The following is a 115343-nucleotide window of genomic DNA, read 5'->3' on the forward strand; positions in this document are numbered from 1 at the left end:
GACAGGCTTGAAAAGCGAAACAACGGCCTCTTGACGCGGCAGGCTATTGATGCCATTTTCTTCGAAATTTTCGCTGTTTCCCGTAATCTCGAATTACCGGAAAGAATATCATATCTGGGACCAGAGGGAAGTTTTACACATCAGGCCGCAGAAAGCCGGTTCGGTGGGATGAGCGAGTATCTGGTACTGCCTACCATTCACTCTGTTTTTGAAAGCGTGGAGACTGGCAGGGCCAAATTCGGGGTGGTACCCATTGAAAATAATCAGGAAGGTATCGTTATCGAAACGGTTGATTTTTTGAGAGAAAAGAATCTGTCCATTGTGGCCGAGGTGCTGTTGCAGGTGCATTTTACCTTTGCTTCTCAGTCCGACAGCCTGAAAGATATTAAGCGCATCTACTCGAAAGATATAGCATTCCGGCAGTGCGGGAAATTCATCAATGAATACCTCGAAGGAATGGGAATAGAGCTGATACCGGTAGAGTCGACCTCGAAAGCAGCTAAACTGGCGGGGCAGGAAGTAGATTCAGCAGCGATTTGCTCATCTATTTCAGCGCGACTTTTTGGAGTACCTATCCTTTTTGACAACATTGAGGACAGCGATCAGAACCGGACCCGGTTTTTGATCCTGGCCAAAGATTTTGTTAACATTAAAAGTGATGATGACAAGACTACCATTATCGCGAATTTGCCCAATACCAACCGTCCCGGCGTACTGTATGAATTCCTGAAAGACTTCAATGACCGTGGCATTAACCTTACGAAAATTGAAAGCAGGCCATTACGTGGGGAGGCTGCATTCAGGACGTGGTTTTTGGTGGAGTTCCTGGGGCATGCGGATGATGAGCCGGTCAAGGAAATTATGCATAAATATGGCACTCTCCTGAAATGGCTGGGTAGTTATGTAAGAATATCGTAAACCAAAAATCACAGCCCGGGCTGTGATTTTTGGTTTAAATGCTGTCTGAGAACTTGAATGCTATTTTTTTAGCGTGCCGCGGTACAGCGATGGCCAGTTACCGTAGAGCTCAATGGTAGTTTCTGTTCCATCCGGCAACTTTACTTTCAGCTCGCGATTAGCATTGGGTGATTGGAACGAATCGACGCCCAAAACGACAATCTGATTTCCTTTAATAATCGAGGTAATGAAAGGTTGTTTCTGATCAATGGAAATCAATGCCTGCTCTTTTTTGGGTTCAAGCCATTTTCCATCGAGCTGAAATGCGAGATCCCGGTTGGTACCTCCTTTGAGCACGTCCTCTACTTGCTTTGCCATCCAGTTGCCCAGTACATAATATTCGGTAGGGAAGTCCCAGTATGCTGGTGCGTCGCCTTTGCTTTTCCGGTTTTTTCCAATTTCACTTTCAGGCGTTTTGCCGTCGATCGGGTACCATTCAAATCCCCAGCCGGGACCATCTTTGGAAACATGGTAAGCATTCGGATCATTCCCACTTGGTCCTGCGTCCTGCCATAGGTAGTAGCCGTCGAACATAATGAGTGAAAATAATGAAAAGCTTAGCGCCTGGCTGGCTGGCATCATTTCCAGTTGGTTCATGATCAGTTCACCTTTTGGATCGGTCAGCTGATAGTTCCAGGGAACGATCGGGTCCTTATACAAGGGCATGTACCTGTTCCAACCGTAAAAAATGAATTTATTATTTTTCTGATAAGGGATTAATTGGTTGATTCTGAGCGAATGTACAGCGGAAAGCAGGACAAAATTATTGGGTGAATTCCCCTGCTCGTCGGTACCGAACATGGGTTTCGGGTAAACATCTATCGGCGTTGTATTGAATAACTTCCTAAAACTTTCACCGTTTGGTAAGATGTCAAAATTGGAATTATTCGCCTTCGGATCTTCGTAATCCTTCATGAAATCTTTTGGACTCGCTCCACCCACTTTATTAATGTGAGGATTGGTGTAAGCACCGCCGCCCCAATAGTCCATCAGGTGCATGTCAGGGTGATTTCTTTTGATAACCTCCGAAAACCAGATCAGGCGCTGCTTTACTTCAGGCGTGTAATGCTGGTTCCAGAACTCGAAATCAAAAGCATAAACCCCAAAACCCGGTACACCTGCCTTTGCTTCTACCTCCTCCTTGGAAAGCTGACCAAACCATTTTTCGTCTTTATCGTTAAAATAATTGGGCGTAGCAGTATAATGCATTTTGGAAACAGGCAAATCCCCTTCGCCATTGAACAGGTACTTGACTCCACGATTGTAATAATTGATCGAAGGGACAAAATTGTTCAGCCGGTACTGCATGACCAGTTTACCTTCAATGGGCTGGAATTCAGGAAACTTGGTGTCGAATGCTACATTAAGTCCGCTCGGTGGAGAAAACCATTCCGGGATCTCAATTTTCGTCAAAACTGAATTTGCTTTGGAGGCAACTTTACCGGATATCCAAAGATTTTGCTGGCGCAGGGAACGGTTTCGTACCGGGTTCCACCAGTCGCTATAAGGAGCATCGATCCACCTTGCCGTTACGGAATAAAGATAGCCAGGTTTGACTTCAATGCCTTTTTCCAGATCATTGACTGCAATACCGTCGATCATGACCACCTTGGTCCTGCCGTCCTGGTAGTTGCCAAAATCTTTCAGATATAATTTTCCGTTTTTATTTACAGGTCTGACATCGAGCCAGTTGTCTTTGCTTCCATGCCTGATCCAGGAACTAGCATCAGGAATTTCGTCTTTAATGCTGCCGTCAAAGTCAAATGCAGCGCTGGTTTCACAACCCTTCTGGCCGAGGCTGGTCACTTTGATCTGTGCCGGGCCGGCTGCTAGCTCAGCTTTCGGAATCGTGAGCCATGTTCCGTACCGGTGAGGCAGATCATTGAACTGCTGTACCTTCCCATTCTGAGTGATCTGGACATTGTAAGGCGCCAGACCACCCGCATTGGCAGCGAGTTCAAACTGCATTTCCATTCCGATTTGCCGGTAGCGCCTCACAACGAGATCGCAGGCATTAGAAGAAGAATCAATGGTTTTCGCAATCGGAAAGCCATTGGTTATTTCGGGATACGACTGGGCATTGGTAGGGCCGAAACGGTTCCAGGCCCAAATGCCCGAACCGGCCAGAACAACTATGATACCAGTAACCCAAAGAAGCGATGTTTTTGACAAAATCCTGTTTTTACGTACCACATTATGAAGATTACCACCAGCGGTAGAAAACGCCCACTGAGCCATTTACCGAAGATACTCCTTTTTCAATGTACTCATGCTTATAGGAGGTGCCGTCGTACTTGACCCGAACATCCAGGCCGAATGAGCCGTCTTTTTTGAAGAGAAACCTGGAACCGACGCCGATACCATATTTGGGTGCCACTTTCTGATGCTGGGTCGACAGGCTTCCGTAGTATAATGTATAATCGACGATACTCACACCGCCGCTCAGCTGTACGTATGGCTGTATGGTGGCATTTTTGGGCAAAAAGCTGTAGTTTCCAAAAAGTTCTACCGGATACTGAGATAATGTCCTTGTTTGCACAGCCGAAAGCGTTTCGTCGCCGTTTTCGTATATCGCTCTCGGGATTCTTTTCTCGAAATAGGTCGAGCCAAGTTCACCTCCGACAGAGATCGGGGAGTTTCTCAAAATCCATTCAATGGATATGGAAAAGTTTTGGAAGGAAGCCTTGTCGATATAATTGTCAGCAAACGACCCAAGCGGTACGGCACCCATGAAGCGCGCGGTAGCGAGGTAATGCGTGTAACGTTCAAATGGGGACGGCAAAGTGTAAAGTTTGGGTTTTTCCTGTGCGTACGCAGTCAACCCGCCTGAAAGAAACAGGGCTATAATGATCAGTTTTTTCATTTCAATTGATTTTTAAATAATCGGACTGTCCGAAAACAGAGTCAACCATTTTGTCGATAAACTGTGACTCTCCTATGCCTGCGCCGCGGATTTGGGCATCCCAGATCACATTGAAGGTTTTGTCGGCAGTATTCGGGTTCTTAAAATCCACCATGGATACCAGCCAGTAACTTTCGCTGGTTTCGTAATAATTGTAGTAGCTCGGGTAACCATATCCGTATCCGCCACCCCAGTATCCGCCGTAGTAGGACGATGGCTGAGAAACCACATTGAGATAAGTGTTGGTAATCCAGGCAGCATTGATACCTACGTCGGGCTTATTTTTTGGATTAACATACTTGTATCCAAGGTTTTGCATGTTAGTCATGATGCGCTGTAGCAACGCGCGATCGATATCTGTAAGTGCTGTACCCGACCGTTCATTTTCAACGACCAGCACTGAATCGACGATACTGAAAGTTTTGTACTGTTTGTAGTCGGCTGATTTGTCGTGGTTGGTTACATAAACCAGTGTTTCTTCTGTGGAAAGGTCACTTATCGGATCTTTGGAGCAGGAAGTCAGACCCAGGCCGGCTATCAGTAGGATTATTGAGGCTCTTTTTAACATTTTGGTCTTGCATTTAAAATTTGTTAAATAAACGAAATTTGAAATCGAACATTTTATTTTTGGTTATTTCCCGCTCGATTTTTTAGTTTAAAATAAAAACTACATTTTAAGAGACTATTATCCGGGAAAATTGGTTGTAACTATCTCCAAAACCTCTCAATAATACGATTTGGGAAACTATTTGTTTACAATCATAACAGATTGATATGCATGAAGTGCCGAAGAAGAGTATGGTTTCAGGGAAAATAACTCTTTAATACTTAGAAGAAATTTGGATCATCATTGAGACGAAAGAATGTACATTAGCGTGGTGCTTTAATTAAAAAATATGGAAACAAAAGAAGAGATTTTAAGAATCATAGACGTACTGAACGACACCTACGAAAGTGAAGAAGCATGGTATGGCCCATCCGTGGTGGAGGCCCTGCGGGATGTAACACCCAAAATGGCTGAAGTCAGGCTAAGCAGCAACACGCACTCTATCGCTGAAATTGTCTACCACATGACCACCTGGCGGATTTTTGCGGTGCGTAAAATTCAAGGCGATGCCGAGTTTGATATCAAGACAGAGGACAAAGACTGGAAGAAAATTCCGGTAGTGGATGAATTTGAATGGGAAGCTTTGCAGATGGAGCTGAGCCTATCGCAGGAAGAGCTGGTGTCTGAACTGGAAAAGATCGCGAGCGACAGCTTTCTGGAAGAGTTTGTGCCGGGCCGCGACTACTCATATTATACCATGATACACGGTGTGATTCAGCATGATGTGTATCATGCGGGGCAAATCGGGCTCATTAAAAAGGCCATAAAAGGAATGAGATTGGAAGAAGATGACTACGGCGCTTTCGATGATCGCTCGGATTTAGATAACGGAACCGACTACTACTGAAACCTACATGAAATTTTGTCAAAATAGAGAAATACCTATTGTTTATAATTTAAATTTCATATTTTGCATTATAATAGAACGTAGTATTTTGAAAAGTACAAACGTTCTAATGGTGTGGATATAGACAAAAAGGCTGCCCGTTGTTTCGGACAGCCTTTTTTTATGAAAAATTGTATGCAACATTTGGCATCTCTAATCGCTTGATCAATCCTATGAAAATATTAATCGTTGAAGATGAACCCAAACTCGCTGGCTTTCTGAAACGCGGCCTTGAAGAACAATCCTGGGAAGTGGAATTAGCCTATGACGGACAGGTTGGGAAAAAGATGGCATCCAATTACCGGTTCGACGTGATCATCCTGGATGTGAATCTGCCACTGCTCAACGGGTATGACCTCGCCAAGCAGCTGCGCAACGACGGACTTGCGACCCCGATCCTCTTTTTAACAGCATTAGGGACCATTGATGACAAGCTGGACGGATTTGAGGCGGGCGGTGACGACTACCTCGTTAAGCCATTTGAATTCCGCGAACTGATCGCGCGGATCAAAGTGCTTTCGCAAAGAAATAATTCGCGGGACCAATCGAATCAGGTACTGAGCCTGGCTGATCTGGAACTGAACCTGGACGAAAAAGTCGCACGCAGAGGAGGTAACCGCATCGATCTGACGGCCAAGGAATTTGCATTATTAGAATACCTCATGCGTAACCGCGGGCGGGTAGTGTCTCGTGTGGACATTGCTGAGCAAGTGTGGGACATTCGTTTTGATACTGGTACCAATGTGATCGACGTCTACATTAATTTTTTGAGAAAAAAAGTAGACAAGGATTATCCTAACAAGTTGATTCACACAGTGGTGGGTATGGGTTATATCTTCAAAGAAGAATGAACATCAAGTCCCGGCTAACGCTGCTTTTTACCATGCTGGTGGGTTCCATCATGGCCTTGTTCTGCCTGTCCATTTACTACTTTTACGATCAATATCGTGAAAAGCAATTTTATTCCTTTTTGAATGAGCGCGGACAAACCATAGCACAATTAGTAGAAGCAAGCACCGGGATTAGCAAAGATGACATTGAAAAAATCGAAAAAGAGAACAATACTGTCCTGCTGGACGAAGAGATCACGATCTACGACGGCTCCGATTCAGTAGTTTTCACCAGTGGAAAAGAAAGTTTCGTCCTCTCGAAGGCGATGCTGACCGAGGCGAGGGGAGGAAAAGAAATCCATACGAAATACCAGAAAAACGAGGTCATTATCATTCGCCATATCTTGCAGGATCACCGAAAGCCGTGGGTAGTAGTGGCTGTTGCCAAAGATTACCCGGGCATGAACCAGTTGCAGCGGCTCCGCGAAATCCTGGTGATCGGCTGGCTGCTGTCGCTTGTGCTGGTGGGCGTAGCTGGCTGGCAATTTGCAAATGATGCCATTAAGCCCGTTTCCGACATTATCGATCAGGTTAATAACATTTCGGCGGGTAACCTTCATGAAAAAGTGACCGTGGGAAGGGAGAAGGACGAGCTGGCTTTGCTCGCGCAGACGTTCAACCAAATGCTGAACCGTGTGGAAATTGCCTTTGTGGCGCAAAAAAACTTCGTGTCGCACGCCTCGCATGAGCTGCGTACACCACTTGCGTTGATCATGAGCGAGGCGGAACTGGGCCTGATGAAAGAAAGGACCGGGCCTGAGTACCAGGATGCACTGAAAGGAATTTGGGCGGAAGCCAAGGAAATGAACGAGCTGGTAAGCAGGCTGCTGGAACTCGCCCGCACCGAAGAGCATGCATTCAAAGTAACTTTTTCTAAAATCCGCGTGGATGAGGTGCTATGGCAGGCCAAAGCTTCGATCCAACAGAAAAATCCTGGTTACGACGTGCACATTCATTACGATCAGATCCCTGACGATGAAGAACAGCTGAAACGATACGGCGACGAAAGCCTTCTGCGCACTGCATTCATGAACCTCATGGACAATGCGTGCAAGTATTCCTCGAACAAAGCAGTCAATGTGTTCCTCGAAATTCAAAAAGACCTCATTAAAATCTATTTCAAAGACATCGGCGTTGGGATCGACCAGGCCGAGCTTCCCTACATCTTCGATACTTTTTACAGGAGTGCCACTACCATCAGTGAAGCTGGTTATGGAATAGGCCTTGCATTGACCAAACGGATCATTAACATGCAGGGAGCCAGCATAGATGTAGAGTCAAAGCTGGGTGCCGGTACTACCTTCGTTTTGCGCTTCCCGCCTTTTTAATTCTCTTTTAATTCTGTGTTAATGTGCATTTAACACCTACAAATGTTTTTTGTAGCATAAATCAACTGTCTTGATTTGTACATGCTTTGAAGTTTTCCTGACTGCATTACATCAATATCGGGAAAGCCTCCTGTTGATCGGAAAGCATATCACTTCTCAATCCAGATAATGGTTATGAATTTAGCAATAAAGAAGCCTGCCGCGGGTTTCAGGGGGGTAACGGAAAACTGGAAGGGTGACCTGTTGTCCGGTTTTCTGGTATCTCTAATTGCTTTACCACTCAGTTTAAGTATTGCCGGTGCGAGTAATTTTCCGCCGATGATGGGTGTTTTGACTGCTATTATAGGAGGTATAGTGGTTTCTTTTATTACCAATTCGGAGATGACGATCAAAGGGCCGGCCGCAGGTCTGATCGTTATCACCGCAGGAGCTGTCAATGAACTTGGCCGGGGTAACTCGGTTTTGGGGTGGCGGCTGACTTTGGGTGCAATCGTTGTGGCTGGTATTATTCAGGTTTTTGTTGGATTTTCAAAACTGCCCAGGCTTGCTGAATTTTTTCCGCTTTCGGCCGTGCACGGCATGCTGGCTGCGATCGGCATCATGATCATGGCTAAGCAAATTCACCTGGCAGTAGGTATTCCGCCGGTGGAATTGAAAGGGAAGGGGCCAATTGAATTGCTGGAAATGATCCCTCATAGCCTCGTTCATATGGAGTATCATATCGCGATCATTGGTCTGGTGGGTTTAATGATCATGTTTGGATGGCGGTATCTCTCGTTTTCGTTCCTGAAAAAGATTCCGCCAGCATTGGTCGTGATGGTCGTTGCCATTGGACTTGGCAGGGTATTTCATCTGTCCGAACCTTCATTTGCCGATTTTGAACCCTTGATCAATCCAGGAGCGTTTTCAATGGGTTTCAATGTAAGTTTCGCGGGATTGTCGGCCGATTTGCTGCCTGTTTTCATCAAGTATGTCGCTATGTTCGCACTGGTAGGAAGTCTTCAATCTTTGCTGACAGTGAGAGCAATTGATCTGCTGGATCCCTACAAACGCACATCTGACCTAAGCCAAGATCTGAAAGCGGTTGGAACAGCGAATGTAGTTGCGGGTATTTTTGGTGGCGTTCCTATGATCTCAGAGGTAGTACGGAGTTCCGCTAATATAAATAATGGAGGTAAAACGCGCTGGGTTAATTTATTCCTGGGATTATGCTTGCTGATCTTCGTCCTGTTCCTTTCGCCGGTGATCAAATTGGTTCCGGTAGCAGCCCTGGCGACAATGTTGATATTCATCGGTTTTCGTTTGGCCTCACCCGCCGAATTCACCGACATTTACCATATCGGAAAAGAGCAGCTGATCATATTCCTGGTCACCATTGTAGCAACTTTGAGCACCGACCTGCTGACCGGGATAGGGTGCGGCATTTTAGTGAAAACGATTATCCAGCTCATCTATGGCGTTAAACTTTCGCACATTTTTAATCCCAAGATCGGGGTGACTGTGATTAAGGATATTTATTTCGTCAATGTGCCCAGGGCTGCTGTTTTTACCAATTATCTGAGTCTGAAAGGCAAATTGGAAGCGATCCCGAAAGGTAGAATGGTGCAGGTGGATTTTTCTTTGACACCCTATGTTGACCATACTGTAATGGAGAATATTACGAGATATAAAAACGACTATGAGCAGGAGGGAGGGCGTATGGAGTTGATTGGTTTTGAACACCATCGCGCATCGTCTGATCACCCGCTGGCCGCCAGAAAAAATCAAAGACAAACTGTATTAAGTTAAATTGAGTTAGGTGAGTAGTAAGAAAAGACTGGCCTCTGGATATTCCGGAGGCCAATTTTTTATACACCAGCCTTGGGAAATCCGACAGGGCCCATTTTAAAGTCCTCGACCCGGGTAGAAGGAAGCGCATCGGGATATTCCTGTACAATAAATTCAATCAGTTTCTCTCTGACGAAGCACCGCAAATCAAAGGTTTCGGAAGAATTTCTGGCGGACATCAAAGCTCTTACTACCATGAGTTGCCCTTGTGTGTCAGTGACTTGCAATGCCCAAGAGCGGCCATCCCAGAGCGGGGTTTGGTTCAGTATATCTTTCAGTTTTTCCCTGAGTTTGGGTACGGGAGTAAGGTAATTCAGTTGAAAAAAGGCAGTACCGATCAGCGCACTGTCATTACGTGTCCAGTTTTGAAAAGGGGTTTCGATGAAATAAGTAATCGGCAGAACAATTCTTCTTAAATCCCAGATATTGACCACCACGTAAGTCAGGTTAATTTCCTCGATGCGTCCCCATTCGCCTTCAACGATCACCACATCGTCAATTTTAATGGGTTGGGTAAAAGCGATCTGGATTCCGGCCATTAAATTGGCTAGTGATTTTTGAGCGGCAAAACCGATAATCACACTGAAAATTCCGGCAGACGTCAGTATCCCTACACCGTACTGCCGCACACTGTCGAAGCTTAGTAAGAGGATGGAAACACCAATGGTAACGATCAGAATAATCACGATCCTCTTGACAAACTTGATCTTGGTAAACATCCGCCTCGCCTGATTGTTATCCGGCGTATCAAAATCAAGCTGGTCGATCAGTATCTTTTCTACAATAATTACAATCCTTGCGATCAGCCAGGTTGTGACGGCAATGAGGGCCGTTTTACTGATGGCAAAGGACCACTCGTAATGTGGATTAGAAAGCGAATAGGTTTTTAAAACAGCGGTAATAAAAACAAGCGGAACGAAGAAGTAGAGTACGCTGCTCAGGTTTTCACGGATGGCGCGAACCGCCCTCCATTGCTTTTTTGAAGCGGTTATTTTAATCAGACTGATCAGCATAACACTCACGATCAGGCCAATAACGCCTGCAAGCAGAATGATCAACCAGGGTGTGTTTTTGTAATCAAGCAATTCAAAAAATGGGTCCATTGAATCAGATATCATTGAGGCGAGCCACGATCATGCCTGTGTGTTTGGGTACAGAGGCTACATACTCTGCCAACGGAACGCTGGACATGATCACTTTCTTTCCGGATAATGAAGCGTGAATAAGGTAGGCCCGGCTCCCTACTTTACTTATAATTCCCATGTGGTTCACATCCAGCCCTTCTACGGACGACGTAAAAGCGACAATGTCGCCATCGTGCAACATGGGTTCGGCCTTTTGAATGCCCGCTTTCGGAATATAGGAATGCTCGCGGGAATTGATTTGGTTTTCCTGTTCCTTTACTTTTTCCCAAACTTCACTTTCCGCCAGCGGAGCGTAAAGATTGGCATGGTTGGTCATAAAGTTGATCTCCTTTTTGAATGGTACGCCGCCTACTTTCGCAGTAATGTCTTCCAGGCGTCCGCGTTTTTCATTTTCATACATCCAATCCAGAATATAATGCAGCCTGGAAGGATAGCCGTCGATTTCACCCTGGCGGTAACGTAGTTTGGTCAGCTCGTTTTTAAAACCTTCGTAAGTGGGGTTTTCAGCCTTCGCTACCGCAAGCGAGATAGAACTCTCCACGAGTGTCGTACAATCCAGCCCATCGAACTTGCAAACAAGCTTTTCAGTAGGGTTACCTTCCAGTGTGCCTCCTACATACGGCGTCCCCATAAAAGATTCGGCCATCCGGAGTACCTGAGTGCCAATGTCCCGGTTTTCAGGCAGATCCATTTTTTGTCCGAAAACTTTCTGCAGACTTGACTGGGCCTGTAATGCATTCGAAAACAGAATAAAAAAGGACAAAACGAAAATTCTGGTCATACTGAATTTCTTCTTTTAAGCGGGTATGTTAACTGGTAACGATGTTTTTCTAATAACGAAATGAACGCCGAAATAGGCAATCACGTAAAAATAAGGATCAAAAGCACGAATTGCAATCTTATAAACGAGGCTGCTTTAAGCTTCCTCCAATTCTTCCTGGGTTTCAACGACATTTTTAACCGGAAAAAAGAATGCTGTGCCATGGTGGAAAAACTGCCACGATAGGTTTCCGAGGAGGCTTTTCACTTCGCTCATCTTTGCATTTCGTGATTTCAATGCAAACGCAATGGAAAGACCGAAACTGACTACCACATTCATGATACCTATACCGGCGATACCGATCACAGAATTGAGCCACAGATCTGTTGATACATAGTTGTCGAGCCCGGCGACGGCAATCCCGAAATTACCTGATGCGAAGGTAATGTGCCTGATATCCAGCGGCAGTCCGAAAGTGAAACCGATCGCGCTGGTGGAGCCGAGGAAAATGCCTAAGAAAAGGTTACCCGCCAGTCCGCCAAAATTCCTTTCAAAATAATATGCAATACGGTCCAGTTTTTCCTGACCAAAAAAACGGATCAGTTTCCGGTGGCTGCGAACCCGTAATGTATATTTATTGTAGATCCATTTATTTTCATAATATCCCGATATCAAGCCTGAGATCATTAAATACAAGCCGGCCAGCGCAGCGTGAGGGAGCGCCAGACTTTCCCATACATTGAGCTCGGTAATAAGCTTGATCGCCTTCGCGGGATCTGCAATGTGATAGCCGAAGTATCGGTAATATAGCCAATCTAGCCCGTATGCCACGGGAAACGCAATACTCGCATTGCCGACCAGTGAGATAAACTGACTCCTGATCAGCCTGATGAGCAACGTCGTGGTCGAATTGAGCCAGTCGGGGTTTTCACCGTTGTTGCTGAGGTTGGCCGCAATGGTCGATGCCGTCATCGCTGGCTGCTTGGTAGCTATCGAAAAACCGAGAATGTGGATCAGCATGAAGCCGACGGAGTAATTCAGACTGTAAAAGAAAGCTTCCCAGAAAATAGGCAGATGTTGAAAATACAGCCGGGTTTTATTGGCACAAAGAAATGCGACAATGATCCCGCCACCCAGCGCTTTCCCAAACAGCTTCCAGTACTCTGATTTATCGGAAGCAATGTAATGCTCGCCGGTTTTGGACGTGTTTTCGATTACTTTAAAAGCGAGCAATTGAAGATTCGTGGAAAAGTGCTTCCGGAGACTGTATTTGGTGTTTTCGGCGTAGACAAATTCTTTAAGCAATGTGACGATCACCAGCCATTTTCGTTCAGGATCAGTAGTTTGTAATACTTCCAGCAACTGCGAAAGCCTGCGAAGGTACTGCTCTATCTGCCTCACGAGGTAGGTAAGCTGCAAACTGATGCCGAAGACATCCTTATGTTTATAAATGTAGCTGATCTGACTTTTACACTGGCTGATCATCACCAGGATATGTTTGTAATCATTGCCTTGGTCAGCTGCAGTGTAATCTGTTGAATTCAATGTATTCTCGACATACAACATTACTTCCCGATTCAGGCCCAAAAAAGGGGAGTCCAGGTCATCGACTCTCGGGATTTTGGAAACCACCTCTGGATCTACGCCTAACGTAGTTGCGCGCTGTGCGAGGATCAGTATGGAATTGAGAAATTCTTTTTCAATGTATTTTCGGACGGTAGGACTGATATCGATAAAAAGACTTTGGAGAAACCCGGCCCATTTTTCGTCGGGGATCGCCTGTACCCACTGGTAATCTTTTTTATCACAAAAAAGCAGGTCAAAGTGAGTGCGAAGTTCGCTCGTTTCGTTGACAGGAGGAAGAAATTTGAAACTTAGCCGAGCAGAAGCGTCTGAAAAAAAGCCTTTGTTAGATCCGATTTCGGATTCAGTAAACAGAGATACGAACTTGGTAGAGAACAATGTGGCCAATATTTGGTCAGCGATCAGGTCCTTCTCCCTTGGATCCAACAAAATGCTGTCCAATGTATCCGCAAAAGAAGTTTTTTTGACTGACTTTGCTTTCCACCGGCCTCGTATGATCTCTATAAACTTGCCTACATAATCAATTCTTTCAGGTATCGAAACGCTGTCCATAATCCTCCATTTAAGCATTTACTTACACCAAATGCACTAAGTCATCTGAAGCAAAATTGCTTGTACCTGACAACCACTAAAAGTAAATTTAAACATTCTTCATTTTGCGTAGCACAAATTGAAGTTTTTGTTATAAAAGCTATTTAAATTTTACAATTGGTGATTTTAATGTTGATTCTCTGCAATCTCAAAAACAAGAACCGAAACGCGTGGCAGCTCTATTTGTACGCCGGTTGACGTGATTTCAGCAGTTTTAAGATTGTGAGCAGTGATAAAATCAGGGAATACAGGTTTGAGAAAGTAGTTGCTGGTGTTACCGAGTTTTAGAAAATCAGTCCAGGTATTTTGCGGGATCCTGACCGTGGTTTCAATGGAATTATCCCTGTTGAAATTATAAATAAAAAGGAGTTTCTGATTGTCGGTATAGCGCAGGTAGCTGTAAATGCAGGTTTTATCGTAATTGTAACTTTGTCCGTCGATGTTGGCGTATTGAAGATCGTAAAAGGCACCCGCATACACAGCCTCATTATCGAGTACAAAATGATTGAGATTTTCGTAAAATGCACGCAGCTTCTTCTGTTCACTGGTCAGCTGATCGAGGTTATAATTACCACCATTCACCCACTGCTGAAATTCAGTAACTCCCCAGTAATCGAAAATGGTAGTACGTCCGTCCTCGCCTTGAAAACCTTCCGAAATAGTTGAGTTAACCCCTAATTCCTGTCCGAAATAGAGCATGAGCGGGCCGGTATGCATGGTAGCACTCATTGCCATAGCAGGTACCGCGAGCCACGGGTCGCCAGCGAAGTATCTCGACGCAATGCGCTGTTCATCATGATTTTCTAGAAATCGGAGCATATTCGGGGCAATGTCACCTGATTCCTGCTGCCATAATCTGGTAATGTCCTCCGCAGTACCGTGACCCTCGATCAACTTGCGGAGGGAGTTATACAGGCCTACTTTATCATACAGATAATCGAACTTCCCAATGCTGATATAATTGTGATACTCATACGGATTATAGATTTCCGCAATAAAAATTACTTCTGCATTCACTTTTTTGATTTCCGGGATCACCCAGGACCAAAACTCGACCGGTACCATTTCCGCCATATCGCACCGGAACCCATCAACGCCTTTGGCTGCCCAAAAAAGCAGTATATCGCGCATTTTGAGCCAGGTAGAAGGAACAGGGCCAAAATAGGTCGCCCGATTATTCAGATAGTCCACCCCATAGTTCAGTTTGATCGTTTCGTACCAATCGTATTGACTGGGTTGGGCCTGAAAAACGTCATTTCCAGTCGCTTTTGCAGGTCGTTCATGGTATGGGCTTGTGATATCAACCGGCGGTTTATGTCCTTCCGGAACTACAAAATCATGGTTTGGGATGTAATAAAAATTGTTGTCACGGCTAAAAGTGACCGTATTGTCATCGTCCTCGCCAAAGTCCTTGATACCCTGAGCGCGGGCGTCGGAATGGTATTGCCTAGCCACGTGATTAGGGATAAAGTCAATGATCACCTTTAAGTTATGCTGATGCGTCCGCTCCAAAAGCTGTTCAAATTCCAGCATACGGTTCGGAATGTCAACCGCCAGATCGGGATCGACATCGTAGTAATCTTTAACCGCATAAGGCGAGCCGGCAATTCCTTTGACGATCAGCGGATGATCAGTGGCGATGCCGTACTGGCTGTAATCGGTCAGCGTCGCATGTTCCAGCACGCCCGTATACCACATATGCGTGATCCCAAAATCTTTCAATGCAGACAGGGCCGTGTCATTAATGTCATTGAATTTCCCTGATCCGTTGTCCTCAATGGTCCCGTAAAATTTATTGGTACTATTCTGATTGCCGAACAATCGAGTAAAAACCTGGTATATGATGAATTTATCTTTGTTGGCAAGTGACATATGTTCTATATTGATTTGGATAAGCCCGTTAACCCGTCGAAAGCCGGTGGATTTTGGCTATGGAGCAAGAGAACGGGAATTTTACTACTTTGCAAGATATTAAATTTGAAATAATATGCCCTCAATACAAGCTTGCCTTTTTGATCTGGACGGAGTAATTGTAGACACGGCCAGGTTTCATTACATCGCCTGGCGCAAGGTTGCCAACGATCTGGGGTTCGATTTATCCCTCGGACAGAATGAATTGCTGAAAGGAATCAGCCGAATGGAATCGCTGGATATTATTTTGTCGATTGGTGGCGTGGTGTTGTCAGAGGAAGAAAAAATCAGGCGGGCCACGGAGAAAAACGCTCACTACCTGGAACTCTGCCAGCAAATGACGCCGGATGACACATTACCGGGCGTTCGAGTATTTTTAGATGAATTAAAGGCAAAAGACATCAAAATCGGACTGGGTTCAGCGAGCAAAAACGCCCGTATAATCCTGGTAAGAATCGATATGTTAAAATATTTCGAAACCATCGTAGACGGCAACAGGATCACCAGAGGCAAACCCGATCCTCAGGTTTTTTTAATGGGAGCAGAAGATTTACTTACTGCACCGGAGCACTGCGTTGTTTTCGAAGACGCCGTAGCCGGCATCGAATCCGCCAAATCCGCAGGTATGTTCGCTGTGGGTATCGGGCATAAATCGATACTGACCGAGGCGGATATCGTAGTGGCAGGGTTTGATGAATTTCGGGTAGCGGATTTATTGGTGGCGTTTGGGGAGTAAGGGGGAGACTCATTCTGCCGTACGTATAGATTGTGTCGGATTAGACGAAATTATTTGCATTCCCATTTTATTGAACGAAACCATTTTCCATCGTCATTAATTTTGCCCTCATTATCGTATTTCAGATTATAGTCTGCGGTATAGGAATACGTAGGGCTGACTTCAATTTTGGTATGTACCAAATTGTTTTTGGAGAACATAAATGGAGGCGATTGATAGGTTTGAAAGGCTATAAAGTGAAGCTGTGCCAGTGAATTTATTTCATTATCATAGAAATGAGTCTTAGTGCTTTATAAGAATCATTTGACCTTTTTCACTTTCAAGATATAGCTCCGTAGTCAGATTTCCGTTGCTGTCGTACTGGTATTCATACCTTCTTAATAGCTTAGAAATAATTTCTATACCTGCTGAATCTTCCATGTAAATTAGCTCCATAGATTCGGGCTTATCAGACTTTCCATATTCAAAAATATGTTTATTTATTTTTCTTAAAGTCTTATTTGGCTTAGTTGAACCATTTATATCAAAGTAATAGCTGTACTCTTCGATTGACTTGATTCCTTTGTCACCATATACATATGTTATGAAAGGGACAATTTCAGATCCGGCAAATAGAATTTCACCGCTCGATTCCAAAGGACGGCCTTTTAAATCAAACGCCCACTTCGAGCTTGGTACTAGGGGAAGTGAACTTTTAATGCCCTCAAGCGCGCCGAGCTCATTGTATTGGAACAGCGTCGGTATAAAATAGCCATCCCGAGGTTCATAAGATAAGATTCTACAATTACCAGGAAAAAAGAGCTCTTCCACCATCAGTTCCTTCTCCCGGCATCCAGCTGTAAAAAGGATAAGTAGCCAAATATACACGCGGCACATTGTAGATTGTGAAATTTCCAGTCTGATCACCTGATCCACTGAGAAGTATTTTTCGATTTGTTTGTAAATAACTGACAAGTGCATGGTTGATGTGATTTTTGTGTTTGGCGTATTAAGATGTGAGAGGTGCATTAGTGATTTAAAGATCAAAGAATTTTACCCCGTGTTGAATTGAAATTTATCATGTAGTGCAGGCTGATTCTGGGAGGTGTGAAGAGCTTGGATTTCGAAATCGCAACGTTAAAATTGGCAAAATGGCCTATTTCCAGGTAAAATCGCCGCTTATAGCTTACACCAGTTTGAAACCCAACAAAATCTGGTCGGCGACCTTTGTGTACCCCACTATATTGAAAGCCAAGATAAGGGCGGATCTTGCCCGCGCCGAAGTGACTTCCAACCGCGATCTCCAATGTAGTCAACGGAATCTCTTCATATGGAGTAGCATTATTCCGTGGCATCGCGTCCGGTGTAGTAAAAATGTTGAATTTGAGATACCGGTTTCGAAATTTTCTAGGAAAGTTGACCCTCAGCCCAAAACCATAAGTGAATTTATTGGTGAGTACAACGGGTGGTTGATTCCAATTTTCAAGAGCGATATTGACGTCGACATCAAATGTCACTCCACGATTTTCCGATTTTAACAATTTGTAATCACGGGAAAAAGCATCGTTATATTTTTCAATGTATTGCTTCAAATATTTCCTTTGATAGGGAGGCATATAAGCCTTAAAGCCATCCGCATCGACGCATAATCTGGTAAGCTGTTTTTTATATTCATCATAAACCAAAAGGTAAGCCCTGTCATTAATGGATTTATGAAATGGATAATAATACAGTTCTTTCAATAAATTACCCTTTTCAAGAAAGTAATGGGGCTGTTCTGATGCATTGAGGAATTCGTACAATGTAGCCCTGCTGCCAGTTACAATCTCCTGCAAAAATACCTGGGCCGAATCTTTTGTTTCCAAAAATGGAGCCGTGAGGTACATCTGCGTCAATGTAATATTCAGCAAGCCTATTTTTTTACTTTTATAGATTTCATTGGTGGCACTAATACCAAATCCCCTTGTATCATCTGCTGAAAATGTTTGCAATGGCCCATTTTTTACTTTTAACTGGATTGTCTCGGGGCTTCTTGTCCAGCCTTCATCTTTAATCAAACCATGAATGGTGTCGTTTTGATTGGTGATAATGTAGCCTTCTACTAGTTGGCCTTGTGCTAGAAGATTAGTTTGCGGGGCCAGGTATGCTGCGCATACAAATGAGAAGTGTAAAATTTGTTTCATTGAGAAATTGATAAGGTTGATGTCTTTTAGACGGAGCCCTTGTCAGTTGGTCACATACTTTTCAATTTTTTTTAGGGATGCATTTGCTTGTTACCAGTCAGCTGTGTGCAAGGATTTGAGTTCATTGGGATTGTATTGGAGTTTTTCTAAAATGCTCAATGCTGACCGCAAACAGATTTTCAGGGTCATTGATGCGCTCATTAGGAATTTTAATGCCAAAACGCAGTATGCTGTATAACAGACCAGGCTCCGTTTCGGAGCCTGGTCTTGTGATTTAAAATGCTCCTATGGTCGATAAATTGCCAATATCAAGGGCATAATTATTTTTCATATAATTGAAGCGATACGTCAACCGTGTCTGCCTTGTTAATTCGGCGACCCCTATTTAAAATTAGCCTGATTGTTGAGTCATTTAGGACGAGATATCCGTCAAGGCGATTTTTGTCTTCAATGTTTTTAACTATTTTCTGATTTCCTTTTTTGTCCGTATAAATAATCTGAACAAAATCTCGTGATATAGATGATTGAATGAATGTAATATCAAGAGCTGTTTCGTTAAAATAAATTTTAGCGAGGGGCTTAGTGTCACCAGTGAGCCATGGATAGTTTAATAAGAAGACTGCTGAGACGATCAAGAGAAAACATGATGCAAGCACGACTACAAACAATTTTTTACCTTTCACGATTATGCCGGTTAAAATAATTAAATCCCCTTTTAATAAATCGCTGATCTCTTGGGTCATCGCCGTAGGGAGGTAGCGGCACTGCGGATGGGATGCTAACCCCCAAACCTGGCACAGTGGTCCATCTGTACTTTTGCCATTCTGGCCTTGAGGTACCCCCTCTGATCTGCGCTACGCCTGCCTGCTCTGATAAAAGCCTTTCGTTAAATCCGGCCGCCCGGCCTACGACTCCATAATGATGATTGCCTACATCTTGTGCCTCCATTTCGGTACCCTCAAACACAAATTTAGTGTTATCTCCCAAGCGATTTACCAAACCAAAAATTGTATTAGCTCGATTTTTATAGTCCCATTCTGCATCATTTTTTACCTTGTTATGATATTCTATCAAACCTATTCCTTCTGCCTCCGAAGAATTTTTTTCTAAGATGTTTGAGTAGATTTTGTCTATATTGATTCCGCCTCCTAGTTGACCTAATTTTTCGCCGTTAGCAGAAGTATTGGTCTCTTTGTCATAGTCTTTTTTATAATCTTTTGATGTTTTCGCTCCTTCATGAAGGTAAACACCTTGGTCTCCATCGTTGTAATTTCCAAGAACGGTTCCTTCTTCATTCACGTGTACTGAGAGCATTCCATCAGGATCAATAAATCTAATCGGGTTGTTATTCCCGTAGTCATATGGGCTCCAACGCCTTCCTTTTTCCGCCAGCGGATCGACCACCCCCCACCTACCAATCTCCGGCATATACATCCGCGCCCCATAATCCAGATACCCACTCCCAACCTGCAACTCTTTCCCATTATACAGACGCCTATTGACCCAATTCTGTACCTTCGGCACAGCCCCATCCCGGTTGATACTCAACCCAAACGGATAATAATCCGTCCGCTGCAAAACCTGCCCAAACTCATCAAAAACCACCCTGACATTCCCTAAATGGTCTTTAAGATTATATTCAAATTTTAACACCCCTTTCCTGAAAACTGCCTGGCCTTCGCTCAAACTTACACGGTCTAAGCCATTAGCCGCCCCAACCTGTTTGTATTCAAAAGCCCCGGCATATTTGAATGTTACCGTATCGGCTGCGTATTTATGTTTTGTCCCGGACGCGTCGTAATCATAAATCAAAGTTTTCCCTCCAATCGTAACCGTCTTCGCCAAATTCAGGTAATTATAAGTTAAAGTTGCGTTTCTGTTCCCATCGGAAATCATATTTCCATTGGCGTCGTAGCCATAATTACTTACCCCATTCTTCACACCCAGGTTACTTCCGGAACCATCCGTGACAGCCGAAAGCCGATTGCCGAGGTAAGTGTACGCAAGATTGTCAACCGCTGCCCCTGCCCTCAACAGTGTTTTTAGATTCCCATTTTTATCATAGGTGATACTTTTTTCGGTGTCCAGATATCCATTCAGACCAGTTGATTCCGTCAGCCTATTCGCCCCGTCATAACTGAAACTGAGCCCCTTCGTGAATGCAACATCATCCTTGTTTTGCCACTGCATTTGGCTGATGTTCCCATTGGTGTAATTTGCCCCATTGGCGTAAGTCAGCCCGAAACCAAAGTAGGGGACATCGGGGCCGGCGACATCTTTCTTGTAAACGGTTTTCCCTTCCGTTAGCCAGCCGCGAATGTTGTTGGTGTAATCCGTCCGCACCCTGAACTTTGCGCCGTCTGCCGAATGGAACCATTTACTTTGCAGCTGTCCCAATGCATTGTACCGCTGGGCAACGGTGACCGCTTCCTGCACATTGGCCCCGCTGGTTACTTTTTCTTTTACGCTCAAAAGGCGGTCCGCGTGATCGTAGGAATAAGTTGCCAGGTGCGTGTTGGTAACATTACCTGCCAACAGCTGCTCCGTTTTTAGTTCTAAAACTACGGGTGCGAGGTCATATTTGTATTGGCTTGATATTCTTTCGATCGAACCTGCGCCCAGGTCATACAACTCCCGGGTCGTCTGGATCGGGCGGTACTCAATGTCATAGTAAGTCGCGCTCGTCAGCCAACCTCCCGCTGCGCCGCTTCCGGGTAACATTCGGGTCCTGCCGCCAGTGATCTGCCCTTTTACATTCGGGTTGTTGGATGGATAGTAGCCAGCATTGTAAGAAAGGTTTGCGGCTTTTGAGAAGGCATAGTCATCATAAAAGGTAATAGTCAGAAGATTAGCCTCTGTGGCATTCTTGGGTGCCGTGCTACTGAGTGAGTAACCTGCCGTGGTACCATTGCTTCTTGTCTCATGATGCTGGGTAGCCGCGTCCACTGCCACTGACCAGTCGGTACGGTTGAGGGCAGAGGTTATCTCGCCACTAACAATAGGCCTATGTAAGGCATCATATTTGGTGAATGCCCAAACTCCCCGGGCAAGCTGGTTGGCATCCCGAGACATGGCCAGCCGGTTATATTGGTCATAGACCATTTCAGTGATACCGCCGCCGGGGATACGCTTAACGGCCATTCTTCCCCGGTCGTCATAATCGTATGTAAATGCGTGGTCAACAAGCGAGGCGGCATCCTGATAGTTGGGCTGCAGAACAGCCCTTAGCAACCCCAGATCATCAAAAATATAATTGGTGGTCAATGTACCTGCACCGGAAATGACTTGCCGGCAGATCATTTGGCCCAGCAGATCGGTAAATTCATTGGTGACATTACCTTGCTCATCGGTCATATTCAGATAGGTGAGTGTGCCTTGCGCATACTGACCTACCTGCACAACGGTATTCAAAGCAGGATCATAATCATAGCGGTTGACCTGATTGGCAGCATTGACTTTATGCTTGACCACAGAGCTGGCACTTTTGTTCCCAACTGCCTGCTCTCCTGAAACCCTGCTGAGCGGCGACTGCTCAAAAAATATTTCATGATAAGGCCTGCCAAGGTCGACGGGGTTCAAACCAGCTGAATTAGCGGTATACCAGCTCGCTGCGCCCGATACTGCATTGCTTTGAAAAGCTCCATTTCCAGCCACAACGTACGGCAAATATTTCTTGACCAGCCGACCGGCAGCATCGTATTCAATGGGCTGAACTAAATCGGTACCCGCTGGACTTTGCCCAACCGTCACATTTTGAAGAGGCCGACCTAAACCATCGAGGTACTGAACATTGGTAGTTACTTTGCTGACATCATTAGGATCCGCGCCGGATTGTTTGAAGGTGCGGGTAATGATGTAATTGCGACTGTTAGTTTGCTGGGCGAGACAATTCACCGTAACAACAAGCACGATGATGCTTAGAATGAGATTTTTCATTTTGATAATTCCAGGTTGATAGTGAGTGTTATTGTTTGACGATCCGATGAGTGGTTGTGCTGCCGTCCGTAAATCTGATTTGCACCATGTAAAATCCGGAAGCCAACCCGCTCATGTCTATTTCTGATTGCCAGGATGTGTTTTTGACCAGTTTCCCATTTGTGTCAAAAATTTCGATGCGATTTATCCGGGATGGATCGCTCGTCTGAACATGCAGCTTGTCCCCGATCGTCAGCGGATTGGGGTACAATGAGGACCCGACATTCTGGTCAAATACCACACTTTGAACTCGACTATAAGCAAAAGTTTCGTCGGCATCTACCATTTTGAGTCGATAGAGATTTTCTCCTGACAGTGGCGTTTGATCTATAAATGAGTACGATTCCGTTTGAGAACTTTCCCGATGAGAAGGCACATCGCCGATCCTGATCCATCGTTTGCCGTCCTGACTACGCTCAATATCAAAACGTTCGCTATTTGTCTCGCTACTAGTTGACCATGCTAATGCGGCGGTTTTTTCCTGGCGTGTGGCCAGAAATTCAATAAGCGTTACTGGCAGCGCAGCTTCTGCCAATAGCACCAGCGGAGGAGGAGAAGCAATTCCGATTGATGCTATCGCGGCACATTCAACTATTTGTCCGGCGTAATTATAGCAGTAAGAAGTACGGGCAGCACCAGCAGCATTGTTATTTAATGTGTTTTTGAGACGATTGAAATTATCGTAGTCATAAAAGATCGTCTTGGCATTGGGATACTGAATGCTTTCGACACCAATGAGCGGTTTATAGGTGAAGGAGGTGGCAAGGGCAATGGCTTCGCCGTCTGCAATGGTTCGTTTTTTCAGGAGATCAGTCTTTCCAATATCTGCCACTCCGTAAAAGTCCTGCTTGGTAGCCGGTGCACCATATTCTTTATACGTCAGCAAATTACCCCTCAGGTCATAGGTTAGGAAATCAATTTCAGTCGTGAAAAAAGCAGCAGGCGAGATCTTACTTTGTACTTTTTGAGGTAAATAAAACCCTGAGAAGAGGTCATACGAAATGGAGGTAGCCTTAATCGGGACTGGCGCCGCCTCTGTTCCGGTGTAATGCAGGATCTCACGCGGAGGGGCAATGATATTCTTGGCTACCATTGCCGTACTGATCGGATCCGCTAGGTTGGAGGGGTACTTATACCAGGTTTTGATGTTCCTTCCTCTGCTATCACTCTGTGCATTGACGTAAAGCTGCCCGTTAGGCCAATAGGTGTAACCAGAAACTGAAGGGGCGACAGCTGCTGCATTGTCCTGGTCATAGGAATAATTGACCACTTCTGTTGGTAGGAATTTTCGGCAATCTATGACATAAGCAGTTCCGTCAAAAACTGAATTTAGGGTGGCACACAGCGTTGTAACCTGAGTCTTTACGGACCTGGCTGAGTAATCGGCTAGTGCGCCTATGAGGTTATACGAGTGGGTAGTCTTGGAGGAAATATTCCCGTTTTGGAAAAATCTTTCCTGTGCCAAATCTTTGCCTCGCATAAAAGCTTTGTTGTTATAAGGTTGATATGCCGTAGTGCTGGGTTGAAGAAATCCCAACGGTGCTTCGTCGCGATAGCCGTTATCAAAGTTGGAGAACTTATGTACTATCCAGCCTTCTGTTGAGGATCGTTCGATCACCTGTGAATAGCCAATATGGGAACCCATGGAATTCTCGGATGCAGGCAAAACGGACTGCGTGGAAAATATATCTTGCTCCACGGTAATATTCGGGTCGTCCGGCAGAGGCTTGTAATCCGGCCAATAGTACTGTGCTTTCCCGCCTAACACCCCACTGGATAACGCAATAGCAGAGGTGTCGGGAGCGATTGGATTGAATGAGGCCAGGTAGTAGTACTTTTTTATAACTGTCGGGATGGCAAGGTTTGGGTCATAACAATGAATTTCCTTAATCCGAAGCCCGCCCGCTATTTGATTGGATGCAAAAGAGTCTTCGCCTTGCCAGCGCTTCAATTTTACTTCCTTGGAAAACTTATGCGCTTCGAAGTGAAATTTGGTTATGCCTCCCGTTGGGTATTTGATTTGGGTAAGCGAATTTACGCGGTACAGATTTTCATTTGGGTCTGGGCTGCGAAAGGTGTTCCCATAAGTGGCAAATGCATTGTAATCATTCAGGACATTAATAGGTTTTCCATTATTAAAACCCCAGTGATCGGTGTGCGATTTACAATAGGCAGGCAGGGAGAAACCGTTGCTAAAATAAGTAAATTCATAAGGGGGCAATTTCGTCGCATTGTACCCAGATTTTTCCTGCACTTTTTGGAGCATCAACCTTTCCGCCGCGATGTTATTATAAGTAAATTCAAATTCCTTGATGGTAACCCCGCTGCCATTTTGAACTTGGATTTTATCGAGCTTTCGCCATTTCAACTTTGCGAGGAGCTGAGTGAGAGTCGGGTTTCCACAATTGTTGGGGTAGTTGCTGGAATTGGGATAATAGCAGTCGTATAGAAATGTGAGGAAGTCTAGCTTGGAATAATTGTCAAGGATTTTCTTGCTTTCGTATGTTGTAAAGATGTCATTCGTGTAGCGCAGTTCGGTACTCTCACTGGATAAGAACTTGATCTTGAAGTTGTCGGCTGTGATTTCTTTGAGATATATTGGAGAAATGAGCTTTCCACCATAAGGTCCATACTGTCCAATCAGGGAGGACCAATTTTCACAACTGAATGAGTTTCCTGCATTAATACGGGTAGACTTATTATAAACCGAAAAGTACATCTGGTTAACAAAATCGCCTCTTTCATAATTGAAGTTGATTATTTGCCCGGTCTGGCGAAGGATAGATTTCAAATACCAGGCGTTACAGACCCAGTTATCATTGCCTTGATCGAAAAAATCAATGCTGTATTCCATAAAGGCCATGTCGCTGCCACCGAAGATATATTGGGTGCCAAATTCGTCCGTAACAATGAAACCCTGAAAATGCTCCATGTACCTGCCACCGTTGAACTGGGCCCATTTGTTGACATCCTTTGTACCTCCCGGAGGTATAAAGGGCGTATATAAATGTACATTAGGCGTGGTAATCAGTTCTACTTTTACGGGCCTGTCGCATTGGACTTTCCATTTCGTATCACTCCCACGATAGAATTTCCCTGAAATACCCGGAAGGTTAAAACTAAATTCGTCCGGCTCTGTGTCGACGAAAGTGTTTGTGACATTGGAGATCGTTAAGGCAGTTTTTTTAATTTCAGAGGGAAGGAACCAGTCATTGCCGTTGATAACGGAACCTGTGTTTATAAATCCCAATTGATCAGGTATGCCAGCTATCGGGATATACTCGTCAAAACCGTCTTTAACCGTTCTCGTAATTAAGTAGTTTGTCGATAATCCGAAATTCATACCCGTCCAGCCCGGGTGTACGTCGGGCCTTACGCCGGCCGCATCATAGTGCAGGGATACCGGGATTTGAACCTCGCCATCCACAACAGAATGGAGGTCGATATTGATTTCAACTTTTCCAGTATACGGTGAAACTGCTATTTCACCATAAGATCCCAAAGTGGCCGCGTTAGGGCTTTGAATGGTGTGAGGAGGTTTTGGAACATTTTCCTGGGCAAAAAGTGAATAAACGGCGTTGTTCAGAGAATTAATACTGTCCGTTGGAATGGCTTTAAACTGCGCAAAGCTTTTTAATAAGCATAATGATAGCAGAAGGGTAAGCAATAATTTGTATTTCATGGAGCCGTCTTTTTAGTTGTGTGTATTTAGACGGGGCACTCCAAATTAGGTAACGGGTTTCCTAGAAATATTTTTAAAAACCTTTTGGACTAGATGGACAGGGATGGTGGGTCGTGCTGGCCAGAGATACCATATTTCAAATTTTTTGGACAATCATTTTATATTTTTACATATTTGAAATCGCGTAGCCTTACGCCAACGCATTTTCCCAGCATTCAAAACAATACCTCTCATATCAAAATGAAAAATTACATTACCCATGACGAATGGTGCGTCGTAGAAAATAGCTTTCATCCTGAACATAACGAGATCACGGAGAGTCTGATGAGCCTTGGCAATGGCAGAATGGGGCAGAGAGGGAATTTTGAAGAAAAATATTCAGGGAAAACGCTGCTGGGCAATTATGTAGCGGGTGTTTATTTTCCTGATAAAACACGGGTTGGCTGGTGGAAAAATGGTTATCCCAACTATTTCGCAAAGGTGCTCAATGCCTGTAACTGGGTTGGGATTGACATTCAGATCGGTAGCGAAGTGCTTGACCTGCATACTTGCCAAGTGGAGGATTTTACCCGTGTGCTGAACATGAAGCAAGGTGTTTTGGAACGTACTGCTACCGTGACATTGTCCGGAGGAAAACGTTTACGGATACATTCAAAGCGGTTTTGCAGCATGGTCGACGACGAAGCTGGCGCGATCAGTTACAGCATGACTCCTCTGAATTTTGAAGATCATATCAGTATTAAACCCTACCTGGACGGAAATATCAGGAACAGGGATTCCAATTACGATGAGTCGTTTTGGAATGAGAAACATAGGGAAACCGGAACTTCACAAGCCTACCTGATCCTGGAAACAAAGCCAAATCCCTACGGTGTTGAGCAGTTTGAGGTGGCTACGGGAATGTCATTTGAAATAAAAATAGACGGACAAAGTGTAGATTACCAGTCGGTTCCAACGGAAAAAGAGAAATACGTGGCTGCAACCGCTGGCCTTCATTTGAAAGAGGGGCAGGAGCTTACAATTTACAAATACGCGGTGAACCTGTCTTCTGCGAACTACAAAAGAGAGGAGCTGTTGGAAAAGGCAAAGCTTTACATCGCCCGGATTTCAGAAAAAGGATTTGACCAAATGTTCTCGGAACATTTGGCGGCTTGGGCTGAAAAGTGGGAAAAGAATGACGTTGCGATCGAAGGTAATGTGGCTGCCCAGCAGGCGATCAGGTTTAACATTTTCCATCTTGGACAAACTTACACCGGAGAGGATGAGCGACTGAACATTGGTCCCAAAGGTTTCACCGGCGAAAAGTACGGCGGTAGTACTTACTGGGATACCGAAGCATACTGCATTCCATTTTACTTGTCAACAGCGGAGCAAAAAGTGGCTCGTAACCTGCTCGTATATAGACATAAGCACTTACAAAAAGCCATTGAAAATGCGGAGAAATTAGGCTTCACCGACGGAGCCGCGCTATACCCGATGGTAACCATGAACGGGGAGGAATGTCACAATGAATGGGAGATCACATTTGAAGAGATTCACAGAAATGGGGCGATCGCTTATGCAATTTATGATTACACCCGCTACACCGGCGATGAGAGTTATCTGACCGAATTTGGATTGGAAGTACTGATCGGTATTTCGAGATTTTGGAAACAACGTGTAAACTGGTCGGAGGATAAAAAGCAATACGTGATGCTGGGCGTGACCGGGCCCAATGAGTATGAAAACAATGTCAACAACAACTGGTATACCAACTACATCGCTGCCTGGACATTGCGGTACACGCTGGAAGTAATCGGCAAATTGTGGACTGAGGATTCGCGAAAACTGAATGAAATTATCCTGAAAACCAGTTTTCAACTCAATAAGGAGCTGGCCGAATGGAAGCACATTGTGGAAAATATGCATTTCCCGTATGACAACGAAAGGCAGGTTTATTTGCAGCAGCAAGGGTTTTTGGACAAAGAAATACTGACTGTCGACGATATCTTAGAGCACCGTCCTATCAATCAAAAATGGTCTTGGGACAGGATATTGAGGTCTTGTTTCATCAAACAGGCGGATGTGTTGCAGGGGCTTTACTTCTTCGAGGACGAGTTTAGCCCGGAAGTGATCAGACGGAATTTTGAATTTTATGAGCCGATGACTGTCCATGAGTCTTCGCTTTCGCCATGCGTGCACGCTATTCTGGCTGCGGGAATTGGTTTGAAAGAAAAGGCCTATGAAATGTATGTCCGCACGGCGCGTCTGGATCTGGACGACTACAATAATGATACGGAAGACGGCCTGCACATTACCTCCATGGCCGGAACCTGGATGAGCATAGTGAAGGGATTTGCAGGGCAGCGCGTGAAAAATGGTGTGCTGACATTGAATCCCTACATTCCGGAGCAATGGAACTCCTATTCGTTCAGAATTGGTTTCAGGGGCTTCTGGCTGCACATTGGGGTGACCAAGCAAGGTGTAACCATTGGAAACACTTCTGAATCAGGACTTAACATCATCGTGAAAGGAGAAGAAGTTTTTGTGGGCGGGCATTCAACTGTGACGAAGTAACCTGATACGGGGATGAGTATGAGTTTATTTATTGAAAAAATTATATTTTAACTGGATTTTATTAAGCGGGTCAAGCAATAATTGTAAATCTGGAACATTACTCGTAGGTTAGTAGCTTTTGAGCCATTTAACACACGCATGGTACAGAAAATCTACTTACTTTTTTCTTCCGGTATATTGCTGATGTTGATGGCCTTATCCCCTAATACAGCATCTGCACAGGATTTTAGTGAGTGCCAGAAAATAGTAAAAGATTTGTTGCCGGTTTTCAACAAGTCATTTGAAGAAAACAATCCGGCATTGCTTCGCGAAGAATCCTACCAGCGCGGGGTCCGCAGTTTACAAGCAGCATATTCTCTTTACAACAAGCAAGCTTTTCAGCCTTCCGATTCTGTTCAGCGCATGAACAATGAGGCGGTTATTCTGGCATTATCCGGTAACTACCAAAAAGCCCTTCATATTATGGAAGAGCTGGATCTCAGTACCCAGGATGCGTATCTGCATTATAATCGTGGATTATTTGCCTTGCTTTCGGGTCATTACGATGCAGCTAGAAATGATTTTTCAGATGCACCCGGCGGCGCTCAGGCTACGTTGAACACCATGGTGTCGTACGCAAAGCAAAAAAAGTACGGCGAGGCTATCGATTTTGCGGGACAAAATTCCGCAAAGGGCACTGCGGGAAAATGGAACTACAACGTCGGAATGGTGTACAAGTTCAATGGCCAGCTGACGGAAGCGGTGGATGAAATGTCGTCGGCGATCAAGCAGAAGGACGAAATGGCTTACCGCCTTCAAAGGGGTGATATTCTAATGCGAAACGGGAATGAAAAGCGGGCCGTTAAAGACTTTGAAAAGGTGTCTCGAACACATCCAAAAGCCCAAATCCGCTACGCTAATGCACTTTTATCATTGAATCAGTTTGGTGCAGCAAAGGCTGTTTTTGAAAAATACCTGGAAAGTAACGAGCGCACTTTCAGGGGCGACGCCTACCTGGGAATGGGGCATTCATTTTATGGCTTGATGCAAAATACGGAGGCGCAGCGCTACTACAGACTTGCCTCGACATTGAAACGGGAAACCCCAGCCTTGCAATCCGGGATCGGAAATACGCATTTGTCAAAGCACGAGTACCAGACCGCTTTCACACTTTTTGACCGGGTCATTAAAAAGGATTCGACTTATCTGCCGGCATATCTTGGCCGGGCGGTTGCCAATTATGGTCAGAAAAAATATGACCTGGCGCTGAAAGATTTCAAAAAAGCGGAAAAGGCCCTGAATGAGGATAATAAGTTTTTCGCCGACCTTTTTGTGACCAAGGCTTTTTCTGAATATTATTTAAAACAGACAACCAACGCGCAGGATGATTTCCAGAAGGCTATCAAACTGGATGCCGCCCGATATGAGGCGCTGGCCGGAATGAGTAGCATTATGATCGATCAGAAACGCTACTCGGAGGCTGGACAGTTTTTGGCGAAGGCGTTGCAATACGAGCAGGGATATGACCTGATGTGGAGTAACTATGGAAACCTGCTGATGCATTTTGATATGTTTAAGAAAGGATATCAGGTTTTTAAAAAGGCGGTTTCGCTGAACCCATCCAATGTGAATGCGCAGAATGGATGGGGTATTGTGCTACTGGAGAATGACCAGCTGGATAAGTCCATGTTGCTGTTCGACAGCCTGGTACGAGAGAAGCCCGAGCTGCCTTTCCTGCATAATAACCACGGTATCGTGCAGGCGTATATTGGAAACAGGCATGCTCAGCGTCACCAGGTGAATGAAGCGAATACGCGTTATGATGGCTCGTACGAGGACTTCAAAAAAGCAATGGATGCCGCCCCCTCGCGAAAGTTTTATAATGTAAACCAGGGGAATGTATATCGCTATCTCGAAAAATACGATGAGGCGAAGCTAAGCTACCAGAACTATCAGGACAAAAGCGCTCTGAATAACACCGCGGTCATGTATGCCGGGCAGGAACGTATCAAAGATGCAAAATATTACCTGGGCATTGCTATCCAGATTGATTCCCTGCACAGGGTTTTCCAGTATAACATGACGGTCCTTGTGAAGGGAAAACAGAAGGAAATGATGCGGCTGGTGGCTTCATCAGATGAGAACAGCCCTTTTTCGGATATAGGAATAAAATATAGCAGAGATGGATTTGTGACCATTTACCTCTATGACTACGAGTACGACGTCCTGTCTTTCCCTGGCCGGCACTACATGCCTTTGCCCGTAGCTGAGTATAAGGAAGACTACTTTATCCCCGAATATGATTTCAAACTGGTAGCTTACGAAAAGAAGAAATCTGACGGGCCTAAAAACAAAAAGGTAAGATATCACAGCCAAAAGGTGAAACTGCCAGGGTCCCGGGGAAAATCAGGCACGAGGTGTCCCATTCTATTCTAAATGCTGCAAGAACACACAATAAAAAGCTTCTGAGAAATTTTTTCTACGAATTCTCTGCTGCTTTTCCACACATAAAGTAATTTTTTCCACTATTTCGCTGGTCGGAAGATCGTACACCCTAGCCTTATTTCTGGTTGGTTAGGATGTGGCGTACTTCGACGAAGCTGATTGGCTTATCCAAAAAGTAGTCTGCGCCATTTCGGAAAGCTTCGTCTTTGAGGTTGGTCATGGCGCTCATCATCACAATCTTTGTATTGCCTCCCTGATACATCTTTTTAATATTCTGTATTTCATCAATACCCTTGCCATCGGGTAAGTTGTTGTCAATGAAGATCCAATCGGGCATTATCTCTTTAATGCACTTCACTCCTTCGGTGATAGAGGCGGCCAGTTTGACAGCCGTGTCGGGAGATTTAATATTTAATTGTCTGACTAGAAAATTGCGCATCAATACCCCCAACTCCTGCTCATCTTCGATTATTACAATTTTCATAGTTATGTGTTCAGAATAGAATTTGCAGTCATTCGAGCCAGATGTGTTTGGAACTTAAAAATTATACTATCTTACACTATAAGCCAATATGGACGACAAAAGCAATAACCCTGCCATCATCAGTGCAGCCGGGCTTTACTTTTTAAACGGTAGTTCTCGTTCATCCTGGACCATAAGTGTAGAACCACTGTCCTTAATTTACACTTATTAGGAATATTATTTTACATCTTGGTAGCAGATTTTAGTTTCGATATGATCTACTTGTTGGATGTAAGTAGTTGATAGTTAGTTTGTAAAGCTTTTTGTGGCATTAGTCCGCGATTTGGTACAGGTTTTTCTGTACCAACTTCAACAAGAGAATTATTCACATTAACAGGAATTGAGTTATGTCAAGTAATAAAGCTTTTTGGGGTATTGTAACCGCTGCGGCGGTTGGTGCAGTAATAGGGTTGCTTTTCGCACCGGAGGATGGCGGTAAGACACGCAAGAAAATCAAGAAGAGAACCAACAGTTTAGCTAGTGATTTGATAGATGCTCTTGAGAGAAGCAAAGAGAAAGCGTCTGATGCTGCCGATGAGTTAGAAAAGGAGGGATCGGAGTATAAGGATGCTGCTGTTAACAAAGCAGAGGAATTTACTGATGCCGCAAAGGAACAATGGAATAAATATTAAGGAACAGGTTCGGCCGGGAGGAGTATTTCGGTCGAACCTTCATATTTGGAACTTATGGAAAGTGAAATAAAGAATCAGATCAGTCAGATAACAGAGTCGGACAAGGTGACCGGCACGATCAGTTACATTAAGGATCTGCTGACGGCCGGTCCGCAGGGGGCAACTGGAAAAGGAGTGGAGTTGGGGGTAGGCGCGGTACTCGCGAGAACTGCATTGAAACGACTACCTGTCCCGCTGAATTTTATAGCGCCACTCGTAGTAGAGCGAGTGCTGATGAAACATGGTGTGGAGGAAGGCCGAGAGCTCTTGCTGAAAGGGCTGCGCTGGGTTAAAAATGCGACAGATGAAAAGCCGGTCAGGATTGCATAAACCTATTTACAAACACACTATTGATGACACAAACCCTTCCGAAACGAAGGGTTTTTTATTTGCGTAATCCCCGTGGGCAAGGGTTTTGTTAAATAACCCGAATATCTCCGGACTTATTCTCTGCAAGAAGGCGGGTAAATTGCTTCGGTCGAGGGTGCGTTACTTCGGCTCCGGAGGGTAGAAATGATCGACAAAACTGTTTTGTAGGTTGTGAGCAAAACTGATTCTGTTGATTGTCAGGCCTCTTAAAGAGTGCCAGCCATGAAAAAAAAGAAGATCAGCAAAGAGCCTGTCGGACCTTATAATTTGATTTTTATAGATTGAGACAGGGCTTTCAAGGTATCGGGGAAAAGGCCGGTTGAGGATTGTGAGTGTGGATTGGTGCTACATACTGAATTAATATACTCAGTCTGTGGAAATAACTACGCAATCTTGCCAAACGCCTTGAAACGTGAAGATACATTAGATAAAGAGTCGTAAATTTAAAGCATCACAGAATTATAATCTTACCCTTAGTTGCTATATGCAAAGACAGACGCAGACGCAAAGACAGACACTGAAATATTCTCCGTTGCAAATTCAGATGCTGAATTTACTGCATTTGACAACAATGGAGTTGGAGCAAAGAATAAAAGAGGAGCTGGAAGAAAACCCGATATTAGAAGAGGGTAAGGAAGAGAATGCATCCGAAGATACGGCTGACGAATTTCAGGACCCGGCAGATGCTGCGGGTGCCGGCGAAGATACTTCTGTTCAGGACTATTACGATTGGGACGAATTTCGGGACGATGATATACCCGATTACAAGACGTATGCGAATAACCAGTCTGCGGACAATGAGTTATATACCCGTCCGATGGTGGAATCTATTTCTTTCCGGGACGATCTGAAACAGCAGGTACATTTTCTACGCCTGGATGAGAGACAACAACTTGTTGCCGATTTTATTCTTGACTCGCTGGACGAGGATGGCTTTTTGAGAAGAGAAAGTGACGTAATCGCAGATGATATTTCGTTCGCTAACAGCATGTTTATCGATACGGAAGAAGTGAACCAGATGCTGAAAGTGATACAGCAGCTGGATCCTCCGGGTATCGCAGCCAACGACCTCAGGGAATGCTTGTTAATCCAGCTTGCAAGGATGGAAAATCATACTGATGTGTGGAGATGGTCTTGCAAGATCGTGTCAGACGCGTTTGATGAGCTGGGTTCTAGGAACTACGACAAGATCATGCGCATTACAGGCCTGGACGAGGAGTCGCTGAAAAAAGCTATCCAGATGATCACGACACTCAATCCGAAGCCGGCCTCCGGTTTGCGGAATGACTCGCTGGTCAATGAAAGCATCAAGCCGGATTTTAGTTTGAGGTATACAGAGGACGGTGAGATAGAAGTACAGCTTACCTGGGGTAACAGCCCGGCCTTGAAACTGAACAAGCTGTTCACCAAAATGGCTGAGCAAAAAAATGACAAGGCGACCAACCAGTTCCTGAAAAATAAAATGAACTCAGCGAAATGGTTTATTGATGCGATCAAGCAAAGGGAAAATACAATGCTGAGCACGTTAAAAGCCATTGTGAAATTGCAGTACGATTATTTTCAATCCGGCGATATCAAGAAGCTCCGCCCGATGATCCTGAAAGATGTGGCTGAAATTATTGATATGGACATTTCGACTGTTTCCCGCGTTACTACCAACAAATATGTACAGACACCATTTGGCATTGTGTTACTGAAAGACCTTTTTACTGAGGGGGTTACGAATGAAGATGGTACTGAAGTATCTAACAGGGAAATTCAGGAGGCGATCAGGGAAATTGTCAGCGAAGAAGAAAAAAGGCACCCCTATAACGATCAGCAGATTACAGATATGCTTTCGGAAAGAGGATATTCGGTAGCAAGACGAACGGTAGCCAAATACCGCGAGCAGCTAAACATTCCGACAGCCAGATTGCGTGTTACTATTTAAAACAAACTAAGTTAAGCCTTAAAAACCCGGCATGAAAAAAATTGTGGTTGTTGATGACGAGGCAGATATTTGCTTCTTGTTGAAGAGATTTTTATCCAAAAATGATTTTATAGTTGAGACAGCTCAAAACGGCAAAGACGGTCTGGCATTGATCGATTCTGTTTCCCCGGATCTGGTAATGACGGACTTCCGTTTAGGTGACATTACGGGCACCGAGTTGTTGACAGCCATCAAGGCCAAGCGTCCCAATGTTCCTGTTTTGATCATTACGGGCTATTCTGATATCAAAGTTGCAGTGAGTGTGATGAAACTCGGTGCATACGATTACATTACCAAACCTCTTTTTCCTGATGAAATTCTGGTAACGGTCAAAAAAGCCATTGCCGATGCAGAGTCTTCCAAAAATGAGGACAATGAATATGTCGCGCCAGCTGCCGGCGAAGCGACGGAAACCGGCAAGCCTGTGAGGAGACCACATTCCAGAACCAAAGCAGGTTATGTAATGGGCCAAAGCGAGGTCTCTGATAATCTTTTCAGACAGGTGGATCTCGTTGCCCCTACCAATTTCAGTGTGATCATTTACGGAGAAAGCGGATCTGGTAAGGAAGCGATCGCGCAGGAAATACATAACAGATCCAAAAGGAAGGATATGCCTTTTGTAGCGATGGATTGCGGTGCTATATCCAAAGAATTGGCTGGTAGCGAACTGTTTGGGCATGAAAAAGGATCATTTACAGGTGCATTGCAAACCAAGATCGGTCATTTTGAAATGGCAAACGGAGGCACTTTGTTCCTGGACGAAGTCTCTAATTTGTCTTATGAAATTCAGGTTGCGCTTTTGCGTGTAGTTCAGGAGCGTAAGATGCGCCGGATCGGTGGTTCCAAGGAAATTGACCTCGATGTGCGCATACTCGTGGCCAGTAATGAGCGCCTGCTGGAGTCGGCCAAAAATGGTAAGTTCCGTGAGGACCTGTATTATCGTTTCAATGAATTTACGATTGAGGTACCTGCATTAAGGAACCGCAGGGATGATATGATGCTTTTTGCCAATTCTTTTCTGGAAAAGACCAATGCAGAGCTGGGTAAGAATGTAAGTGGCTTTTCGGAAGAAGTGAAGAGCGATTTCATCAATTACTCCTGGCCGGGTAACCTTCGCGAACTGAAAAATGTGATCAAACGCGCGACACTATTGTCCGACGGAGATTTAATCGAAGAAAAATCATTGCCTTTTGAGATCGTCAATTACAGAAAATTAAAGGACCTTGACGAAGAGCCCAATGTGCTGGCTGCCACTATAAACGGTACCGCTGAATCACAAGATGGGGACGATTCCAAGCCGAGCTTGAAAACAGTGGCCAATGAGGCCGAGTATGATATGATCATGCAGGTGTTGCGGGACGTGAATTTCAACAAAAGTAAAGCAGCCCGGTTGCTGAACATCGACCGAAAAACACTGTACAACAAAATGAAGCAGTTTGATATTTAGTAGGGAAGGTAGGTGACACAAGCAATGGAATGAACAATAAAATGATTAAGGTTCTGCTCGTTGATGACGACGAGGATGATTATTTTTTGACACGGGAATATTTTCAGGACCTGATCAACTGGAAATTTGACATTACCTGGTGTTCGACATTCAGAGATGCGGAGAAACGCATCAGGAATGAAAAATTTGACCTATACCTGTTCGACTATTTGTTGGGTGAAAGTACAGGTATTGATCTCATTGAACTTGCCTGCCAGTTTGAGTGTGAAGAGCCCATTATACTTTTGACAGGCAAGGGAGATACCAAAATCGCTGTTGAGGCGCTTAGGGTCGGAGCTGCTGACTATCTTATCAAAAGCGAACTGGATGCCGAAAAACTGGAAAGAAGCATCAGATATGCGTTGGAGCGTACTTCGGTCATGAAGGCTTTGAAGCACAGCGAGCGCAGGTACCGCCGGATTTTTGAAGAATCGAACGACTTCCTTTTTATCAGTGACCTATCCGGAAACATCATTGACCTCAATGCTTCGGCTGGTGTGATGACGGGCTATCCCGAAGACGATCTTAAATTAAGAAATATCGTTGATCTGATCGAGGATCCACAATTTGAAATGCTTTGGAATCATATCAGCGAGCATACCATTCACGATTACGAGATCCGGCTATTGACAAAGGACGGCGATAAAAAATACTGTCTGTTTTCGGCCTCGGTCGAGATAGACGGAGACCATCCGTACATACAGGGCAGGATACATGACATGACAGCCCGGAAACAATCAGAAAAAGAAAGATTGTTTTCTGAAAAAATGGCTGTTACCGGTCGTTTGGTGCGTATGCTTGCCCATGAGGTAAGGAACCCGCTTACGAATGTGAACCTTTCCGCAGAACAGCTGGAAATGGAACTGACCGACGAGGACCAGAAATTCTACACGCAGATCATCAAGCGAAATTGTACCCGGATCAATGACCTGATTTCGCAGTTGCTGCAACCATCGGGTTCAGAAGACATTGAATTGGTGAATAACTCGGTACATTCCGTACTGGATCAGGCCATTGCAGCAGCGTTAGATCGCGTTCAGCTAAAAAGGATCCAGATCGGCAAACAGTTCGCAGAGGAAGAGCTGAACCTACCCCTCGACCCGGTATCCCTGGAAATGGCCTTCCTCAATCTGATCACCAATGCGATTGAAGCCATGGAAGAGGATCGTGGAATTCTGCTCATCACTACCAAAACCCAGGGCGAGATGATTCAGGTTCTTTTTACAGATAATGGTTCTGGTATCAGCGAGGACGATATGGATAAGATTTTCGAACCTTATTTTACCGGAAAAAATAACGGAATGGGCATCGGTTTATCCACCACGATGAGCATTATCCACGCGCATCACGGGCGAATAGAAGTTCAGTCGGAGCTGGGAATCGGGACTACCTTTACAATCAGTTTTCAGAGTAGTAAATAATCTGCAACGATCAGGCATACGAATGCGTAATCTTAAAAAAACGCCGGACCGTATGTTATGAGACCACTTTTTACCTTCTTCATTTTAATGGTTACCAGCTTTTACGCTTCTGCGCAGGAACAGGGTGATTATTACAGAAAAATCTACACGCGCCCACTCGGCGCAAAACCCTACACCACCGAATCGCTGCTCAAAAAATTCGGAGATATCCAGACACTGAATCGCTGGTACGTCGGTGTCGACGGATTTGTAAGGTCTGACAAAAACACATTAAACAATGACTTCGATGGATTGATCGCTACTGAATCTCCGACGGTTTCGGCCTGGAGCGTCGTGGTAGGAGGGGTATTCCGGGAGCAATGGTCGGTGGAAGCGGAATACGCACATTCGGGCATTCATAATGTACTGCTTATCAACGGCGACAATCCGCTGAGGTATCAGATGGACAATGAAAAGAATAGTCTGATCGTCAGAGGTAAAATGCGTTTGCTGTTCGGTAAAGCGACAGTCAGGCGTTCTGCATTCTGGATAAGCGCAGGGGCGGGAGTTGTGCCGAATTCCGGAAGACAAAAGGATTATATGGAGTTCAATGGATACAGGGAAAAGGGTAGAAGGCAAGGAATAGATACATTGTTTTTGTCTAGCGATACTCGCATTAACACATCCATGACCGGCCTTGCAGAGGCCTCTGCGGAATATGTGATCAAGGTGGCGAAGTCGATCGATTTAAGTTTGTTTGCCCGAAAGCAGTGGGGATTTGGTAATTCCATCACTACGGACCTTGTTTATACGGTCAACAAAAAAGACATGCAGGAGGCCAAAATTGAGGGGGATGGGTCAGGCTGGAACTTTGGCATTTCACTGCGCTACGTGTTTCACATTGGCTATGACTTTTCTACGCTGAGCCATGTAGGAGGTAAGATCTGAGACCTCTGGTCTCAAAAACAAAGGCATAGCACAGAAAGAAGCCAAGCCCTAGACATGGCTTCAGCCTTGGGTCACGACACCTGATGGTAGTACGGCTTTAGCCAAAGTCCTCTGGTTCGTTGGCGGGTGGGATCCAGAGCGCTGAGGTAGGCTTTTTGGCTAAAGCCGCTCCCTGTTCGGTGTGGTATCCAAGGCTTCAGCCTTGGATTTGGCTACTACGCGTATTTTGAGGTTTTGATTTTGCGGTTGAAGAAGCCGTAGATGATTGGAAAGATCAGTAGTGTGAGTACGGTGGCTGTTATCAGTCCTCCAATCACTACGATCGCCAGCGGTTTTTGGGTTTCCGAACCAATACCAGTGGATGTAGCAGCGGGAAGCAAACCGATAGCGGCCATGAGCGCTGTCATGATCACCGGCCTGATCCTGGACTTCACGCCTTCCCGAATCGCGTCATCGAGTGACATTCGTGCAGACAGATTTTTATTGAAGACCGAAATCAGGATCACGCCATTCTGCACGCATAGACCAAACAATGCGATAAAACCGACACCAGCCGAGATCCCGAAGTTCATGTGGGTCACATGCAGGGCCAATATCCCGCCTATCATGGCAAAAGGAACATTAACGAGCACCAGACCGGCATCTTTGGCATTGCTAAACATAATAAACAGCAGGATAAAGATTCCTATCAAACTGATCGGAACAACCTGTCCCAACCTGGCAGTAGCGCGGACCTGGTTTTCAAATTCACCCGACCAGTTCACGGAATAACCTTTTGGCAATGTTTTTAACAATGGCTTCACACGGTTCTGTGCATCGGCGATGGTACTACCCAAATCCCTTTCCCGAACTGAGAATTTAACCCCGATAAAGCGTTTGTTATTATCACGATACACAAATGCAGGTCCGGTCACGGTTTTAATAGTTGAAATTTCTTTCAATGGAATTTTCCCTCCTGTTAGTGTGGGGACCATCAGCTGTTGAATATCATCGACGGTTTTGCGATATTGTTGCTCGTAACGCAGCCTGATGTCAAATTTGCGTTCTCCTTCGTAGAGAATCGAAGCTGTTTTTCCACCAATAGCCATTTCAATCACAGCCTGTGCATCTGCAGTACTGACACCATATTGTGCCATTTTGTGGTCATGCAATATAACGCTCACCTCCGGCTGCCCTATATTTCTCAGAATCCCCACATCCTTGATCCCCGGAACATCTTTGATGGCTTCCAAAACCTGGTTGGCCTTATCATTCAATGTTTCCAGGTCGTCACCGTAGATTTTGACCGCGTTACTGGCATTCATTCCCGCAACTGCTTCCGCAACATTGTCGATAATGGGTTGCGAATAATTGTAATTGATACCCTGGAATTGTTTCAGTTTCTTATCCATTTCCTCAATCAGATCATCCTGACTGATTTTCCGTTTCCATTCATCTTTTGGTTTCAGGTTGACCTGCATTTGAACATAGTAAAAACCAGAAGGATCGGTACCATCATTGGAGCGGCCGGTTTGAGAAAGAACGCCATTCACCTCAGGGAACTCATTCAGTTTCGCGCGCAGGATCGTCACCATTTTGATCGTTTCGTTCAGAGAGCTGCTCATCGGCATTTTCGCTTCTACCCACAATGCGCCTTCATTTAATGTGGGAAGGAATTCGGTACCAAGGAATTTGGCGGAAAATAGACTGATACCCAGAAATGCAGTGGCGAAAATGACACTGGTCTTTTTCCGGGTGTAGCACCATTCAAAACCTTTGCTCACCATATTATCAAAGAAGCGAACGATCGGATTGCTCTTTTCTCGTACATTTTTATTCAGCAAAATAGAGCAGAGCACCGGTACCAGCGTAAGCGTATACAGTAGCGCGCCCAATAGTGCGAAGCCTAATGTGTAGGCAAGCGGCGTGAACATTTTTCCCTCCACTTTCTGAAAACTGAAAATCGGGATCAATGCAGTGATAATGATCAGTTTGGAGAAGAAAATCGCTTTACCAAGCTCTCCACCCGTTTTTTTGATCAAACCGAGCTTTGACAGCTTGTTATAGCGGTCCATGCCATTCCGATGCGCCAGATGGTCCAGCGTCACGAAAATCCCTTCCACCATCACCACGGCCCCGTCAATAATGATCCCGAAATCGATGGCGCCCATGGACAGTAGGTTCGCAGACATGCCCATTAATTTCAAACACATAAATGCAAACAGCAGCGCCAGCGGAATGATAATGGACACAATGACGGTCGTGCGCCAGTCGGCCATGAACACAAACACGATCACTGTTACCAGCACAATACCTTCAATGAGGTTGTGTTTGACAGTATGCGCACAAAATTCAATGAGGTTATCACGATCATAAAACGTGACCATTTTGACATCAGGAGGCAGTATTTTGGTGTTCAATTCCTCCACCTTATCCTTTATACGTGCGAGTACCTCACTCGGGTTCTCGCCTTTGCGCTGCACCACGATCCCCTCTACCACATCGTCATTCCCGTCCAATCCTACCTGGCCCACCCGCGGCATATCCGACTCTTTCACATCGGCCACGTCCTTCACCAGCACGGGGTTATCCTTCACGAACTCCACGATAATGTTCTCAATATCAGGGATAGAGTTCAGCAAACCAATTCCCCGCACCACATAAGCCTGCCCGTTTTTTTCGATCACGTCGCCACCGACATTGACATTGCTTTTGGTTACAGCCTGGTACACTTCCAGCGGCGTAATGTTGTATTTGACCAGCTTGGTAGGATTCACCTGCACCTCATAGATTTTCTCACGGCCACCAAATGCCACCACGTCAGCCACACCCGGAATGCTTCTCAGCTGCCTGTCGATCACCCAGTTGTGCAATGTCAATAACTCGCGGCTGTCGCGATCTTTGCTTTTTAACGTAAAGCGGAAAATCTCGCCGGTAGGGCCATAGGGAGGCTGAACGTCAGGGTCTACACCTTCCGGGAGGGATATATTCCGGAGCTGATTATTGACCTGCTGCCGGGCAAAAAAATCCTCGACGCCATCGTCAAAAATGATCTTGATGATGCTCAGCCCAAACATGGTCGTGCTGCGAACATTGGACTTCTGCTGCACGGAATTCATTGCTACCTCAATGGGGACCGTCACAAACCGCTCGATCTCTTCCGCACTACGGCCGTTCCATTGGGTAACAATGATAATTTGTGTGTTAGTAACGTCCGGAAAAGCTTCCAGTGGCGTGTTTTGGTAGCTGACAACGCCTGCGACAATCAGCAGACCGGTCATGAAGAATATGAAGAACCGGTTTTTCAAAGAAAAGCCTACAATTCCCCTGATGAATTTATTCATGTATTTAATTATTGAATGAATGAATTAGTGAATGACTGAATGAGTGAATATTCACTCATCGCACGGGCGACCCGGGCAAAATTCAACTAGTCATTCAGCGCGTCGTAAACGAGCAGCTGGTTTTTGGAAATGATGGTCTCGCCGGGTTGCAGGCCGCCTTTGATGTAAGTACGGTTGGCCAGGGAGCGGTACACATCTACGGGTCGGGTTTCGATCTTGGTGCGGCTGTGGTATACCATTACCCAGTTTTTGCTTCGGTCAAAAATGATCGCCTGGGACGGAATGGCTTGCATTTGGTTGCCTTCTTCGAAATTCAGACTGACCGTAGCGTGCATTTCAGGTTTGAGTTTAAAACCTACATTTTGTAACTGAATACGGATTTTCATCGCTTTGGTGTCCGGGTCGAGGACATTGTAGATTTTATCGACTTTGCCTTTGAAAACCTCGTCCGAGAAGCTGATCGTGCGCACCTCCGCAGGCATACCGAGCTGAATGCGAGGGATATCGCTCTCATTCACATTCGCCATCACCCATACATCCGCAATTTGTCCGACCGTAAACAGACTTTCAGAATTATCCGAACGGAGCTGCATACCGCGATTCACGTTTTTATCAATGATGAATCCATTGATCGGCGATTTGACTGTGTAGTTGGTCGATTTACCCAAACCGTAGATAGAAAATATCTCCTTCACACGGCTTAGTTCCGCCTGCGCTTTGTCCACCATTTGGCGGTTCGTAATGACGTCGCGCTCGGGTACCAGCTTACTTTCGAAAAGGTCTTCGGTTGAAGACAGATTTTTTTGTGCGATCAGCAGATCCGACTGCGCCTGGATCATTTGTCGTTCAAAATCAGCTACTTCGCCGGAACGTATCGTTGCCAGTTTCTGACCTTTGCGCACATTGTCCCCCAATTCTACATCCACTTCTTCCACATTACCACCCACCAGCGGGTATACCTTAATGACCTGATTTTCGTCCGGTACTACTTTTCCTACCAATGTGAGCTCGTTGCGGACCGGCTCGGTGCGTACGGTATCCAGTTTAATGCGGCTCATCATCGTGTCCGACAGCATGAATGCCTTGGACTCGTCATTGTCTACTTTCTTTTTATCGCAGGATGTCAGCCAAATACCGATAGTGGCGATCATGACAACATAAATGGAATTTTTCATTGGGAAATTTTTGTGGCAAAAGCCGTGATGTAAGAAGTTGGGATCAGTTATCTGGGTCAGTTGAACAGCTCTTCGCCGACGACGAAATTGAGCTCTTCGTAAACTTTAATGCGGTCGGCCTGCAATCGATTGTACTCTTTGATGCTCTCATTGTAGGTTTCAATAAAATCAATGAATTCGAGGAGGGTAATGTTACGTTTCTGGAAATTGTCGTAGATGCCATTACTTAGCAGCTGAAACTGATCGGTGAATTGGCTTTCAACGCTCTGATAAGCCTTTTCCGCAATGCCAACTTTCTGCACTGCCGCGTCTACCTCATTGTTGACACTGTTTTGTTTGGCATTCTCAGCGGTCTTGAAGTAACTGATATTGGTTTTAGCAGCTTTGATATTTCCCTGATTCCGGTTAAAAAAAGGCAGCGAGATCGAGGCATTCAATCCGAAATAGTTATTGACGTAATTGCTCGCCTGGTCATACACAGCGCCTACCTGAATGTCGGGAACGGCCAGCGCTTTCTGTAAAGTGTAATTCAGCTCAGCCTGCTTGGTCGACGATTGCGCTATTTTTAGATCAGAACGGCTTTGCAATGCTTTTTCTTTCAATGCAATGGGAGTGTATTTGCTGAGCTGGTACCGCTGAATGTCGGAACTATCTACCACAGATCTCACGGGCCGCTCGGTATTCAATAATGTGCGGAGGTCGCGCTGGTTTTCCTGCAATTCAAAAAGAATGTCGGCGCGGTCATTGGTCAGTTGAAAGAGGAGGGCTTTGAGGCGTACGACTTCTTTAAGGGAGATATTTTTGCGGTTATATTCTTTTTCAAATGCGCTAACCGTCGTATGGAGCGTGCCGATCTGAGTATCGTAAAGGGCAATGGTCTGTTCGAGATAGTAGGATTCGAAAAAGATCTGGCGCAGCTCGAATTTCAATGTTCGGATCAGGTCGTAAAACTGGTACTCGCTTTTGCGGGTCGATTCCACATCGAGCGCCACTTGCTTGTTGCGTTTACCGGCACGCGTGATCAGCTGTTGAATGTTGAAAGCTTTCTGACCGTTACGGCCCACATCCAATGCGCCCCGTGAAGTGTTATAGGCGCTGATCTCAACGCCGAATGTAGGATTGTTCCATAATTTGTCCTGGATTTCAATCGATTTGGCAATGTCGATCTGGTATTTTTCTGCAAGAATTTCCAGGTTATTTTGGAGAAAAAGGCTGTCTGCCTGCCGGATAGATAATTTGAGAGAATCCTGTGCGTGTAGTCCGGTTGACAAACAAATCAAAAGCCCGATGATGTAGGTTCGCATAATTTCTGTTTTAGAATGATGCGATATTCCGACACTGGTATTACAACAGGCTTAAAATAACCTTAGAAAAAAATTAGAATGCCGAAAGGTGCCAATAGGAGCTCTCAGACGTGATTTAGCTGAACCTTAAATTCACTTCCACGCGCAATTTCGCTAGTGACGGAAATGGTACCATGGTGTAACTCCACGATTCGCTGGCAAATGGACAGGCCGATCCCGAAGCCGGGAAGTTCGGACGCATTGGAAGATCTGAAAAAAGGATTGAAGATATGAGGCAGATCCTCCTCACTGATCCCGATTCCCTGATCCCTTACTTTCACGGTACAGGATTTATCGTCGGAAGAGATCAGGATCTGTGCCTGATGGTCGGGAGAATATTTGCAGGCATTATCCAGCAGATTAGAGAAAACCCTTTTCAGTAGTTCTTCATTTCCTTTAATGACGGTCTGGTTCTCATTTTCAGGAATGGTCTCGTAATCAATAACCACCTTGTAGCCGGGATGGGCGGATAGGAGCTCTTCTTTGGCTAAAAATGCAAGGTCTTCGATATGGATGGGCGACATTTTCATGCTGCCCATGTTCTCGTAAGACCGGGCCAGAAAAAGCAGGTTATTGGTAATGCTAATCAGCCTTTCGGTATCCGAAAACAGATTGGAAAATACTTCCTCGATCTCAGGATTGTTTTTATTGAACCGCTGCCCGAGCTGTATTTCGGATTTTAATGCCGCGAGTGGTGTACGCAGTTCGTGGGATGCATGGGAAACAAAGCTTTTTTGCTGTTCAAATGCCTTATTGAGCCGGTACAGTACTGTGTTGAAGTTTATGGCCAACTGGGCGATTTCGTCCTTTCGATTCCCTTCATCCAGTTTAAGCGAGAGATTCTGCGCAGTGATCAGTGAAACCTGCTCATTGATCCGACTGATGGGCCGCAATGCGTTGCCTGCAAAGTAAATGCCCAACCCGACGGTAACCGCTATACCCGCCAGCAATCCCCAGCCCAATGTACTTCTGAGATTATCCAGCTTGCTATGTCCAAATGTATCATAGGCCGAAGCCAGTACCACCAGCGGCTCGTCTCCCTCGGTATACATCAGCCCGATGACCTCATTTTCGGCCTGGTGGAATTCCATATACTCTTTTTGCCGCACTTCATTGAGCAATGAAGCATGGTAGGTCAGCAACTTATCGTCCACGCTGGAATAGATCAATTCATTGTTTTTGTCAAAGATCAGGACTTTTTCATCCAGCATTTCCGACAATGTGTTCTGATCGATGGTTTTGAGCAGGTCTTTATCAATGCCTTTTACCTTTACCAAAAGACGGCAGGTAGTGCGGGCACGACTTTTCAAACGGTCGTAAAATTCTTCTTGCCGGTAATGTTCCGACACACTGTAAATCGCGATAGAAAACAACAGCAATATCGCCGCCACAAGTAGCGTAAACTGAAAAGCGATACGGTCTTTTATTTTCATTGTCGGGCTATTCTTCTTTCATAATGTAACCCATTCCCGGCCGGGTATGGATCAGTTTGGTAGTGTAATCTCGATCTACTTTTTTGCGTAAATAATTGATATACACCTCTACGACATTGGTTCCGGGATCGAAATTCAGGTGCCATACGTGCTCGGCAAGGTCCATTTTTGAAACGACCCTTCCACGATGGAGCAGGAAGTATTCGAGCAGCGCAAATTCTTTGGCTGTAAGGTCTATCGCATTCCCGCCACGCTTTACCTGCTTGGTACCCATGTTCATTTCAAGGTCAGCTATCCTCAGTACTTTGTCCTCAGATTCCGGGTTAAGTAGTTCAGCAACGCGCAATGCGGCATTAATGCGCGCCAGCAATTCACGGAAATCGAATGGTTTCACAATGTAATCATCTGCTCCGCGGCTCAGTCCTTCGATCTTGTCTTCAATTTCGCCGTAAGCCGTGAGCATGATAATGGGTAATGAAGGTTTGTATACGCGTACCTGCTGGCACACATCATGCCCTTTCATACCTGGGAGGTTCACATCAAGCAGCATCAGGTCAAATTTTTTGTCCAGCGCCAGCTGTTTTCCGGTAATGCCATCGTAGGCAATTTCTGCTTCAAAATTTTCAGCAGCCAATCCGCGAAAGATATTCTGGGCAATGCGGCGGTCATCTTCAACAATCAGGATTTTTTTCATAGATCAGGAAACATCTTTGGGTACCAGGGGTGTCAGCGGCTCCAAGTCCGCCTGAAACACTATTCCTTTGTCCAGCGAATGAACAATGGCCTTGTTACTGTGAGCAAAGTAGCAGGTTTCGATACCCAGGTCCTGGATATTTTTCATCAGCAAGGTAGTGAAAGGTTTGCTTCTTTTTCGGGTTTGGCGGATATACACCGCGCCAATGTTATTGGGGAATGTCCTGCACACTTCCTCATAAATTTCCGGATCTTTCTGAGAATCATCGCCCAGCAGGATAAACTGCAGTTCAGGATAAAAATTAATGATATTGTGGATTTTTCGAAGCTTGTGTGAATGTGAGCCGCCGCCTGTCATGACAAAATCGTCCAGTCCGGATTTGATCTTCTTCAATTTCAGAACCGCTTTGGGTAGCCCATTCAGTTCCGCGAAACGCACGATCATATCATACAAATTCCACTCACTACTAGAAACATAGAAAAATATATTACTGTCCTTTTGAGGGTGCGTCCGGCTCGCGAATGATAACAGCTGATAATGTTTCACCACATCGTCGAACGGTTTTCGTGCCTGTACATTTTTTGATAGTAAAACGAAAAGCTTCCGGAACGAACGCCTGCTGTGGGAAATCAGAAATGTATCATCAATGTCCGAAATGATACCGTACGAACTTTGGTAGGGTAGGAAAAACTCTTCTTTGGCGGTAGCATGGTACTTTTTGCCATCAATTTCATCATCCACCGTGACTTCATAGGTATGCCATCCACTTGGCATGCTTTCATGAAAGGGGATCTGAAAACGGAAATAACCGTCATTCTCCGCCGTAGTTTCAGCCACGAGATTCCCCACTTTCAATGTCACTTTCAGAAACGGAATAGTTTTGAGAGAGAAAAGCTGGATGATGGTTTTGGCGTAGCGGAACCCATTGCGGGTATATTTATGGTCTCCGGAAGGATATTTTTTTACAATATGGCCAAATACGACTAATTCGTTTTTATTGGCATAACCGCGGTACAATTTTAAGACACAACGTTTCATAACTACCTTTATCCACTTAGACTAGAAGTCCCTAATTTAAATAATATGTTATCAGAACGAAAGGTTTTGTTGGTTGTCAACCCGATATCAGGGGACGTAGACAAGGATGTGATTTTTGAGCGGGTAATAGAGAAAGCTAAGGAGGAAGGATGTGACCTTCGCATTTATTCCACTACCGGCGACCACGATCTGGAAACCATTCAGGAAATGGTTACTAATATCAAACCAGAGCGCGTGCTGGTGGCGGGTGGCGATGGTACCATTTCCCTGGTTGCGGAAACGATTCGCAGTTCTGACATCATTCTAGGCATTATTCCGGCTGGTTCGGCCAATGGTCTTTCGGCGGATTTTGGCCTTTCCGGTTCCATTGATCAGGCGATTGAAGTTGCTTTTGGGGAAAAATTTCTTTGTATCGATGCCGTGAGCATCAACGGAGAGATTAGTCTGCATCTCAGCGATATTGGCTTGAATGCATTACTGGTGAAAAATTATGAGGACAGTGAAACCCGCGGCAAAATGGGTTATGCCCGGGAAATGTTAAGGACATTGAGCGAACATGAGAATTTTCAGGTGCGCATTACCACGGATCAGGAAGTGATTGAAACCGAAGCGCTCATCGTCATAATTGCGAATGCACAAAAATATGGCACCGGCGTGAGCATTAACCCAATTGGCGATATGACCGACGGTCTTTTTGAACTGGTTATTGCCAAAAAGCTCAATTTCATTGAAACAGCCAAGATACTGGCCGGCAACACAGACTTCAACCCAGAGGTGATGCAGGTAGTTTCTGTTAAAAAAGCGACGATCGAATGTCTCGACAAAGAAGCACATTTCCAGATTGACGGAGAGTATAAGGGAATGGTAAAGCATCTCGAAACGCACATTATTAAAGGATATGTTAGGGTAGCGGTACCGGAAGCCCGATTAGAGTAATCTGCGCCGCTTTTTTTCTTTGGTATAAATCATTTCACTTTCTCCGATCGGTTTGGCATGAAGGCAATTTATATATTACTGTTGAGTGTTTTGTTTTTGGTAAACAAAGGATTTGGGCAAACCGCCGAGCTTTGCCAGGGTGCTTATTTCACGGAGCCGGAAGGCAAGGCATTCCTCGAAAAACATGCAGTAACTACCAAACTGGAATGGGAAGCCCGTGCCGAAAAAATCAGGAAGCAGATCCGCGAAGGAATGGGACTGACAACTCTTCCTGCCAAACCCACTTCTAAACCCATTGTTCACAGTAAGAAGGAAATGGACGGTTATACCATTGAAAATGTGGCTTTTGAAAGCATGCCGGGCATTTATGTGACGGGGAATTTGTACAAACCTATCAAAAAACAGAAATCATACTCTGGTATTCTGTGTCCGCACGGACATGGTGAAAACCCACATGGCAGGTTCCGCGAACAAACGCAAAAACGCTGCGCAACACTCGCCAGAATGGGCGCGGTCGTGTTCGTATACGACATGGTTGGGCAAGGTGATTCGAAGCAATGCGAGCACAAAATGGCTAAAGCATTGAAATTGCAGACCATTAACAGCATTCGCTCATTGGACTACCTTTTATCCATTCCCGGCATTGATCCTGAGAGGGTGGCGGTAACAGGCGAATCGGGCGGCGGTACTCAAACTTTCCTGCTGGCAGCATTGGACAATAGAGTGAAAGTGTCGGTGCCAGTAGTCATGGTTTCGGCGCATTTCTTTGGCGGGTGCGTTTGCGAGAGCGGTTTGCCGATTCACAAAAAAGGCGATTTTCAGACCAATAATGTAGAAATAGCCGCACTGGCTGCACCACGACCGATGATCATGATCTCCGACGGCGGCGATTGGACCAAAAATACACCCGAAGTTGAATATCCTTTCATTCAGAATATTTACGGACTTTATGGTAAAAAGAACCAGCTGGAAGCCGTCCATCTGGCTGATGAAAAACACGATTACGGCCCGTCAAAAAGGAAGGCAATGTACGGATTCATGGCGAAGCATCTAGGACTGGATCTCAAAGCTGTAACGGACGCTCAGGGTAATATTAATGAAACTCCTTCCAAACTGCTGGAAATCAAGGATCTTGAAGTTTTCAATGCGGCGCATCCAAGACCAGCCAATGCAGTAATGGGAGACGAAGCGGTACTAAGCCTTTTGAAGTAAACCGTCACCCTCCGATGATCATATTGATAGTTCTTGCCGCCATTGTATTCATTGTTTTAAGTTCGACGGTTTTAAAAATGCATCCGCTGGTAGGCCTTCTGCTGGCCGCTATCGGAGTGGGTGTTTTTGCCGGACTGCCCATTGACAAGCTGGCAGAAACGATCGGTAAAGGTTTTGGAGAACTAATGTCCAAGATCGGTCTAATGGTCATCCTGGGATGTGTGATCGGAGCGGTTCTGGATAAATCCAGTGCTGCCATTAAGGTCGCTGATGTCATTCTAAAACTATTTGGAGAAAAAAGACCTGCTTTTGCCATGTCGGTAATCGGCGCAATTGTGGGTATACCGGTATTCTGCGACTCAGGTTTTATCATTTTGCATAAACTGAACCAGATCGTTGCCAGAAGGACAAAGCAGCCGCTGGGTACCATTGCATTATCACTGTCTGGTGGTCTTTTTGCTACGCATACATTGGTTCCACCTACGCCCGGGCCATTATCTGCGGCGGGTAATCTCGGCATAGCTGACTCTGTAGGCCTGGTAATCCTGATAGGTCTGATCGTCTCCATTCCAAGTCTTTTTCTTTCCACCTGGTTTGCCGGGAAGTATGCTAGAAAAGTAGAACTGGCTGAGACATCGGCGGTAGAAGAGCCAGTCCTGCTCCATGAAAAGCAATTACCGCCTGCCTGGAAAGCATTCATGCCGATCGTGCTGCCTATTTTGCTGATCACGCTGGCGTCATTTGCCAAAATTTTGAATTTTCCTGAGGTATGGATCAAATGGCTGGGATTTTTGGGCAGTCCTTTGGTTTCGTTTTTGCTGGCGATATTTTTCAGTTATTCCCTGTTTCCGGAATATGCTGCGGAACGCATGATGTCGTGCTTCAAAAGCGGTATCGAACATTGCGGGACGACATTGGTTTTGGTGGGTGCAGGAGGGGCTTTCGGGGCAATATTGAAAGAAACTTCTTTAAAGGAAATGGTGAGCGAATGGTTAATCCACAATGAAATGTCGGGCGGGTACCTGTTGTTAATTGCCTTTCTGATAGCCGCTTTCTTCAAAACTGCGCAGGGGTCGACAACCTCCTCCATGGTGCTGACAACCAGTATACTAGCGCCATTACTAGCATCATTGGGCTTTGTTACGCCCCTTCAAATTACATTGGTCGTGATGGCCGTAGGAAGCGGGGCCATGATTGTTTCCCATACCAATGATGCTTGGTTTTGGGTAGTTTCGCAGTTTACGGGGATTTCGGCGAAGGATACTTATAAAACCCACACGATCCTGACGGGATTGCAGGGATTGGCGAGCTTCGCTACGACGATGGCGTTGTACTGGATCTTGGGGTGATGGGATGCCCCTCCCGGATGGCGTGGTGCCGGAGGGCATAGCCCAGGACTTAAGTCCTGGGCTATGTTGCGGGTGGGTGCTAGACGCCCAATTCGGCCAGAACTTCTGAAACCTTGGTTGCGGCTTCTTTGAATTCGATCGCTGAATATACTTTCAGACCTGACTCATTAATGATACGCGCTCCTTCTTCTGCATTGGTTCCCTGCAAACGAACGATGATCGGAACAGGTATTTCGCCAATTGCTTTGTAAGCTTCAACGACACCAGCTGCAACGCGGTCGCAACGAACGATACCACCGAAGATATTGATCAGGATCGCCTTTACATTAGGATCTTTCAGAATGATACGGAAACCTGCTTCTACGGTACGAGCGTTCGCGCCACCCCCAACATCCAGGAAGTTAGCAGGCTCACCACCTGAAAGTTTGATAATATCCATGGTAGCCATCGCAAGACCGGCACCATTGACCATACAACCTACGTTTCCGTCCAATTTTACGTAGTTCAGGTTGTTAGCGCCTGCCTCTACTTCCAAAGGATCTTCTTCGTTGGTATCACGCATTTCAGCCAGCTCTGGGTGACGATACAATGCATTGTCATCCAAATCTACCTTCGCATCAACGGCAAGAATTTTATTATCAGATGTTTTCAAAACCGGGTTGATTTCGAACATCGCTGAATCACTTTCAATATAAGCTTTGTAAAGTGAAGTGATGAATTTCACCATTTCTTTGAAAGCATCACCTTCAAGGCCTAATGCAAAAGCTACTTTACGTGCCTGGAATGGCTGCAAACCTACTTTTGGATCAATCCACTCTTTCATGATTTTTTCAGGAGTGTGCTCAGCAACCTCCTCTATATCCATACCACCTTCTGTACTTGCCATGATGACATTACAGTTTCTGCCTCTGTCAAGCAGAATAGACAGATAGTACTCTTTTGGCTCACTAGGACCTGGGTAATAAACATCCTCAGCAATAAGAACTTTGTTTACGCGCTTGCCTTCTGGGCCAGTCTGATGCGTAACAAGTACTTTTCCCAGAATGTTATTCGATATTGTACGCACATCCTCAACAGATTTTGCCAAGGCAACACCACGTTGTTCGCTGCCTACAATTCTGCCTTTACCACGCCCACCCGCGTGAATTTGTGATTTAACCACATACCATTTGGTACCTGTCTGCTGGCTAATCTCACGGGCGACTTCCACCGCTTTGTCAGGGGTGTCGGCAACAAGTCCTTCCTGAATACGTACGCCGTATTTTTTAAGGACACTTTTGCCTTGATATTCGTGAATATTCATGAGTATAAAAGTAAATTGGTATTTTCACGGCAAATTAAGGAATTAATCAAAACGGGCGTAGGTTTCAGTCCAATTATCTTTCTTCAAAATATGAATTTACTTCGGGCGAGCGGGATCAGGCGGACATACGGTTCTCTGCAGGTTTTGAAAGGAATTGATCTGGAAGTAAAAACGGGAGAAGTAGTAGCAATAGTGGGTCCGTCAGGAGCTGGAAAAAGTACTTTCTTGCACATTTTAGGCACATTGGACAGGCCTGATGAAGGAGAAGTACTGATAGAAGGAGTGAATGTTTTTACCCAAAAGGATAAAGATCTTGCCAAATTCAGAAATGAAAAGATTGGTTTTATCTTCCAATTTCATAATCTGCTGGCCGAATTTACAGCCCTGGAAAATGCCTGCATGCCCGGCTACATTAATGATTCGGGGAACGAAAAAGAGATTACTTCCAGAGGAAAAGAGTTGCTTGATATGCTAGGTCTTTCCGGTAGAATGGATCATTTGCCTTCTCAACTATCTGGCGGTGAGCAGCAAAGAGTGGCAGTGGCGAGAGCGCTTTTCAACAGACCGTCCATCGTACTCGCCGACGAACCCAGCGGTAACCTCGATTCTCACAATGCACTGGATCTGCACCAATTGTTTTTCAAGCTGCGGGATGAGTTCGGGCAAACTTTCGTAATCGTAACGCACAACGAAGAATTGGCAGAAATGGCAGACCGTCGACTGGTTATGCAGGATGGGATAATGCTTCCATAAATTTTTTTTACTCAAATGTGTGACGACCTGTTGATGACCACGTCTCAATCGGGAAGTTTTTCATAACGTTGAGTAAAGCAAATAGCCGCCCGGATTTTCCGGTCGGCTATTTTATTGAGCTTAGAGTTTAAGAGTTCAGAGTCGAAAGTGTAACAATTGAATTATAAACTTTCGACTCTAAACTCTCAACTAAAAAAATTACATCATTCCGCCCATTCCACCGCCGTGGCTGTGGCCACCGCCTGCAGGAGCTTCTTCTGGTTCGTCAGCAATAACACATTCAGTTGTCAACAACAGACCTGCAATAGATGCTGCGTTTTCCAAAGCCAAACGTGAAACTTTCTTAGGATCAATGATACCAGCTTCCAAAAGGTCTGTGTAAACATTGTCTTTTGCATTGTAACCATAAGCGCCAGTTCCTTCTTTCACTTTCGCAACAACTACCGATGGCTCTTGGCCTGAGTTAGAAACGATTGTTCTCAAAGGAGCTTCCAAAGCAACACGGATAATGTTGATACCGGTTGTTTCGTCTTCGTTGTTTCCGGTAAAGCCTTCCAGAGCAGCAGTAGCACGGATGTATGCCACACCACCACCAGCTACGATACCTTCTTCAACAGCAGCACGGGTTGCATGTAATGCATCGTCAACGCGGTCTTTTTTCTCTTTCATTTCAACCTCAGTTGCAGCTCCAATGTAAAGGATAGCTACACCACCTGACAATTTAGCCAGACGTTCCTGCAATTTTTCGCGATCGTAATCAGAAGTTGTATTTTCGATCTGTGCTTTGATCTGGTTAACACGGCCCTGAATGTCTTCAGAGTTACCTGCACCATTTACCAAAGTTGTGTTGTCTTTGTCGATAATTGCTTTTTCGCAAGTACCAAGGTATTCCAAAGTTGCGTTTTCCAATTTGAAACCGCGTTCTTCGCTGATAACTGTACCACCAGTGATGATAGCAATGTCTTCAAGCATTGCTTTACGACGGTCACCAAAACCAGGAGCTTTAACAGCAGCCACTTTCAAGGCGCCACGGATTTTGTTCACTACCAATGTAGCCAACGCTTCTCCGTCAACATCTTCTGCTAAAATAAGCAAAGGACGGCCAGTTTGTGCAACTGCTTCAAGAACTGGAAGCAATTCTTTCATGGAAGAAACTTTCTTCTCAGAAATCAAGATGTATGGACGCTCAAGATCAGCTTCCATTTTCTCTGTATTAGTAACAAAATATGGAGAAAGGTATCCACGGTCAAACTGCATACCTTCTACGGTTTTAACTTCCGTTTCGGTACCACGAGCTTCTTCCACAGTGATAACACCTTCTTTTCCTACTTTTTCCATCGCCTCAGCGATCATCTGACCAATTTCTTCGTCATGGTTAGCTGAGATAGTAGCAACCTGAGCGATTTCTTTGGAAGTAGAGATGTTTTTCTTTTGTTTCTCAAGATCTTTAACGATCACGGAAACAGCTTTATCGATACCGCGTTTCAGATCCATTGGATTTGCGCCAGCTGCTACGTTTTTAACACCGATCGAATAAATCGCTTGTGCAAGTACAGTTGCAGTAGTAGTACCATCACCTGCTGAATCAGCAGTTTTAGAAGCAACTTCTTTCACCAATTGAGCACCCATGTTTTCAATAGGGTCTTTCAAATCGATTTCTTTTGCAACAGTAACACCATCCTTAGTTATGCTTGGTGAGCCGAATTTTTTGTCGATTACAACATTACGGCCACGAGGTCCCAAAGTAACTTTAACGGCGTCAGCCAATGTGTCAACACCGCGCTTTATTTTATCGCGGGCTTCTGTGTCAAAAAATATTTTCTTAGACATAACAATTAATTATTTGAAATAACTTTAAGAGAAACTATGAATTTTAATGTCAGACAATTAACCAATAATGGCATAAATGTCTGATTCACGCATGATCAGGATGTCTTTTCCTTCGTATGCTAATTCAGTACCTGAATACTTACCGTACAATACGGTATCACCTACTTTTACTGTAAGCGGCTCATCTTTTTTACCTGGGCCAACGGCTACCACGGTTCCACGCTGAGGCTTTTCCTTTGCAGTATCAGGGATAATGATACCAAATGCTGTTTTTTCTTCGGCTGGGGCTGGTTCTACAAGAACACGATCAGCCAGAGGTTGTACGTTCACTTGTATTTCTGCTAAAGTTGACATAAATATTAAACGTTTGTTTTTTATGATTGTCAGTAATTGATTTGACTGCAAACTCGTAAGCACAATCTATGCCAGCGTTTCCTCTCTGACATTTTTTCCGGGAAGTGTGACAAATTTGTATCTAAACCTGCCGTTATATAACTATAGTGCTTTTCGTGTGTCAGGAAAGTCAAAAAATTGTTTCCGGTTTTGAAAATGCTTAAATTTTATCGGCACCAAAGTTAAAATCCGATGACAAACCTCCAAAAGAATTGGTTAACCGAAGGAATTTTTGATCTAGAGTACAAAAAATATGTGCTAATGGCCTATTTGCAGCATATAGATAGCGAGTTTACTCAAAACCGGCTGCATCCGCATTTGCCCGAATTGAAATACCATTTCAACTCATGCATCAACATTCAGGCTAATAAGAGTCAGATAAAAACATCAATTCCCAAAAACCTGACAGGTATAAATATTCAGAGATTGAGACTGGAGTACGAGGAGACCCATCAGGATGATCCTTACCTCGAAGATTTGAATTACATGCTCGATTTTGCGATTGACCGCTTTTCTAAATCCATTGATGAGGGTACAGAAAGATTCAACGAAGTGGAGGAAAATGTGAAAATTTCGCCCGTAGGAATCGTGCCGCTTCGTTTGCAAGAGGGCTATCTGCTATTTCTGCATACTTTCCAGCCGCTGGTAAGCATATTTGAATACCAGCTTGCGCTATACAACGAAATGAAACAGAGGTATTTGAAAACGACTTTCGTGGAAACCGTGCGGATAGGTATCGGCAATACCGTGTCACAAATCAAAGTGGATCTGACAAAAAAGAACAAGTCACTCCCCAATCCGGCTACCTATGTGGTGGAATCGCGCTATGAGTATCCCTTGCAGGAAACCCTTTTGCCTGTCGCTGAGAAGCTGATGTTGCGGGAAATTAATATCGCCTAGCCATTGCCACGGAAGGTCTGAAGCCAAAAAAGGTTCGCGATGCTGCATCGCGAACCTTTATATATGTTTCTTTCTGCTTATTTCGAAGTATCAGCAGGCGTTGGTGCTGGGGCAGTAGCAGCAGGAGTAGTCGATTTTGCAGGTGCAGGAGCAATATTTCCGCCTGGTACCGCAGTATTCTGAGCTTTGTCTACATTGACACTTTTAATGCCGGTTTCTGCATTACTTCCGCCTACTACTATATAAGAAGCAAGGGAGATCAGAATAACAGTGCTGGCAAGTCCCCAGGTAATTTGTTCAAGCAAATCAGTGGTTTTTTTAACGCCGAACATTTGGGTAGTCCCTGCTCCGCTAAACTCACTTGAAAGTCCTCCTCCTTTTGAATTTTGAACCAAAACAACGAGAATCAATAAAACTGCTACAATTGCAACCAGAATAATCAAACCCAAATACATGCCTTATAATATAAAAATGAATGAATGATTGAATGAGTGAATGCGTCATTCACTCGGCTTCGCTTCAATTTTAGCGATATAACTCGCTTAATTTTTTTGCAAAGTAATTCCTTTTTTCCGGTTTTTTCAAGATCAATTTTTGATAGAGATCAATTGCCTTCTCGATTTTGCCCTGACGGATTAAAATTTTTGCAAATGCTTCGGTCTCAATACTTCCGCTACCCGATTCGGCAACCCTGCCGCTCAGATCAATGGATACCGGTTCCAGATTATTATCCTGACGCTGTATCCGCGGATTTTTCTTCATAAAACCCTCAATAATCTGCTGCTGTCTTCTTTGCTCTTCAGATCTTTGAGCTTGTTGCGGCGTAATTTCCTGCTCGACAATGCTGATCAGAATATCTTCACCATTTTGGGGAATCGCTTTGTCCTGCGCCTCAATCACTTCCTCGATGTTGACGGAAGCATCGTAACGTTCCGTATCGTTTTCCACCAGTTGCTGTAAAGCGACCCTGCTCAATGCATATGCGGCAGCGCGGGGACGGGTTTCGTCGAGTTTTTCAGCAGAAGTGAGGCTGGAAGCCTTCGCCAAAAGCGAGTAGGAGATCTGGCAAAAAGGAAATGCTTTGATCGTAGCTTCCAGTTGAGGGATTACATCTGTACCAACCGCGTGCGGGCGTTTTACCAATTGGCTGAATGTATCCTTATCAATGATTGCCATGAAGTGAGCGGGTGTTAATTTGAAACGGGGAGATAAAATTAGGCAAAAGGAATGTCTCTTACCAGTCCGCAGCTGATTTATTAAAGATCTGCTGAACGATGTTTTCACGTATCGTTGGTAGCAACCGCGCTTCATTCTGGTTAAGTGTCTGATCCTGTGGGAAGTCGGCATAGTAGGTGAAAGCCTGGTCAAAGTTCTTGGTTTCGTCCTTCGCATTGGTATATCTCACCTGCACAGTTACATTCAAGCGGTTAAGGCCGGCCTGGTCGTTAGCAGTAGGCGCAGCCGCCAGTACATCGTACCCGGTAATGGATCCTTCCAGTACAAGGTCACCACCGCCGGGCTGGCTGATGAGGCTGGTATTTCGCTGGAAATATTCTTTTAATTCTTCCGTAAGCCGTTGCGGGAGATCGGACGGGCCACCCGCTGTTCCCATCGTAAAGTTGAGAACGCTGAAAGTCTTGATGTCAGGGGATAAATTGGTCCCGGTAAAGGAGTACACGCCGCATCCCGATATAAAAACGGAACTGTGTAAAAAGAAAAGCACCAAAATCCAGTTTTTAGCAGTCAGGTACCGGCATACCTTATTGTTATTCTTCAATGTCATACTGTTTAATCTTCCTGTATAACGTCCTTTCCGATATGCCCAATGCGTTGGCCGCATATTTTCGTTTGTTATTATTCTTCCGCAATGCCTTGATGATCATTTCTTTTTCCTTGTCTTCCAGTGAAAGTGATTCTTCCTCGGCCGTAACGTGTAAAACATCCTCAATTTCACTCCTTTCGTCGGAATACCTGTCCAGATCGACAGTTCTTGATGGTGTGGGAGAAAGCAAACGCGCCGGTTCAATAGTCGGCGTATGCGATGTAGACTCAGGGTTGTTGTTCAATGAACTGAACAGCTCCTGGTGATCTTTCAAAATATCACCGCCGTACTTTTCATTTTCGAGCACATTCCTGACGAGTTTTTTAAGTTCAGTCATGTCGCGGCGCATATCGAACAAAACCTTGTAAAGTAGCTCCCGTTCCGAAAACGATTCGCCTCTTTCTTCACCGGTCCGCAGCGTGATCAGCGCTTTCCGGCCGGCGGGCTGCACTGGGTTCAGGTAATGGTTGAGCGTATCCGAGGTAATAGGAAGCTCTTTGTCAGTTTCAAGAATGGTGATCTGCTCGGCGATGTTTTTGAGCTGACGGATATTACCGGGGAAAGGATATTGCATCAGCAAGTCACGTGCATCAGTATCCAATCTGACTGGTTTGGTGCGGTATCTTTCCGAAAAATCATTCGTAAACTTTCTGAATAGCAACAATATATCGTCGCCCCGGTCCCGCAATGGCGGCACATAAATTGGCACAGTGTTCAACCGGTAATAGAGATCTTCCCTGAATTTTCCATTATTAACGGCATCCAACAAGTTAACATTGGTAGCCGCTACGACCCGCACATTCGTTTTAAGGACTTTGGAAGAACCTACCCGGATATACTCTCCGTTTTCGAGTACACGAAGTAATCGGGACTGTGTTCCCAAAGGCATTTCTCCTACTTCATCCAGGAAAATAGTCCCACTGTTTGTGGTTTCAAAATAACCTTTCCGTGAATCCAATGCACCGGTAAAAGCGCCTTTTTCATGTCCAAAAAGTTCCGAATCAATGGTTCCTTCCGGTATTGCGCCGCAGTTGATCGCAATGAATGGCCCGTGTTTTCTGGAACTGAGGCTATGTATGATTTTTGAAAATGATTCTTTTCCGCTTCCGCTCTCGCCGGTAATCAGCACGGTAAGGTCTGTCGCCGCCACCTGAACCCCTACATTAATAGCATGATTCAGCCCGGGGGAAGTACCAATGATTCCAAAACGGTTTTTTATTGCTTGTATTTCTGGTAAATTCATGAAACTGGCTGATGGCTGTTGGCTAATGCAGGTGTTTTTTCGACTGCATACCCACGAAGCGTTGCAGTAGTGCAATCGGTGATCATTACATTCACATAATCACCCTTTTTGAAATTTTCTCTTGGGAAAATAACCTTTTTATTTTGGTCATTGCGTCCAATAAAATCGTCTTCCGAACGCTTGGAAGTGCCTTCGACAAGTATTTTCTGAATGGTACCAATGAGTCTTTGGTTACGTTCCATTGAAATACGCTGCTGTACCTCAATAATTTCCGCAAGTCTTCTTTGCTTAATGTCCGCCGGAATATCATCGGTGAATTTTTTAGCAGCCAATGTCCCCGGGCGCTCTGAATAGGCAAACATATACCCAAAGTCGAATTTGACATATTCGAGCAGGGATACCGAATCCTGGTGTTCTTCTTCCGTTTCCGTGCAGAAACCGGTGATCATGTCATGCGAAATGCCGCAATCGTCACCCAAAATCCTTCTGATACTGTCGATTCGGTCCAGATACCAGTCCCGGTTGTAAGTACGGTTCATGATTTCCAGCACCCGGCTATTGCCGCTTTGAGCAGGAAGGTGAATGTATTTGCAGATGTTATCGTGCTTTTTAATGGTATACAACACCTCATCGGTAATGTCCTTGGGGTGAGAGGTACTGAATCTGACACGCAGCTCGGGACTTACTAATGCGACCATTTCCAACAATCCGGCAAAATTAACGTGAACCTGAGTTGGCGAATTCACATTCAGTTCCTCAGAAACCGCGATAATGCCCGGCTGGCCTGTCCATTTGTAGCTGTCGACATTCTGGCCTAGCAACGTCACTTCCTTATATCCGTCCCTAAAAAGCTCTTCCGCTTCTTTCAAGATGGAATAAGGGTCGCGGCTGCGCTCACGGCCGCGGGTGAATGGTACCACGCAAAAGCTGCACATATTATCACAGCCGCGCATAATGGAAATAAATGCAGTTATGCCATTGGAATTCAGTCTGATAGGAGAGATGTCGGCGTAAGTTTCTTCTTTGGAAAGAAACACATTGACACCTTTCTGGCCTGTTTCGGCTTCCTCTATCAAACGTGGAAGATCGCGGTAGGCATCCGGGCCGGTTACAATGTCCACCATTTTCTCCTCGTCCAGCAACTTTGCTTTCAGCCTTTCAGCCATGCAGCCCAATATTCCGATCAAAGTCCCGGGTTTCCGTTTCTTGATCATATTCAGCTCAGTGAGCCTTTTTCGCACTTTTCTTTCCGCATTATCGCGAATGGAGCAAGTGTTTAAGAAAAGAACATCCGCATTGTCTGCGTCCGAAGTCGTGGCATATCCAGCTTCACGCATCACGGATGCTACAATTTCACTGTCAGAGAAGTTCATCTGGCAGCCGTAGCTTTCTATAAATAGTCTTTTTTTGCTTGAAACAGGCTCATTCTCAGAAACACGCACGATTTCACACGCCTCTTTATCCGCCTCAGTCAATATTTTTAATGTATCTGCAATTCTATGTTCCATGCGAAGGGATCTTAGTCTCAAAATCTGCGTACTAGCTGAATCACCCGATTTGTTCAGGCTAAAAAAAGCGCTGCAGAATCACAAAGATAGGAAGAAATAACAGAAAACTGACAAACTGTCATAGCCTAGCATGAGGCAAATTTCATTGTCAAAACGGATAGCCGACACCCAGATTGATGTTTAAAAAATTGGATTGTGTTCTTTTGAAAAGCCTGTTAAACTGCAATTCATCCAGTACAAACCGTTGTAATGCAGGATCATATACTTTAATCCCGAAGTCAAATCGGAGGACAAAAAAGGAGAGGTCATAACGAATACCAAATCCCGTACCGACGGCGATTTCGCTTAGAAACTTATCCGCTTCAAATTTTTGAGAATCTGTTGCCGTACTTCCCAGGTTCCAAACATTACCCGCGTCTAGAAACAGGGCATAATTAATGTCGCCGAAGAATTTGGCCAGAAATCCCCGCCATTCCAGGTTTCCTTCCAGCAGGAACTCCCCGGGAGATTCGATTGACAAATTATTGTAAGTGAGTCGCGGAGGAGACGAGCCGGGACCAAGCCTCCGGGGTAGCCATGCTCGCAAACTGTTTGATCCACCGGCAAAGAAATATTTTTCATACGGCGGTACTTTACTATCACCATAGCTGTAAATGGCACCGGTATTGACCCGCGCAACAAATGCGGATTTTTTCCCGGCAGGCCAGTAGCGCCGGAAATCTGCATTCCAGCGTAAATATTTATAGAACTGAAGATCGTCGCCAAATACATTTTTGATGAGCTTTTTCTGGCCCGGAAGCACATTAAGGGAAGTACCCCCTGATTCAAGCCCGATCCTGAAATACCTTGCATTTTTCTGCCGCCCGATCAGGGAGTTTGTATTATATACAAAGTTGAAGTTAATGTCTGATACGAAAGATGGATTGAAGCTGTTGATCAGATTGTTACCCTGCAATTGCAATTCTTTAAGCAGGCTTTCGAAATCAGCACGAATGTTCTGGGTATTCAGAATGTTGAGGTCAACCAATGATACATTGAATAGGGTAGTATTTGTAGGCTGCCAGGAATAATTCAGCGCCATTTTTACATTGGTCCGGGTATATTCCGGGCGATTGACATAGTTATAACCCAAACTGACCTGGGTCCGGGGATTATAGCCGGCCGATTGCTTTTGAAACAGACTGCCCGGCGTGAGCAGTCGCGGAAAGATCAGGGAAGTATTCAGTCCGATTTCTTCACTCCTGTATATTTGCTGATCACCCAAAAAGCCCGGTACCAGTTCAATCCCGCCTCTTAAATTTGCTTCAAAATTCTCCAAACCATTGAACACATTACGGATTTTATACGACAGGTTAGCGAATGGGCCCGGTGTGCCTTGCAGCTGTATTACATTCAGCCCAACATCTGTGGAAATCTGGTATTTTTCAAGTGGTATCACCCTGAAATAGCTATTGATGCCTTTACCGGTTGAATCGAGGGTGTAGTTGTAGTTAACAAATCGGAACTGATCGGTCAGCGAAAGTTGCTGCTGCGTGTCCCTTTCCTTTTTCTGGCTGTAAAATGCGCCGGGACGTACCTGAATTTTACTATCCAGTATTTTTGTTGAAAATCTTTTGTCTGAAAAGAGATAATGAATGTCCCGATAACTAGTCGTATCCTTTCTGAAAAGAGAGTCAGCAAAGCCGGAAGGAGGCAGCACCTCAAAATTAACAGAATTGATCACGTAGCGGACGGGCTTGTCCCCCTCCACGGGCACATCTACGCGAACTTTCACGTCTACTGATTTGAAAAGACTGTCAGTCAATGCATTGGTAATGGTGTCGTTCACGAGGTAGGTCACATTCTGCCGGGAAAAACCCATATAGCCTTGGTCACGCAGCAAGGTTTCTATTCTTACTCTCTCTTCTTCAAATGCGTCACCATCGTACCTCTTCTTGCCAGTCAACGCTGCATCTTTGGAATTGGCACTGATAATACTGTCGGCAAAATAGTTTTTGATCTGATACGACACGTCGCGGATCATGGTGGGACGGCTTTCGGTAACCAGGTAATTGACCCTGATCCTGTCAAAAATCGTATCGGGCTTGAACCCAACCTTTGCCTGAAAAAAACCATTGTTATAAAGGTACTTCTGCATCTTTTCAGCATTCAGCGCCACCTCATTCAAGTCAAAATATACCGGGGCTTCTCCCAGAACACGCATCCAGAAATTGCCCTGCTCTACCCGTGCCTGTGCTTTTTCAAGCTTTTTGGCATATCGTCGCTGTATCTTTTCAAGCTTTCGGGGAGAATTTTCGTGAATCCGAGATTCTTTCTGATAATTTTGCGTGACCTCAATGACCTTTCGCTGTTTTTCTTCCCGGTTGTAAAACAGTTCGCCGAAACGGTACAGACCGACATATGGGAAAAAAGGCAGGCCGAGCAATCGCCTGTTGGGTTTTTGGGGAATCAATGCATCAAGCTCCGAGTCATTGACAGCATGATTGCCCTTGATGGAAGAAGTGCCGAGAAAATAACTTTTGGTTGGTGATGTAGACTTGGGTGCGCAGGAAAATAGCCCTATCGAAACGAGGAAAATAAACCAACCGTATGTAATCCTACAATTAATATTCAATGCTGTCGAAAAATCGTATAAAGTATATCAACTCGCTTAAAATCAAGAAGTACCGGCAGCAGCACGGGGCATTTATGGTAGAAGGTGCCAAAAGTGTGCTGGAACTGCTGGAATCCGATTTTAAAACCGAGGTCGTCTTAGCAACTCAGGAATTTCAGCAAAAATACTCAAGTATTTTAACCCGGCACAACACGCTCACAGAAACGGTGACCATTCAGGAGCTGGAAGGACTCGGTTCCTTCCAAACTAATGACTCTTGCCTTGCCGTAGCTAAAACGAAGCAAAATGCGTTTTTGTCTTTGGATGATTCGGAATATATGCTTGTTCTGGATGATGTCCGCGACCCCGGAAACCTCGGTACCATCATCAGAGTGGCCGATTGGTACGGTATCAGCAAGATTGTTTGCTCCAATGATACCACTGACATTTATAACCCCAAGGTGATCGCTGCCAGCAAGGGTTCTTTCACACGCGTCAATATTTTTTACACAGATCTCGTATCTTATCTCAAAGAAAATAGCGCGAAAAAAAGTGTAATAGGAGCTTTCCTGGGCGGAGAATCACTTTATGATTTTCAATTTTCTCAAACCGGCGGGTATGTCATCATGGGTAATGAGTCCAATGGCATTGGCGCCGAGGTGGAAAAACTGGTCACGCACAAAGTGACCATACCGAGGATAGGAGCTGCCGAATCATTGAATGTAGGGATTGCTACGGCCATTATGATGGATAATATGCGGAGGCAGGTTTCTATAAAAGGCTGAAATTAACCGTTACTCGTGCGCTGCTTTGTGTGATAATTCTTCCGCAAATTCTTTCCCTAAATAGTTGTTAATGAAGTAATGGGCTACGTAAAGGAGCGGTGTGAGCAGGATTGCGACCACGCCTTTGTATAAATAATTGATTGTACCTACCGCGAAAATCTGTTTCAGATCCCAATTTCCGAAAACATAAAATGCAATCGTGATCACCACGAAGCTGTCAACCAATTGCGAAAACATAGTGGAGCCGGTAGCGCGCAGCCATATAAACCTGCTTCCGGTTTTCCGGCGCAGCCACGAAAATACCACCACATCCAGCAGCTGGCCCAGTAAAAATGCAACAATGGACCCGATCATAATGCCCAATCCCTGATTGAAAATCTTGGAAAATGCATCATTAATGTTGAAGACATTGCCTTGCTTGTCGGTATTATTGAGGTCCAGCCAGAATTGGGCAGGGGGCAGCATGGTGGCCACAAGAATGGTGATGAATGTGTAGGCAATGAAGCAGGCGGTGAGGAACGAGATCCTTTTCACACCTTTTCTACCAAAATACTCATTGATAATATCGGAAGTAATGAACACGACCGGCCAGTTCACAACGCCGGCTGTCATATTGAAGTCAAGACGCTGGCCTCCGATGAGCAATTGTGCAGGTGCTATCCCAAGCAGGCTTTCAACCGAAAATATTTTACCGCCGATAATCTCGGCAATCAACGCATTGGTGAGGAATATCCCACAAAGCAACAAAAACAGACGCTGCCTTTTGGCTTCCTGAATGGTAGTATTCGGTATGGTCATTTGGTTTCGGCAGTGTTTACTGTCAGACAGAGGATTACGAAATATGACCTTTTGGGTCAGGCAATTACATCTTCAACAGTGCGTGTGGACAAAACTCTCCGGTTTTCAAGGAAGTATTCCAGTTTGTCCATGGCCTGGTTCAGTTCATCCAGGGTAGGGAGAAACACGATCCGGAAATGGTCATCGGAAATGTAGTTAAAGCCTGTACCGGCCACTACAAGTACTTTTTGGTCGCTAAGAAGGTCATAAACAAACTTTTCGTCTGTTTTCAAACCGAACTTTTTCAGATCGATTTTTGGAAAAACATACAATGAGCCCTTGGGTTTTACGCAGGTAATACCTGGGATGGATACCAGTCTGTCGTAAACAAGGTTCATTTGTTTATGTAATCTGCCGGACGGAGCGACCAGTTCTTTGATGCTTTGGTAGCCGCCGAGAGCAGTTTGTATGGCATATTGGGTGGGGACATTGGCGCAAAGCCGCATGCTCGCCAGTAGTAAAAGTCCTTCTGTATAAGATTTGGCTTTTTGTTTGGCGCCGCTCAAAATCATCCACCCACCTCTGAAACCTGCCGAACGGTAATTTTTTGAAAGTCCGCCATAACTTACACATAATGTATCAGTTACTAGTGATCCCATCGGGTAATGAACGGCTCCGTCGTAGAGGATCTTATCGTATATTTCGTCGGAGAAGATAATCAGTCCGTGTTCCTCGGCAATTTTTGCAATCCGGATCAACACGTCTTTTTCATAGACCGCGCCCGTCGGGTTGTTGGGATTAATGAGTACAATTCCTTTGGTGCGGGAGGTGATCTTTTTTTCAAGATCGTCCAGATCCGGGTTCCAGTCTGCCTGCTCGTCACATACATAATGTACGGGTGTACCGCCGCTCAATGCAATCGCAGCGGTCCACAAAGGATAGTCGGGAGAAGGTACCAGGATTTCATCGCCCGGATTCAGCAATGCCTGCATGGAAAGCAGTATCAGCTCACTTACACCATTACCAATGAAAATGTCATTGATTTCAACATCTTGTATACCAATGGTTTGGGTGTAATGCATGACCGCCTTGCGGGCCGCGAACAACCCGCGGGAGTCTGAATATCCCTGCGCATTGCGGATATTCATGATGATATCGTGAACAATTTCATCGGGAGAATCAAAACCGAATGGTGCCGGATTCCCGATGTTGAGGTTATGGATTTTATAGCCCTGACTTTCAAGTTCCAGTGCTTTTTGATAAGTAGCCCCGCGGATCTCGTATTTCAGATTGTTGAGGCGCTGGCTTTTTAAGAATTCCATGATTTATTGAGCTGGATAACCCCCAAAGTTAAGTAAAATCAATGATCAATTGATTATCTGCCACCTTCGGCGTTCAGGAGATCAGTATAGTTTTTCAAAAATTTCAGAATGATGTAGAGGACAGAACTCGCTGTGCAGAGGATTAACCATTCTCCGTGGCGAAACTGCACGTCTTCGAAAGCAATATACTCGGCTATGGTATCAAATAAAAAGAAAAGGATAAAAATAGCCGCCAACCCATTCTTTTCCTGCCTCAGTACCTTTCGGAAACTGAAATTCAGGTCAGGATTATGCCATTGGAAAATGTTCGGTACTACTGCTGGTGTTCGGGCTGCCCAATCCGAAAACGCTTCACCAAACTTCGATTTAATATACTGTTCTTCGGCGTACATAATCCGCTCGTAATAGAACCAATATATGAGGACAAACGCCACGATAAACCAGGTATGCTGCGTCAGCAAGGCGATTCCTAACCACATAAAGAAATTTCCGACATACAGCGGATGCCTCACAATGGAATACATTCCCGAGGTATTGAGGTGGTCTGCTACCTGGTTTTGTGTATTTCTTCCTGACGTATTTTTCTGAGCATAACCCACCGCCAAAGCGCGAATCAGAAGCCCAAGCAATGCGGTGCAAAGACAAAGATACTGGTAGCCTTGTTCTGGAAAATCATTAATGTGAGCATGCGCCTTTTCAAGATTTACTAAAATGAATACGATCAAACCGGGCAGAATGATCAGCAGCGGCAGAGTTCCGCGATGCCTGAACAAGAAGTTCCCTTGCTTGTCAAGTTCCTTTATTAATTCCATGATATGAATGTGTGTGTAAAAGTGAGATGCAATAAAGGCCGGCCAAATGGCCGGCTTTTACGAATTACAAAGAGAAAGATAAAATTATCTGGACCTTACAAATTTCCATTCCTCTTCCCACGAAGTGCGGATGTTTGGTGGGGCGGGAACAAGACTTGGTTGAAGCATCCAATAACTGATTTTAATCGATTTTGTAGCGGGATCATATGTGTTTATGCCTGCGGGATTAAGCTTTCCTGAGCGTGTATTCGCCGGCAGTCCGTAATAATTCTCGACGCCTATAATCTTATTTGTCATCGGATCAAATTCGACAACCGGAGAGAAGCTACCGTAACCGCTAACCCCGGTTCCGGTCCAGAACGGAATAAATGGCGCCCCGCCCCAGTTAATGTAGTCGGTCACGACACATTTAGTTGCGGAAATTGTCTCAAAGGTGTATTCAACAATTCGGCCTGTGGTGTAGAGACCCACAAAGGCGGGATTAATGACATCGGACATTTTCCCAGTTACTTTGTATACGCCATCATATTTGTTTTTTGCATTCAGGCTTAAAAGTATGGTTCCGAAATTACCGCTGATAGTTCCTGCGGAAGCCGATTTGATCTGAACCGGCAGTACATAGCTTTTGCTAAAATCGAAGTTGTTACTTTTTACTTTCAGGCCGACGGTGGCGGTGCGCCCGCCTTTTGGAATCGTGACCGATGCAGGCAGTACGTACAGTTTCGGATCAATAACCACGTATTTGGTATGCTGTTCAGCATTATACTGAGTAAGTGCCGCAGTATCGATTCCAAGTGTTACTGTAATGTCCTCTGATGCAACGCCTGCGCCTGAGTAGCTGACGGTAATGGGGTAGTCATTTTCGTCGGCCAGGTCAAACGCCCGGGTATACAATGAATATTTACTGCCGCTGGGTGAAACAAAACTGGATGGATTCTTGAATTCGATCACATTGAATGATTTCTCGGGATCCAGGGTAACATCATCTTTTAAGCATGATGTAAATGCAGAAGCCAGAATGATCAGCCCGGCAAGCTTAAATGCGTTTTTCATATCGTATGTTAATTTGGATCCCAAAAAATTAAGTCTGAAAACTGATTGACAGTCTTGAAATTGGCAGAGTTGTACGATTGCTCGGAAGCTGGATACAAAATCCGGGAGGGCATTTTGTCTATCCTTGTTGATGTTGAAAGCATTGATGCAATATTGTGATAGCCATCACCTCCTGGTGTCGTAACCGGGTAGCCGGTTCTTCTGAATTCGTTCCAGCCTTCTTCGGAATTGACCATATTGACCGCAATGTATTTTTGCGTAATAATGGCTTCCAGCTTCTGAGCAGGAGTGGTGGCGAGCTTAATATTGACCAGCTTGCTTTCTTCATTATCCTTTTTGTAAGTCGCCACGTCAGCCGCGACATCTTTCGTGGCTGATAGTGTATTGGTCACATCCTTGTATAGATAAGTAAATGATGCAGCTATTCCCTGATCAAAATTCACTGCAAGGTCGCCGGGAATATATCCTTTCAATTTCGCCTCTGCCTGTAAAAAGTGGACTTCCGCAGCCAGCATCAGAACTTGTCCCTGGTTTGGTCCTTTCAATATGCCCAATGAATTGCTAATGCTGGAGGCGCTGCTGAACAAACCGGAATACCATGTAGAATAATTGGTGATGATCGTAGGAGCATCTACTTCGTTACCTAGTTGGTTGACTGGGGTATTGGTAGTGAAATTTTTGTAAATAACAGATCCCCGACCGGAATCCAGTAGTTTTTGTCCTTTGTAAAAGCCAAAGGCGAATTTCGTAGGAACGCGGGACGTATTGGATAATGCGCCTGTATTGCTGTAGCCCCACGTGTTCCAGAATGGATTTGGCTTGTCCTTCACATAGCCGGGGTTCACAATCGCATCATCGGTAATGTAGCCCAATGTATTGTCGATTGCACCAAACTTGGTTTTTACAAAATCCGATAATGCTGCGACACCTGAAACCCTGACCAGAATTCGTAGCTTGATGGTGTTAGCAAATTTTTTCCATTTGATCATGTCCCCGGCAAATAATGGATCGGAGGAAGAATTCAGAGACTTGGGGAATTTTGCGGTGTCAATAATTCCTATTGCTTCATCCAGCTTGCTCACCAGGTCCTGGTATATGGTAGCTGCATCATCATACTTGGGTGTCAGATTTTCATTTGCTTTTAATGCTTCCGAGTATGGGACGTTGTTAAAGGCATCGACCAGCTTCTGATAATTCAGCGCAGTCATAATTTTGGCGGTAGCATTTGCGTAAGCCAGTTCATCATTTCCTTCGGTTTGGTCAATCACGTACTTGTAGTCCTGTAAATTATCGTAAGTATTGACCCAGAGGTTATTGTAATCTCCCGGAACGAGCTGATAGTTAAACAAGTTGCCAAATCCGGAGAAGCCGCCGGCATTAGCAATGTAGCCGCCAAAATGACCGCCATAAGCATTGTACTGGTTAGAAATGGATGCTGAGCCAACGATTGCCTGTGGCAGCACGAGCAATGCGGATGCACTGGTCGCTGAATTGGGGTTGGTATTAATGTCCAGGTAATCTTTGCAAGACGACGTCACCAATAGCAGGAGCATCAGTACCTGGTATATACGATATTTTTTCATCATCGGTCATTTAAAAAGTTAATGATAAGGTGCCTCCGAAGTAACGCGCGGGAGGAGTTTGTCCAAGATTGGTGAAGCCCACGGCATTACTGTCTGCCCCGTTCTGGCTGTATTCAGGGTCAGTATATAGATTTGATTTGGGCACCCATATAAACAAGTTCCGTCCCTGGACGCTGACACTGGCGCCTTTGATAAATTTGGTTTTTGCCAGAATTGAAGAAGGTAGATCATATCCCAGAGAAGCTTCACGCAGTTTCCAGAATCCGGCGGAATTCGCATAGTTTTCACCAATTCCAGTGTTTCTCGTTCCATCCGTCCAGAAATCAGCACCGCCGCTCCTGACGGTGATATTTGTGTTTTCCACGTACTGGCCCTCTGCATTCTTGTAGGAAGAATTAGGAATTACGAAACGGTCTCGGTTAAACCAAGAGGTACGAATACCGGCTCCAGAGAAGTCGTAACCCGTTGAAATAGCGTTGTAAATGTAATGTCCATTGCGGTATTCGAAGAGTACATTCAATCTTAGTCCTTTATATTTAACTCCTCCGTTTACACCCAGGATATGAGGAGGGTTGGTAATGCCGACGTCGTGGAAAGAACCATTGGTAGCTGGATAACCTGTCTTGGGGTCGACAATAATCCGGCCTTCGGGATCACGGTTGTATTTCGTAACCTGCAATAATGGAAATGGAGAACCTACTTTGGCCAATACTTTCGCAGTTGCACCTGATGACGATAGCGTAAGTTCATTGGACTGATCCGACAAAGAAATTACCTTATTGCTATTATAGGTGTAGTTAGCGCCAAGAGAAATTTCGAGTCCATAGCTGGTTTTAACAGGCACCATGTTTAGACGGGCTTCGATCCCTTTGTTCTCAACCTCGCCAATGTTCGTTCTCAAAAAACCAAAACCTGTCGAATTAGGAATCAATACTGTAATGGTTTGATCCACTGTATTCGTTTTGTAGAACGTGATACCACCGCCGATACTCCATGGGCGGAACTCAAAATCGACACCTCCTTCAATGCCGGTCGTAATTTCAGGTTTAAGACTAGCGGAAACAAGGGTATTGTCCAGCGTAAATCCGGCACCGCTTGAATAAGGGTAGTTATTACCTTGTGAGAATGTGCCGCTCAACGAATATGCGCCGAGGTTGCTCAACGGAATCGGCCCGAAAGCATTGTTATTGGCAAGGCTTACCTGTCCAACCTGCGAATAGCCCGCACGCAATTTAAGGCTTTGAAGAAACTCCGAAGTAGTAAGTGCGGGGATCGCGTCGCTTGCAATGAAAGAAATATCCGCAGACGGATAGAAGAATGAACGATTTTCTTTGGCAAGGATCGATCGCCAGTCATTTCTGCCAGTCACATGCAGGTAAAGCAATTCCTTAAAGCCAAGTCTGGCTTCCCCAAAAACACCAATTTGACGTGCTTTGTAACTGCTTTCATTAGCAGCTGGGTTGCTCAAACTGTTTCCGACGTTATAAAGTCCGTCGATCACAAGTCCGTTTGCATTGATACCTATTGCTTTGGTAGCATTTTCACGAACCGTAGTACCCAGCACGATATTCAGGTTGAATGCCGGATTCAGGTTTGTCTTAAATTCAGCCAGGAAATCATTGACCAGCTGCGTAGTGTAACCTGCGTAGTCCGTTACAGAGCCCGCAATGTCCGTTTTGGAGCTACCGGAAATGCTCTTCGTGTAGTCGGTATAAATGAATTTGCCAGTATATACTTTTCCGGAAAGATTACGTCCGCTCATGCCAACTCGATACGTAAATGTGAGCGGTTTGACAGGATTCCACTTCATTTCTAAATTCCCCTGCAAAAAGTCATTGCGTTGGTCCCAACGATTGTTAGCCAATGTGAAATAGGGGTTTTGAAAATACTCGTTGAAATAGCCGTTGGGGTTAGCATATTGGTTATTCCGCCAATCTTCATACTTCGTAACATCTACCTGGGCAGGTGACATCAGGAGATTTTGGTATGCGACTCCTGTTATACTGCTTTGTTCGGTGCGGTTTGCGATGAAATTCGTGTTAAACGACGCTGTCAGGTTTTTGTAAATGTGGCGGACAATGTTTGCACGCAGGCTATATCTTTTATACTTATCGTAAGGAACGGTAGATTTTTGATCGAAATACTGGGCAGACAAATAAAAAGTCCCTTTTTCGTCTCCCGAAGAAATGCTGAAATCAGTCTGATTGGCAAGACCGGTTTTCCAAAAATCCTCTCTTGAATTTTTGGCAGAGTAGGGCGCACTCTGGATGGATCCGTCTTGCAGGGGTTTTCCGATCACGACCGTCGAACCGTCAAATGCTGGTCCATATTGCTGATTTTCAAATGGTGTGTAAGTAGGAACATCATCCGGCGTGGTTCCGGAGCCAAACCCTTTTTGAAGCTGAGGTAGGAAGCTCACTTTTTCAATCGTGGTGGTATTGGATATACGGACTTCTGTTTTTCCCGATTTCCCCTTTTTTGTGGTTACAATCAACGCCCCATTGGAAGCATCTGAACCATAAAGTGCTGCGGCACCGGCACCATTAAGCACCTGAATGTCGTCAATGTCCTCGGGATTGATGTTCCCAAGAATATCACTGGTTGAGATCATGTTGTCGATAATGACCAGCGCCTGGTTGTTTCCCGTGAGCGACCGGTTTCCTCTGAGAACAAGCCGATAACTTGGATTAACGCCGCTACTTACACCCATTACTAACAGGCCCGGAACCCTGCCCGCGAGGCTGGCAGCGACACTTGTTGGCTTACCTTGTGTAATTTCGTGGGCTTTAATGGTAGTGGATTGATTACCCAATTCTCTGCGGTGAGCTGTTAAGCCTCCCGCTGTGATTACTACTTCGTTCAATGAAAGTTCGTCCAGAGCCAGGGCAATGTCAATTGGCTCGCTGGCTGTGACTTTGGTCTCTTGGTTCAGGAAACCCACAAACGAAAATAAAAGCGTTTGCCCGGGTTTTGCAGTGATATTGAACTCGCCCTTATCATTGGTGAGCGTTCCGGAATTACTACCTGCCACTCTCACGGTAACCCCCGGCAATGCCGACCCGTCTTCTTTGGAGGTGACCTTGCCGGTGACCTCTCTGCTTTGGGCTTGGGCGTGGCTGCATAACAGCAGCATTCCCCCCAAAATGGAAAGTAAAATTTGTTTCATAAATGTCAGGTTTGTTTTAAGTTCTGATTGTACAAGCAATCATTGCTTCTACAATCGCGACTTAATGTAAGGGTTTCTGACAAGGGTGCCCGATAGAATGAACGTCCGGCTAGGCGACGATTTTCTAACGGTAAAATATCTGTTCTAAAGCAAGAAAGGAGGCGGGAACATCCCGCCTCCTTTCAATATAATGTATTCTAAAAAATCAGAACTTGTCCCACCACAACTTGGTCGTTGCAAGATCACCACCGATGGCAGCAGCGGCAGCTTCGCGGCTTGCACCATTCAATGTCTGCTCGTTGATCGGGTAGATCATACGTACCGGAATGGCAAGTCCAGCTGGTACGTTTCCGCCTGATGGAGGTAGCAATTTAGGGAAGTCAAGTCTTCTCCATTCCACCCATGCTTCCCATCCTCTGTTATACAATGCCAACCATTTCTGGAAGCCGATTTTCTCTTTCCAGGTTGTAGCAGCAGTAGCATAAGCCACTTTTGGTTGTGCAAGGTAAGCAGTTGCTTCGGCTGCAGTTCCACCCCAGTAAGTAATGGAAGCTGTTACGCCTTTGTTGTAATGATCAGCAGCTGAACCAGTGATAAAACCTCTTTCAACCGCCTCAGCTAGAAGGAATTCAACTTCCGAGTAGTCAAGTAGCAAGCCTTCCAGGGTTGGTTCGATGATCTTGGCACTTACGTGAGAGAACGACGAGTAGGTGTTCAGGAAACCATATTTTCCTCCTATGTACTTGTCCCCAACAGTTGTGAAGAAAGAAGCTCTTCTTGGATCATTCAGATCATTCATTGGATTAATGATCGTCTCAGAAGCTACGAAATCTTGACGGCTTGAATACAATGGATTCAAGTTTTGCGCGATCACATTGTAGTTAGGAGGGGTCGAAACGTAAGGGAATGCAGCTTTATCAGCATTTGCAGTAAATACATTAGGTGCTGCTTCTGCTACCATTTTCTTAGCTTTTTCAGGATCGCTGTCTGCGATGATCATCGCTAGTTTTAGTTTCAGCGAATTTCCGAATTTAACCCATTTCGGGATGCTACCTTTGAAAAGCAGGTCGCCTGATCCAAATGGTGTTCCGTTAGCGCTTAACTTAGGCAATGCTGCGTCCAAACGGGTCAGGATCGCATCATATACTGTTTTAGCATCGTCGTATTTGGGTAGTGGATTCTCAGGGTTTAATGCTTCGGTGTAAGGAACGTTTCCGAAAGTATTAACCAGAGTAGCCCAAGCCATTACTTCAACTACTTCAATCTGTGCAAGTTGTACGTCTTTGGTGCCTGCCGACAAAAGTGCATCTGCATTGATAAGTCTTCTTGACTCATTAAGGTCAGAAATTACACCTTTGTAGAATCCCTGCCAGAAAGCCTGAGGGATCGTACGTGCCGTCACGTTATAACGTGGCTCATCCAGGTAGGTGGTTGTTGACCACTGCTGTACGTACAAACGATAGTTGTTAACATTGACATTAGGGCTGGTCAATGTATCTGCCAATCCTTTCAATGCATTCGAAAAAAGCGTTACCGCTGGCACCACAGAAGGGCGCTTGGTATCAACGTTATAGTCGTCCAGACTGTCCACGCACGCTGTCAGCAGCAGAACTGGCAAAAAGAAGATGATTAATTTTTTCATATTGTGATTAGAAACGGAATTTAACATTGAAACCATAGCTTCTTACAGCTGGATATGCACCACTTTGATAACCACCTGCTCCATTCAGCAAGCCTGAACCCAAACCTTCTTCAGGATCCTGGAAATCCATATTTTTGTGAATGATCCAAAGGTTACGACCGATCACGGACACATCGATTTGCTTGAAAGCGCGCAGTTTAGATACAAGCACTTGTGGCAATGAATAAGTCAAGGCAAGTTCTCTCAATTTGATATAGCTTCCATCGTAGATGTACATCGCTCTTGGCGGGTTGGCTGGGTAACCGTAAGCGGTAGCACCGTTGCCATCCACGTTTTCAGCCCTTACGGTGTTTGGTGAGCCGTCAGCTTGTACACCTGGGAAAAGAACACCACCTTGATTTGGAGCATCTCCTACTTTGTTACCCTTTGCATCATACAGATAAGCAGGGTTTCTTTTAGGATTGCCCAATTCGTTCACACCGGCTGTAACCGGGTACATACCTGTTCCTTCTCCATACCATTGATCCAGTGACCAGATGTCTCCACCTTTACGGATATCAAGCAAGAAGCTCAATGACAATGTCTTGTATTTGAATGTATTGCTTACACCGCCGATCCAGTCTGGGTTCGGATTTCCGATGATCATGGCTGAGCTGGCAGTGGCTGCGTAGATACCATTGGCTTTTACAACTTTTTCCCCTGTTCCTTCATGATAAACGAAGTCTGTACCTCTGATCACACCAAATGGCTGTCCTTCTGCTGCGTTAAGAGAAACACCTCCTTGTGGAGCAGCGATCTGTACATTGGTTACTTTGTTAGCACCTTCGCCATACAGGCTGATCACCTTGTTTCTGTTACGTGCAAAGTTCACATTCAATGTCCAGGAGAAATCCTGTACCTTGATCGGAGTTACGTAAGCAGAGATCTCGATACCCTTGTTTTGTACTTCTCCGGAATTGATGTAGCGGAAAGCGTAACCAGTTGCAGCAGAGATCGTAACTGGCAGGATCTGATCCAATGTTGCTGAACGGTAATAAGTTACGTTCAAACCAACACGGTCATTAAGGAATGCAGTTTCAAGACCGAATTCGTAGCTTTTTGTACGTTCAGATTTCAGATCAGGGTTGTTCTTGGTATTACGTAATGTAAAATAAGGAACTGAACCGATACCGGTTGGTTTGTCATATACATCACTTGTGCTGCCCCATGGTGCATCATTACCAACTTCTGCATAGTTAACGCTCAATTTACCCATTGTTAACCAGCTTGCTTTCAACATATCAAGATTAGAGAAGTTGAAGTTGGCTCCGATCGCAGGATAGAAATAAGAGTTGTTGTTTTTCGGAAGTGTCGTCGATTTGTCTTGTCTTGCAGTAAGGTCGAGGTTTACAAGATCTTTGAAACCAAATGAAGCCTGTGCATAAAGACCATCCACACCTATTTTCTGATAAGTTTCAGTTGGCGCTTCAATCGCGTTAACCGAGTTGCTCAAAGAATAAAGGTTTGGAACAACCATACCACCATTCGTTTTAGCTCTGATCGCATCCAGTTTAGAACGGCGCATGCTACCTCCAACCAAACCGGCGAAGTGAATGTCCTTCGTGATGCTCTTACGGAAATTGAAGATAAGATCAAGGTTGGTTTCGTGGAATGACCTGTTGTATCTTTTGTATTCGGCAGGGTCTGAGCTACCAAATGCAATTCTTTCTTCCTGCATATCACTTGTCCCGTTATAGGCGAAACGACCTGTGAAATCTACCCATGGAGCGATTTTGTAAACTGCCTGGGTATAGCCGAAGAAGTTGTCACGAGAGTCGTTTGAGAAGTTCTGATACCGTGAGAAGTATGGATTTTCTGAGTAGATAGGGCCATTATCTTCAAATGGATCAGTTGGGCTACCCCAGTTCCATGTTACGTTCTGTTGGTTTCTGAAATAGGCCTCTTTTTGCTCAACAAGGTCAACATTGGTTTGGAACCACTGTCTGAACTGCTGGTTAGGGTTTTTTCCATCATAACCTGTTCCGTAACGTCCTGTACCTTTAATCTGAGAGTAGTTGGCGTTTGCCGATATGGTCAGTTTTTTGGTCAGGTCAAAAGAAGCGGAGAAGTTGAAAAGGTTTTTGTTCAGCTTACTGTTTGGCAAAACTCCTTTTTCATCATTTCTGGTATACCCCACTTTGAAAGTAGCATTGTCGCCACCACCTGTAATGTTGATGCTCTGGTTAGAGTTAACCGCAGTTTCGTAGAATTTGTCAGGACCATTCTTTGCAGCTACCCATGGAGTCATTTTACCAAAAGTAGGAGACGTAGGGTCTAGAGAATTCCATTGATAAACCATACGACCTGGATCAAATTTAGCTCCAAACGATGCATCAGCGTCAAATACAGCGATATCGCCTTCGCCTGATCCCAGGTTACCACGGTAAAACTGATCTGCAGCTCCGTCACCACCGTAGCCTGCACCGTATTCGTTCTGGTATTTTACAAAAGTAGTTTTGTCAATTTTACCCCAGGTAACGCCGCTGTTGACAGTTACATCGAAGCTGTTTTTGCGTCCTTGCTTGGTAGTGATCAAAATAACACCGTTTGAAGCGCGTGAACCGTAAAGAGCGGTGGCGGCAGCACCTTTCAAAACGTTAACAGAAGCAATGTTGTCCGGGTTAATATCCGCAGCAGCATTACCGTAGTCAGTTCCGGCACGTCCCGTTTGTTGGTCAGATGTGTTAGTGTTGGCGTTAGAAACAGGTACACCGTCGATAACGAACAAAGCCTGGTTGTTACCAGTAATGGATTTGAAACCACGAATGATCACGCTCGTTGAACCACCCATGTTGTTGTTGGTCTTCACATCCAGACCGGCGATTTTACCTGAAAGCGCATTCATTACACTCGGGTTACGCGATTGTGTGATCTGCTCACCTGTGACCTGCTGAGCAGCATACACCAGCTCATTTCTTTTTCTTTCCTGTCCCAAAGCAGTAACCACTACTTCTTGTAACTGGCTAATGTCGTTTTTGAGTGAGATGTTGATGGTTGACTGGCTTCCTACAATCGCTTCCTGAGTCTGAAAACCAATGAAGCTGAAAACCAAAGTAGCGCCTGACTCGGAAGTAATCGTGTACTCACCCTGGGCGTTTGTAGTGGTACCTCGATTAGTACCTTTCAAAGAAATGTTAACACCCGGCAAAACCGAGCCATCTTCTGCACTGACCTTACCGGTCACAGCGCGGTCCTGGGCATGTACTTGTGTGCACAATAGCAGCAAGCACCCCAGTAGGGATAATAGAGTCTTCCTCATAAATGATTAAATAGTTAGATTTGTTATGTTAACATAATGTTGCAAAATTAATTATTAGTTTAACCATTACAACCTTTCAATTGCCAAATTTCAAAATATACTTTGGTTTGAGGTATGTTTTCGGAGAATTTTATAGCAGGAGATACCCCTTTTTTGCGATTTTTTTAAATGTTTAAAATTTTCAAAAAAAGAACACTTATTATGTTTTTGTTAACATATACCCCTTTTCTTTAACTTTTTCGTAGCATTCTCTCCAAGAGTTATTCAGATTATCAATACCGGTCAGTAATTAACGCTGTATATATACGTAGCCTCTATTAAGAACGGATATAAATTACGTTATCTCCTTCAAATTTTAAAAGGCTATTGAAATTCAGCGATCGAATTGAGTCCAATATTTGGACTATTCTAATATTTAAAGGGTTTTTAAAGGAAATAATTTGCGCATTTTAAAGGGCCAAATACAGGTTTTCGAGGCTAATTGTCGACCAAAATAGGAGAAAGTAGAACATAGGGTAATTCACATATTGTCGACATTGTTTGCAATTATTTCACAGATCGTGTAGAAGTGTTGAAAGTTTAACAACAAATAGGTGAAAAACACAAACTTTTACAATATACGTTTTGAGAGGTCAATTTGAGCCTTTGGCTAATTATTTTGCAATGAAACGATTCCAATGCCAAATAATATTCTGGACTTCTTAGGGTAGGCATTGTAAATTTATTAAAACAACATTAATTTTGTAACCATTAAGTCAACTGATCCTATTAAACAAACTCTAAATCATTGCTATGAGAAAGATTCTACAATTGTTAGTCTTGATAGCCTTACTAACGCCTGGGTGGCACGCGTATGCCCAGGATAAGGAGGTGTCAGGAGTCGTGACCGCGGATGACGGGAGTGTCCTGCCAGGAGTGAACATTACAGTAAAAGGGACGACCAGAGGGGTAAGTACTGACACAGAAGGGAAATATTCAATTTCAGCTCCATCCTCGGCAACATTGGTGTACTCATTCGTGGGTTACATCGCCCAAAATATCGTAGTGGGTTCCAAAACGACAATGAATGTAACGCTGGTAACTGATGCCCAGCAACTTGGCGAAGTGGTGGTTACTGCCCTTGGTATTTCCCGCGAAAGAAAATCGCTCGGATACTCTACCGCAACCATTACCAACACGTCCATCACAGAAGCAAGGAACACCAGCCCGCTCGATGCCCTGAACGCAAGGGTGCCAGGTCTGTCTGTTTCCACCGCTTCGGGAGCGCCGGGAGCTTCAACCGTGCTGAATATCCGCGGTTTCAACTCGGTGACGGGAAATAACCAGCCGTTATACGTGGTTGATGGTGTTCCGATGAACAACCGGGGCAATTCGTCGTCAACCACTGCTGCGAACAGCAATGATGACTTCAACCGATCGATGGACTTTGGTAACCAGATGAATGACATTAACCCGAATGAAATCGAGACTATCACGGTTTTGAAAGGTATTTCTGCATCTGCATTATATGGTAGCCGTGCTGCAAACGGAGCTATCCTGATCACAACGAAAAAAGGAAAGTCAGGCAAAACGACCGTTGACTTTTCAAGTTCTTTTGCACAATCTCAGGTGCTGAGAGTTCCTCACCTTCAAAATACTTACGGACAGGGATGGAGCGGCTTGTTTAATTCGATCGAAAACGGCTCATGGGGACCAAAAATGGACGGATCAACAAGGCTGTGGGGTAATGTAGTGGACAATTCACAACTATTGAAACCGTTCGAGGCCCAGAAGGACAATCTGAAAGACTTTTTCGACCGAGGCTACGAATGGAATAACAGCATCGCCGTTGCAGGTGGTACTGAGACAGCCAACTACCGTGTTTCTTACTCCAATGCCATGGCGGACGGCGTAGTGCCGACTAACGCGGATTCATATAAGCGTAATACGTTAAGCCTGAATGGTGGATTGAAGCTGGGTAAATTCTCGGTTAATTCAAATATCAACTATGTTCACAAGAACCAGAAAGCGGTCGCAACCGGACAAGGTGACGATGCGGGTGGTGGAAAAGTGGTTTGGCAGGAGATTATTCAAATCCCGAGAGACCATTCAATTGTTGACTCCAAAGCATTCCTGGATCCAAACAATCCTTTCGGTAAGTTTATGGATCTTGACAATTACTTCACGCCATACGCACAAAACCCTTACTGGACGCTGTACAACCAGGGTAACAACTATGATGAAGATCGTATTTTCGGTAACATCGAGTTCGGTTATCAGTTATTGCCAAGCCTGGGTGTGCAATGGAGAGTGGGAGGTGACTATTCCGACGCATTCCAGAAAGACTGGGGTAATGTGGGCCGGATCACACCGGGTACTCCCAACGCAACGGCCAATAACGTATTCGGTAGTGTGGCCCAGTTGTCGAGAGGTAACCGTCAGTTCAACAGTGACCTGATCTTTAACTTCAAACATAATTTTGGTACCCGTTTTGATGTTCAGGCTTTTCTTGGACATAACGTAAACGAACGGTCCGGCCTTACCAATTATGCAAGGGTAACGAACCTTGACTTGCCAGGATTTTACAGCCTGTCCAACAGCTCAGTAACGCCGATCACTTTCGCAACGACTACCATGCGCCGTTTGGTGGGTGTGTATGGTTCGGCCACTTTCGGTTTCGATAGCTGGCTATACCTGACAGTAGGAGCGAGAAATGACTGGAGTAGCACATTGCCCAAAGGTAAAAACTCATATTTCTATCCAAGTGCAAGCATCAGCGCAGTGTTGTCAGAAGCATTCAAGCTGCCAGCGCAGATCCCATTTGTTAAAGTACGCTTTGCTGCCGCGTCTGCCGGTAATGATGCCGATCCTTACCAGGTGTACTCCGTATATGTTCCGGGTAGCGTGAGAGCGGGTGGTTTTGGTAACATCAACTTTCCATTCGGTGGCGTTAATGCATATGAAGTTTCAAATAACCCGGGTAACCTGGACCTGAAACCTGAAATTTCTCAGGAATTCGAGGCAGGTCTTGAACTCGGTTTCTTCGGCAGAAGAGTAGGGGTTGATTTGAGCGTTTACGACAAATTGACTAAAAACCAGATTATCAGCCTTAACCTGGAACCTGCAACCGGCGCCACAGCGCAAACTGTGAACCTTGGTAGTGTCAGAAACCAAGGCTTGGAACTCGCATTAAACCTGATCCCGGTTCGTACAGAGAATTTTGAATGGGGTGTGACTGTGAACTACAATAAAATCAAAAACGAAGTTGAATCACTTGGTTTGGAAGGTGGATCGGGAAATATCCTGCTCAACAGCAGCTATAATGTCAAGCTGCGTGCCGTAGTGGGCAAACCACTTGGCGCCATTTACTCTCCGGACGTGAGACGGGATCCCGACGGTAATGTGGTCGTAAACCCTGAAACAGGCTTACCATTGCAAAGTACTGACGAAGTGTACAGAGGTTCGATCAATCCTAATTACACATTGGGGCTTTCAACTTATTTAAATTACAAAGGCTTCAAGCTGAGTGCAAACGGGGATTACCGTAATGGTGGGGTGTTTTATTCATACACTGCGAGGTTGAATTACTTCAATGGAAATGCCTACAACTCCCAATACAATGATAGGGAGCCCTGGGTTATCCCTGGTTCGGTAGTAGAACAGCCAGACGGTACTTTTGGAGAAAACACGACGCCGATCTCACGTGCAGATGTATACACTTATTACGGAGGAACTACTTCCTATGAGTACAACCACGTGTTACCGAAGACCTTCTTCAAGCTCAGAAACGTATCTCTTACTTATTCTGTGCCCAAAAGCTTCCTGACCAAGTTGCCGATCCGGGTCGCATCCGTAGGGGTATTCGGAAGAAACCTTGTGCTATGGACGCCAAAAGGAAACCATTTTACAGATCCTGAGGCCAATACATTTGGTACCAGCCTTAAAAATCTGTACGGTGAATTTGCTTCCGGTCCATCTGTTGCAACGTATGGCGCACAGTTAAATCTATCATTCTAATTTAATTTCAAATGAAAGGTATAATTAAAAATAGTGTATTGCTGTTCGCAGCATTCGCGCTGGGGTCTTGCAACGACTGGCTTGATGTTAATGAAGACCCCAATAACCCAACCAATGTAGCACCACAGTACGTATTACCAGCCGCTCAGGCTTCGGTAGCAGGTACCGTTGGTGGTGATTTCGCGATCATCGGCGGAATATGGTCCCAGCACTGGGCGCAATCGAATTCCAGCTCGCAGTACAGGACCATTGATGCCTATAACCTCAATGCAGCGGATTATAACATCGCCTGGACTGAATTATATGCAGGTGGATTGAACGACTTTGAGGACGTAAAGAAAAAAGCAACGGAATCTGGCAACAACATTATGGTGTTGCAGGCTGTGGCTGTACAATCCTATGGTTACCAGATGCTTGCCGACTGGTTCGACAAAATTCCTTTGACAGAAGCTCTTCAGGTGGAAACCAATAAAACGCCTAAGTATGATGATGGTCCGACGGTTTACGCTGAATTATTGAAACGATTGGATGCAGCATTGGCTCTGGATTTCAACAACGGAAAGTCAACCCAGGTATCTTCTGACCTTGTTTTCGGTACATTAGGTGCTGCTGATCAGATCGACCAATGGAAACGTTTTATCAATACGCTGAAGTTGAAAATGTATCTTCGCCAGACCAGCAGTCCCAATGCCGCACCGGCAATTGCAGCAATCAAAGCAATGCTTGATGCAAATACAGCTTTTCTGGAAGGTCCGGCGGCTATTACCCAATTTGTGGATGAGCCTAACCGAAGCAACCCATTATATGAAAACAATGTACGTCAGCTCAATACAGGCACTAACCTGAGACTAAGCAGAACACTTTTGTCATATCTGGAAGCAAATAATGACTTCGCGAGATTAGATGCATATTTCACGCCAGGGGCGACAGGCCAGGTTGGTTTGGCACAAGGTGACTATGGTTCTACCGTGGCACCAACTACACCAAGTGTTGCGAAAATGACCGCGGTTGATCCATTCTACTTTTTCAGTATTGATGAAGTGTATTTTCTACTTTCAGAGGCATATCTGCGCACAGGTAATGAAGCAATGGCCAAATCATTCTATGAGAAGGCGGTTCCTGCTGCATACGCCAAGTTCAAGATTACTTTCGATCCTAAGAAAATAGCTGCGGGTGGTGCGTATGCTTACCCCACAGCCGGAACAACGGAAGCAAAAATCAAGGCGATCATGTACCAGAAATGGGTAGCGATGGTTCGTCAGGGTTACGAGTCGTTCTGGGATCAGGCGCGTACGGGATATCCCGAAAAATCGCCGGTGCCTGTAACGAGCACCCAATATGTTCCAGGCCAATGGACCTCATCCGTGCAGGCCGTGACTGCGGGCGGTGCGCTTCCTAAGCGGATCCCTTACACGTCTGCGTCACGCGACGTGAACCCGAATACGCCGCAGGTACCAAACATTACAGACAAAGTCTGGTGGATGAAATAATCATATAATCATGATCACGACAATTATGAAAAGAGGAATAAAGCTAGTAATGTTTACTTTGACGCTGTTCGCCGCATTATCTTGCGAACCCGATCGAGTAACTGAGGATATATCGAGTATTACATTTTACCCGGTTATCACGCTGAAAGGAGAACAATGGAATACGGTGAAGGTGGGAGGCACGTTTGCTGATGCAGGTGCCACCGCAACTGAGGGAGAGACGGAGATAACGGTCACAACCACAGGAACAGTGGATACCAAAACACCTGGCGTTTATGTGATCCAGTACGACGCTACCAATAAGGATGGCTATTCATCCACTGAGTACCGTTACGTTGGAGTGATTTCCGCTGCTGCTCAGGGTGTTGACATTTCCGGAAGTTACAAAAGGAATGCGGGTGCGTTGGGAGTTTCGAAAGTGACCAAGATTTCGGATAACTTTTACCAGAGCAATAACATAGGAGGAGTTGCAACGCCATCACCAGGTGAAACTGTTTACTTCTATTATTACGACAAAGGTAAGTTGGGTTTACCATTTCAGCTGACACCGGGAAACTCGTTCTCGGCGACCAATGCTACGATTAAAGAGGGCGTTTCTTACAGTTGGGTGGTTATCAACTCCGGATTTGGAACTGCGTTGCGTGTATTTGAAAAACAATAAAATGAACATGAAAAAATATACAAAATACTCGATAATATTCCTGTTGTTTGGTTTGATGTCCTGCGATTTGGGAAATGAACCAGAAATAGAAGGTACTAAGTTGCAGGCAATGGCTGGGGAATGGTGGATTAATGTGCTCACGGATGGAGAAGACATTGGTGCAGGGTTTAACCTTCTTACTACTTCAAATACCGCTGCAAACAATGAGACCGACCTCATTTTTGACGACCATGAATTATGGCCTGCAAAAGTTGTCGCCAAGGTTAGCCTTCCGGGCCTGACTTTCGCAGCCGCTCCCGGATTGAGCAATGCGTATGATCCCGATATTAAAGTATCGGTGATTGAGGGCAAGATACTGAAAGGCGCAGCTACTACGCCGGGAGGTAACAAAACGGACTCAATCTATGTCAAACTGGAATTTTCAGATGACCCGGGTGTGCAATACGAATACGCCGGCTACCGTCGTACTGGTTTCCTGGAAGACGAGCATTGATTGCCTGAAAGCAACTTAATGTAGTTTAACTTGAAAATAGAGGCGTTATCTTTAACAGGATAGGGCCTCTTTGTGTTTCTTGGAAGGTGATTGTGTACTATATTGCGTAAATGCATTCCTATGACTGATTGTTAACCCTTTAAGAACTTCATTTAATGACATATTCTACATTACGGCATTCCAAATCCATTCTCAACGGACTTCTGCTCTTGTCGGCGCTACTTTCCGTAACCAATGCATTCAGCCAGTCGAAAATAAGTACCGCCATCGATCAAAAGGCGCAGACGCTGGATAAAAAACTGGTAGAATGGCGACGCGATTTTCACCAGAATCCTGAGCTCGGTAACCGTGAGTTTAAGACAGCGGAGAAAGTAGCGAATCATTTAAAACAACTGGGAATTGAGGTCACCACAGGTGTAGCGCATACAGGCGTAGTGGGTATCCTCAAAGGTGGAAAACCAGGCCCGGTCGTGGCGCTCAGGGCTGATATGGATGGGCTGCCGGTCACCGAACGAGTGGAACTACCATTCAAATCAGCAGTAGTAACGGATTATAATGGTCAGAAAACAGGCGTCATGCACGCTTGCGGCCATGATACGCACATTGCGATCCTCATGGGAGTTGCCGAAGTGCTCGCATCTGTTAAAGGTGAAATACCCGGAACAATTAAGTTTATTTTCCAACCCGCCGAGGAAGGAGCGCCAGCTGGCGAAGAGGGTGGTGCGCAGCTGATGGTAAAGGAAGGCGTGTTGGAAAATCCGAAAGTTGAAGCCATTTTCGGTCTGCACATTGATTCGCAGCTTGAAGTGGGCAGTATATCTTACAGGCCCGGAGCGACTATGGCCGCCGTCGATTTTTTTAGTATTGATGTAAAAGGCAAGCAAACCCACGGCGCATATCCATGGTCAGGCATTGATCCGATCGTGACTTCCTCTCAGATTGTGACTGCTTTGCAAACGATCGTCAGCCGTAATTTAAATCTGACCCAGGCACCGGCTGTGGTGACAATCGGGGCTATTAATGGCGGCATCAGGCAGAACATCATTCCCGAATCGGTTAAAATGATCGGCACGATCCGCACTTTCGACGAGGGGATGCACACCTATGTACACAAAAGAATCACCGACATTTCCACACTCATTGCGCAAAGTGCGGGAGCAACAGCAGAAGTGAAGATCGATGTCATGTATCCGGTGACATTTAATGATGTACCGTTAACTGAAAAAATGATCGGTACCTTGCAAAATGTGGCGGGAAATGATCATGTGAAAGTGATTCCGGCCAAAACCGGAGCGGAAGACTTTTCATACTTCCAGCAAAAAGTACCCGGTTTTTTCTTCTTTCTGGGAGGTATGCCGAAAGGTAAAAATGTGGCAGATGCAGCGCCGCACCATACCCCTGACTTTTACGTAGACGAAGGTAGCCTGGTTTTAGGAGTACGCTCGCTCAGTAGATTAGCGACTGACTATTTGGAAAAAGCAAAGAGTAAGTAGGGAGCAGATGTTATTCCGGAATGTTCTTCCTGACCTGATCGAAAAGCATGCTCGGGAAGAATCGTTTCAAATATATGGCGGCAACTTCCTTGAATCCGCCAATGTAGATTTCTTTTTTATCTTTTTTAACGGCATCCAAAATCTGACGCGCACATTCGTCGGCAGGAATACCTTTGGCCTGATTGGCGTCCATTTTCCCGAATTTGGCACCAGATTCATTCAATGCATTCAGCGAAATATTGGTACGGATATAGCCTGGGCAGATGGTAGTAACTTTAATGTTATCCTCAAACCCCTCGGCCCGCAAAGAATCATAAAATCCATGCAGCGCATGTTTGGCAGCATTATAACCCGATCTCATGATCGTACCGATTTTACCCGCCACGCTGCTGATTACGATGAAATGGCCGCTTTTCTGATTCTTCATGTAAGGCAAAACGGCCTTGGTTAATGCTACGGTGCTGAAAAAGTTTACATTCATCAGCTTTTGGTACACTTCCAGATCGGTATCCTGAATGTAAGACCGCTGACTTACACCCGCGTTGTGAACCATGATATCAATTCGTTGGAAATGACCGATAATCTGTTCGGCAGCAGGCTTGGCCTTGTTAAATTCCGTCACGTCGAGAGGCAATACCAGTACATGACTTTCTGGAAGTCCGGTCAGTTTTTTCACGCGGATCAGCTCTTCTTCACGGCGGGCGGTCAATACCAGCTTAGCGCCTTCTTTGGCAAATGCGAGCGCAATAGCCTCTCCAATTCCCGAAGATGCACCCGTGATCCAGACTACCTTATCCCTAAAATTTTCCATGTGATTAATACTGAGTATCGGAAGTTTGAGGCAAAAAACGGAAATTAACCTCACGATCTCCTATTTCCAGAGAAGCCTTCATGCCAATGCCCATGGCCCTGTTGTCGCCTACGTGGCCCACCGGAAAGTTATAACAAACCGGGTAATCGAATTCAGCAATATGCTCTTGCACGATCTCGTAGGTATCTTTTCCAAAAGTCGGGCTGCCATTGTCCTTCATATCAGTGAATTGTCCCACGATCAATCCGGCAAGGTTAGTCAGTTTTCCGGCCCTTTTCATCTGGATCATCATTCGGTCCAGATTATAGAGGTATTCGTTGATATCTTCAATAAACAGGATCTTGCCGGTCGTATCAATTTCCGTTTCGGTACCGATCAGATGTGCGAGAATGCATAAGTTTCCGCCTACAACCTGGCTGGTTACGTTTCCGGTACGGTTCAATGAATGTGCTGCAAAAGTATAGGCAGGCTGTTCGCCAAAAAGCATTTGTCTGAGTGATTTGGCAGCTTCCTCCGCGCCATCCGTAGTGATGGATTTGGCCATTGGAGCATGCAAACTGGCATAGCCAAGCTGATAAATCCTGGAAAGAATCACAGTAAGGTCACTAAAACCGACAATCCATTTGGGAGATTTCAGGAAACCTTCAAAATTAAGGCCATCTACGATCCGGGAACAACCATAACCACCACGAGCCGCGATAACTGCCTTGATATCAGGGTTGTCCAGCATATTTTGCAGGTCGGCAAGACGGACATCGTCAGAAGCGGAAAATTGATTGAATGCGCCTTGCAGTGTGGTGCCTTCCACCACTTCCAGTCCCCATTCGTTTTTGAAGATATTGATACCGGGCACGATATCGTCATACTTAACCACACTGGCGGGAGCAACGATCCCTATTTTATCACCTGACCTCAAAAAAGGCGGAAGCTTGATTTCGTTCATTCAAATAAGTCAAAGCATTGACGGCGTCCTGTAAATTTGAAAGTAAAAGTTCGTCAATGTCGTCATGATATAGTTGTAAATCTGGGACTAATAGTATCCCTTTAATGAGAATATGTAAACGGTATCACCTATTATTTCGTAAATAATGCGGTGTTCTTGATTAATTCTGCGTGAATATTTTCCGGCAAGCTGATGTTTCAATAGTTCTGGTTTACCAATCCCTGAGGTGGGGGTTTCCCTGATGGATTCAATAAGTTCTCCGATCTTTTTAATCAGATTTTTCTGGCCAGATTTATGCCAGAATTGCAAATGCAGAATAGCAAGCTCCGTAAATTCTATTTCGAAGATACCAGATCCCATACATTAGCGCCTGCTTCTAGTTTAACGGTCTTGCCAGCTTTCATTTGCTTTTCGCTCAATTTTACCATCGCAACAAATTCAGGATCATATTCCTTATCTTTTGCTTCTTCAAAAGGAACTTTGAAACCATTAAGAAGCGCTCTAACTGCTTGTAAAACCGCTTTGTCCTCGGTATTAATGAATAGCGTTGTCATTTGCTTTGTCTTATTAAGTTATCATTAGAGATCCACAGCCGACTATATAAACACCACATCCTCTACCAGATCCGTCCCCATTTCACGATTAATCAGCTCAACAATTTTTGTTTTGGCGCGGAAAAGTTCGTTGCGGAGCGGAGCCGATTCTATTTGAAGAAAAAGGGTTCTCTCCTTAATGTAGACCGTTTTAGTCCGGGTAGCGATGGCCGATCCCATGATCTTGTCCCAATGTGCCACTACATAGGATTGGTCAAACCGGTTTCTGATCCGGTACTTGTCCAGCATTTGATCAATGGCATCTTTCAGGGGCGTGACACCCGGTCGGCGGGATGCTTTTTCTTTGTCGAACCGATAGTGTTGTGCCATAGTTGGAGTGAATGTGCGTGTTACAAATGTAGGAAGATATCAGGGTACCTTCCCAGAAACTCATCTTACTTTTTTAACAATTCCTGATACACCACGTCCATAATCGCAGTACGGATATTGAGCGCTGAGATCTTGTTATTCTCTCTGGTCGGGTACACTCTGTTGGAAAGAAAAACGTAATTCAGCTTCCACGCAGGGTCCGCCCAGGTCATGATGCCCGTGTAGCCCGTATGCCCGAAACTGGACGGACTGGCATATTTCGGCGCATTACCGGAATATTTGAAAGTAGGCTTATCAAACCCAATTCCGCGACGGCTGCCTTCCTCTGGATATTGATAACGCGTAAATTCGATCAGTGCATCTTTGCTCAGCAACTGCTGTCCGCCATAATATCCCTGCTGCAAATACATTTGCCACACTTTCATCACATCATTGGCATCCCCAAACAAACCTGCATGACCACTGAGCCCGCCAAGCATTGCGGCAGCTTCATCATGAACCTGGCCATGCAATTGCGTCATCCTGAAAAACGTATCCCTTTCGGTAGGTACAATGTCTTCCAGTTTGTAAAAACGTTTCGGATTGAATGTCAGTGAATTGGCGCCCAGTTTGTGGTAATAATGGTTTTTTAGGTAGTCTTCAAAATTCTCGCCGGAAAGGCTTTTGACGATCTGCGGATAAAGAATAAAAGAGAGATCGCTGTACACATATCCTTCTTTTTCATTCAATGGTGAATCACGAATGGCTTTGAAGATCGTTTTGTCATAATTTTTGAAAATAAACAAACTATCGCCCACCACCGAAGTAGGGTAGCGTTTAGACTCCTTGGTGCTGAAAGTCTTCCTTTTCCAGCTACCGTCCTGATTTTGCGCCTCTTTCCAAAGTACAATGAATGCCTTTAACCTCGCGCTGTGCGTCAGAACGCGCCTCCAATGTAGATCTGCTTTGTTTGAGTTTTTGAAATCAGGTAGGTAATCCTTCATCGTAGCGTCCAGATCAAATTTCTTCTGATCCCAAAGGCTCATTAACGCCAATGTGGACGCCGTAATCTTGGTCACCGACGCCAAGTCATAAAGGTCAGTCAGTTTCACAGGTTCCGGGCCTTCGTAAGTATGTTTGCCGTAAGCTTTCCGGAAAAAAACTTTACCGTCTTTTGCCAGCTGAACCACACATCCTGGCGTTGCTTTTTGGGTCAATGCAACATTGGCAATGGAGTCAATCTTGTAGGTAATCACTTTCGAATCCAGCCCCAGCTCTTCTGGAATCGTGTATTTCAATCTGCCGATAGCTGGGGTCTCTATTCCAGCATTGTACGGAAATTGTACATTCACTGTTACAGGCAGCTTACCCTTCGCAGGTATCGCCCCGAAAATCAGCTGAGCCGACAAATCCTGGGTGTATGGCGTCAATTGATACGACATAATCAATGCCTTCGCAGCCTCAGGTTTTTCGATTTTATTCAATGCATATGGGTTGCCGAAAATAGAAACTACCGCCTTATTAGTAGCAATCAGCTCCTTCAAAACCGCATTCATTTGATCGGTAAGGCCGTAATTTGTACGGGGAGAAATGCTTCCCAAATGAACACCGACGAGAAACAGATTGTATGATTTCAATTTGGAACGCAAATCAGCAACCTGCGCGTCAGTAGCTTTGGCCGGGATAAAGAAATGGTCGACGCTGGTATAGAGTCCAAGTGTTTTCTGAAAAGTTGTAATCGTATCCGCACCAATCGAAACCGACGCGATTTTTAACGTATCCAGTTCCCGCAGCGGCAGCAGATTATTGTCATTTTTTAAAACGGTCAATGCTTTTTCCGTTAACAGGCGGTTCGTTAGCTCCGCTGCTTTTGGGTTCAGGTCTTCGTAAAGATTGTTCAGGTCAACCGGTTTGTAATGGTTCAGTCCGGCCCAGGCCTTGGCTTCCAGCACTTTCCTGCACCGGTAGTCAATTTCCGCCTGACTGATCTTTCCCTCGGCAATGCTTTTCTTGATCTCAGCAATGGATTTCGAAACGTCTTCGGTAAATTCAAGCAGGTCCATTCCTGCTTCCAGTCCCATTGCATCAGCCTTTCCGTCGGGGAAATACTTGGTAACCCCTTTCATATTCATCGCATCCGAATAGATCAGCCCTTGGAATCCCAATTGGCTTCTCAGTAGCTCGCTCACGATCGGTTTGGAGAGCGTGGAAGGCAAGTTGGGCGTTTTATCCAAAGCGGGAATGCTCAGGTGCGCAATCATGATCCCGCTGATACCATTGCTGATCAATGCTTTGAATGGATATAATTCGAGTGAGTCAATTCTGTTGGTATTGTGGGAAATCAATGGCAAGTCATAATGGGAGTCAACGCCGGTGTCGCCATGGCCTGGGAAGTGTTTTGCGCTGGTTAGGAGGCCATTATCCTGCATTCCTTTCATGTAAGCAACGGCTTTGTCCGCGACTTTGTATTTGTTTTCACCAAAAGAGCGAAAGCTGATGACCGGGTTATTGGGGTTATTATTGACGTCGGCGACGGGGGCGAAGTTGATGTGCATTCCCAGGCGTTTGGCTTGTTTAGCGAGCTGGGCGCCCATTTCGTAGATCAGCTCATTGCTGCCCTGGATCGCGCCCAATGTCATTTGATACGGATATCTTACGGTACTATCAATACGCATCGCTAGCCCGAACTCAGCGTCCATTGCGACGAGTAACGGTACTTTGGATATGGATTGGTAGTAATTGGTCAGGCGCGCCTGGGGAACCGGTCCGCCCTGGAAAAACACGATACCACCCACTTTATTTTCGCGGATCAATTTTTCCACAGCCGCCGGGCTACTCGTTTTTGGATCGATTACGGCTCTTTTTACATCCGAAACAGCGGCAACCATGATCAGCTGCGCAATGCGTTCGTCCGGTGTCAGTGTCGCAAAAACAGAATCAACCCACTGCTGGTTTCTGTGCAAAAAGCTGGGCGATGTACTGATCTGGGCCTTGGAAATGAAAGTATGAAAGAGGATAATGGAAAGAAGAAAAAGGAAGGAATGTTTCATTCTTGTAATGGTGAACTATTCTTTGGTGGTTAAATTTCGTTTACTCTTGTAAGCACTTCGGCAATAAGGCTTGGTTTAAACCAAACACCTGCTTTGGTGGTCAATGCTTCTATAATACTTTTAACTTCTGTGATATATCCCTGACGTTTTGCCTCAATCAATATTCCCAGGATACCGGTTATTTGCAGTCCCAGTTGCTACGCTATTAATCGTCCTTTTTTCTCATCTATTAACAGAAGATCGGCATTTAACTCTTTGGCCAAACTAATCGCCTCTGCTTCACCGGGATCCAGAAGCACGGATAATTCTGTTAGCAATGCAGTTTTCTTTACATTTTTAACTTCAATCCATTCACTTTTTAATGCGGATAAAAGCTGCTGATCGAGTTTGGTCAGTTCAATGTAAACCTCCTCAGGTATCACTACTTTTTTATATAGCTTTTGAAGAATGTATAATCTTTCGGACTGAAAAAGACCACTGATCACGGAAGTGTCACTAACAACAATCACTGAAACAATTTGCTTAATGTTTGTAAGTCAGAGTCAAGATCATCCCGGTCGTATGCCGAAGCGACTTGTCTTTTGCCTAGTTCGTGCTGAAATTGGATACTTCCCATCCCTGTCATCCTACCTCCTTGCCCCACTGTAATCTTGCCCTGTTCGTAGAGCTGCACAGCCAATTCCACCCGAAGTTCTTCCTGACTCAGGCCGGTACTTTGAATAATTTGATCATCAAGCTCCAAAAGCATAGCGATTACATTATGGTTGTAACGTAAATATACACACAGAATTCAGTACTGCCAGTAAAACGGGTTCAGTTTAGCAGCTCAGAAAATCAGTCCGAGCAGCAAACCTGCGATAATGATGACGTAGGAGGGGATTTTAGCGAAAGAGAGTACAAGCAGGGTGATGAGCACGGTCAGTAGCGGCTGCCAGTCGGTCATCATGGGTTGGAAAAGTGAGATCGCGGCGGCAATGGTAAGTCCGCAGCTCGCAGCATGGATTCCTTCCAGCGAGGCCCGGATACCACGGTATTTTTTGAGCTGGCCCCAGATAGGGTAGGCGAAAAATATGAAGAATGTACCGGGGAGAAATATTCCGGCAGTAGCGACAAACCCGCCGATGATCTGCCCGGTTATCCCCTCGGACTGCAATGAAATGCTGCCGACAAAAGTAGCAATTGAAAATACCGGCCCCGGTACAACCTGCGTCAGGGCCATTCCTGCCAAAAATTCCTGATCTGTCAGATAGTGCTTAAATTCTACAAACTCATTATAAAGGATCGGGATCAGTACCTGGCCGCCGCCAAAAACAAGGCTTCCGTTACGATAAAAGTTCTCAAAGAGCCTTACAGGCAATGAGTTCGTGATCTTTCCTACTATCGCCGCAGCTACCAGCACGGATATCCAGAAGATAATGGGCCGCCACCGGATCCGGATCGGGCCCCGCTCCATTTTTTCATGCTTCTTGAAATTCAATGAAGCCGCAATTCCCCCCGCAATGATCAGTACGGGAGTCATGTAGGGGGATGGGTACAGATACGCGAGAATGGTTGAAATGATCAGAAAAGACCAGCTCTGGGTATTGTGGATTACTTTACGAGCAATAGCCCATGCTCCGTACATTAAAAACGCCACTGCCATAGGTCCGACAAACCTTGTGAATTCAAGCGAAATGGAATGCCTTTCCAGATAATGAATGCCGATCGCAGCAATGGTCATGAGCACCATGGCAGGCAGCGACCACACGATCAGGCTGAGGTAGGCAAGTGGCTGTCCACCGATTTTTAAACCGATAGCAGTTACCGTTTGCGTAGAGCTCGGGCCTGGTAATACTTGACAAAGTGCCTGTAATTCAAGTAGTTCCTCCTCAGTAATGTAGCGCCGTTTCCGCACCAGCCTTTCAATCATCATCATTAAATGTACCTGCGGGCCACCAAAGGCTGTGAGTGACAGCAAGAGGATATCCATCAGGTAAATGATGTAACGAAAGCGGCGAATGGGTGGATGGGCCAAGAGGGTTCTGCCGTTTTATTTCTTTAATCCCAATTCTCTCAAACGCTCATCCAGAAACTCGCCGGCAGTCATATTGATGTAAAGTTTCGGGTTTTCCGCAGATACGCAACTATCCAGGCTGGTCAGGTCCATGTCTGCGCGCGGATGCATGAAGAAAGGGATCGAATATCGGGAGGTACCCATCTTTTCCCGTGGCGGATTGACGACCCGGTGGATGGTGGATTTGAGTTTATGATTGGTAAGCCGGTCGAGCATGTCACCTACATTCACGACGATTTGATCCGGTAATGCTGTAATGGCGATCCATTCGCCATCCCTCCGAAGTACTTCGAGTCCTTCTGCGCTGGCACCCATCAGCAAGGTAATGAGGTTGATGTCGCCATGCGCCGCTGCCCGAACTGCTCCTTCGGGTACTAGTTCGGGATTAGGAATCGGGAAGTAATGTAGTGCTCTTAGTAAGCTGTCGCCGTTTTTGACCCTATCTTCGAAATAATCCTCGGGAAGATTCAGGTAAATGGCGATGGCGCGGAGCAGCGTTTTTCCGGTGCTCTCAAACGTCTGATAAACTTCCAGCGTGAATTTTTTGAAATCGGGTAGTTCGTCGGGAAATACGTTGGAAGGCATGCTACCGATCGGTTCCGGCTGGCCGACGTGATAAAACTCCTTGAGATCAGCTACTTTGAATCCTTTGGCTGTTTCCTTGCCTTTGCCAATGTAACCCCGCTGGCCAAACAGATTCGGAAATTCGTATTTCTTTTTGATATCATCGGGCAAAGAAAAAAACTGCTGCACATAATGGTAAAGATCGTTGCGCAGCGCATCGCTCAATCCGTGATTTTTAATGGCGACAAAACCTATATTTGTAAAAGCCGACCCCAAATCAGCGACGAATTGCTCCTTCTGTTCCGGATTTCCTGACGTGAAATCGGCCAAATCCAGCGAAGGGACTTGATTCAACAATGCTGGTTCCATAAAAATCCTTTTTTCTGCAAAGTATAAAACTATCGTGAGACTTGCCACGAGGTTGGTAAAGAGACTTGCCAAGTCTCCAAGACTTGGTAAGTCTTTATTAAAATATTTAGAACAAAGAAAGGATATTTTATAATTTTATTTTCAAATTTTGCAAGACTCAACCTACTAAGCAACATGACACATACTGAACCGGAAAATGATCTATGGAACCGTTTCATTTCCGGTAACCAAGCAGCCTTCAGCGAGCTTTACGATCGGTATGCTGACGTACTGTATGCATTTGGGAAGCGGTATTCAGTTGATAGTGATTTGGTTAAGGATTGTATCCATGACCTTTTTCTGGATTTGCATACTTACAGGGGAAGTCTGGCCAAGGAAGTGAATGTGAAGTTTTACCTGCTCAAATCTTTCCGGCGCAAACTGCACGCCGCACATCGCAAATCGTCATTACTGCAATTTGACAGCTGGAATTCCGACGAAAGTTTTGGCATGAATGCTTTTTCGTTCAGTGTAGAACACGATATCATTATCGATGAAAAGCAACGGGAGATTCTGGATCATTTAGCCGCAGAGATCAACCAGCTGCCTGACCGACAGAAAGAAATTTTATACCTCCGCTTCAACCAGGACCTGGACTACGAAGAAATCGCTTCAATGATGCAGATTTCCGTTCCTACGTGCAGAACATTCATTTACAGAGCATTGAAACAGCTTCACGGCAAACTGGAATTCGGATCAGTGTTGCTTATTCTATGTTGGTGACAGTTTTTTCTTCTTTTTATTAAAAATAAATCTTTTTCGGCGTCTATATCCTGTCGAAACTCTTCTCTTGTATGTCAAACAAGTTCTTACATGAAGAAGAAAAATGACATGGGTGATGAGGAAGGGAGAATTGAGGATGGTACCAGACGTTTACTGAAATCCATACAGCAAGAATCACTTTCGCCTGCCGAGAAGGAAAATATCTGGAATCGGGTAGCGGAAAGTGTGTCACTGAGAAAGGAGCGCTCTTTCAGCAGGCTTTGGCTCAGCCTGGCCGCCTCCGTCACCCTGCTGCTCCTGACTGGCGTGGGTTACCTTGTATTTAAGAAAAACTCAGGAAAGGCCATGCAGGAAGCTGCGTCCAAAATTGTCCCCGATTCCGAAGATACGCGCCTGCTCCTGGCAGACGATCGCACGATCAGCCTGCAAAAACGCAATTCCGATCTGGTGTACCAGCAAAATGGGGAAACCATTCAAATTGATTCTGTCTCTACCATAGATCAACAAATTGCAGGTACAGGCCAACATTTCAATACGCTCATTGTCCCTTACGGAAAACGCTCCACCATTACGCTGTTGGATGGTACCAAAATATGGCTCAATTCGGGTTCCAAGCTGGTTTACCCTGCTCAGTTTGATGCTGATGAAAGGGAAGTGTACCTCGAAGGACAGGCGTATTTCTCAGTTTCACATTCCGAAGAAGTTCCTTTTTACGTGCATACTAAAAATATGAAGGTGCAGGTATTTGGTACTGAGTTTGACATTAGCGCCTATGACGACGACAAGCAGGTATCGGCGGTACTGGCCAGCGGGAGTATAGAGCTGACGGTGAATCAGCAATCACTTTTCAAATCTGTGAAGCGGAAGATCACGCCAGGTACGCGTGCCATTTTTACACCGTCATCGGCGACATTGGAAACCGGGCAGGTCAATGTGGAGGAATTTGTGTCGTGGAAAGACGGGTATCTTCTTCTGAAAAATGAGCGGCTTTCGGAGCTATTTAAGAAATTGTCCCGCTATTATAAGGCGGATATCTCACTGCAAGATAATGAGTTAGGCAAAAAGACATTCTCGGGTTCCTTTACTTTGCAAGAGGACATTCACCAGACACTTGACATTATTTCAGCATCCAATTCACTTCACTATCAAGAAAAGGAAAGGAGGTATATATTCGAAAAGAATGCTATCAAACCATAAAAAAACGGAAGACGCGGCAACGTCTCCCGATCAATTACACTTGCCGGCAAGCAAGTGAATCTTAACCATTGTAACAACAAAAGTCCACTCAAATTTATGAAAAAATTTGACCATTCAGGGTATTGCCCTTTGGGAGAATTACACCCGCAAAAACTGCTTAGAATAATGAAGCTGACGGCTCTTCTTTTATGGATCGGTATGATGAGCGTGCATGCGACGGGCTACTCCCAGAAGAGCAGGATGGATATCAGCATCCGAAACGGGAGCCTTAGCACGCTCTTCAAGCAAATACAGGAAAAAACCGATTACCGGATATTTTACGCGGATGACCTTTTTTCAGGAAAAGATCAGGGTAACCTTACACTTAACCTGAAAAATGAGACGGTACCGACAATCCTGAGCAAGGCATTGAAAGGTACTGACCTTACTTTCAAAATTATCGGAAGACAGATCGCGGTTTTCAAAAAGGAAGACGGTGCTGATTCGGGAAATACGAATGCACTTTTGCCGACAGCACCAGCGGAAGTGGTGATCAGGGAAATCACCGGTACCATTCAGGATGTGAAAGGTGTGGCGCTGCCCGGTGCGACCGTGATCGTAAAAGGCACCGACAAGGGTACTTCCACGGACGCCAATGGAAAGTTTACCATTGAAGCGGAACAGGGTGACGTGCTGGTAGTATCCTTTATCGGGTACCTCAGCAAGGAGCAGGTAGTAGGCGCGCAAACTTCGATCAGCATTCAATTGCAGGAAGATCTGGTTGGATTGGAAGAACTAGTGATCGTGGGGTATGGCGCTCAAAGAAAAGCAACCATTACCGGCTCCATTGCCACCATTACAACCGATGATTTGAAACAAAGCCCCACTGCGAGCATTACCAATGCATTGGCTGGCAGATTGCCGGGCGTGGATCGAAGTAATATTTTTATTCGTGGAACGGCGACTTACGGAAACCAATCTCCAATCGTCATCATTGACGGTTTGGAAAGAAGCATGGATTACCTGGCACCATCGGAAATCGAGACATTCACGATCCTGAAAGATGCGTCAGCCACCGCGCCGTATGGTGTGCGGGGCGCGAATGGTGTAATCCTTATTACAACGAGAAGAGGTAAGGTGCAGGACAAGGCTACTGTCAATTTCAAAGCCTCTATCGGAATAAATCAACCGGTGCAATTCCCCACTTACCTTGGCTCTGCGGATTATGCTATGCTATACAATGAAGCACGCAAAAACGACAATCCCGGCGTGGATCCGTCGACATTGAACCTGTTTTCTGAAACTGCCATTGCGGATTTTCGTAAAGCAAAAGGCGATAACTCGGACGGGCTGGGTTACAATTGGAATTACTTTGACTACGCTTTCAAGCCAGGCGTTCAGCATGATTACAGTTTATCTATTAGCGGTGGATCAGTAAGGGCCAGATATTTCGTTCTGGCCAATTACTTTCAACAGGATGGAAACTATAAACACACGAATCTCGGCCCGAATAACACGCAGGCTGTGTTCAAACGGTATAACTTCCGGTCTAATATTGACATTGACATTACCGATAATTTTTATGCAAAACTGGACATTGGCGCGAGGATCACGGACAGGAATGCACCTGGTACTACCGCCGCCCGCATTGTAGAACTGGCGAATACACAACCTTCCTATCTGCCGATCACAGTTGAGCAGAATGATGATCCGGCGAACAAAAGCTACCAAACCAACAACCCGCTGGGCGTGTTGTATGGCGATCAGATCTATCGTTTTAACATTCTTGGGGAGTTGAGCCGCACCGGTTTCTTGAATGATAAAAATACTTATCTCAATGGATCCTTTTCACTGGGTCACAAACTGAATTTTATCACCCAGGGCCTTTCTATCGATGGAATGTTCTCGTACGATGCAAACGATGGTGGCTGGATCAGGCGGGATGTGAGTACCTATTCAGAAGGTTACCGGGAGTATCCTGGTTACGCCACTTTCGTGCCCGAAGCTGGCAGTGACATTTATCGTACGCCAGGACATTACACAGGTGCCTATAAGTCTGGTAACAAGTATGACATTGACCAGACCATTAGCAACCGGTTTGACAAAAAAGACTCAGAAAGCAGGTCGTATGTGCAGGCGAAGCTGGACTATATGCGGAATTTCGGTTTGCACGACGTGACCGGAATGGTTCTCTTTAATCGTTCAAAAAGAATCATCAACAATCAGGTGCCGTTTAGCTACCAGGGCGTTACAGCGCGGGCTACTTACGGTTATGATGATCGTTATCTTTTTGAGTTCAATGCGGCTTATAATGGTTCTGAAAACTTCGCCAAAGGGAAACGCTACGGATTTTTTCCATCGGTTTCGGCGGGTTGGGTAGTATCCAAAGAGAAATTTTTAACCGGTGCCCAAAGTTGGCTGAACAGCTTGAAAATCAGAGGATCTTACGGGTTGGTAGGTAGCGACCGCATTCCGAATGATAAGCGCTTTATCTATCTCCAATATTTCAGCGGCAGGGATGGAGACTACAATTTTGGAACGGATAATTTCGGCTCAGGTGCCGGCGGATTCCTTTTCGAAGGTGACCTGGCCAATCCGAACCTTACCTGGGAGAAAGCCAGAAAAACCAACATTGGTATAGATGCGACCTTTCTGAAACACCTTACCGTAACCATTGACCTGTTTCATGAGCACCGCTATGACATCATCACCGATATGAGCGGTGGTAACAAACTGGGATTTTCGGACATCGTCGGCAAAGATGCGCCGTACATCAATTCCGGCATTGTGAACAACAAAGGGTTTGACCTGGAAGTAGGCTGGTCGGGCAGTATCGGTAAAAATGCGACCTATTTTATCAGACCGAATGTCAGTTTTGCGCGGAACAATATCGTGTCCATGAACGAAATTCCTTACGCTTTTGCAGGACGAGCCAACACGGGAAAAAGGATAGGGGAGCATTTCACTTACATCTACGATCATTTTGTGTCCAATCAGGAAGAAGCCGACGCGCTGAATGCGATGAACAATGGCAGCGGTTTCCAGTCGTGGGGTACGTTGCGGCCGGGTGATGTAGTTTATAAAGATCTCAATGGAGACGGAAAAATTGACGATCTGGGTGACCGTACCAACAGCGGTAACCCTAGAAATCCGGAAGTGATGTTTGGGTTGCCGGTAGGTGGAAGATACAAAAACTTCGATTTTAGTATGTTGTTTCAGGGAGCGGCGAGAGCGTCAGTACAATTATCCGGCGCGGCAGTTTACGATTTCCCATTGTTTAATCAGGATAAATATGGAAAAGTAAAACCCATGCACCTGAACCGCTGGACACCCGAAACTGCTGAAACCGCCACTTATCCTGCACTGCACTTCGGCGATCACAGCAACAACAAGAATGGGAGTAGCAGCCTGTTTTTATATAACTCCAAATATGTACGTCTGAAAACGGTGGAGCTGGGTTATAATTTACCAAAAGCAACCATCAAAAAGATAGGTATCGACCAGGTGCGTTTTTATGTGCAGGGACTAAATATGCTGACCTGGGATGGCCTCAAAAAGGTAGACATGGATCCCGAAACCAAGGAAGGGACAGGTGACTGGTACCCGATCCAGAAGGTTGTGAATTTTGGTGTTGATATCTCATTCTGATTAAAAACCTGATAATTATGAAGATCCAAAAAATATATACGATCGCATTCTTTTCAATGCTTGCAATGATTTCCGGCTGCAAGCAAGATTTCCTGGACCGAAAACCGGATGATCAGATCGATCAGGAACAGGTTTTTACCCGGTACAATAAAACCAATCAGCTGATTACGGACCTGTACGACAATGCCAAAGGCTCCAATAGTCCGCTCGTTTTCTTCTCACACTTTTCCACAGCGCCGGTAACCGACGAGGCAGAAGGTTCTACGGCTGAGGGAAGCCTTACCAATAAATTCAATACCGGCGACTGGAATTCCAATGCCATGCCCGACCGCAGCAGCCGCGGGCAGTACTGGTGGGATTTATACGCCAGGATCAGGAAGGCCAATGTGATATTGGGCGGCGTCAAAAAGTATAATACGCCCGACAATCCATTGCAAGCGGGTGATTTGGCCAAAAGATTGGGAGAAACCTATTTCCTGAGAGCTTATTTCCATTTTCTGGCTGCCAGAATGTATGGTGAAGTTGTTTACGTGACCAGAACTATCAATCCTAGCGACCCGATGGATTTCAAACAAGAGTCTTTCCACGCGATTGCAGAAAAAATAGTACAGGACTGCGACTCCGCGATGGCATTAGTGCCGGCAAGCTGGGGTGGGTCGGATTTTGGCCGGGTAGACAAAGGTGCTTGCCTGGGCTTGAAGGCAATGGTCGCATGGATGGCAGCCACGCCAATGTGGAACGGAGGTACATTACCCGGCGACACGCGGATTTTCGCAGCTGAATATGCCTACAATGCTTCCCGGTGGACAAAAGCGAAGGATGCAGCCAAAGCGGTAATTGATTTTAAAGTCGATGGGCGTCAGCGTTACAGCCTGTACCAGGGCCACGACGCGTCCGATTTTAGGGACGATGCGGGTGTCGATAACAATAATTCAAAGGTGCCGGCGCGGTTGTGGGACTTATATCACAATATGGAAGCATTTCAGAATGAGGCTGTTTTCCTGGTAACCAGAGATAAAGACAACAACTGGCAGGGAGATATTTATCCACCCAGCTGGGGCGGAAGCTCGCGTCAGATGCCGGTTCAGGAGCAGGTGGATGAATACGAATACATTGCGCCAAATGGGTTCGGGTATCCTGTATATGGTACCAGAGCAAAAACGGACGGTTATGATGATTCCAATCCATACGAAAGCGTCAAAAGAGATCCGCGCTTTTACCGGGACATTGTTTACCATGGCTCTACATTCAAAGGTAAAGTGATTAACACTGCCACGGGTTCTGATAAAGTGGGCGCTACTAACTCTACGACAACCGGCTATTTTTTACGTAAAATCCTGAGAGAATCGTGGAACCGTGATAAGAGCTTTTCGATCAGCGGCCCACCTGTTTGGCGGCTTCCGGAGTTCATCTATATTTATTGTGAAGCTGTGAATGAGACCGCCGGGCCTACTGCGGAAATCTACGATATGCTCAATGTGGTCAGAAAAAGATCATTCATGGCGCCCATTCCGGTTGAAGCGAAAACGAACAAAGCCTTAATGGACGAGTACATTAAAAGGGAAAGAAGGGTAGAGCTTTTCTACGAAAACAACAGGATTTGGTCATCGCGATTGTACCTCGAACCGAGCTCAGCGAAGGAAATGGCAAAGGAGCAAACCTGGCAGGGAGCCGGCACGAGCAATGATAAGCGGTCACAGGTAGCATGGCCATATCCGAAAGCACAGCGGATGATCAATGGCATGAAGCCCGTAGAAGACCCAAATGGTAAAATTCTGGTTGACGGCAAGAAATATAAAATGCAGCGGTATTGGATAGAAAGCCGCGTTTTTGTTGCGCCAAGGCACTATTTGTTCCCGATCATGCAGGATGAGTTGCAGAAAACCCCGACGTTGAAGCAGAATCCGGGTTGGTAGTTTAAAAAAAAGACTTGGTAAGTCTGTCAGACTTGCCAAGTCTCTCTTGTTTTACTCCTTCACACTCTTAACAAAAGCAACAGTCTGAGGGATTTGTTTCAAATACGACGGGCTTTCATCTTCGATGAAATAATGCACGATACCGACCTTTTTAGCGGCTTTCAAAACGGCAGGAATGTCAATCGAGCCGGTTCCCAATGCTACGTCGTTGGTTGTCGGCGTACCTCCTGACAGGTTTCCTTCCACTCCTTTACGTAAGTCTTTCAAGTGCATCAGTTTCCAGCGGGTAGGATATTTTAACAACAGTTTCGCAGGATCTTGTCCGGGGAAAGCTGTCCATAGTACATCCATTTCGAAGCTTACATATTCAGGATTTGTATTTTTTACAATATAATCGAACAGTGTACCGTCCTCGTAGGGCTCGAATTCATAACCATGGTTGTGATAGGTGAAGGTGATACCAGCTTCCTTTAATTCTTTACCTACCTTATTGAAGTCCGCCACTGCTTGTTTTGCAGTAGCGAGATCAAATGCACCTTTGTGAGGGATCCAGGGGACCATTACAAAAGTGGCACCAAGAATTTTGCAGTTTTTGATCGTTTCTGCGGTGCTTTCACTGATCAGCTTATAATCGGCACCGATAGATACCATTTTAATGCCGCGCTTGTCGAGTTGCTTACGCAGCTCCTCGGTCGTCATGCCCTTGATCGGCCCGCCTTCCAATTCGGTCACACCCAGCGATTTAATAGTATCCAGGGTCGCCTCAATTCCTTTTCCCCAGCTGCCGCGGAAGGTGTATGCTTGCAAGCCTATTGGCTTCGTGTATACCGGCTTACCCTGCCCAAAACTTTGAAAAGACATCAAAGTACCCAGAGCAAAATAAACCATCTTAGTTACTTTCTTCATTATAAAAGATTGTTAAAAATTGGATAAAAGTTTCCAGCAAAAGCACCGCATCGTGCTAAACCTACTGATACTGTGTAAACCTGAACGTATAGCTAAAGGCGGACATGGTAGTAAATAACCACTATGTGTTTTTAACGTTTATAGGTAGCGTTTATATTTTGTTAGGGAAATAATCATTTTTGCCAGCAACAGGAAGATCGAAAAAGTAAATACGATGAGCAGATAGTGATATAAGATGGTGATACCTTGTAGCTTATTAACTACGAAAAATTGCCGATTTCGATCATTTAACTATTTGAAAGTAAGGTTATAGTAGTCCACATAGGCAGAGGTTTCTGGAAATCAGGAAAACGCGGAGATATTTCTCAGATCATTTTATAATGGAGTTATAGAATATTAACAAGAATCTTTATTTGTTGAATTAATAATATTTTTTAAAAACAAAAAAGCGGACACAAATCGCGGGCAGAATGAAGATTTGCAGGTAGCGTTACCGAAGAATTATTAATCAGAATAATATTCTTTTAAAGATTGATTTTTACAAATAATATTTTCTATTATAAAACTATTAAATACTATTATGTAACCATAATTACAATAAATCAGTAGTTTGTATCGGTATTGTAAATGAATATATTTGTTTAGAGGCAAACCTCGATACCAAACCTAACTATTACTTACTAATGAAGAAAATTCTACTGCTGGGCACCCTGCTGGTGTGCTGCTGCTCGTCATTGCTATGGGCACAGGAAAAATTCGTAACAGGTACAGTCACCGCCGCAGATGATGCATCCCCGATCCCGGGCGTGAACGTCGTGGTAGCCGGAACTAACAACGGTGTAATTACAGACATCGACGGGAAGTACAAAATTGGCGTACCGGACCACGGAAAGTTAATTTTTAGTTTTGTCGGAATGATCTCTCAGGAAATCACATTTGAGAGTCTGAGCGTCATGGATGTAAAGCTGGTATCGGATGCCAGGATTTTGAGCGAGGTGGTCGTCACGGGTAGTGGGGTAGCTACTACCAAAGCCAAGCTCGGTATTTCCGTGGAAACGATTTCTGGTAAAAATCTGCCGCAAACGCCTTCTGCGTCGGTCGATCAGGCACTGGTCGGGAAAATCCCGGGAGCGCAGATCACTAGTGGGAATGGAACGCCGGGTGCTGGGGTTAACATTTTACTACGGGGTATCAACTCTGTGAACCGCGGTACGTCGCCAATGATCCTGATCGATGGTATCCAGATGGTATCGACGGACCTTAGCGCAATCGACCTTAACACCATTGAAAGGATTGAGGTTGTACAGGGTGCCGCTTCCGCTTCCATTTATGGGGCTCAGGGAGCAAACGGGGTTATCCAGCTTTTTACCAAAAGAGGGAAAAACGGTGTGCTGAGTATCGATTTTTCATCTTCGATTACGAATAACACTTATTTGAACGTAGGTGGAATGGCGAAGTCCCAGTTTCACGGCTACAATACTGATGCAAGCAATAACATCATTGGCTCTTCGGGCGCTCCGATTACCATTGACCCGCTGACCGGCCTGTATTCCGAAAACGTGATCTGGAACAGTACGGACCCGCTCAACAAAACGGATAAGCCTTACAATGCGAATCTTGCCTATCATGATCACTTCAAAGAGTTTTTCGTTCCTGCCAATACCTACAACAATAGTGTTTCCCTTTCGGGAGGCAGCGAAAAATTCGATTTTAGTGCTTCTGCCTCCAATAACCATCAGAAATCAAACTTCCTCAATAATGGTTCGAACGACAGGAGCAACCTCACATCGAACCTGGGCGTTCAGCTGGCCAAGGGATTAAAGCTTCGGAGCACCACGCAGCTGATTTATACTAAAAATACGGTGAACGGCAATAACATTTACTCGATTTTCAACAGTCGCGCGTTTGTTGATTACGATTTCAAACTACCCGACGGGAGCCCTATCAACAGGTTGGGGGATGCGGCAGGTGTGAACGGTAGTAACCCGATTTACGCTCAGCATTATTCTAGTAGTGACGATAAGAGAGTTGATATCATTCAAAATTTCAATCTTAATTACAAAGTCAATAAATATCTCGAATTGGATGCGAAGTATGGGCTGAACTACCGCAGGGAAGATTATGTCTTCACCGCACAGAACCAGTCCAATAACGCTAACTCTGTCGCAGCTTCGACCTGGGTTGGTTCCGCAATCAGCCCCGATAATACCGGCGGTATCGATAAATATACCTATGCCAAAACATTCCAGAACTTTCTGGGTACCGCATTCCTCTATACCAATTTTCAGGACGACTTCGGTTGGAACATCCCCATTACAACATCTACCCAGGTTTCTTTTGACTACCGTAACCAAAAACAGACGTTTTACGGTGCATCAGCAGCCGGATTGCCCTCTTATACGCCGTTTACAAGCACCCAGGGAACTTCTTTCAAAGTTACTCAGGACTACACCGAGCCATTTATTACCTATGGATACTTGGTTAACCAAAAAATCGAATATGGCGAACTTTTTGGTGTGGCCGGCGGATTCCGGAGCGATTATTCGTCTGCATTCGGCGGTGGCTCTAAGCCATTCACTTTCCCAAGAGGCGATGTTTATTTGAGAATGTCCTCATTTGACTTCTGGAAAGGCGGGGCCCTTGCAGACCGTTTGCCTGAATTCAAACTTCGTGCCGCTTACGGTGAAGCAGGTATCCAGCCCAATCCTTTTGACCGTTACGTTACGTTGAACACGAAAGTTCTGGGATCAAGTAATGCCTTCTATTTTGACCCAAACCAAAACAACCCTGATCTGGGCGTAGAGGTGTCCAAAGAGCTTGAAATCGGGACGGACCTTACATTCAATGTCATGCCAAGCGGAAATTGGCTGAATGATGTCCGTTTGTCGGGAACTTACTGGAAACGTACCACGGATAATGCGATATGGAACATTGATGTTGCACCTACTTCCGGTTCAGGAACATTAAAGACCAATGCGTTTTCACTAGGCTCGCACGGCTTGCAGGCTTCGTTGAACGCGGCGATTTACCATGGAAAAAATTTCACATGGAACCTGACGACCAACTTTACAAAGCAGACTTCGAAGATCAACTCTGTGGTAGGCGACCAGGAGATTGTTATTATTTCCAATGCAGGAAGTACCAACTATGTGCTTCGCAAGGATGAAAAAATAGGGCAGCTTTATGGCCATAGGATGATCCACAGCCTGGACGCGGTTAAGCCGGACGGAACACCATTTCTGACAGAAGCTGAAAAAGGAAACTACACGCTGGCCAGCAACGGATATGTGGTGGACAAGGCTACGAAATTCCCTTACGTGACGCCTGATAAATATAGTTTCGGCGATCCTAACCCAAAGTTCAATATATCGTTTATCAATGATGTCACATTCAAGAAGTTCCTGACTTTCGGGTTTCAACTGGATTGGATTCAAGGAAGCCACCTTTACAACCAAACCAAGGAATGGATGTATCGTGACGGGATTCATGCCGACTACTCTAAACCATTTACGATTGATGGTGAAACCGGTGCGTGGACTGCATTTTACAGAGGAGTGTATGCGGCGGTTACCAGAAATGGTACCAAAGATTACTTCTACGAAGATGCTTCTTTCCTGCGCCTGAGAAATATTTCCCTCGGTGTGGATTTCGCGAAACTGACCACGATCAAAGGATTTAGAAAACTGCAGTTGGTATTTTCCGGACGTAACCTGTTTACCCTGACCAAATACACCGGCATGGACCCGGAAATCGTATCGGGGGCCAACAACTCTGCCTGGGACCGTGGAACTGACCACAGCAGTATGCCGAACTACAAATCATACCAGGTCTCTCTCAATTTCGGCTTCTAAAAAAACCATTCATTGTATTCTAAAGGATTAAAATATGAAAAAGATAAAAATACTGTCGATGTTGATGCTGCTGGGATTCATGCTTTCCTGCAAGGATCAGTTGGACGTTAAAAACCCGAATCAGCCAACCACCGGAAGCGCTAATTCAGAGTCCGGCCTGATCAACCTGGCCCAGGGTGCAATCTATGTAAATGGCTTCCTGACCGTGAAGTATGGCGGTTTTTATGGCGGATTTTTCGGAGACCCCTTTGGCTATCACGAAATTATGGGAGATAATGTAGGTGCTGAAGCGGCCAATCAGCGGTTGAACGAAATCGGGGTGGCTAATTATGTGGTTCTCGATAACGGCACCAAAGTGATGAACCCTAACTCTCCGAAGCTGCAACCGGACATGCTCCGGCAGGTCAACATTAACGCGAATGCGAGCGATAACCCGCTATACTACGAGTGGGCGTACATGTATAGCCTCAACAGCGGGGCCAATAACGTTTTGGCGCTGGTGGATGCAACCACATTTACGGGCGATGCTGAAAGTAAAAAGAATGCTCTGAAAGCCTGGGCGTACTGGTGGAAGGGTTATGCCTATTCCCGTATCGGCTCTGTTTATTATGCGGGCATTATCAATGACGCGGCGGTTGGGACCAATGCTGTTTTCGTGAGTAAAGAGGCGATTATTGCGGAATCCAATGCAAATTTTGACAAGGCGGCGGCGGCATTGAGCGCTATCAGCAATGTAGGTGATTACTCGGCCATCATTGGCAAGATTATCCCCGCATTTTTTCAGGTTGGCAAAGGCGGGATACTGACACCGGATATGTGGAAGAGGAACATTAATTCCATGAAGGCCCGTAACCTGTTGGTAAACACAACTGTGAAAGCCATGACCCCGGCACAGTGGACATCGATTATTGCACTTGCGAAAGACGGTGTTACAGCTACCGATTTTGTATTTACAGCCAGGTCCAATGAAACCAGTGATTTCATTTCGGCTACGGGAAGCACGCCTTCTGCGCTCACTGCCGGCACCACCAAAACCAGTAACTTCAAAGTAAGCGAACGCCTGATACAGGATTTTAAAGTTGGCGACAAACGGCTGGAGAATAATTTTGCGATAGAAACCAATCCGTGGATCGGGAATAATGACCGGGGGAATATCTTCAATACCCGCTATGGTTTGATTGATGGCGGCAAAGGCCTCGCAGGTGTTGTTGTTTTAGGGAGCAAAAAGGTGGGCGAGTATGAATTTTATATGGCGACTACTTACGAGGAAAACCAGCTTACATTGGCAGAAGCGCTGATCAATACCGGAGATATCGAGGGTGGCCTGAAAATAATTGATGCCATCCGTACCCTTCAGGGTGCAGGCCTGGCTGCCGTTGCGGGAAAAGGACTTGCGTTAGCAGCTGCGAAAGAAGAATTGAGAAGTGAGAGAAGAGTGGTTTTGCCATTCAGGGGCCTCGCCTTTTTCGACGCCAGGCGTTGGGGGATTATTGACGATGTAACGAGCGGTGGAGGCAGAAAAGGCGCAGTAGTGGTTGACAAAGCGGGTGTGGTGAGCAAGAACGCGACCATTAACTACAACTTCCTGGATTACTGGGATGTACCCGCCAATGAGCTTGCCTACAACAAGGCGGGAGAGGGAAGCGTGGCTGTTCAGAACCCGAAAGGATTATAGTCATGTAAAATTTGCGTGTGTAATGGATAAACCGGGTGGGATCTGTTCCTGCCCGGTTTATTGTATTTTAAAAACCGTCCGCCTTGATCTGCTTTTCGGTGATCTCGCCATACTTTTTCACCTGCTCCCGGATCTCGTTCGCCTTGCCGATCAGCACGAATTGCAATTTGTCTTTTGGAAAATAATTCGAAATGATCTCCTTTGCCTGAGCAGTCGTCAAACCATCGACTTTGGCCTGAAATGTATTGATGAAATTTTCGTCGAAGTTGTAAACATGCATATCAGTGAGGAGCCTTGCAAGTGCACCAGCAGATTCGTACGCAGGCGGGAAACTGCCCTTTACGTATGCTTTGGCAGACGACAAAATCTCTTCATTGATGCCGCTCTTGTGCAGACTATCCAATACCTGCAACGCCATGTCCAGAGCAGGTACTGTCGTCGAATTCTTGGTAAATGTGCTGATCGCGAAAGTTCCGGCGAATTTGTATCGCGCAAAACTGCTTCTTGCACCATAAGTAAGTCCTGAATTGACGCGTAATGCATCATTCAGCCAGGAAGTAAAGCGGCCGCCGAGAATGGTATTGATTACCAAAACAGGTACGTAATCTGTTGAATTATAATCGATTCCTTTACCGCCGATGACGAAAGTAGTTTCTCTTGCGTCAGGTTTATCAACTAGCAGGACGCGGCTTTTGTCAAAATCCAGGTTAGGAGCAACCCGTTTTACCATCCGGTAGGGTGCTGTTTTCCAGGTACCAAAAAGCGCTGTCACTTTCTTCTTCATATCCGCAGTTTTGAAATCACCCACTATGGCAATCGCGCCGCGTCCGGATGTGTAATTGCCTTCATAAAAGGCCTTTGCGTCGGTTGCTAAGAGTTTTTCAATGGTGGAGGGAATACCGTCGCCCGGCGTTGCATAAGGAAAATCCTTGAACATGAATGCATTCAAATAGTTGTTGATCACAGCGCGCGGACTTTCTTTTTGTCTCACAAGATCCTGAACAGTACGCTGCTTGTGTTTGTCAAATTCCGTTTTGTCAAACACAGGATGCATGAGTACCTGCTGGATAATGTCAAACAGTTTTTCCTGGTCTTTCACGGCAAACGAAGATGTAATACCTGCCATATCCTTGCCTGCATAGGTATTAATGCTGGCACCGACAAAATCGGTCATTTCTTCGATTTGCGGCTTGGTGTATTTTTCAGTGCCGAAAAGCAATGCGTCGGCTGTAATGCTGGCGAGCCCGTAACGGTCACCATCATTGATAGAACCTGCGTCAAAAACAGCTGATACGTTGATCAGCGGAACTTCGTGCTGCTCCATCAGGTAAATGGTCAGACCGTTTTTGAGTTTGAATTTCTCGTAGACAGGTACCTTAAAATTGTTTTGCGCCGAGGCCGAAAGTGTGATCAGTCCCAAAAGCACAAATAGTATCTTTTTCATATATCAAAATTTATGAATGAATGTCAGTGAAGTTTCAGGCTATTTCGATTTCTCTGGCAGGAGATAGCCCACAGTACGGTTGCGATCGGTCAGGTACTTCGCAGCAACCCGCTTGATATCCTCCACGGTGACTTTTTTGTACAAATCCGGCGCTTCGAACATCTTTTTATAATCTCCAAAAAACACATCATAACTGCCCAGACTATTGGCCTTCCCGTTAATGGTTTCCAGCGAATGGTAAAATTCCATCAGCTTCTGATTTTTTACTTTTTGAAGTTCCTCATCCTTCACGCCGTCTTTGATCACCATGCCGATCTGATTGTCAATGGCTTTTTCCAGGTCCGGGGCGGAGACGTTGCTTCCGGCAATGGCAAAGATCACAAACAGACTAGGGTCGAAACTTTGGTCTGTGAAGCTGGATACATTGGTTGCCAGTGTAGAATCCATGACCAGCGACTTAGTAAGCCGGGACGAATTGCCGGAAGTAAGCAAGCTGCTTAGCAGGTCGAGGGCATAGTAATCTTCGTGCTTGGTTTCCGGAACATGGTAGGCCATGAGAATATTCGGTGTGGCAATGTCCTTATATGCATTAACCCTTCTTTCCCCATTCTGCGGAGGCTCCACGGTCCTGATTTTAGGAGGTAACCCACGGGCAGGAATAGGTGCCATGTATTGATCGGCCAGTTTTTTTACCTGATCGAAAGTGACATCGCCTACCACTACCACGGTGGCATTATTCGGCGAATAGTAAGTTTTGAAATAGTTTTCCAAATCTTGCTGCGTCCAGCTTTTAATGTCGGATTCGAAGCCGATCACTGGCAGCATATAGGGATGTTCCTGAAACGCTACCGATTGTACGAGCTCGCCTATGAGGCGGTAATTACTATTTTCCAGACCGGTACTGCGCTCGGAAAGTACCACGCCGCGCTCGCTTTCCACCATTTTCGGATCAATGGACAGGCTGGCGATGCGATCGGATTCGAGTTTGAAAATCGGTTCCAATGCGTCTTTTTGAAACCAGTCGGTGTAAACCGTTACGTTTTCAGTGGTATATGCATTGTTGGAGCCGCCATTGGCTTCCATAAAACGGTCAAATTCTTTCGGGCCGAAGTTTTTGGAACCATTGAACATCATATGCTCGAAAAAATGGGAGAGTCCGGTAATACCGTGCACCTCATTCCTGGAACCGACTTTCCAGAACAGGTACATATTCGCATTAGGAATGGATTTGTCTTCGAGCACCAGAAATTTCATTCCATTGGCCAATGTGAAAGATTTTACATCCTCCGGTTTGGTTTGAGCAAAAGACGTCCCGAAACCGGCCATAACGGCAACGGTTAGCAGTATTTTCTTTATCATTTGGTTATGCTTAGTTAATTGATGTGTAATGATAGCAAACGGATTTAAATCTATCCACTATTTTTGGCTCTTCAATATCCTAAATCCTTTTATTCTTTATGAAAAATACCCTTTTGACTCTGCTTACCCTGCTTTCTGTTACTGTTTTCGCCAATTCGGAGACTGACCAGCCCATTAAAAAACTCCGCTTCAAGGTAATGACCTACAACATTCACCATTGTAACCCGCCGTCTGCCGGTGATAAAATTGATGTCGAGGCGATTGCGAAAGTGATTAACTCCGAAAAACCTGATTTTGTCGCATTGCAGGAAGTAGATGTGAATACGGAACGCTCCGGAAAAGGCAAAAACCAGGCGCAGCAGCTGGCCGAGTTGACCGGAATGTATTTTTATTTTTCCAAAGCCATTGATCACCAGGGCGGAGATTATGGTGTGGCTGTTTTGAGCAAGTATGCGATCATTGATTCTGCAAGATTTGCATTGCCAATTCATGCCGATAAACCGGAGGAAAACCGTACGATTGCAGCCGTAACGGTTACTTTACCTTCGAAACAGAAAATCATTTTTGCCAGCACACATTTGGGTTTGAAAGAGCCAAACCGACTTTTGCAGGCTGAAAAAATCATGGAAAGTTTTGGGAAAACCGAGCTTCCAATGATACTGGCAGGCGACTTCAATGCGGTTCCTGAAAGTCCCGTGATCGCCTATTTCGATAAATATTTCACCAGGACCTGCTCGGAATGCAAGCCTACGATCCCCGTTGAAGTTCCCAACAAGACCATTGACTTCATCATGTCTAAAAAAGGAAGCAACCTAAAAGGCGGCGAAACCAGGGTAATTGACGAAAAATACGCCTCTGACCACTTGCCGGTAGTAGCCGAGTTTACATTGGAGTAGCAGGTTCCTTGATCCAGTTCACCCGCACGATCCTGCTATGCACGTCACGTTCTGCAAAGAAATGCTGCCAGTGCAGCTGCCGCGAGGACAAATGATCCGTAGGGGATTTGATTTCAATAAAAGCATACTCTGAATCATTCCAAACCAGTAAGTCGGGAAAGCCACGTGTGTTTTCCCGCAGGTTTAATGCAATTTCGAGCATGATCGCATGGATCTTTTCAGGGCTGAGCAGAGAAGTCAGTGTCAATACTTTGTCAAGGGCGCCATCGTACCAGGGCACAAGTACATTGGTAATGCCATACTTCTCAGCATAGGTTCTGCTAACCAGTTCATCTATAATTTCTCTTGAATGAACAGCTTCCAATCTCTCTTTGAGCTGAGCCGACCTTTTGTAGTAAAAGTCTGGTAGAAAAAAATCGGACGGAATGCGCTGTAATGGATTGTGAATGGTTTTGACATTGGTATCATATATAATGTCCCAAAACAGTAGTCCGAACAATGCACGCCAGGGCTCGTTTTCACTAAAAAATGCCTGGTAGCCCTGCGCCCGGTAATAATGTATCGCGCCAAGTTCCACCTGGTATCGGTACATCACTGGTATTTCTATCGCCTCCGCAGCTTTCAGCGCCTGGGTTGTTCGCTTCACGACCCTGGTTTTCTTATTTTTTATTTTTTCGTAAAAATCAAGGCTGAAATAACGCTCGTCAGCATTTTGGGGATTTTCTGCGATTTCTTCACAAAGCGCGATGGCTTCGTCGATTTCGCCGAGATTGTAAAGCAGCCGCACACGCCTTTCGCGCGCCGGTGCATCGTTGGTAAGCTGGTAAATGCTGAGTGCCTGGGATAACATTTTCTTGCGTTCGAGCCAGGCGCTTACCCTCAAAATGAACGAGTTGAATGATGGCTGTGCTTTTTGGCTAAGCCCGGTGCCGTCGGCTACGTGCCAGTTCATAAACCAGTCGAAAATTTCCTCGGGCGGCAGCTCGTGTTTCATGCCGTCAAAAGTTTCCTTCATCAGCGAAACCATCAATGTGTCGTCCATATCCTTCCTCGTTTCAAACTGAATAGACAAATGCTGCTCGTCAAACGACTGAAAGCGTACGTGGCCCAGGTCGCGGATCACAAACTCGGTCATATCCGCATTCCTGTTCCCGAAAAACAGGAATTTCATCACCATTACCTCTACTTCAAAAGTAACCTTGACCACCGCCTCGGTTTGCGAAATAATCTTGCAAAGTGTTTTGAAATCATATTCATACATCAGCCAGCGCACCAGATCAGGCTTTTTGATGGTTTTGGAAGGCATAATCTCCGGTTCGAGCATCTTGGTGAATACCAGATGTTCCGGTTTCGTGAACAGCTCCATGATCTCCGCAAACCGACTCTCATGCGCATCGCAGAGTGATTCTATGAATTCCTTTTCGAGCAGTTCATTCAGGACGGCAGGGAGGTCCGTGATTTCGGAGTAGGAGAGGCTATTGACCCTGAAAAATGACTTGCTTCTGTTGCTGAACCGGATAAACAGACATTGCGCGTCTTCCGAAAGCGAATCGTACCCATCCAGAAAAGCAAGCTCCGTTTCATTCAGTACATGGGCATACCGCTTCCTGACAAATTCCAGGACGTAGCCAAAATAGGCATGGTAATATTTGGGTGGAAGATCTGTCGGGAATTCCGTGGGAAGCTCGAAATTCTGGACAAATGGATTCGGAAGTACGTCGCTCAAAACTGGATGAAGTGAATTGGTTTTAATGATAAAGTTACCAAATAAATCATTTTGGAGGGTGAAAAGTTGCCAACTTTCGGTAAAGAAAATAAGGCAGCCAGGCGGTCACGGTGACTGGCGGCTACATGATATTAAAATTTGGTTAAACGCGATTTTTTTAGAAAAATTGAAAGCAAAAATTGCATTATACCTATTATGAAAGCGGCCTTTTCTCAATCATATAGTATTTAATAAAGAAATTGGTTTACATTTGTTTCCTATGGAAAACAATTTTATCTGCCCATGACTACATTAGATTCTTATGATTTTTCAGGCAAGAAAGCCTTGGTTCGCGTGGATTTCAATGTCCCGCTTAACGACAAATTTGAGATCACGGACGATACACGTATCCGTGCGACAATTCCCACAATCAGCAAGATTCTTAACGACGGAGGTTCTGTTATTTTAATGTCACATTTGGGACGCCCAAAAGACGGACCGAGTGAAAAATATTCTCTAAAACACCTTGTGAACCCATTATCACTGATATTGGGCAAGACTGTGAAATTCGCTGACGACAGTATTGGCGCGAGCGCAACTGAACTGGCAGGTGCATTGAAACCGGGTGAAGTTTTGTTGCTTGAAAATCTTCGTTTTTACAAAGAAGAAGAAAAAGGCAGTGAAGAATTTGCTGAAAAGCTTTCCAAACTGGGCGATGTATGGGTCATGGACGCATTCGGGACCGCTCACCGCGCACACGCTTCTACGGCTGTGATCGGTAAGTTTTTTAAGGATAAAGTTTGCGGATATGTGATGCAGGCTGAGCTGGATAATGCAGAAAGACTTCTGGATCATTCCGAAAGACCTTTTACAGCCATCATGGGCGGTGCCAAGATATCTGATAAAATTTTGATCATCGAACGCCTGATCGATAAGGTGGATAACCTGATTATCGGTGGTGGGATGTCATATACATTCTCGAAAGCACAAGGCGGAAGCATCGGAGGGTCACTTTTGGAAGCCGATAAGCAGGATCTGACCTTGGAACTGGTGAAAAAGGCCAAGGAAAAAGGTGTGAACCTGGTACTTCCGGTTGATACGGTTATCGCTGATAAATTCAGTAATGATGCCGAATTGAAAGTGGTGAAAGCAGGGGAGATTCCTGACGGATGGCAAGGACTGGACATTGGTCCTGAAACCATTGCGATCTTCGCTGATATCGTTAAAAATTCAAAAACAGTGCTTTGGAATGGTCCAATGGGTGTATTTGAATTCCCTAATCTTGCAAAAGGAACCAATGCAATCGCAAAAGCGGTAGTAGCTGTTACCGAAGAAAACGATGCATTCTCATTGATCGGTGGTGGCGATTCTGCTTCTGCTATTAATAATGCAGGTTACGGTGACCGTGTTAGCTACGTATCTACGGGCGGCGGCGCTTTGCTGGAATACATGGAAGGAAAAGTACTTCCCGGCGTTGCAGCTTTGGAAGCGTAGTATTTTACATTTAGGTTTTGTTTAAAATAAGAAATCCATCCCGCATAGCGCGAGATGGATTTTCTGCATAACAAACCTAACTAATTTATGAATATCGACCACGACAGCCGT

General features: G+C 45.2%; 83 protein-coding genes. 33 read left to right on the top strand and 50 right to left on the bottom strand.

All coding sequences use genetic code 11. The features are described 5' to 3' along the window. The coding region (gene pheA / locus ABIO93_RS26975; RefSeq protein WP_348073120.1) for a prephenate dehydratase at window positions 1-918 on the top strand (918 nt) is incomplete at its 5' end. 60 nt (window positions 919-978) lie between these two features. Here the strand turns inward: pheA and ABIO93_RS26980 are convergent. From ABIO93_RS26980 to ABIO93_RS26990, 3 genes are read right to left on the bottom strand one after another with little or no spacing between them, the layout of a single operon-like run. Continuing rightward, a complete protein-coding gene (locus tag ABIO93_RS26980) occupies window positions 979-3195 on the bottom strand; it encodes a hypothetical protein (RefSeq protein ID WP_348073121.1) in 2217 nt (738 codons plus the stop codon). Beyond that, a complete protein-coding gene (locus ABIO93_RS26985) occupies window positions 3161-3820 on the bottom strand; it encodes a hypothetical protein (protein ID WP_348073122.1) in 660 nt (219 codons plus the stop codon). The genes ABIO93_RS26980 and ABIO93_RS26985 overlap by 35 nt, the downstream gene beginning before the upstream one ends. Before the next feature lies 1 nt (window position 3821). Continuing rightward, window positions 3822-4427, bottom strand: a complete 606-nt coding sequence (locus ABIO93_RS26990; protein ID WP_348073123.1) for a DUF4136 domain-containing protein — start codon at window positions 4425-4427, stop codon at window positions 3822-3824. 328 nt (window positions 4428-4755) lie between these two features. Between ABIO93_RS26990 and ABIO93_RS26995 the strand changes: the two genes are divergently transcribed. The 4 genes from ABIO93_RS26995 (at window position 4756) to ABIO93_RS27010 (ending at window position 9358) form a co-directional block, all read left to right on the top strand. Beyond that, on the top strand, window positions 4756-5313 hold the full coding sequence (locus tag ABIO93_RS26995; protein WP_348073124.1) for a DinB family protein: 558 nt from the start codon (window positions 4756-4758) through the stop codon (window positions 5311-5313). Between the two features lie 212 nt (window positions 5314-5525). Further along, window positions 5526-6203, top strand: a complete 678-nt coding sequence (locus tag ABIO93_RS27000; RefSeq protein ID WP_244821859.1) for a response regulator transcription factor — start codon at window positions 5526-5528, stop codon at window positions 6201-6203. Continuing rightward, on the top strand, window positions 6200-7570 hold the full coding sequence (locus tag ABIO93_RS27005; protein WP_348073125.1) for a HAMP domain-containing sensor histidine kinase: 1371 nt from the start codon (window positions 6200-6202) through the stop codon (window positions 7568-7570). Before ABIO93_RS27000 ends, ABIO93_RS27005 begins: the two co-directional genes overlap by 4 nt. A 174-nt stretch (window positions 7571-7744) precedes the next feature. Continuing rightward, the gene (locus ABIO93_RS27010) at window positions 7745-9358 is read left to right on the top strand and encodes a SulP family inorganic anion transporter (RefSeq protein ID WP_348073126.1); all 1614 of its coding nucleotides are present in this window, start codon (window positions 7745-7747) and stop codon (window positions 9356-9358) included. A 59-nt stretch (window positions 9359-9417) separates the two neighbouring features. Here the strand turns inward: ABIO93_RS27010 and ABIO93_RS27015 are convergent, their stop codons facing one another. The 4 genes from ABIO93_RS27015 to ABIO93_RS27030 form a co-directional block, all read right to left on the bottom strand. Beyond that, the gene (locus tag ABIO93_RS27015; protein WP_348073127.1) at window positions 9418-10500 is read right to left on the bottom strand and encodes a mechanosensitive ion channel domain-containing protein; all 1083 of its coding nucleotides are present in this window, start codon (window positions 10498-10500) and stop codon (window positions 9418-9420) included. A 4-nt stretch (window positions 10501-10504) separates the two neighbouring features. Beyond that, window positions 10505-11323 carry an N-acetylmuramoyl-L-alanine amidase-like domain-containing protein gene (locus tag ABIO93_RS27020; RefSeq protein WP_348073128.1) on the bottom strand — a complete coding sequence of 273 codons (819 nt, stop codon included), beginning with the start codon at window positions 11321-11323 and terminating at the stop codon, window positions 10505-10507. A gap of 135 nt (window positions 11324-11458) precedes the next feature. Further along, window positions 11459-13438 carry a site-specific recombinase gene (locus ABIO93_RS27025; protein ID WP_348073129.1) on the bottom strand — a complete coding sequence of 660 codons (1980 nt, stop codon included), beginning with the start codon at window positions 13436-13438 and terminating at the stop codon, window positions 11459-11461. Window positions 13439-13603: 165 nt separating this feature from the next. Next, on the bottom strand, window positions 13604-15349 hold the full coding sequence (locus ABIO93_RS27030; protein ID WP_348073130.1) for an alpha-amylase family protein: 1746 nt from the start codon (window positions 15347-15349) through the stop codon (window positions 13604-13606). Window positions 15350-15464: 115 nt separating this feature from the next. Here ABIO93_RS27030 and pgmB point away from each other — a divergent pair, with 115 nt between their 5' ends. Continuing rightward, a complete protein-coding gene (gene pgmB / locus ABIO93_RS27035) occupies window positions 15465-16124 on the top strand; it encodes a beta-phosphoglucomutase (RefSeq protein ID WP_348073131.1) in 660 nt (219 codons plus the stop codon). A 282-nt stretch (window positions 16125-16406) separates the two neighbouring features. Here the strand turns inward: pgmB and ABIO93_RS27040 are convergent, their stop codons facing one another. The 5 genes from ABIO93_RS27040 to ABIO93_RS27060 form a co-directional block, all read right to left on the bottom strand. Then, the gene (locus ABIO93_RS27040) at window positions 16407-17084 is read right to left on the bottom strand and encodes a hypothetical protein (protein ID WP_348073132.1); all 678 of its coding nucleotides are present in this window, start codon (window positions 17082-17084) and stop codon (window positions 16407-16409) included. A gap of 62 nt (window positions 17085-17146) precedes the next feature. After that, window positions 17147-18286, bottom strand: a complete 1140-nt coding sequence (locus ABIO93_RS27045) for a hypothetical protein (protein WP_348073133.1) — start codon at window positions 18284-18286, stop codon at window positions 17147-17149. Window positions 18287-18606: 320 nt separating this feature from the next. Beyond that, window positions 18607-18969 (bottom strand): hypothetical protein, encoded by a 363-nt coding sequence (locus tag ABIO93_RS27050; RefSeq protein ID WP_348073134.1) that lies wholly within the window; start codon window positions 18967-18969, stop codon window positions 18607-18609. Next, complete coding sequence (locus tag ABIO93_RS27055; protein WP_348073135.1) at window positions 18959-22222, bottom strand: DUF6443 domain-containing protein; 3264 nt, start codon at window positions 22220-22222, stop codon at window positions 18959-18961. The genes ABIO93_RS27050 and ABIO93_RS27055 overlap by 11 nt, the downstream gene beginning before the upstream one ends. A gap of 28 nt (window positions 22223-22250) precedes the next feature. Then, complete coding sequence (locus tag ABIO93_RS27060) at window positions 22251-25943, bottom strand: T9SS type A sorting domain-containing protein (RefSeq protein WP_348073136.1); 3693 nt, start codon at window positions 25941-25943, stop codon at window positions 22251-22253. Between the two features lie 240 nt (window positions 25944-26183). On the opposite strand from ABIO93_RS27060, the gene ABIO93_RS27065 reads away from it, so the two are divergent. Together ABIO93_RS27065 and ABIO93_RS27070 are read left to right on the top strand one after the other, a co-directional pair. After that, complete coding sequence (locus tag ABIO93_RS27065; RefSeq protein ID WP_348073137.1) at window positions 26184-28499, top strand: glycoside hydrolase family 65 protein; 2316 nt, start codon at window positions 26184-26186, stop codon at window positions 28497-28499. A 138-nt stretch (window positions 28500-28637) separates the two neighbouring features. After that, window positions 28638-30914, top strand: a complete 2277-nt coding sequence (locus ABIO93_RS27070) for a hypothetical protein (protein WP_348073138.1) — start codon at window positions 28638-28640, stop codon at window positions 30912-30914. A 124-nt stretch (window positions 30915-31038) separates the two neighbouring features. On the opposite strand, the gene ABIO93_RS27075 is transcribed toward ABIO93_RS27070, so the two are convergent. Beyond that, window positions 31039-31407 (bottom strand): response regulator, encoded by a 369-nt coding sequence (locus ABIO93_RS27075; protein ID WP_348073139.1) that lies wholly within the window; start codon window positions 31405-31407, stop codon window positions 31039-31041. Window positions 31408-31793: 386 nt separating this feature from the next. Between ABIO93_RS27075 and ABIO93_RS27080 the strand changes: the two genes are divergently transcribed. From ABIO93_RS27080 to ABIO93_RS27105, 6 genes are all read left to right on the top strand, one after another. After that, window positions 31794-32078 (top strand): YtxH domain-containing protein, encoded by a 285-nt coding sequence (locus ABIO93_RS27080; RefSeq protein WP_348073140.1) that lies wholly within the window; start codon window positions 31794-31796, stop codon window positions 32076-32078. A 54-nt stretch (window positions 32079-32132) separates the two neighbouring features. Continuing rightward, window positions 32133-32447: a hypothetical protein gene (locus tag ABIO93_RS27085; protein ID WP_348073141.1), complete on the top strand. Its 315-nt coding sequence runs from the start codon at window positions 32133-32135 to the stop codon at window positions 32445-32447. Window positions 32448-32970: 523 nt separating this feature from the next. Beyond that, window positions 32971-34416 carry an RNA polymerase factor sigma-54 gene (gene rpoN / locus ABIO93_RS27090; protein WP_348073142.1) on the top strand — a complete coding sequence of 482 codons (1446 nt, stop codon included), beginning with the start codon at window positions 32971-32973 and terminating at the stop codon, window positions 34414-34416. Between the two features lie 31 nt (window positions 34417-34447). Beyond that, a complete protein-coding gene (locus ABIO93_RS27095; protein ID WP_348073143.1) occupies window positions 34448-35902 on the top strand; it encodes a sigma-54 dependent transcriptional regulator in 1455 nt (484 codons plus the stop codon). Between the two features lie 29 nt (window positions 35903-35931). Further along, window positions 35932-37362: an ATP-binding protein gene (locus tag ABIO93_RS27100; protein ID WP_348073144.1), complete on the top strand. Its 1431-nt coding sequence runs from the start codon at window positions 35932-35934 to the stop codon at window positions 37360-37362. 57 nt (window positions 37363-37419) lie between these two features. Then, window positions 37420-38289 (top strand): hypothetical protein, encoded by an 870-nt coding sequence (locus tag ABIO93_RS27105; protein WP_348073145.1) that lies wholly within the window; start codon window positions 37420-37422, stop codon window positions 38287-38289. Window positions 38290-38504: 215 nt separating this feature from the next. Here the strand turns inward: ABIO93_RS27105 and ABIO93_RS27110 are convergent, their stop codons facing one another. The 6 genes from ABIO93_RS27110 to ABIO93_RS27135 all read right to left on the bottom strand — a co-directional run bounded on the left by ABIO93_RS27110 (window position 38505) and on the right by ABIO93_RS27135 (window position 47295). Beyond that, window positions 38505-41612: a CusA/CzcA family heavy metal efflux RND transporter gene (locus ABIO93_RS27110; protein ID WP_348073146.1), complete on the bottom strand. Its 3108-nt coding sequence runs from the start codon at window positions 41610-41612 to the stop codon at window positions 38505-38507. Between the two features lie 86 nt (window positions 41613-41698). Beyond that, window positions 41699-42787, bottom strand: coding sequence for an efflux RND transporter periplasmic adaptor subunit (locus ABIO93_RS27115; protein WP_348073147.1), 1089 nt, complete (start codon window positions 42785-42787; stop codon window positions 41699-41701). Between the two features lie 56 nt (window positions 42788-42843). Next, window positions 42844-44091 carry a TolC family protein gene (locus tag ABIO93_RS27120; RefSeq protein ID WP_348073148.1) on the bottom strand — a complete coding sequence of 416 codons (1248 nt, stop codon included), beginning with the start codon at window positions 44089-44091 and terminating at the stop codon, window positions 42844-42846. 104 nt (window positions 44092-44195) lie between these two features. After that, window positions 44196-45563, bottom strand: a complete 1368-nt coding sequence (locus ABIO93_RS27125) for an ATP-binding protein (RefSeq protein WP_348073149.1) — start codon at window positions 45561-45563, stop codon at window positions 44196-44198. A 7-nt stretch (window positions 45564-45570) separates the two neighbouring features. Next, a complete protein-coding gene (locus ABIO93_RS27130; protein WP_348073150.1) occupies window positions 45571-46257 on the bottom strand; it encodes a response regulator transcription factor in 687 nt (228 codons plus the stop codon). Window positions 46258-46260: 3 nt separating this feature from the next. Beyond that, complete coding sequence (locus tag ABIO93_RS27135; protein WP_348073151.1) at window positions 46261-47295, bottom strand: App1 family protein; 1035 nt, start codon at window positions 47293-47295, stop codon at window positions 46261-46263. 45 nt (window positions 47296-47340) lie between these two features. Between ABIO93_RS27135 and ABIO93_RS27140 the strand changes: the two genes are divergently transcribed. Genes ABIO93_RS27140 through ABIO93_RS27150 form a run of 3 tightly spaced genes read left to right on the top strand, consistent with a single transcriptional unit; the run spans window position 47341 to window position 50792 of the window. Then, window positions 47341-48231 carry a diacylglycerol kinase family protein gene (locus ABIO93_RS27140; RefSeq protein WP_348073152.1) on the top strand — a complete coding sequence of 297 codons (891 nt, stop codon included), beginning with the start codon at window positions 47341-47343 and terminating at the stop codon, window positions 48229-48231. A gap of 57 nt (window positions 48232-48288) precedes the next feature. Further along, entirely contained in the window at window positions 48289-49443 is a 1155-nt protein-coding gene (locus tag ABIO93_RS27145; protein WP_348073153.1) for an acetylxylan esterase, read from the top strand. 14 nt (window positions 49444-49457) lie between these two features. After that, window positions 49458-50792, top strand: a complete 1335-nt coding sequence (locus tag ABIO93_RS27150) for a GntP family permease (RefSeq protein ID WP_348073154.1) — start codon at window positions 49458-49460, stop codon at window positions 50790-50792. Window positions 50793-50871: 79 nt separating this feature from the next. On the opposite strand, the gene sucC is transcribed toward ABIO93_RS27150, so the two are convergent. After that, on the bottom strand, window positions 50872-52095 hold the full coding sequence (gene sucC / locus ABIO93_RS27155) for an ADP-forming succinate--CoA ligase subunit beta (RefSeq protein ID WP_348073155.1): 1224 nt from the start codon (window positions 52093-52095) through the stop codon (window positions 50872-50874). A gap of 90 nt (window positions 52096-52185) precedes the next feature. Between sucC and ABIO93_RS27160 the strand changes: the two genes are divergently transcribed. Next, the gene (locus ABIO93_RS27160) at window positions 52186-52848 is read left to right on the top strand and encodes an ABC transporter ATP-binding protein (RefSeq protein WP_348073156.1); all 663 of its coding nucleotides are present in this window, start codon (window positions 52186-52188) and stop codon (window positions 52846-52848) included. 198 nt (window positions 52849-53046) lie between these two features. Here ABIO93_RS27160 and groL read toward each other — a convergent pair whose 3' ends face one another. Both groL and ABIO93_RS27170 read right to left on the bottom strand, forming a co-directional pair. Continuing rightward, on the bottom strand, window positions 53047-54678 hold the full coding sequence (gene groL / locus ABIO93_RS27165; protein ID WP_348073157.1) for a chaperonin GroEL: 1632 nt from the start codon (window positions 54676-54678) through the stop codon (window positions 53047-53049). Window positions 54679-54735: 57 nt separating this feature from the next. Beyond that, the gene (locus ABIO93_RS27170) at window positions 54736-55032 is read right to left on the bottom strand and encodes a co-chaperone GroES (RefSeq protein ID WP_031526862.1); all 297 of its coding nucleotides are present in this window, start codon (window positions 55030-55032) and stop codon (window positions 54736-54738) included. Between the two features lie 231 nt (window positions 55033-55263). On the opposite strand from ABIO93_RS27170, the gene ABIO93_RS27175 reads away from it, so the two are divergent. Then, complete coding sequence (locus ABIO93_RS27175; RefSeq protein ID WP_348073158.1) at window positions 55264-55971, top strand: hypothetical protein; 708 nt, start codon at window positions 55264-55266, stop codon at window positions 55969-55971. 77 nt (window positions 55972-56048) lie between these two features. On the opposite strand, the gene secG is transcribed toward ABIO93_RS27175, so the two are convergent. The 6 genes from secG to ABIO93_RS27205 form a co-directional block, all read right to left on the bottom strand. Next, on the bottom strand, window positions 56049-56426 hold the full coding sequence (gene secG, locus ABIO93_RS27180) for a preprotein translocase subunit SecG (protein WP_348073159.1): 378 nt from the start codon (window positions 56424-56426) through the stop codon (window positions 56049-56051). A 70-nt stretch (window positions 56427-56496) separates the two neighbouring features. After that, complete coding sequence (locus ABIO93_RS27185) at window positions 56497-57147, bottom strand: hypothetical protein (RefSeq protein ID WP_348073160.1); 651 nt, start codon at window positions 57145-57147, stop codon at window positions 56497-56499. A 58-nt stretch (window positions 57148-57205) separates the two neighbouring features. Then, window positions 57206-57754, bottom strand: coding sequence for an LptE family protein (locus ABIO93_RS27190; protein WP_348073161.1), 549 nt, complete (start codon window positions 57752-57754; stop codon window positions 57206-57208). After that, complete coding sequence (locus ABIO93_RS27195) at window positions 57738-59036, bottom strand: sigma-54 dependent transcriptional regulator (RefSeq protein WP_348073162.1); 1299 nt, start codon at window positions 59034-59036, stop codon at window positions 57738-57740. Before ABIO93_RS27195 ends, ABIO93_RS27190 begins: the two co-directional genes overlap by 17 nt. Beyond that, window positions 59033-60544, bottom strand: coding sequence for a tRNA (N6-isopentenyl adenosine(37)-C2)-methylthiotransferase MiaB (gene miaB / locus ABIO93_RS27200; protein ID WP_348073163.1), 1512 nt, complete (start codon window positions 60542-60544; stop codon window positions 59033-59035). Before miaB ends, ABIO93_RS27195 begins: the two co-directional genes overlap by 4 nt. 148 nt (window positions 60545-60692) lie before the next feature. Beyond that, a complete protein-coding gene (locus ABIO93_RS27205) occupies window positions 60693-63158 on the bottom strand; it encodes a BamA/TamA family outer membrane protein (RefSeq protein ID WP_348073164.1) in 2466 nt (821 codons plus the stop codon). Here ABIO93_RS27205 and ABIO93_RS27210 point away from each other — a divergent pair. Further along, window positions 63158-63922: an RNA methyltransferase gene (locus ABIO93_RS27210; RefSeq protein WP_348073165.1), complete on the top strand. Its 765-nt coding sequence runs from the start codon at window positions 63158-63160 to the stop codon at window positions 63920-63922. The genes ABIO93_RS27205 and ABIO93_RS27210 overlap by 1 nt on opposite strands. A 9-nt stretch (window positions 63923-63931) precedes the next feature. Here ABIO93_RS27210 and ABIO93_RS27215 read toward each other — a convergent pair whose 3' ends face one another. The 8 genes from ABIO93_RS27215 to ABIO93_RS27250 form a co-directional block, all read right to left on the bottom strand. Then, entirely contained in the window at window positions 63932-64720 is a 789-nt protein-coding gene (locus ABIO93_RS27215; protein WP_348073166.1) for a queuosine precursor transporter, read from the bottom strand. Between the two features lie 56 nt (window positions 64721-64776). Then, a complete protein-coding gene (locus ABIO93_RS27220) occupies window positions 64777-66021 on the bottom strand; it encodes a pyridoxal phosphate-dependent aminotransferase (protein WP_348073167.1) in 1245 nt (414 codons plus the stop codon). A 53-nt stretch (window positions 66022-66074) separates the two neighbouring features. Next, a complete protein-coding gene (locus ABIO93_RS27225; RefSeq protein ID WP_348073168.1) occupies window positions 66075-66833 on the bottom strand; it encodes an isoprenylcysteine carboxylmethyltransferase family protein in 759 nt (252 codons plus the stop codon). An 84-nt stretch (window positions 66834-66917) separates the two neighbouring features. After that, entirely contained in the window at window positions 66918-67886 is a 969-nt protein-coding gene (locus tag ABIO93_RS27230; protein ID WP_348073169.1) for a DUF1735 domain-containing protein, read from the bottom strand. Between the two features lie 8 nt (window positions 67887-67894). Further along, window positions 67895-69472, bottom strand: coding sequence for a SusD/RagB family nutrient-binding outer membrane lipoprotein (locus ABIO93_RS27235; protein WP_348073170.1), 1578 nt, complete (start codon window positions 69470-69472; stop codon window positions 67895-67897). Window positions 69473-69479: 7 nt separating this feature from the next. After that, window positions 69480-72635, bottom strand: coding sequence for a SusC/RagA family TonB-linked outer membrane protein (locus ABIO93_RS27240; RefSeq protein ID WP_348073171.1), 3156 nt, complete (start codon window positions 72633-72635; stop codon window positions 69480-69482). A gap of 205 nt (window positions 72636-72840) precedes the next feature. Next, on the bottom strand, window positions 72841-74277 hold the full coding sequence (locus tag ABIO93_RS27245; RefSeq protein WP_348073172.1) for a SusD/RagB family nutrient-binding outer membrane lipoprotein: 1437 nt from the start codon (window positions 74275-74277) through the stop codon (window positions 72841-72843). A 7-nt stretch (window positions 74278-74284) separates the two neighbouring features. Continuing rightward, window positions 74285-77575 carry a SusC/RagA family TonB-linked outer membrane protein gene (locus ABIO93_RS27250; RefSeq protein WP_348073173.1) on the bottom strand — a complete coding sequence of 1097 codons (3291 nt, stop codon included), beginning with the start codon at window positions 77573-77575 and terminating at the stop codon, window positions 74285-74287. A gap of 792 nt (window positions 77576-78367) precedes the next feature. On the opposite strand from ABIO93_RS27250, the gene ABIO93_RS27255 reads away from it, so the two are divergent. The 5 genes from ABIO93_RS27255 to ABIO93_RS27275 all read left to right on the top strand — a co-directional run bounded on the left by ABIO93_RS27255 (window position 78368) and on the right by ABIO93_RS27275 (window position 85708). Then, entirely contained in the window at window positions 78368-81571 is a 3204-nt protein-coding gene (locus ABIO93_RS27255; RefSeq protein WP_348073174.1) for a SusC/RagA family TonB-linked outer membrane protein, read from the top strand. A gap of 11 nt (window positions 81572-81582) precedes the next feature. Then, the gene (locus ABIO93_RS27260; RefSeq protein WP_348073175.1) at window positions 81583-83061 is read left to right on the top strand and encodes a SusD/RagB family nutrient-binding outer membrane lipoprotein; all 1479 of its coding nucleotides are present in this window, start codon (window positions 81583-81585) and stop codon (window positions 83059-83061) included. A 10-nt stretch (window positions 83062-83071) separates the two neighbouring features. After that, window positions 83072-83722 (top strand): immunoglobulin-like domain-containing protein, encoded by a 651-nt coding sequence (locus tag ABIO93_RS27265; protein ID WP_348073176.1) that lies wholly within the window; start codon window positions 83072-83074, stop codon window positions 83720-83722. Window positions 83723-83729: 7 nt separating this feature from the next. Next, window positions 83730-84215, top strand: coding sequence for a lipid-binding protein (locus ABIO93_RS27270; protein WP_348073177.1), 486 nt, complete (start codon window positions 83730-83732; stop codon window positions 84213-84215). 155 nt (window positions 84216-84370) lie between these two features. Continuing rightward, the gene (locus ABIO93_RS27275; protein WP_348073178.1) at window positions 84371-85708 is read left to right on the top strand and encodes an amidohydrolase; all 1338 of its coding nucleotides are present in this window, start codon (window positions 84371-84373) and stop codon (window positions 85706-85708) included. A 10-nt stretch (window positions 85709-85718) separates the two neighbouring features. Here ABIO93_RS27275 and ABIO93_RS27280 read toward each other — a convergent pair whose 3' ends face one another. The 10 genes from ABIO93_RS27280 to ABIO93_RS27325 form a co-directional block, all read right to left on the bottom strand. Beyond that, on the bottom strand, window positions 85719-86519 hold the full coding sequence (locus ABIO93_RS27280) for an SDR family oxidoreductase (RefSeq protein ID WP_348073179.1): 801 nt from the start codon (window positions 86517-86519) through the stop codon (window positions 85719-85721). Between the two features lie 4 nt (window positions 86520-86523). Further along, window positions 86524-87462, bottom strand: coding sequence for an LD-carboxypeptidase (locus ABIO93_RS27285; RefSeq protein WP_348073180.1), 939 nt, complete (start codon window positions 87460-87462; stop codon window positions 86524-86526). An 87-nt stretch (window positions 87463-87549) separates the two neighbouring features. After that, window positions 87550-87822: a Txe/YoeB family addiction module toxin gene (locus ABIO93_RS27290; protein ID WP_348073181.1), complete on the bottom strand. Its 273-nt coding sequence runs from the start codon at window positions 87820-87822 to the stop codon at window positions 87550-87552. Further along, window positions 87798-88016, bottom strand: a complete 219-nt coding sequence (locus tag ABIO93_RS27295) for a DUF2683 family protein (RefSeq protein WP_348073182.1) — start codon at window positions 88014-88016, stop codon at window positions 87798-87800. The genes ABIO93_RS27290 and ABIO93_RS27295 overlap by 25 nt, the downstream gene beginning before the upstream one ends. A 42-nt stretch (window positions 88017-88058) precedes the next feature. Then, the gene (locus tag ABIO93_RS27300; protein ID WP_348073183.1) at window positions 88059-88385 is read right to left on the bottom strand and encodes a DUF721 domain-containing protein; all 327 of its coding nucleotides are present in this window, start codon (window positions 88383-88385) and stop codon (window positions 88059-88061) included. A gap of 65 nt (window positions 88386-88450) precedes the next feature. Next, a complete protein-coding gene (locus tag ABIO93_RS27305) occupies window positions 88451-91414 on the bottom strand; it encodes a glycoside hydrolase family 3 N-terminal domain-containing protein (RefSeq protein WP_348073184.1) in 2964 nt (987 codons plus the stop codon). 197 nt (window positions 91415-91611) lie between these two features. Then, a complete protein-coding gene (locus ABIO93_RS27310) occupies window positions 91612-91923 on the bottom strand; it encodes a hypothetical protein (protein ID WP_348073185.1) in 312 nt (103 codons plus the stop codon). Next, window positions 91920-92162: a UPF0175 family protein gene (locus tag ABIO93_RS27315; RefSeq protein WP_348073186.1), complete on the bottom strand. Its 243-nt coding sequence runs from the start codon at window positions 92160-92162 to the stop codon at window positions 91920-91922. Before ABIO93_RS27315 ends, ABIO93_RS27310 begins: the two co-directional genes overlap by 4 nt. A gap of 78 nt (window positions 92163-92240) precedes the next feature. Continuing rightward, the gene (gene chrA, locus ABIO93_RS27320) at window positions 92241-93383 is read right to left on the bottom strand and encodes a chromate efflux transporter (protein WP_348073261.1); all 1143 of its coding nucleotides are present in this window, start codon (window positions 93381-93383) and stop codon (window positions 92241-92243) included. A 60-nt stretch (window positions 93384-93443) separates the two neighbouring features. Continuing rightward, complete coding sequence (locus tag ABIO93_RS27325; RefSeq protein ID WP_348073187.1) at window positions 93444-94400, bottom strand: 2-oxoglutarate and iron-dependent oxygenase domain-containing protein; 957 nt, start codon at window positions 94398-94400, stop codon at window positions 93444-93446. Window positions 94401-94574: 174 nt separating this feature from the next. On the opposite strand from ABIO93_RS27325, the gene ABIO93_RS27330 reads away from it, so the two are divergent. From ABIO93_RS27330 to ABIO93_RS27345, 4 genes are all read left to right on the top strand, one after another. Next, entirely contained in the window at window positions 94575-95162 is a 588-nt protein-coding gene (locus ABIO93_RS27330; RefSeq protein WP_348073188.1) for a sigma-70 family RNA polymerase sigma factor, read from the top strand. A gap of 90 nt (window positions 95163-95252) precedes the next feature. Then, window positions 95253-96359 carry a FecR domain-containing protein gene (locus tag ABIO93_RS27335; protein ID WP_348073189.1) on the top strand — a complete coding sequence of 369 codons (1107 nt, stop codon included), beginning with the start codon at window positions 95253-95255 and terminating at the stop codon, window positions 96357-96359. Between the two features lie 96 nt (window positions 96360-96455). Continuing rightward, window positions 96456-99986, top strand: coding sequence for a TonB-dependent receptor (locus ABIO93_RS27340; RefSeq protein ID WP_348073190.1), 3531 nt, complete (start codon window positions 96456-96458; stop codon window positions 99984-99986). A gap of 17 nt (window positions 99987-100003) precedes the next feature. After that, the gene (locus tag ABIO93_RS27345; RefSeq protein ID WP_348073191.1) at window positions 100004-101902 is read left to right on the top strand and encodes a RagB/SusD family nutrient uptake outer membrane protein; all 1899 of its coding nucleotides are present in this window, start codon (window positions 100004-100006) and stop codon (window positions 101900-101902) included. A gap of 51 nt (window positions 101903-101953) precedes the next feature. Here the strand turns inward: ABIO93_RS27345 and ABIO93_RS27350 are convergent, their stop codons facing one another. Beyond that, window positions 101954-102763, bottom strand: a complete 810-nt coding sequence (locus ABIO93_RS27350; RefSeq protein ID WP_348073262.1) for a sugar phosphate isomerase/epimerase — start codon at window positions 102761-102763, stop codon at window positions 101954-101956. A gap of 728 nt (window positions 102764-103491) precedes the next feature. Here ABIO93_RS27350 and ABIO93_RS27355 point away from each other — a divergent pair. Both ABIO93_RS27355 and ABIO93_RS27360 read left to right on the top strand, forming a co-directional pair. Then, entirely contained in the window at window positions 103492-106659 is a 3168-nt protein-coding gene (locus ABIO93_RS27355; protein ID WP_348073192.1) for a SusC/RagA family TonB-linked outer membrane protein, read from the top strand. A 34-nt stretch (window positions 106660-106693) separates the two neighbouring features. Further along, on the top strand, window positions 106694-108334 hold the full coding sequence (locus ABIO93_RS27360) for a RagB/SusD family nutrient uptake outer membrane protein (protein WP_348073193.1): 1641 nt from the start codon (window positions 106694-106696) through the stop codon (window positions 108332-108334). 67 nt (window positions 108335-108401) lie between these two features. Here the strand turns inward: ABIO93_RS27360 and ABIO93_RS27365 are convergent, their stop codons facing one another. Together ABIO93_RS27365 and ABIO93_RS27370 are read right to left on the bottom strand one after the other, a co-directional pair. Beyond that, entirely contained in the window at window positions 108402-109778 is a 1377-nt protein-coding gene (locus ABIO93_RS27365) for a pitrilysin family protein (RefSeq protein ID WP_348073194.1), read from the bottom strand. A gap of 39 nt (window positions 109779-109817) precedes the next feature. Next, complete coding sequence (locus ABIO93_RS27370; protein WP_348073195.1) at window positions 109818-111137, bottom strand: pitrilysin family protein; 1320 nt, start codon at window positions 111135-111137, stop codon at window positions 109818-109820. A 98-nt stretch (window positions 111138-111235) separates the two neighbouring features. Here ABIO93_RS27370 and ABIO93_RS27375 point away from each other — a divergent pair, with 98 nt between their 5' ends. Continuing rightward, window positions 111236-112033: an endonuclease/exonuclease/phosphatase family protein gene (locus ABIO93_RS27375; protein WP_348073196.1), complete on the top strand. Its 798-nt coding sequence runs from the start codon at window positions 111236-111238 to the stop codon at window positions 112031-112033. On the opposite strand, the gene ABIO93_RS27380 is transcribed toward ABIO93_RS27375, so the two are convergent. Beyond that, window positions 112020-113759 carry a VRR-NUC domain-containing protein gene (locus ABIO93_RS27380; protein ID WP_348073197.1) on the bottom strand — a complete coding sequence of 580 codons (1740 nt, stop codon included), beginning with the start codon at window positions 113757-113759 and terminating at the stop codon, window positions 112020-112022. The two genes, ABIO93_RS27375 and ABIO93_RS27380, sit on opposite strands and share 14 nt — an antisense overlap. 282 nt (window positions 113760-114041) lie before the next feature. Between ABIO93_RS27380 and ABIO93_RS27385 the strand changes: the two genes are divergently transcribed. Continuing rightward, on the top strand, window positions 114042-115232 hold the full coding sequence (locus tag ABIO93_RS27385; RefSeq protein ID WP_348073198.1) for a phosphoglycerate kinase: 1191 nt from the start codon (window positions 114042-114044) through the stop codon (window positions 115230-115232). The last annotated feature ends 111 nt before the right edge of the window (window positions 115233-115343 follow it).

Origin of the sequence: Dyadobacter sp. (assembly GCF_039919315.1) — a bacterium.
Classification (GTDB): Bacteria; Bacteroidota; Bacteroidia; order Cytophagales; family Spirosomataceae; genus Dyadobacter.

Excerpts from the sequence above, each read along its gene's own strand:
- sucC (WP_348073155.1), bottom strand. The coding sequence starts at position 52,095 with ATGAATATTCACGAATATCAAGGCAAAAGTGTCCTTAAAAAATACGGC.
- ABIO93_RS27000 (WP_244821859.1), top strand. The coding sequence starts at position 5,526 with ATGAAAATATTAATCGTTGAAGATGAACCCAAACTCGCTGGCTTTCTG.
- ABIO93_RS27220 (WP_348073167.1), bottom strand. The coding sequence starts at position 66,021 with ATGGAATTCTTAAAAAGCCAGCGCCTCAACAATCTGAAATACGAGATC.
- ABIO93_RS27315 (WP_348073186.1), bottom strand. The coding sequence starts at position 92,162 with ATGCTTTTGGAGCTTGATGATCAAATTATTCAAAGTACCGGCCTGAGT.
- ABIO93_RS27045 (WP_348073133.1), bottom strand. The coding sequence starts at position 18,286 with ATGAAACAAATTTTACACTTCTCATTTGTATGCGCAGCATACCTGGCC.
- ABIO93_RS26995 (WP_348073124.1), top strand. The coding sequence starts at position 4,756 with ATGGAAACAAAAGAAGAGATTTTAAGAATCATAGACGTACTGAACGAC.
- ABIO93_RS27365 (WP_348073194.1), bottom strand. The coding sequence starts at position 109,778 with ATGAAAAAGATACTATTTGTGCTTTTGGGACTGATCACACTTTCGGCC.
- chrA (WP_348073261.1), bottom strand. The coding sequence starts at position 93,383 with ATGGATATCCTCTTGCTGTCACTCACAGCCTTTGGTGGCCCGCAGGTA.
- ABIO93_RS27105 (WP_348073145.1), top strand. The coding sequence starts at position 37,420 with ATGAGACCACTTTTTACCTTCTTCATTTTAATGGTTACCAGCTTTTAC.
- ABIO93_RS27375 (WP_348073196.1), top strand. The coding sequence starts at position 111,236 with ATGAAAAATACCCTTTTGACTCTGCTTACCCTGCTTTCTGTTACTGTT.
- ABIO93_RS27225 (WP_348073168.1), bottom strand. The coding sequence starts at position 66,833 with ATGGAATTAATAAAGGAACTTGACAAGCAAGGGAACTTCTTGTTCAGG.
- ABIO93_RS27085 (WP_348073141.1), top strand. The coding sequence starts at position 32,133 with ATGGAAAGTGAAATAAAGAATCAGATCAGTCAGATAACAGAGTCGGAC.
- miaB (WP_348073163.1), bottom strand. The coding sequence starts at position 60,544 with ATGGAACATAGAATTGCAGATACATTAAAAATATTGACTGAGGCGGAT.
- ABIO93_RS27250 (WP_348073173.1), bottom strand. The coding sequence starts at position 77,575 with ATGAGGAAGACTCTATTATCCCTACTGGGGTGCTTGCTGCTATTGTGC.
- ABIO93_RS27330 (WP_348073188.1), top strand. The coding sequence starts at position 94,575 with ATGACACATACTGAACCGGAAAATGATCTATGGAACCGTTTCATTTCC.
- ABIO93_RS27110 (WP_348073146.1), bottom strand. The coding sequence starts at position 41,612 with ATGAATAAATTCATCAGGGGAATTGTAGGCTTTTCTTTGAAAAACCGG.
- ABIO93_RS27140 (WP_348073152.1), top strand. The coding sequence starts at position 47,341 with ATGTTATCAGAACGAAAGGTTTTGTTGGTTGTCAACCCGATATCAGGG.
- ABIO93_RS27135 (WP_348073151.1), bottom strand. The coding sequence starts at position 47,295 with ATGAAACGTTGTGTCTTAAAATTGTACCGCGGTTATGCCAATAAAAAC.
- ABIO93_RS27160 (WP_348073156.1), top strand. The coding sequence starts at position 52,186 with ATGAATTTACTTCGGGCGAGCGGGATCAGGCGGACATACGGTTCTCTG.
- ABIO93_RS27340 (WP_348073190.1), top strand. The coding sequence starts at position 96,456 with ATGAAAAAATTTGACCATTCAGGGTATTGCCCTTTGGGAGAATTACAC.
- ABIO93_RS27125 (WP_348073149.1), bottom strand. The coding sequence starts at position 45,563 with ATGAAAATAAAAGACCGTATCGCTTTTCAGTTTACGCTACTTGTGGCG.
- ABIO93_RS26985 (WP_348073122.1), bottom strand. The coding sequence starts at position 3,820 with ATGAAAAAACTGATCATTATAGCCCTGTTTCTTTCAGGCGGGTTGACT.
- ABIO93_RS27010 (WP_348073126.1), top strand. The coding sequence starts at position 7,745 with ATGAATTTAGCAATAAAGAAGCCTGCCGCGGGTTTCAGGGGGGTAACG.
- pgmB (WP_348073131.1), top strand. The coding sequence starts at position 15,465 with ATGCCCTCAATACAAGCTTGCCTTTTTGATCTGGACGGAGTAATTGTA.
- ABIO93_RS27025 (WP_348073129.1), bottom strand. The coding sequence starts at position 13,438 with ATGGACAGCGTTTCGATACCTGAAAGAATTGATTATGTAGGCAAGTTT.
- ABIO93_RS27190 (WP_348073161.1), bottom strand. The coding sequence starts at position 57,754 with ATGACATTGAAGAATAACAATAAGGTATGCCGGTACCTGACTGCTAAA.
- ABIO93_RS27295 (WP_348073182.1), bottom strand. The coding sequence starts at position 88,016 with ATGACAACGCTATTCATTAATACCGAGGACAAAGCGGTTTTACAAGCA.
- rpoN (WP_348073142.1), top strand. The coding sequence starts at position 32,971 with ATGCAAAGACAGACGCAGACGCAAAGACAGACACTGAAATATTCTCCG.
- ABIO93_RS27290 (WP_348073181.1), bottom strand. The coding sequence starts at position 87,822 with ATGGGATCTGGTATCTTCGAAATAGAATTTACGGAGCTTGCTATTCTG.
- ABIO93_RS27175 (WP_348073158.1), top strand. The coding sequence starts at position 55,264 with ATGACAAACCTCCAAAAGAATTGGTTAACCGAAGGAATTTTTGATCTA.
- ABIO93_RS27285 (WP_348073180.1), bottom strand. The coding sequence starts at position 87,462 with ATGAACGAAATCAAGCTTCCGCCTTTTTTGAGGTCAGGTGATAAAATA.
- ABIO93_RS27185 (WP_348073160.1), bottom strand. The coding sequence starts at position 57,147 with ATGGCAATCATTGATAAGGATACATTCAGCCAATTGGTAAAACGCCCG.
- ABIO93_RS27005 (WP_348073125.1), top strand. The coding sequence starts at position 6,200 with ATGAACATCAAGTCCCGGCTAACGCTGCTTTTTACCATGCTGGTGGGT.
- ABIO93_RS27215 (WP_348073166.1), bottom strand. The coding sequence starts at position 64,720 with ATGACCATACCGAATACTACCATTCAGGAAGCCAAAAGGCAGCGTCTG.
- ABIO93_RS27020 (WP_348073128.1), bottom strand. The coding sequence starts at position 11,323 with ATGACCAGAATTTTCGTTTTGTCCTTTTTTATTCTGTTTTCGAATGCA.
- ABIO93_RS27195 (WP_348073162.1), bottom strand. The coding sequence starts at position 59,036 with ATGAATTTACCAGAAATACAAGCAATAAAAAACCGTTTTGGAATCATT.
- ABIO93_RS27345 (WP_348073191.1), top strand. The coding sequence starts at position 100,004 with ATGAAGATCCAAAAAATATATACGATCGCATTCTTTTCAATGCTTGCA.
- ABIO93_RS27120 (WP_348073148.1), bottom strand. The coding sequence starts at position 44,091 with ATGCGAACCTACATCATCGGGCTTTTGATTTGTTTGTCAACCGGACTA.
- ABIO93_RS27325 (WP_348073187.1), bottom strand. The coding sequence starts at position 94,400 with ATGGAACCAGCATTGTTGAATCAAGTCCCTTCGCTGGATTTGGCCGAT.
- ABIO93_RS27335 (WP_348073189.1), top strand. The coding sequence starts at position 95,253 with ATGAAGAAGAAAAATGACATGGGTGATGAGGAAGGGAGAATTGAGGAT.
- ABIO93_RS27170 (WP_031526862.1), bottom strand. The coding sequence starts at position 55,032 with ATGTCAACTTTAGCAGAAATACAAGTGAACGTACAACCTCTGGCTGAT.
- ABIO93_RS27255 (WP_348073174.1), top strand. The coding sequence starts at position 78,368 with ATGAGAAAGATTCTACAATTGTTAGTCTTGATAGCCTTACTAACGCCT.
- ABIO93_RS27230 (WP_348073169.1), bottom strand. The coding sequence starts at position 67,886 with ATGAAAAACGCATTTAAGCTTGCCGGGCTGATCATTCTGGCTTCTGCA.
- ABIO93_RS27130 (WP_348073150.1), bottom strand. The coding sequence starts at position 46,257 with ATGAAAAAAATCCTGATTGTTGAAGATGACCGCCGCATTGCCCAGAAT.
- ABIO93_RS27235 (WP_348073170.1), bottom strand. The coding sequence starts at position 69,472 with ATGATGAAAAAATATCGTATATACCAGGTACTGATGCTCCTGCTATTG.
- ABIO93_RS27370 (WP_348073195.1), bottom strand. The coding sequence starts at position 111,137 with ATGATAAAGAAAATACTGCTAACCGTTGCCGTTATGGCCGGTTTCGGG.
- ABIO93_RS27305 (WP_348073184.1), bottom strand. The coding sequence starts at position 91,414 with ATGAAACATTCCTTCCTTTTTCTTCTTTCCATTATCCTCTTTCATACT.
- ABIO93_RS27055 (WP_348073135.1), bottom strand. The coding sequence starts at position 22,222 with ATGAAAAATCTCATTCTAAGCATCATCGTGCTTGTTGTTACGGTGAAT.
- ABIO93_RS27080 (WP_348073140.1), top strand. The coding sequence starts at position 31,794 with ATGTCAAGTAATAAAGCTTTTTGGGGTATTGTAACCGCTGCGGCGGTT.
- ABIO93_RS27385 (WP_348073198.1), top strand. The coding sequence starts at position 114,042 with ATGACTACATTAGATTCTTATGATTTTTCAGGCAAGAAAGCCTTGGTT.
- ABIO93_RS27145 (WP_348073153.1), top strand. The coding sequence starts at position 48,289 with ATGAAGGCAATTTATATATTACTGTTGAGTGTTTTGTTTTTGGTAAAC.
- ABIO93_RS27275 (WP_348073178.1), top strand. The coding sequence starts at position 84,371 with ATGACATATTCTACATTACGGCATTCCAAATCCATTCTCAACGGACTT.
- ABIO93_RS27015 (WP_348073127.1), bottom strand. The coding sequence starts at position 10,500 with ATGGACCCATTTTTTGAATTGCTTGATTACAAAAACACACCCTGGTTG.
- secG (WP_348073159.1), bottom strand. The coding sequence starts at position 56,426 with ATGTATTTGGGTTTGATTATTCTGGTTGCAATTGTAGCAGTTTTATTG.
- ABIO93_RS27100 (WP_348073144.1), top strand. The coding sequence starts at position 35,932 with ATGAACAATAAAATGATTAAGGTTCTGCTCGTTGATGACGACGAGGAT.
- ABIO93_RS27350 (WP_348073262.1), bottom strand. The coding sequence starts at position 102,763 with ATGTCTTTTCAAAGTTTTGGGCAGGGTAAGCCGGTATACACGAAGCCA.
- ABIO93_RS27270 (WP_348073177.1), top strand. The coding sequence starts at position 83,730 with ATGAAAAAATATACAAAATACTCGATAATATTCCTGTTGTTTGGTTTG.
- ABIO93_RS27075 (WP_348073139.1), bottom strand. The coding sequence starts at position 31,407 with ATGAAAATTGTAATAATCGAAGATGAGCAGGAGTTGGGGGTATTGATG.
- ABIO93_RS27150 (WP_348073154.1), top strand. The coding sequence starts at position 49,458 with ATGATCATATTGATAGTTCTTGCCGCCATTGTATTCATTGTTTTAAGT.
- ABIO93_RS27300 (WP_348073183.1), bottom strand. The coding sequence starts at position 88,385 with ATGGCACAACACTATCGGTTCGACAAAGAAAAAGCATCCCGCCGACCG.
- ABIO93_RS27280 (WP_348073179.1), bottom strand. The coding sequence starts at position 86,519 with ATGGAAAATTTTAGGGATAAGGTAGTCTGGATCACGGGTGCATCTTCG.
- ABIO93_RS26990 (WP_348073123.1), bottom strand. The coding sequence starts at position 4,427 with ATGTTAAAAAGAGCCTCAATAATCCTACTGATAGCCGGCCTGGGTCTG.
- ABIO93_RS27040 (WP_348073132.1), bottom strand. The coding sequence starts at position 17,084 with ATGCACTTGTCAGTTATTTACAAACAAATCGAAAAATACTTCTCAGTG.
- ABIO93_RS27065 (WP_348073137.1), top strand. The coding sequence starts at position 26,184 with ATGAAAAATTACATTACCCATGACGAATGGTGCGTCGTAGAAAATAGC.
- ABIO93_RS27210 (WP_348073165.1), top strand. The coding sequence starts at position 63,158 with ATGCTGTCGAAAAATCGTATAAAGTATATCAACTCGCTTAAAATCAAG.
- groL (WP_348073157.1), bottom strand. The coding sequence starts at position 54,678 with ATGTCTAAGAAAATATTTTTTGACACAGAAGCCCGCGATAAAATAAAG.
- ABIO93_RS27070 (WP_348073138.1), top strand. The coding sequence starts at position 28,638 with ATGGTACAGAAAATCTACTTACTTTTTTCTTCCGGTATATTGCTGATG.
- ABIO93_RS27030 (WP_348073130.1), bottom strand. The coding sequence starts at position 15,349 with ATGTCACTTGCCAACAAAGATAAATTCATCATATACCAGGTTTTTACT.
- ABIO93_RS27095 (WP_348073143.1), top strand. The coding sequence starts at position 34,448 with ATGAAAAAAATTGTGGTTGTTGATGACGAGGCAGATATTTGCTTCTTG.
- ABIO93_RS27245 (WP_348073172.1), bottom strand. The coding sequence starts at position 74,277 with ATGAAAAAATTAATCATCTTCTTTTTGCCAGTTCTGCTGCTGACAGCG.
- ABIO93_RS27115 (WP_348073147.1), bottom strand. The coding sequence starts at position 42,787 with ATGAAAAATTCCATTTATGTTGTCATGATCGCCACTATCGGTATTTGG.
- ABIO93_RS26980 (WP_348073121.1), bottom strand. The coding sequence starts at position 3,195 with ATGGCTCAGTGGGCGTTTTCTACCGCTGGTGGTAATCTTCATAATGTG.
- ABIO93_RS27360 (WP_348073193.1), top strand. The coding sequence starts at position 106,694 with ATGAAAAAGATAAAAATACTGTCGATGTTGATGCTGCTGGGATTCATG.
- ABIO93_RS27240 (WP_348073171.1), bottom strand. The coding sequence starts at position 72,635 with ATGAAACAAATTTTACTTTCCATTTTGGGGGGAATGCTGCTGTTATGC.
- ABIO93_RS27260 (WP_348073175.1), top strand. The coding sequence starts at position 81,583 with ATGAAAGGTATAATTAAAAATAGTGTATTGCTGTTCGCAGCATTCGCG.
- ABIO93_RS27060 (WP_348073136.1), bottom strand. The coding sequence starts at position 25,943 with ATGAAATACAAATTATTGCTTACCCTTCTGCTATCATTATGCTTATTA.
- ABIO93_RS27355 (WP_348073192.1), top strand. The coding sequence starts at position 103,492 with ATGAAGAAAATTCTACTGCTGGGCACCCTGCTGGTGTGCTGCTGCTCG.
- ABIO93_RS27265 (WP_348073176.1), top strand. The coding sequence starts at position 83,072 with ATGATCACGACAATTATGAAAAGAGGAATAAAGCTAGTAATGTTTACT.